The organism is Cellulosimicrobium cellulans, from assembly GCF_016921195.1.
GTDB lineage: Bacteria > Actinomycetota > Actinomycetes > Actinomycetales > Cellulomonadaceae > Cellulosimicrobium > Cellulosimicrobium cellulans_F.
The window spans coordinates 112,602-224,692 of record NZ_JAFGYF010000003.1; the positions used below are offsets into that span (position 1 = coordinate 112,602).

Annotated in this window: 128 protein-coding genes, 4 tRNA genes, 1 other RNA gene and 2 pseudogenes (2 of these 135 cut by a window edge); 88 read left to right on the forward strand and 47 right to left on the reverse strand. The window is 71.9% G+C overall.

Annotated elements, in window-relative coordinates; all coding sequences use genetic code 11:
- The 18 genes from JN535_RS08455 to JN535_RS08535 form a co-directional block, all read left to right on the forward strand.
- Positions 1-306, forward strand: partial view of a hypothetical protein gene (locus JN535_RS08455; protein ID WP_205205012.1) — the 3' portion only. 171 nt of this gene lie to the left of the window's left edge; the window shows 306 of its 477 coding nt (coding positions 172-477); its start codon lies beyond the left edge, outside the window; its stop codon occupies positions 304-306.
- Positions 306-1,175: a hypothetical protein gene (locus JN535_RS08460; RefSeq protein WP_205205014.1), complete on the forward strand. Its 870-nt coding sequence runs from the start codon at positions 306-308 to the stop codon at positions 1,173-1,175. The genes JN535_RS08455 and JN535_RS08460 overlap by 1 nt, the downstream gene beginning before the upstream one ends.
- Positions 1,172-1,603 (forward strand): hypothetical protein, encoded by a 432-nt coding sequence (locus tag JN535_RS08465; RefSeq protein ID WP_205205016.1) that lies wholly within the window; start codon positions 1,172-1,174, stop codon positions 1,601-1,603. The genes JN535_RS08460 and JN535_RS08465 overlap by 4 nt, the downstream gene beginning before the upstream one ends.
- Complete coding sequence (locus JN535_RS08470; RefSeq protein ID WP_205205018.1) at positions 1,600-2,850, forward strand: replicative DNA helicase; 1,251 nt, start codon at positions 1,600-1,602, stop codon at positions 2,848-2,850. Before JN535_RS08465 ends, JN535_RS08470 begins: the two co-directional genes overlap by 4 nt.
- The gene (locus tag JN535_RS08475) at positions 2,847-3,065 is read left to right on the forward strand and encodes a hypothetical protein (RefSeq protein WP_205205019.1); all 219 of its coding nucleotides are present in this window, start codon (positions 2,847-2,849) and stop codon (positions 3,063-3,065) included. The genes JN535_RS08470 and JN535_RS08475 overlap by 4 nt, the downstream gene beginning before the upstream one ends.
- A gap of 207 nt (positions 3,066-3,272) precedes the next feature.
- Positions 3,273-3,491, forward strand: coding sequence for a hypothetical protein (locus JN535_RS08480; RefSeq protein ID WP_205205020.1), 219 nt, complete (start codon positions 3,273-3,275; stop codon positions 3,489-3,491).
- Positions 3,488-3,958: a hypothetical protein gene (locus JN535_RS08485; RefSeq protein WP_205205021.1), complete on the forward strand. Its 471-nt coding sequence runs from the start codon at positions 3,488-3,490 to the stop codon at positions 3,956-3,958. The genes JN535_RS08480 and JN535_RS08485 overlap by 4 nt, the downstream gene beginning before the upstream one ends.
- Positions 3,955-4,290, forward strand: a complete 336-nt coding sequence (locus JN535_RS08490; RefSeq protein WP_205205022.1) for a hypothetical protein — start codon at positions 3,955-3,957, stop codon at positions 4,288-4,290. Before JN535_RS08485 ends, JN535_RS08490 begins: the two co-directional genes overlap by 4 nt.
- A 265-nt stretch (positions 4,291-4,555) precedes the next feature.
- Positions 4,556-6,103, forward strand: coding sequence for a DNA methyltransferase (locus JN535_RS08495; RefSeq protein WP_307868435.1), 1,548 nt, complete (start codon positions 4,556-4,558; stop codon positions 6,101-6,103).
- Positions 6,100-6,234, forward strand: a complete 135-nt coding sequence (locus JN535_RS21220) for a hypothetical protein (protein WP_275892189.1) — start codon at positions 6,100-6,102, stop codon at positions 6,232-6,234. Before JN535_RS08495 ends, JN535_RS21220 begins: the two co-directional genes overlap by 4 nt.
- Complete coding sequence (locus JN535_RS08500) at positions 6,234-6,611, forward strand: hypothetical protein (protein WP_205205023.1); 378 nt, start codon at positions 6,234-6,236, stop codon at positions 6,609-6,611. The genes JN535_RS21220 and JN535_RS08500 overlap by 1 nt, the downstream gene beginning before the upstream one ends.
- On the forward strand, positions 6,608-7,126 hold the full coding sequence (locus JN535_RS08505; protein ID WP_205205024.1) for an HNH endonuclease signature motif containing protein: 519 nt from the start codon (positions 6,608-6,610) through the stop codon (positions 7,124-7,126). Before JN535_RS08500 ends, JN535_RS08505 begins: the two co-directional genes overlap by 4 nt.
- Entirely contained in the window at positions 7,123-7,443 is a 321-nt protein-coding gene (locus JN535_RS08510; RefSeq protein WP_205205025.1) for a hypothetical protein, read from the forward strand. The genes JN535_RS08505 and JN535_RS08510 overlap by 4 nt, the downstream gene beginning before the upstream one ends.
- A complete protein-coding gene (locus tag JN535_RS08515) occupies positions 7,440-7,700 on the forward strand; it encodes a hypothetical protein (RefSeq protein WP_205205026.1) in 261 nt (86 codons plus the stop codon). Before JN535_RS08510 ends, JN535_RS08515 begins: the two co-directional genes overlap by 4 nt.
- Complete coding sequence (locus JN535_RS08520; protein WP_205205028.1) at positions 7,697-7,954, forward strand: hypothetical protein; 258 nt, start codon at positions 7,697-7,699, stop codon at positions 7,952-7,954. The genes JN535_RS08515 and JN535_RS08520 overlap by 4 nt, the downstream gene beginning before the upstream one ends.
- Positions 7,951-8,304 carry a hypothetical protein gene (locus tag JN535_RS08525; protein ID WP_205205029.1) on the forward strand — a complete coding sequence of 118 codons (354 nt, stop codon included), beginning with the start codon at positions 7,951-7,953 and terminating at the stop codon, positions 8,302-8,304. The genes JN535_RS08520 and JN535_RS08525 overlap by 4 nt, the downstream gene beginning before the upstream one ends.
- Positions 8,301-8,687 carry a hypothetical protein gene (locus tag JN535_RS08530; protein ID WP_205205030.1) on the forward strand — a complete coding sequence of 129 codons (387 nt, stop codon included), beginning with the start codon at positions 8,301-8,303 and terminating at the stop codon, positions 8,685-8,687. Before JN535_RS08525 ends, JN535_RS08530 begins: the two co-directional genes overlap by 4 nt.
- Positions 8,688-8,692: 5 nt before the next feature.
- Entirely contained in the window at positions 8,693-8,956 is a 264-nt protein-coding gene (locus JN535_RS08535) for a hypothetical protein (RefSeq protein ID WP_205205031.1), read from the forward strand.
- A 39-nt stretch (positions 8,957-8,995) separates the two neighbouring features.
- Here the strand turns inward: JN535_RS08535 and JN535_RS08540 are convergent, their stop codons facing one another.
- Entirely contained in the window at positions 8,996-9,562 is a 567-nt protein-coding gene (locus JN535_RS08540) for a hypothetical protein (RefSeq protein WP_205205032.1), read from the reverse strand.
- A 372-nt stretch (positions 9,563-9,934) separates the two neighbouring features.
- Between JN535_RS08540 and JN535_RS08545 the strand changes: the two genes are divergently transcribed.
- The 9 genes from JN535_RS08545 to JN535_RS08585 all read left to right on the forward strand — a co-directional run bounded on the left by JN535_RS08545 (position 9,935) and on the right by JN535_RS08585 (position 14,450).
- On the forward strand, positions 9,935-10,831 hold the full coding sequence (locus JN535_RS08545) for a hypothetical protein (RefSeq protein WP_205205033.1): 897 nt from the start codon (positions 9,935-9,937) through the stop codon (positions 10,829-10,831).
- Positions 10,828-11,016: a hypothetical protein gene (locus JN535_RS08550; RefSeq protein WP_205205034.1), complete on the forward strand. Its 189-nt coding sequence runs from the start codon at positions 10,828-10,830 to the stop codon at positions 11,014-11,016. Before JN535_RS08545 ends, JN535_RS08550 begins: the two co-directional genes overlap by 4 nt.
- The gene (locus JN535_RS08555) at positions 11,013-11,183 is read left to right on the forward strand and encodes a hypothetical protein (RefSeq protein ID WP_205205035.1); all 171 of its coding nucleotides are present in this window, start codon (positions 11,013-11,015) and stop codon (positions 11,181-11,183) included. Before JN535_RS08550 ends, JN535_RS08555 begins: the two co-directional genes overlap by 4 nt.
- Positions 11,184-11,185: 2 nt before the next feature.
- Positions 11,186-11,353, forward strand: coding sequence for a hypothetical protein (locus JN535_RS08560; RefSeq protein WP_205205037.1), 168 nt, complete (start codon positions 11,186-11,188; stop codon positions 11,351-11,353).
- On the forward strand, positions 11,350-11,580 hold the full coding sequence (locus tag JN535_RS08565) for a hypothetical protein (RefSeq protein ID WP_205205039.1): 231 nt from the start codon (positions 11,350-11,352) through the stop codon (positions 11,578-11,580). Before JN535_RS08560 ends, JN535_RS08565 begins: the two co-directional genes overlap by 4 nt.
- Positions 11,577-11,936 (forward strand): hypothetical protein, encoded by a 360-nt coding sequence (locus JN535_RS08570; protein WP_205205040.1) that lies wholly within the window; start codon positions 11,577-11,579, stop codon positions 11,934-11,936. Before JN535_RS08565 ends, JN535_RS08570 begins: the two co-directional genes overlap by 4 nt.
- A gap of 132 nt (positions 11,937-12,068) precedes the next feature.
- Positions 12,069-13,001, forward strand: coding sequence for a dATP/dGTP diphosphohydrolase domain-containing protein (locus JN535_RS08575; RefSeq protein WP_205205041.1), 933 nt, complete (start codon positions 12,069-12,071; stop codon positions 12,999-13,001).
- Positions 12,998-13,228: a hypothetical protein gene (locus tag JN535_RS08580; protein ID WP_205205042.1), complete on the forward strand. Its 231-nt coding sequence runs from the start codon at positions 12,998-13,000 to the stop codon at positions 13,226-13,228. The genes JN535_RS08575 and JN535_RS08580 overlap by 4 nt, the downstream gene beginning before the upstream one ends.
- A gap of 37 nt (positions 13,229-13,265) precedes the next feature.
- A complete protein-coding gene (locus tag JN535_RS08585) occupies positions 13,266-14,450 on the forward strand; it encodes a hypothetical protein (RefSeq protein WP_205205043.1) in 1,185 nt (394 codons plus the stop codon).
- A gap of 267 nt (positions 14,451-14,717) precedes the next feature.
- On the opposite strand, the gene JN535_RS08590 is transcribed toward JN535_RS08585, so the two are convergent.
- The gene (locus JN535_RS08590) at positions 14,718-15,338 is read right to left on the reverse strand and encodes a hypothetical protein (protein ID WP_205205044.1); all 621 of its coding nucleotides are present in this window, start codon (positions 15,336-15,338) and stop codon (positions 14,718-14,720) included.
- Between the two features lie 60 nt (positions 15,339-15,398).
- Between JN535_RS08590 and JN535_RS08595 the strand changes: the two genes are divergently transcribed.
- The 29 genes from JN535_RS08595 (at position 15,399) to JN535_RS08730 (ending at position 32,165) form a co-directional block, all read left to right on the forward strand.
- Positions 15,399-15,908: a hypothetical protein gene (locus JN535_RS08595; protein WP_205205045.1), complete on the forward strand. Its 510-nt coding sequence runs from the start codon at positions 15,399-15,401 to the stop codon at positions 15,906-15,908.
- Between the two features lie 269 nt (positions 15,909-16,177).
- Positions 16,178-16,250, forward strand: a tRNA-Asn gene (locus JN535_RS08600).
- 58 nt (positions 16,251-16,308) lie between these two features.
- Positions 16,309-16,382 (forward strand) — tRNA-Asp (locus JN535_RS08605).
- A 230-nt stretch (positions 16,383-16,612) separates the two neighbouring features.
- Positions 16,613-16,683: transfer RNA gene (locus tag JN535_RS08610), tRNA-Trp, on the forward strand.
- A 302-nt stretch (positions 16,684-16,985) separates the two neighbouring features.
- Positions 16,986-17,057: transfer RNA gene (locus JN535_RS08615), tRNA-Phe, on the forward strand.
- Between the two features lie 210 nt (positions 17,058-17,267).
- Positions 17,268-17,507 (forward strand): hypothetical protein, encoded by a 240-nt coding sequence (locus JN535_RS08620; protein ID WP_205205048.1) that lies wholly within the window; start codon positions 17,268-17,270, stop codon positions 17,505-17,507.
- 162 nt (positions 17,508-17,669) lie between these two features.
- Positions 17,670-18,149, forward strand: a complete 480-nt coding sequence (locus tag JN535_RS08625; protein WP_205205049.1) for an HNH endonuclease signature motif containing protein — start codon at positions 17,670-17,672, stop codon at positions 18,147-18,149.
- Entirely contained in the window at positions 18,146-19,594 is a 1,449-nt protein-coding gene (locus tag JN535_RS08630) for a glycosyltransferase family 2 protein (RefSeq protein ID WP_205205050.1), read from the forward strand. The genes JN535_RS08625 and JN535_RS08630 overlap by 4 nt, the downstream gene beginning before the upstream one ends.
- Complete coding sequence (locus JN535_RS08635; RefSeq protein WP_205205051.1) at positions 19,576-20,223, forward strand: hypothetical protein; 648 nt, start codon at positions 19,576-19,578, stop codon at positions 20,221-20,223. The genes JN535_RS08630 and JN535_RS08635 overlap by 19 nt, the downstream gene beginning before the upstream one ends.
- 37 nt (positions 20,224-20,260) lie before the next feature.
- The gene (locus tag JN535_RS08640) at positions 20,261-20,533 is read left to right on the forward strand and encodes a hypothetical protein (protein WP_205205053.1); all 273 of its coding nucleotides are present in this window, start codon (positions 20,261-20,263) and stop codon (positions 20,531-20,533) included.
- A gap of 2 nt (positions 20,534-20,535) precedes the next feature.
- Positions 20,536-20,796 (forward strand): hypothetical protein, encoded by a 261-nt coding sequence (locus JN535_RS08645; protein WP_205205055.1) that lies wholly within the window; start codon positions 20,536-20,538, stop codon positions 20,794-20,796.
- Entirely contained in the window at positions 20,793-21,092 is a 300-nt protein-coding gene (locus tag JN535_RS08650) for a hypothetical protein (RefSeq protein WP_205205057.1), read from the forward strand. Before JN535_RS08645 ends, JN535_RS08650 begins: the two co-directional genes overlap by 4 nt.
- Positions 21,089-21,418, forward strand: a complete 330-nt coding sequence (locus JN535_RS08655) for a hypothetical protein (protein WP_205205059.1) — start codon at positions 21,089-21,091, stop codon at positions 21,416-21,418. Before JN535_RS08650 ends, JN535_RS08655 begins: the two co-directional genes overlap by 4 nt.
- Positions 21,415-21,786: a hypothetical protein gene (locus JN535_RS08660; RefSeq protein ID WP_205205060.1), complete on the forward strand. Its 372-nt coding sequence runs from the start codon at positions 21,415-21,417 to the stop codon at positions 21,784-21,786. The genes JN535_RS08655 and JN535_RS08660 overlap by 4 nt, the downstream gene beginning before the upstream one ends.
- On the forward strand, positions 21,786-21,914 hold the full coding sequence (locus tag JN535_RS21225) for a hypothetical protein (RefSeq protein ID WP_275892190.1): 129 nt from the start codon (positions 21,786-21,788) through the stop codon (positions 21,912-21,914). The genes JN535_RS08660 and JN535_RS21225 overlap by 1 nt, the downstream gene beginning before the upstream one ends.
- Entirely contained in the window at positions 21,914-22,285 is a 372-nt protein-coding gene (locus tag JN535_RS08665; protein WP_205205062.1) for a hypothetical protein, read from the forward strand. The genes JN535_RS21225 and JN535_RS08665 overlap by 1 nt, the downstream gene beginning before the upstream one ends.
- Positions 22,282-22,542 carry a hypothetical protein gene (locus JN535_RS08670; protein WP_205205064.1) on the forward strand — a complete coding sequence of 87 codons (261 nt, stop codon included), beginning with the start codon at positions 22,282-22,284 and terminating at the stop codon, positions 22,540-22,542. The genes JN535_RS08665 and JN535_RS08670 overlap by 4 nt, the downstream gene beginning before the upstream one ends.
- Before the next feature lie 333 nt (positions 22,543-22,875).
- Entirely contained in the window at positions 22,876-23,421 is a 546-nt protein-coding gene (locus JN535_RS08675; RefSeq protein WP_205205066.1) for a hypothetical protein, read from the forward strand.
- A complete protein-coding gene (locus JN535_RS08680; RefSeq protein WP_307868439.1) occupies positions 23,418-24,704 on the forward strand; it encodes a PBSX family phage terminase large subunit in 1,287 nt (428 codons plus the stop codon). The genes JN535_RS08675 and JN535_RS08680 overlap by 4 nt, the downstream gene beginning before the upstream one ends.
- Before the next feature lie 43 nt (positions 24,705-24,747).
- On the forward strand, positions 24,748-26,454 hold the full coding sequence (locus JN535_RS08685; RefSeq protein WP_205205073.1) for a phage portal protein: 1,707 nt from the start codon (positions 24,748-24,750) through the stop codon (positions 26,452-26,454).
- Between the two features lie 9 nt (positions 26,455-26,463).
- Positions 26,464-27,540 (forward strand): phage minor capsid protein, encoded by a 1,077-nt coding sequence (locus JN535_RS08690; RefSeq protein WP_240200849.1) that lies wholly within the window; start codon positions 26,464-26,466, stop codon positions 27,538-27,540.
- Between the two features lie 159 nt (positions 27,541-27,699).
- Entirely contained in the window at positions 27,700-28,416 is a 717-nt protein-coding gene (locus tag JN535_RS08695) for a hypothetical protein (RefSeq protein WP_205205077.1), read from the forward strand.
- 42 nt (positions 28,417-28,458) lie between these two features.
- Complete coding sequence (locus tag JN535_RS08700; RefSeq protein ID WP_205205079.1) at positions 28,459-29,355, forward strand: hypothetical protein; 897 nt, start codon at positions 28,459-28,461, stop codon at positions 29,353-29,355.
- Between the two features lie 68 nt (positions 29,356-29,423).
- Complete coding sequence (locus JN535_RS08705; RefSeq protein WP_205205081.1) at positions 29,424-29,834, forward strand: hypothetical protein; 411 nt, start codon at positions 29,424-29,426, stop codon at positions 29,832-29,834.
- A 4-nt stretch (positions 29,835-29,838) separates the two neighbouring features.
- Positions 29,839-30,153: a hypothetical protein gene (locus tag JN535_RS08710; RefSeq protein ID WP_205205083.1), complete on the forward strand. Its 315-nt coding sequence runs from the start codon at positions 29,839-29,841 to the stop codon at positions 30,151-30,153.
- Between the two features lie 13 nt (positions 30,154-30,166).
- Entirely contained in the window at positions 30,167-30,511 is a 345-nt protein-coding gene (locus JN535_RS08715) for a hypothetical protein (RefSeq protein WP_205205085.1), read from the forward strand.
- On the forward strand, positions 30,508-30,924 hold the full coding sequence (locus tag JN535_RS08720; protein WP_205205087.1) for a minor capsid protein: 417 nt from the start codon (positions 30,508-30,510) through the stop codon (positions 30,922-30,924). Before JN535_RS08715 ends, JN535_RS08720 begins: the two co-directional genes overlap by 4 nt.
- Before the next feature lie 72 nt (positions 30,925-30,996).
- Positions 30,997-31,494: a phage tail tube protein gene (locus tag JN535_RS08725; RefSeq protein WP_205205089.1), complete on the forward strand. Its 498-nt coding sequence runs from the start codon at positions 30,997-30,999 to the stop codon at positions 31,492-31,494.
- Between the two features lie 89 nt (positions 31,495-31,583).
- Entirely contained in the window at positions 31,584-32,165 is a 582-nt protein-coding gene (locus JN535_RS08730; RefSeq protein WP_205205091.1) for a DUF7426 family protein, read from the forward strand.
- Between the two features lie 138 nt (positions 32,166-32,303).
- Here JN535_RS08730 and JN535_RS08735 read toward each other — a convergent pair whose 3' ends face one another.
- Positions 32,304-32,582 (reverse strand): hypothetical protein, encoded by a 279-nt coding sequence (locus JN535_RS08735; protein WP_205205092.1) that lies wholly within the window; start codon positions 32,580-32,582, stop codon positions 32,304-32,306.
- Positions 32,583-32,609: 27 nt separating this feature from the next.
- On the opposite strand from JN535_RS08735, the gene JN535_RS08740 reads away from it, so the two are divergent.
- From JN535_RS08740 to JN535_RS08785, 10 genes are all read left to right on the forward strand, one after another.
- Positions 32,610-35,684 (forward strand): tape measure protein, encoded by a 3,075-nt coding sequence (locus JN535_RS08740; RefSeq protein WP_205205093.1) that lies wholly within the window; start codon positions 32,610-32,612, stop codon positions 35,682-35,684.
- Entirely contained in the window at positions 35,681-36,595 is a 915-nt protein-coding gene (locus JN535_RS08745) for a phage distal tail protein (RefSeq protein ID WP_205205094.1), read from the forward strand. Before JN535_RS08740 ends, JN535_RS08745 begins: the two co-directional genes overlap by 4 nt.
- A 207-nt stretch (positions 36,596-36,802) precedes the next feature.
- On the forward strand, positions 36,803-37,825 hold the full coding sequence (locus JN535_RS08750; RefSeq protein ID WP_205205095.1) for a hypothetical protein: 1,023 nt from the start codon (positions 36,803-36,805) through the stop codon (positions 37,823-37,825).
- 9 nt (positions 37,826-37,834) lie between these two features.
- Positions 37,835-38,869: a hypothetical protein gene (locus tag JN535_RS08755; protein ID WP_205205096.1), complete on the forward strand. Its 1,035-nt coding sequence runs from the start codon at positions 37,835-37,837 to the stop codon at positions 38,867-38,869.
- Positions 38,866-39,780, forward strand: a complete 915-nt coding sequence (locus JN535_RS08760; protein WP_205205097.1) for a hypothetical protein — start codon at positions 38,866-38,868, stop codon at positions 39,778-39,780. Before JN535_RS08755 ends, JN535_RS08760 begins: the two co-directional genes overlap by 4 nt.
- An 11-nt stretch (positions 39,781-39,791) precedes the next feature.
- Complete coding sequence (locus JN535_RS08765; protein ID WP_205205098.1) at positions 39,792-41,591, forward strand: NosD domain-containing protein; 1,800 nt, start codon at positions 39,792-39,794, stop codon at positions 41,589-41,591.
- 2 nt (positions 41,592-41,593) lie between these two features.
- Complete coding sequence (locus JN535_RS08770; RefSeq protein WP_205205099.1) at positions 41,594-42,028, forward strand: hypothetical protein; 435 nt, start codon at positions 41,594-41,596, stop codon at positions 42,026-42,028.
- Positions 42,029-42,046: 18 nt separating this feature from the next.
- On the forward strand, positions 42,047-42,304 hold the full coding sequence (locus tag JN535_RS08775) for a hypothetical protein (RefSeq protein WP_205205100.1): 258 nt from the start codon (positions 42,047-42,049) through the stop codon (positions 42,302-42,304).
- 19 nt (positions 42,305-42,323) lie between these two features.
- Entirely contained in the window at positions 42,324-43,208 is an 885-nt protein-coding gene (locus JN535_RS08780; RefSeq protein ID WP_205205101.1) for a peptidoglycan recognition protein family protein, read from the forward strand.
- Positions 43,205-43,525 carry a hypothetical protein gene (locus JN535_RS08785; RefSeq protein ID WP_205205102.1) on the forward strand — a complete coding sequence of 107 codons (321 nt, stop codon included), beginning with the start codon at positions 43,205-43,207 and terminating at the stop codon, positions 43,523-43,525. Before JN535_RS08780 ends, JN535_RS08785 begins: the two co-directional genes overlap by 4 nt.
- An 83-nt stretch (positions 43,526-43,608) precedes the next feature.
- On the opposite strand, the gene JN535_RS08790 is transcribed toward JN535_RS08785, so the two are convergent.
- The 17 genes and pseudogenes from JN535_RS08790 to JN535_RS08870 form a co-directional block, all read right to left on the reverse strand.
- Positions 43,609-44,226 carry a hypothetical protein gene (locus JN535_RS08790; RefSeq protein WP_205205104.1) on the reverse strand — a complete coding sequence of 206 codons (618 nt, stop codon included), beginning with the start codon at positions 44,224-44,226 and terminating at the stop codon, positions 43,609-43,611.
- Positions 44,227-44,538: 312 nt separating this feature from the next.
- Positions 44,539-44,905, reverse strand: a transfer-messenger RNA (tmRNA) gene (ssrA, locus tag JN535_RS08795).
- Positions 44,906-45,041: 136 nt separating this feature from the next.
- On the reverse strand, positions 45,042-45,455 hold the full coding sequence (locus tag JN535_RS08800) for a hypothetical protein (protein WP_205205106.1): 414 nt from the start codon (positions 45,453-45,455) through the stop codon (positions 45,042-45,044).
- A 99-nt stretch (positions 45,456-45,554) separates the two neighbouring features.
- A complete protein-coding gene (gene smpB / locus JN535_RS08805; RefSeq protein ID WP_047234045.1) occupies positions 45,555-46,025 on the reverse strand; it encodes an SsrA-binding protein SmpB in 471 nt (156 codons plus the stop codon).
- Between the two features lie 204 nt (positions 46,026-46,229).
- Entirely contained in the window at positions 46,230-47,606 is a 1,377-nt protein-coding gene (locus JN535_RS08810) for a M23 family metallopeptidase (protein WP_205205107.1), read from the reverse strand.
- A 1-nt stretch (position 47,607) separates the two neighbouring features.
- Complete coding sequence (ftsX, locus tag JN535_RS08815; RefSeq protein ID WP_205205109.1) at positions 47,608-48,519, reverse strand: permease-like cell division protein FtsX; 912 nt, start codon at positions 48,517-48,519, stop codon at positions 47,608-47,610.
- A gap of 212 nt (positions 48,520-48,731) precedes the next feature.
- Positions 48,732-49,412: pseudogene (gene ftsE / locus JN535_RS08820) on the reverse strand (cell division ATP-binding protein FtsE); the annotation flags it as partial.
- A gap of 162 nt (positions 49,413-49,574) precedes the next feature.
- A complete protein-coding gene (gene prfB, locus JN535_RS08825) occupies positions 49,575-50,687 on the reverse strand; it encodes a peptide chain release factor 2 (RefSeq protein ID WP_205205112.1) in 1,113 nt (370 codons plus the stop codon).
- Positions 50,688-50,764: 77 nt separating this feature from the next.
- Complete coding sequence (locus JN535_RS08830) at positions 50,765-51,796, reverse strand: hypothetical protein (RefSeq protein ID WP_205205114.1); 1,032 nt, start codon at positions 51,794-51,796, stop codon at positions 50,765-50,767.
- Positions 51,797-52,060: 264 nt separating this feature from the next.
- Positions 52,061-52,675 (reverse strand): hypothetical protein, encoded by a 615-nt coding sequence (locus JN535_RS08835; RefSeq protein WP_205205116.1) that lies wholly within the window; start codon positions 52,673-52,675, stop codon positions 52,061-52,063.
- Between the two features lie 189 nt (positions 52,676-52,864).
- Complete coding sequence (locus JN535_RS08840; protein WP_205205118.1) at positions 52,865-53,359, reverse strand: hypothetical protein; 495 nt, start codon at positions 53,357-53,359, stop codon at positions 52,865-52,867.
- Entirely contained in the window at positions 53,356-53,835 is a 480-nt protein-coding gene (locus JN535_RS08845) for a TadE/TadG family type IV pilus assembly protein (RefSeq protein WP_307868447.1), read from the reverse strand. Before JN535_RS08845 ends, JN535_RS08840 begins: the two co-directional genes overlap by 4 nt.
- Positions 53,832-54,251, reverse strand: a complete 420-nt coding sequence (locus tag JN535_RS08850) for a TadE/TadG family type IV pilus assembly protein (RefSeq protein WP_205205120.1) — start codon at positions 54,249-54,251, stop codon at positions 53,832-53,834. The genes JN535_RS08845 and JN535_RS08850 overlap by 4 nt, the downstream gene beginning before the upstream one ends.
- A complete protein-coding gene (locus JN535_RS08855) occupies positions 54,241-54,462 on the reverse strand; it encodes a hypothetical protein (protein WP_205205451.1) in 222 nt (73 codons plus the stop codon). Before JN535_RS08855 ends, JN535_RS08850 begins: the two co-directional genes overlap by 11 nt.
- 91 nt (positions 54,463-54,553) lie before the next feature.
- Positions 54,554-55,495, reverse strand: coding sequence for a type II secretion system F family protein (locus JN535_RS08860; protein ID WP_205205122.1), 942 nt, complete (start codon positions 55,493-55,495; stop codon positions 54,554-54,556).
- A complete protein-coding gene (locus JN535_RS08865; protein ID WP_205205124.1) occupies positions 55,492-56,352 on the reverse strand; it encodes a type II secretion system F family protein in 861 nt (286 codons plus the stop codon). Before JN535_RS08865 ends, JN535_RS08860 begins: the two co-directional genes overlap by 4 nt.
- A 1-nt stretch (position 56,353) precedes the next feature.
- Entirely contained in the window at positions 56,354-57,652 is a 1,299-nt protein-coding gene (locus tag JN535_RS08870; RefSeq protein ID WP_374100490.1) for a CpaF family protein, read from the reverse strand.
- Between the two features lie 190 nt (positions 57,653-57,842).
- Here JN535_RS08870 and JN535_RS08875 point away from each other — a divergent pair, with 190 nt between their 5' ends.
- Positions 57,843-59,069: a pyridoxal phosphate-dependent aminotransferase gene (locus JN535_RS08875; RefSeq protein WP_205205126.1), complete on the forward strand. Its 1,227-nt coding sequence runs from the start codon at positions 57,843-57,845 to the stop codon at positions 59,067-59,069.
- A gap of 39 nt (positions 59,070-59,108) precedes the next feature.
- Here JN535_RS08875 and JN535_RS08880 read toward each other — a convergent pair whose 3' ends face one another.
- The 3 genes from JN535_RS08880 to JN535_RS08890 form a co-directional block, all read right to left on the reverse strand.
- On the reverse strand, positions 59,109-60,491 hold the full coding sequence (locus JN535_RS08880; RefSeq protein ID WP_307868449.1) for an LCP family protein: 1,383 nt from the start codon (positions 60,489-60,491) through the stop codon (positions 59,109-59,111).
- A gap of 90 nt (positions 60,492-60,581) precedes the next feature.
- Positions 60,582-62,831, reverse strand: coding sequence for an esterase-like activity of phytase family protein (locus JN535_RS08885; protein ID WP_205205128.1), 2,250 nt, complete (start codon positions 62,829-62,831; stop codon positions 60,582-60,584).
- Between the two features lie 84 nt (positions 62,832-62,915).
- Complete coding sequence (locus JN535_RS08890; RefSeq protein ID WP_240200852.1) at positions 62,916-64,151, reverse strand: multidrug effflux MFS transporter; 1,236 nt, start codon at positions 64,149-64,151, stop codon at positions 62,916-62,918.
- A gap of 102 nt (positions 64,152-64,253) precedes the next feature.
- Between JN535_RS08890 and JN535_RS08895 the strand changes: the two genes are divergently transcribed.
- A complete protein-coding gene (locus tag JN535_RS08895; RefSeq protein WP_205205131.1) occupies positions 64,254-65,021 on the forward strand; it encodes an SOS response-associated peptidase in 768 nt (255 codons plus the stop codon).
- 41 nt (positions 65,022-65,062) lie between these two features.
- On the opposite strand, the gene JN535_RS08900 is transcribed toward JN535_RS08895, so the two are convergent.
- Both JN535_RS08900 and JN535_RS08905 read right to left on the reverse strand, forming a co-directional pair.
- A complete protein-coding gene (locus JN535_RS08900) occupies positions 65,063-66,154 on the reverse strand; it encodes an adenylate/guanylate cyclase domain-containing protein (RefSeq protein WP_307868451.1) in 1,092 nt (363 codons plus the stop codon).
- A 104-nt stretch (positions 66,155-66,258) separates the two neighbouring features.
- The gene (locus JN535_RS08905; protein ID WP_205205133.1) at positions 66,259-67,134 is read right to left on the reverse strand and encodes a biotin--[acetyl-CoA-carboxylase] ligase; all 876 of its coding nucleotides are present in this window, start codon (positions 67,132-67,134) and stop codon (positions 66,259-66,261) included.
- 160 nt (positions 67,135-67,294) lie between these two features.
- On the opposite strand from JN535_RS08905, the gene JN535_RS08910 reads away from it, so the two are divergent.
- The 8 genes from JN535_RS08910 (at position 67,295) to JN535_RS08945 (ending at position 76,020) form a co-directional block, all read left to right on the forward strand.
- Positions 67,295-68,926, forward strand: coding sequence for an acyl-CoA carboxylase subunit beta (locus JN535_RS08910; RefSeq protein ID WP_205205135.1), 1,632 nt, complete (start codon positions 67,295-67,297; stop codon positions 68,924-68,926).
- Positions 68,927-68,975: 49 nt separating this feature from the next.
- Entirely contained in the window at positions 68,976-69,491 is a 516-nt protein-coding gene (locus tag JN535_RS08915; protein ID WP_205205137.1) for a hypothetical protein, read from the forward strand.
- Positions 69,488-69,748: an acyl-CoA carboxylase epsilon subunit gene (locus JN535_RS08920; RefSeq protein ID WP_053371138.1), complete on the forward strand. Its 261-nt coding sequence runs from the start codon at positions 69,488-69,490 to the stop codon at positions 69,746-69,748. The genes JN535_RS08915 and JN535_RS08920 overlap by 4 nt, the downstream gene beginning before the upstream one ends.
- Positions 69,745-70,551 carry a hypothetical protein gene (locus JN535_RS08925; RefSeq protein WP_205205138.1) on the forward strand — a complete coding sequence of 269 codons (807 nt, stop codon included), beginning with the start codon at positions 69,745-69,747 and terminating at the stop codon, positions 70,549-70,551. Before JN535_RS08920 ends, JN535_RS08925 begins: the two co-directional genes overlap by 4 nt.
- 10 nt (positions 70,552-70,561) lie before the next feature.
- Positions 70,562-72,304: a DUF885 domain-containing protein gene (locus tag JN535_RS08930; protein WP_205205140.1), complete on the forward strand. Its 1,743-nt coding sequence runs from the start codon at positions 70,562-70,564 to the stop codon at positions 72,302-72,304.
- A gap of 80 nt (positions 72,305-72,384) precedes the next feature.
- A complete protein-coding gene (locus tag JN535_RS08935) occupies positions 72,385-73,305 on the forward strand; it encodes an AEC family transporter (protein WP_205205142.1) in 921 nt (306 codons plus the stop codon).
- Positions 73,306-73,365: 60 nt separating this feature from the next.
- Positions 73,366-74,025, forward strand: coding sequence for a Maf family protein (locus JN535_RS08940; protein ID WP_205205143.1), 660 nt, complete (start codon positions 73,366-73,368; stop codon positions 74,023-74,025).
- Positions 74,026-74,220: 195 nt separating this feature from the next.
- A complete protein-coding gene (locus tag JN535_RS08945; RefSeq protein ID WP_307868453.1) occupies positions 74,221-76,020 on the forward strand; it encodes an acetyl/propionyl/methylcrotonyl-CoA carboxylase subunit alpha in 1,800 nt (599 codons plus the stop codon).
- A gap of 216 nt (positions 76,021-76,236) precedes the next feature.
- On the opposite strand, the gene JN535_RS08950 is transcribed toward JN535_RS08945, so the two are convergent.
- Positions 76,237-77,547, reverse strand: coding sequence for an MFS transporter (locus JN535_RS08950; RefSeq protein ID WP_205205144.1), 1,311 nt, complete (start codon positions 77,545-77,547; stop codon positions 76,237-76,239).
- A 58-nt stretch (positions 77,548-77,605) separates the two neighbouring features.
- Positions 77,606-78,807, reverse strand: a pseudogene (locus tag JN535_RS08955) (MFS transporter).
- A 135-nt stretch (positions 78,808-78,942) separates the two neighbouring features.
- On the opposite strand from JN535_RS08955, the gene JN535_RS08960 reads away from it, so the two are divergent.
- The 3 genes from JN535_RS08960 (at position 78,943) to JN535_RS08970 (ending at position 82,260) form a co-directional block, all read left to right on the forward strand.
- Positions 78,943-79,482, forward strand: coding sequence for an NUDIX hydrolase (locus JN535_RS08960; protein ID WP_205205413.1), 540 nt, complete (start codon positions 78,943-78,945; stop codon positions 79,480-79,482).
- Positions 79,483-79,633: 151 nt separating this feature from the next.
- A complete protein-coding gene (locus JN535_RS21230) occupies positions 79,634-81,757 on the forward strand; it encodes an endonuclease/exonuclease/phosphatase family protein (protein WP_307868454.1) in 2,124 nt (707 codons plus the stop codon).
- A gap of 29 nt (positions 81,758-81,786) precedes the next feature.
- Positions 81,787-82,260, forward strand: coding sequence for a hypothetical protein (locus tag JN535_RS08970; RefSeq protein WP_205205145.1), 474 nt, complete (start codon positions 81,787-81,789; stop codon positions 82,258-82,260).
- A gap of 45 nt (positions 82,261-82,305) precedes the next feature.
- Here the strand turns inward: JN535_RS08970 and JN535_RS08975 are convergent, their stop codons facing one another.
- Positions 82,306-83,757, reverse strand: coding sequence for an NAD(P)H-quinone dehydrogenase (locus tag JN535_RS08975; RefSeq protein WP_205205146.1), 1,452 nt, complete (start codon positions 83,755-83,757; stop codon positions 82,306-82,308).
- Positions 83,758-83,877: 120 nt separating this feature from the next.
- Here JN535_RS08975 and JN535_RS08980 point away from each other — a divergent pair, with 120 nt between their 5' ends.
- The 5 genes from JN535_RS08980 to JN535_RS09000 are packed head-to-tail and all read left to right on the forward strand — an operon-like array spanning position 83,878 to position 90,125.
- Positions 83,878-84,729 carry a purine-nucleoside phosphorylase gene (locus JN535_RS08980; RefSeq protein WP_205205147.1) on the forward strand — a complete coding sequence of 284 codons (852 nt, stop codon included), beginning with the start codon at positions 83,878-83,880 and terminating at the stop codon, positions 84,727-84,729.
- 1 nt (position 84,730) lies between these two features.
- Positions 84,731-86,575 (forward strand): phospho-sugar mutase, encoded by a 1,845-nt coding sequence (locus tag JN535_RS08985; protein ID WP_205205148.1) that lies wholly within the window; start codon positions 84,731-84,733, stop codon positions 86,573-86,575.
- A gap of 59 nt (positions 86,576-86,634) precedes the next feature.
- The gene (gene deoC, locus JN535_RS08990) at positions 86,635-87,696 is read left to right on the forward strand and encodes a deoxyribose-phosphate aldolase (protein ID WP_205205149.1); all 1,062 of its coding nucleotides are present in this window, start codon (positions 86,635-86,637) and stop codon (positions 87,694-87,696) included.
- A gap of 18 nt (positions 87,697-87,714) precedes the next feature.
- The gene (locus JN535_RS08995) at positions 87,715-89,187 is read left to right on the forward strand and encodes an aldehyde dehydrogenase family protein (RefSeq protein WP_205205151.1); all 1,473 of its coding nucleotides are present in this window, start codon (positions 87,715-87,717) and stop codon (positions 89,185-89,187) included.
- The gene (locus JN535_RS09000) at positions 89,187-90,125 is read left to right on the forward strand and encodes an aldehyde dehydrogenase family protein (protein ID WP_205205153.1); all 939 of its coding nucleotides are present in this window, start codon (positions 89,187-89,189) and stop codon (positions 90,123-90,125) included. Before JN535_RS08995 ends, JN535_RS09000 begins: the two co-directional genes overlap by 1 nt.
- A 78-nt stretch (positions 90,126-90,203) precedes the next feature.
- On the opposite strand, the gene JN535_RS09005 is transcribed toward JN535_RS09000, so the two are convergent.
- The 13 genes from JN535_RS09005 to JN535_RS09065 form a co-directional block, all read right to left on the reverse strand.
- A complete protein-coding gene (locus JN535_RS09005; protein WP_205205155.1) occupies positions 90,204-91,346 on the reverse strand; it encodes an adenosine deaminase in 1,143 nt (380 codons plus the stop codon).
- A 62-nt stretch (positions 91,347-91,408) separates the two neighbouring features.
- Positions 91,409-91,648: a hypothetical protein gene (locus tag JN535_RS09010; protein WP_205205157.1), complete on the reverse strand. Its 240-nt coding sequence runs from the start codon at positions 91,646-91,648 to the stop codon at positions 91,409-91,411.
- Positions 91,649-91,698: 50 nt separating this feature from the next.
- Positions 91,699-92,646 carry a hypothetical protein gene (locus JN535_RS09015; RefSeq protein WP_205205159.1) on the reverse strand — a complete coding sequence of 316 codons (948 nt, stop codon included), beginning with the start codon at positions 92,644-92,646 and terminating at the stop codon, positions 91,699-91,701.
- A complete protein-coding gene (locus JN535_RS09020) occupies positions 92,643-92,987 on the reverse strand; it encodes a DUF202 domain-containing protein (protein WP_205205160.1) in 345 nt (114 codons plus the stop codon). The genes JN535_RS09015 and JN535_RS09020 overlap by 4 nt, the downstream gene beginning before the upstream one ends.
- A complete protein-coding gene (locus JN535_RS09025; protein WP_307868458.1) occupies positions 92,984-93,403 on the reverse strand; it encodes a YidH family protein in 420 nt (139 codons plus the stop codon). Before JN535_RS09025 ends, JN535_RS09020 begins: the two co-directional genes overlap by 4 nt.
- An 18-nt stretch (positions 93,404-93,421) precedes the next feature.
- Positions 93,422-94,762 carry a thymidine phosphorylase gene (locus JN535_RS09030; protein WP_205205416.1) on the reverse strand — a complete coding sequence of 447 codons (1,341 nt, stop codon included), beginning with the start codon at positions 94,760-94,762 and terminating at the stop codon, positions 93,422-93,424.
- 11 nt (positions 94,763-94,773) lie between these two features.
- Positions 94,774-95,247, reverse strand: coding sequence for a cytidine deaminase (locus JN535_RS09035; protein ID WP_205205162.1), 474 nt, complete (start codon positions 95,245-95,247; stop codon positions 94,774-94,776).
- A gap of 13 nt (positions 95,248-95,260) precedes the next feature.
- Complete coding sequence (locus tag JN535_RS09040) at positions 95,261-96,556, reverse strand: ABC transporter permease (protein WP_205205164.1); 1,296 nt, start codon at positions 96,554-96,556, stop codon at positions 95,261-95,263.
- Positions 96,553-97,869 (reverse strand): ABC transporter permease, encoded by a 1,317-nt coding sequence (locus tag JN535_RS09045; protein ID WP_374100491.1) that lies wholly within the window; start codon positions 97,867-97,869, stop codon positions 96,553-96,555. The genes JN535_RS09040 and JN535_RS09045 overlap by 4 nt, the downstream gene beginning before the upstream one ends.
- The gene (locus tag JN535_RS09050; protein WP_205205167.1) at positions 97,866-99,488 is read right to left on the reverse strand and encodes an ABC transporter ATP-binding protein; all 1,623 of its coding nucleotides are present in this window, start codon (positions 99,486-99,488) and stop codon (positions 97,866-97,868) included. The genes JN535_RS09045 and JN535_RS09050 overlap by 4 nt, the downstream gene beginning before the upstream one ends.
- Positions 99,489-99,704: 216 nt before the next feature.
- Positions 99,705-100,817, reverse strand: coding sequence for a BMP family lipoprotein (locus tag JN535_RS09055; RefSeq protein WP_205205169.1), 1,113 nt, complete (start codon positions 100,815-100,817; stop codon positions 99,705-99,707).
- A gap of 226 nt (positions 100,818-101,043) precedes the next feature.
- Complete coding sequence (locus tag JN535_RS09060) at positions 101,044-102,273, reverse strand: amidohydrolase (protein WP_307868462.1); 1,230 nt, start codon at positions 102,271-102,273, stop codon at positions 101,044-101,046.
- Positions 102,270-103,412, reverse strand: a complete 1,143-nt coding sequence (locus tag JN535_RS09065) for a mannose-1-phosphate guanylyltransferase (protein ID WP_205205170.1) — start codon at positions 103,410-103,412, stop codon at positions 102,270-102,272. Before JN535_RS09065 ends, JN535_RS09060 begins: the two co-directional genes overlap by 4 nt.
- Positions 103,413-103,645: 233 nt before the next feature.
- On the opposite strand from JN535_RS09065, the gene sdhC reads away from it, so the two are divergent.
- The 4 genes from sdhC to JN535_RS09085 all read left to right on the forward strand — a co-directional run bounded on the left by sdhC (position 103,646) and on the right by JN535_RS09085 (position 107,155).
- Entirely contained in the window at positions 103,646-104,029 is a 384-nt protein-coding gene (gene sdhC / locus JN535_RS09070) for a succinate dehydrogenase, cytochrome b556 subunit (protein ID WP_205205172.1), read from the forward strand.
- On the forward strand, positions 104,029-104,487 hold the full coding sequence (locus JN535_RS09075) for a succinate dehydrogenase hydrophobic membrane anchor subunit (RefSeq protein ID WP_141388663.1): 459 nt from the start codon (positions 104,029-104,031) through the stop codon (positions 104,485-104,487). The genes sdhC and JN535_RS09075 overlap by 1 nt, the downstream gene beginning before the upstream one ends.
- A 68-nt stretch (positions 104,488-104,555) precedes the next feature.
- Positions 104,556-106,388, forward strand: a complete 1,833-nt coding sequence (sdhA, locus tag JN535_RS09080; protein ID WP_205205174.1) for a succinate dehydrogenase flavoprotein subunit — start codon at positions 104,556-104,558, stop codon at positions 106,386-106,388.
- The gene (locus JN535_RS09085) at positions 106,388-107,155 is read left to right on the forward strand and encodes a succinate dehydrogenase iron-sulfur subunit (protein WP_205205176.1); all 768 of its coding nucleotides are present in this window, start codon (positions 106,388-106,390) and stop codon (positions 107,153-107,155) included. The genes sdhA and JN535_RS09085 overlap by 1 nt, the downstream gene beginning before the upstream one ends.
- Positions 107,156-107,319: 164 nt before the next feature.
- Here the strand turns inward: JN535_RS09085 and JN535_RS09090 are convergent, their stop codons facing one another.
- The 6 genes from JN535_RS09090 to JN535_RS09115 all read right to left on the reverse strand — a co-directional run.
- On the reverse strand, positions 107,320-108,453 hold the full coding sequence (locus JN535_RS09090; protein ID WP_307868465.1) for a YihY/virulence factor BrkB family protein: 1,134 nt from the start codon (positions 108,451-108,453) through the stop codon (positions 107,320-107,322).
- Positions 108,454-108,463: 10 nt separating this feature from the next.
- Complete coding sequence (locus JN535_RS09095; RefSeq protein WP_205205181.1) at positions 108,464-109,027, reverse strand: 2'-5' RNA ligase family protein; 564 nt, start codon at positions 109,025-109,027, stop codon at positions 108,464-108,466.
- A complete protein-coding gene (gene trpS / locus JN535_RS09100) occupies positions 109,024-110,115 on the reverse strand; it encodes a tryptophan--tRNA ligase (RefSeq protein ID WP_205205183.1) in 1,092 nt (363 codons plus the stop codon). The genes JN535_RS09095 and trpS overlap by 4 nt, the downstream gene beginning before the upstream one ends.
- A gap of 70 nt (positions 110,116-110,185) precedes the next feature.
- Positions 110,186-110,533, reverse strand: a complete 348-nt coding sequence (locus JN535_RS09105; RefSeq protein WP_205205185.1) for a twin-arginine translocase TatA/TatE family subunit — start codon at positions 110,531-110,533, stop codon at positions 110,186-110,188.
- 9 nt (positions 110,534-110,542) lie between these two features.
- Positions 110,543-111,985 carry a S1C family serine protease gene (locus JN535_RS09110; protein WP_205205186.1) on the reverse strand — a complete coding sequence of 481 codons (1,443 nt, stop codon included), beginning with the start codon at positions 111,983-111,985 and terminating at the stop codon, positions 110,543-110,545.
- Positions 111,982-112,091 carry the final stretch of a zf-HC2 domain-containing protein gene (locus JN535_RS09115; protein ID WP_205205187.1) on the reverse strand. It continues 853 nt past the right edge of the window, so the window shows 110 of its 963 coding nt (coding positions 854-963); its start codon lies beyond the right edge, outside the window — the gene reads right to left on this strand; its stop codon occupies positions 111,982-111,984. The genes JN535_RS09110 and JN535_RS09115 overlap by 4 nt, the downstream gene beginning before the upstream one ends.

Below are 112,091 nucleotides of genomic sequence, written 5' to 3' on the forward strand. Positions count from 1 at the left end.
AACCTGACCCCCAACATGGTCGAAGACCTCGAGTGGATGGCGCTGCACGGCGAGTCCGCCACCGGCGCCACCGAACGCATCAACCGCCACACCGAAGCCCACACCGTCCTCACCGTCGACCAGCTCATCTCCACCCTGCGCGACTACGGGCACCGCGGCCTGGCGGCACGACTCCTCCTCAACGACGCCCTCACCGACGACGCGCTCGGCGGCGACGACGATGGCGGGCGCGGAGCTAGGGCACGAGGAGCGCGCACCCGACTCGAGCAGGCCGCGGCGAACTGGCGACCAGGCGGTGACGCCTGATGTCTTGGTTCAAGGTCAACGACACCCTCCCCATGTCGCGGAAGGTGCTCCGCATCCCCCGCGCCCGCCGCGCGACCGCGATGGGCCTGTGGGTCCTCGCCGGAGCGTGGTCCGCGTCCGAGCTCACCGACGGGCACGTGCCCGCGTTCATGGTCGACGAGTGGGCGGACGAGCAGGCCGCGCGCGATCTCGTTGACGTCGGCCTGTGGGACGCCGCCGCGGACGGGTACCAGTTCCACGACTGGAACGACTGGCAACCCACCCGGGCCGACGTTATGTCAAAGCGGAAGGCGGAGCGGGAGAAGAAGGCGCAGCAGCGGGCGCGCGGCACGGCAAACGTCGGCCGCGACGGCGACACCGGCCGGTTCGCGTCACCGCAGGTCACGGACCTGTCCCCCAGGGTGTCCCCGGGGGACAACCCCGGGACTCCCCCGGGGAGTCCCCGACCTGTCCCGCCGGAGTCCCCAGGGGTGTCCCCCGCTAGCCCGGCCCGGCCCGACCCGACCCGACCACAGAAGACTTCGTCTTCTGTAGATAGGGCCCCGCGCGACACGCGACTCCCCGCGACCTGGGCACCGACCGACGAGCACCGCAAGCGCGCCACCGAGCTCGGGCTCGACCTCGACCGCGAAGCCCAGAAGTTCCGCCTCCACGCCGAAGAGAACGACCGGCACGCGAAGTCCTGGAACGCGGCATTCACCCGGTGGCTCATCAACTCCGCCGAGTACGCCCGACGCGACCGCACCGCGCCCCGGCGCCCAACCACCGACGACCGCGTCGCCGAAGGCATCGCCCTCACCCGACGCCTCGCCGCCGAAGCCGGCCACCAGCCGCACCCCACCTTCCCGCTGATCGGAGCCACACCGTGAACGCACACGACGCCTCCGCGCTCCTCACGATCGCCGCCGCGTTCGACAACCGCACGGTTACCGAGGCAGCCGCCCGCGCCTGGGCCGAAGCGATCCACCCCGCCGTCACCCTCGACGACGGGCGCGCCGCGATCGTCGAGCACTACGCCCGGTCCCGCGACTGGATCATGCCCGCCGACATCAACCGCGGATCCCGGGCCGCGCGCGCCGCCCGCGTAGCCGCAACCCCCATGCCCGAGATCCCCGACGCGATCGACCCCGCGAACGTCCGCCAGGAGCTCGCGTGGACCCGCGCCTGGACCCGCGCCATCGCCGACGGTGCCCAGCCCCACGACGCCGAGATCGCCGCCGCACGCGCCGCACGCATCCCCGCGCCGCCCGCCCTCGGCCTCCGCGACCCGGCACGCCAGATCGGAGACCACCAGTGACGGCCGTCGACGACTGGGCCCTGTCGCCCGAGCCCGCGCTCGTCGGGATCGCGCTGCACACCGGAGCCGTCACCGGCGACGTCGACGTGCAGCCCGGCGACTTCGCCGACCCCCGCCTCGGCGCGATCTGGGCCACCATCACCCGACTCCACCAGGCAGGGCAGCCCACCGACCCCATCACCGTCGTCGCGCAACCATTCGACGGCATCCGCGGCGTCGACGCCGTCCTACTCCACACCCTGCACGCCGACGCACCCCTCGCGCTCGAGGCCGACCACTACGCCCGCCTCGTCATCGAGCAGGCCCAGCGTCGGCGACTCTCCGCCACCGCCGTCCGCATCCAGCAACTCGTCCACGAACAAGCACCCGCCGCCGACGCCATCGAGATCGCGCGCGCCGAGATCGACGCCTGCAACCGCGCCACCGCCGAAACCAACTACATCGCCGACCACCTCGACCACGTCATCGAGTCCCTCGACACCGAACCCGAGTTCACCCCCACCCCCTGGGTCGACCTCAACCACCTCATCCACGGATGGATGCCCGGCGCGCTCTACACCATCGGCGCCCGACCAGGCGTCGGGAAGTCCCTCATCTCCACCCAAGCCGCCGTCGAGCTCGCCAAGACCGGGCACGTCGCCATGAACAACCTCGAGATGTCCAAGACCGAGATCATCAAGCGGATCTACGCCCAGACCGCGCAGATCAAGCTCGACCGGCTCCTGTTCAACAAGCTCGAAGCAGCCGACTGGCAGAAGGTCGAGCAGCACAAGCCCGCCATCCGGGCCCTGCAACTGTCCATCGACGACCGCACCGACGTCCGCCCCGTCGACATCAAGGCCCACGCCCGCACCATCTCCCGCCGCGGGCACCTCGCCGGCGTCGTCGTCGACTACGTCCAGCTCATGAACGCCGCCCCCGGCGACAAGCGCCCACGCCACGAAGTCGTCGGCGAGTTCTCCCGCCAACTCAAGGTCCTCGCGAAGGAACTGCACGTCCCCGTCATCATGCTCGCCCAGCTCAACCGCGACGCCGCCAACCGGCCCCCCGGCCTCGCCGACCTCCGCGAGTCCGGCTCGCTCGAGCAGGACAGCGACGTCGTCATCCTCCTGCACGTCAACGAGGACGACCCCACCGAGATGCACCTCAACGTCGCGAAGAACCGCCACGGCCAGACCGGCGACCTCACCCTCCTCCGACGCGGCCACTACGCCCGCGTCGACTCAGCCGCATGGGAGCCCCGATGAGCCTCGACCTCGCCGACCCCAACACCCGCCGAGCCCACATCGCCATGCGCCTCTGGGGCTGCCCCCGCCCCGACAAACACCACCACATGTCGCGCGCGACCGCCGAGATCCACCTCAACCGCTACCGCAACAAGCCCGACTTCGACCCCACCGCCCGCGTCTACCGATGTGCGTGCGGCGCGTTCGTCTGGGGGCGCAGCAAGCGGAGGAAATGACACATACGCCGCCCAGCGTCAGCAAACCGCCAGCGGTCGTTGCTGACGCTGGGCCACGTGTGTGTCAGGAAAATGCGCAAGGACTCTTGCGCAACTCGTCCGGACTTGAACCTTGCTTGTTCCACCTTGTCCGGGTAGAGTTCCAGCATGTTCCCACCACAGACACCCACTACTTCCACCCTGCGGGGTGAGGGAGGAGCTCCTGCCGTGAAGCGTACCGAGTTCATCGACGTCGACCCGCGTGACGTGCGTCCCGGAGATTTCGCGGACCACGTCTCGCGCGAGCTCGACCCGCGCCCGGTGGCCTACGTCGACCACGAGGCCGGCGCGATCGCCCTGACGATCGGGTCCCACACGTCCGGTCTCCTGCCGCTCGCGAACTACACGTACTCGCGCCGGAGCGACGAGACGGAGGTGGCCCGATGAAGCCGCTGAGGTTCTACGCGCTCGGCGCTGAGGTCCGAGGCTCCTACGACGGCCCTCCCGGAGACGGATGGGTCGAGGTCCAGGTCGTGCCGATCGACGCTCGCATCGCCGGGCCGGACGACATCGTCATCCGACGCGACGAACTGCCCGAGGTCACGACCGGTTCCGGCTACTCGCGTGGCGCGTGGGCCGGGGGACGCGGATGGGACGACGCCTACATCGCGTCGACAGGCCGCGCGGCCCTCGCAGAGCGAGCCGAGGCGACCGCCCGGAAGTACCTCGCCGTCGCCGAGTACCTCCGTGAGCACCCGCCGGTCGACGAGGCCCAGGTCGACGACATCGCGAAGGCCCTCGGGGAGGCGCAGCAGAACCGGCCGTTCCCGCAGCAGCTCAGCGACCGTGAACTCCGCGAGGAGGCACGGCTGCTCTTCCAGCAGGGCGTGCGCGTGGGTGGTGATTCCCGGTGAGGCACTACCACTCCACCCCGCCCTACGACGAAGTCACGCGCGCCGACCTCGACCGCGACGCCCGCCAGTACGCCCAAGACACCAAGCGTCTCGCCGACCGCCGCGGGCAACTCGGCGGCGAGAAGGGCAACCCCGCAGCCGACCTCACCCCCGAGGAGCACGAAGCCGAGGCCCGCCGCCTCTACGGCATCGCCGCCCGGCGCCGCGAGCTCGCCGAACAGGCCGCCGCCCGCGGCTGGGCATCCGCCGACACCTTCCGCCACGACGCCGACCACTTCGACCGCCTCGCCACCTTCCACGACCACGCAGCCCGACAGGACGCCGCCGCATGACCGGCCGCCACACCGGCGCCCTCGCCCCCGGCCTCGAGAACCAGGCATACCGCGAAGCCCGCGCCGGCGCACCCATCCGCCTCCGCGGCCGACGGCACAAACCCGCCGCTGATGTCCGCATCCGCGCCCTCCGCAACGCGTGGTGGTCCTCCCCCGAAGGCCGGCACGCCAACCCCCACCGACAGCCCGAGCCCGTCGACGTCGGGCCCGGCCCCGAGCTCGCACGCACCGCACTCCACACCGCACTCACCCACCAGGAGGACTCGTGACCGACCCGTACTACACCGACGAGCACGTCACGCTCTACCACGGGGACTGCCTCGACATCCTGCGCGAACTCCCCGACAACTCCGTCGACTCCGTCGTCACCGACCCCCCGTACGGGCTCGCGAACACCAGCCCCGCCCAGGTCGTCGAAACCATCACCGCGTGGGCCACCGGCGACCGGGAGCACATCCCGACCGGGGCCGGGTTCATGGGCAAGGCGTGGGACGCGTTCGTGCCCCCTGTCGCGGTGTGGGACGAAGCGCTGCGGGTCCTCAAGCCCGGCGGGCACCTCGTTGCGTTCGCCGGGTCCCGCACGTTCGACCTCATGACGCTCGGTGTCCGCCTCGCCGGGTTCGAGATCCGCGACGGCATCGCGTGGCTGTACGGGTCCGGCTTCCCCAAGTCGCTCGACGTGTCCAAGGCGATCGACAAGGCGCGTGACGACACCGCGGATATCCGGGTCGTCTGCCGGTTCCTCCGTGGCGCGATCGACGCTCACGAGACGGTCACGGTGCGGTCGATCGCCGAGACCTTCGGTTTCCACCCCCGCATGGTCGAGCACTGGGCCGCGCGTGACACCGACTCCCAGCCGAGCCTTCCGACGCTCGAGCAGTGGGACGCGCTCCGGAGCATCCTCGGGTTCGGACCCGAGCTGGATGCCGAGGTGCTGCGGCTCAACCTCCGCAAGGGCGAGCCGGGCGAGGCGTGGGCCGACCGGCCCGTCACGGGTCAGGTCGTCGAGTGGGAGAACCGCACGTCCTACGCGCTCACGTCCCGCGACGGCCTACGCCGCGACGTTGCTGCGACCGACGACGCGAGGGCATGGCAGGGCTGGGGCACGGCGCTCAAGCCCGCGTTCGAGCCCATCGTCGTCGGCCGCAAGCCGCTCGCCGGCACGGTGGCCGCGAACGTCCTCGCGCACGGCACCGGAGCGCTGAACATCGACGCGACCCGCATCGTGGCCGGGCAGGACTACCGCGACAAGTGCGCCTCCGTCGTCGGGCTCGGGAGCAACCGCAACGGCGACGCCTACGGCGAGTGGGCGGGCGTTCGTGAGGACTCCGCGAACGAAGGCGGCCGGTGGCCGACGAACGTCGTGCTCGACGGCGAGCTCGCCGAGGACCTCGACGCGCAGTCCGGGTCATCAACGTCGCGGGTCGGCAAGCCTCGCGGCGCGGCAGCGGGCGCCGGGTGGGGCATGACCGCGACGGGCGCCGAGTACGACGACTCGGGCGGCGCCTCCCGGTTCTTCCCGGTGTTCCGGTACGAGGCGAAGGCACCAACGTCGGAGCGGCCCCGCGTAGACGGGGTCGCGCACCCGACGGTGAAGCCGCTCGACCTCATGCGGTGGCTCGTGCGGCTCGTCACCCCGCCCAGAGGGGTCGTGCTCGAACCGTTCGCCGGATCCGGGACGACCGCAGAGGCGTGCGTCGTCGAAGGGTTCCGGTGCATCGCGATCGAGCGCGAAGCCGACTACCTGCCCCTCATCACGTCGCGGCTCACCAAGCCGATCGAGATGGCCCTCGACCTGGAGGTCGGCGCATGACCGACGACGACCAGCCCGACGCCGACACCACCGCGATCTTCCGGCACCGCATCCGCCAGACCATCGCCCACGCCCGCGAGAAGAACCCCATGGACGACACGACCACCGAGCAACCCACGGAGGAGAGCTGATGAGCACCGACCAGACGCCCGCCCTGGCACGCGCCACCGAGGCCGACAACAACGGCGTCGGGTGGTACGAGGTGATCCACCCGACCACCGCGACCACGCTCCTCGCCTACGTGCACGAGGACGGGTCGGTCTACTTCCCCGAGACGAACGACGGCCGCGCGGAGTTCGAGTTCGCCGCCGCACGCGGGAACGTCCACCGCCTCGTCCGGGCCGACGACGCCGAGCACGCTCACGCGACCGTGTCCGCCGCCCTTGAGGTCGACGAGATGGCCGCCCTGATCTGGGAGACCTCCCGACGCGACGAGGGCACCATCTCTGCGACCGGCGCCAAGCACGTCGCCCAGGCCCTCCGCGCACACCTCCTGGGGGACGCATGACCGCCCCGAACACGGTCCACGACGTTCTCGACCTGCTGGACGCGGGCGGACCGGACGACTGCTGGACCTGGCTGGGCTCCGTGAAGGACAACGGTTACGGGTCCGTGCGCATGGCCGGCAAGACCTACACGGTGCACCGGCTCGTGTACGAGCACCTCGTCGGACCCATCCAGGAGGGCATGGAACTGGACCACCTCTGCCGCAATCGCCTGTGCTCGAACCCGGAGCACCTCGAACCGGTGACACACCAGGAGAACGGCCGACGCGGGCTGAGTGGGTTCTCGCTGACGGGCAAGTGTCGGAGCGGGAAGCACGGGCCGTCCCACTGGGCGCACCGGAAGAGTGGTGTCCGGTTCTGCAAGGGATGCCGGGACGACCGGCACGCCGAGGAGCGGGCGCTTCTCAAGGCGGCTCGTGAGGCGCTCGGTCTGACAGCTCGCGAGTACCGCGACAAGTACGGATCGACCAGGAGCGTCGCAGAAGAGGTTCTGGGGCGCCGAATGGAGGCGTCATGACCACCGCGCGTGACTACCTGGCGGCCGTGCAGCAGCGCTACGGCCAGACCGCGAGCCGCCACGTCGTTGCCCGTGCCGATGAGGTTGAGCCGATGGTGGCCAAACTCGCCGCGGCCACCGAGGACGTCCCGCGCCTGGTCGCAGCACTCACCGCCGCACTCGACCTGCATCGGCCGGAGACGGACGACGACGCCCCCGACGGCTGGCCGTACTGCACCGCGTGTGGCGTGGACGCCTACGAGGAGCCCATCCCTTGGCCCTGCGAGACCGTCCGCGTGATCACCGCCGCACTGACCCCGAAGGAGAACGACTCATGAACTGGACCCCCACCGACGAGCAGGTCGAGCAGGCGGCACGGGTGCTCGCCTACAACACGTCGAACGGACTCGTCACCGAGGCTGACGACATGGATCGTGACGTGGCCCGTGCCGTGTTGGTTGCGGTCGGGCCGACGATCGCCGCCGATGCTTGCGACCTCGGAATCCGGCTCGGCTGGAACAAGACGCTCTCGGGCTACCAGTTCGAGCAGATCAAGGCGCTCAACCCGTACATCGAGAAGGGGGCAGGCCGATGAGCGACGACTACACGCCCAGCACGGACGAGCTGATCGCACGGGCGCGGCAGCAGACCCGGGGCATCACCGACCCCTCCATGCGCGAACGGCTCATCATCGACCTGGCCGACGCGCTGGAGTCCGTGCGGGCCGAGGAGCGCGAGCGCATCGCGCGCCTCCTGGACACGCAGCGCGACAAGTGGGCCGCTACGTCCGCAGTAGGCCACACCGCAGCGTTCGAGGGCGCCGCACGGATCGCTAGGGAGGGCGCATGAGCATCCACGAGCAGGCGCGAGCCGAAGCCGAGAAGCGCTTCCCTGACACGTGGAAGCGGGCCTTGCAGCAGAACCCGCCCGACCGTGACCGGGACATCTACGTGGGCGGCTTCCTCGCTGGGCATGAGGCCGCGACCCGCACACGCGTCGTCACCACCGTGACCGAACTCGACGCACTGGCTGTCGGCAGCGTCGTGCTGGACGCCCACGACAACCCGTGGGGCCACCCGCGCGACGGACTCGCCTCCTGGGTCGACCTGGAAGCGAACGAGGACGCGCTGCTGTGGTGGTCCGCCACGCGCATCGACCTCCCCGCCCGCGTGCTGTACGACCCCGAGGAGGGACGATGACGGACGACCTGCTGGACGAAGCGACACGACTCGCGGACCACCTCGGAACCGCGGACGGCGAACTCGTGCGCGCCCTGGTCGAGCGCGTGCGGGAGGCCGAGAACAACACCGAGACGTTGGAGGGCATCGTCGAGATTCGCACCGCCGAGCGCGACGAGTACAAGACTGGCGAGGGTCTTGCCAACGGTGTAGCTGAGCGCTGGGCCAGACGATGCATGGAGGCACGAGCCGAACGGGATGCGGCGCGGGGCAAGCTCGACAAGGTGCGCGCGCTCGTCACCAACCCGCCCGTCTTCGGTGACCTGGCGCCAGTGCGCTGGTACGGGTTCGCCGACATGCAGCGCGACGTGCTCGCCATCCTCGACGGGAAGACGGGAGACTGAACCGCATGACCCCCGACGAGCTCGCACGGGCCGAGGCCAAGCTCCTCGCCGCGCAACGCCGCGGAACCATGACCGACGCCGAGCGCGAACTCCTCGCCGAGATCCAGACCCGCCTCTACGGCAAGTCCCGCAAACCCCCTGCCCGCAAGGGCTGGAAGACGCGCGGCCGCGGCGGCGGCAAGGCATCCACGACGCCCGTCGAGAAGCACGACACCCCGCCGGCCAAGATCGTGCGAGGCGGGCTGCCTGGATTGGGCAAGCGCCGGTAGAACGCGGGGCGGGTCAACCACGACCCGCCCCGATGGTTGTCAGCCGGTGTAGCAGGAGAAGTCGTCGCCGCCGAACGAGCTCACCGACACCGACGCGTTGATGTAGCTCCCGCCACGCGCCAGACACTCCGCCACCTTCGGAACCCACCACTGGTCGCTCTCACTCGACTTCAGCGCGTCCTCCCGAGCCTGCAACTCCGCCTCCTTCGTCGCCGCAGCAGCCTCACGCTCCTTCAGGGCTTCCTCCTTTGGCGCGAGCCCCTCCTCACGCGTGCTCATGTTCGCCTCGGCCACGCTCAAATCCGTCTCACGCCCACGGAGCTCGTCACGCTCCGCGCTGACTGCCTCCAGCGTCTGCCGCGTGTCATCGAGTCGCGCTTGCAGCTCATCCCGCGTCTCGCGCAGGTCGAGGACCTTCTGTGCCTCGTTGACCGTGACCTGGTGCTGCGCCACCCACGCAGCCGAAGCGCCCAATAGCAGCACGGCGAGTGCGGCGATGACGATCAGGAGAGTCCGGTTCGCATCGATGTAGTCCCGGGCGCCGCCCCTCTTGGGCTGAGGCGCGGGTGCGGGCGGAGGCGGGACGGGTACTTCGGGCGTGCTCATGCTTCCTCACATCGGGTCCAGGGCCCGGTCGACACGGGCCAGCACCCTGAGGGAAGGCGGAGTGAAGGATGTGTGACGTCTGTACAGGTAACGGTTCCGCAACGGTCGGCAGTCTAGCCGCGAGCCTTGATCGCTTGACATCAAGGAGAAGACCCCCGAGACGTTACGTCTCGGGGGTCTTCTGTTTGGTGGTGGCATCTTTGGCCTCCCTGCTCGCCTCGGACGGTCGGGGCGAGCTGGTTGGTGGGCCTCGTCCGGGCGGCTGGTCGTGCCCGTTTCGTCTGTTCATGGGCGTAACTCTACGCGGTTGAGTTCCACTGTCAAGCGGCCCTAGTTCCACTGTGCTCCACTTCACTACGTAGACTTACCCGCATGGCCAGGAACAACGCATCCGTGTGCGACTGCGGGCGACCAACCAACCGCGCCGTCTGCTTCGACTGCACCAACACCGTGCGCCGCAACCTCGCCACCATCCACGACACCGTCGTCCCCGGACCCACCAAGCTCCGCACCCGCACCGTCAAAGACGACAACGGCACCGAGCGCACCCAGACCTACGTGCAGCCGCTCGGACCCGACCGGCTCATCCCCGGCCTCGCCACCGACCTCGACACCGCCATCACCCGCGACACCCGCTTCACCACCCCCGCCGGCGGGCGACACACACGAGGCAACGAGGAACCCCTCCCCCTCAACCTCACCGCATCCGACGCCCGCCAAGACCTCACCATCACCCTCGCCCGCGCCGCCGCGTTCACCGCGGACGCCCGCTGCGAACCCCACCCGGTCTACACCCTCTACGCCCTCGCCGAGTACCTCGACGACAAGCTCGACTGGATCGCCACCCAGGACGCTGGCCGTGACTGCTTCGACGCCATCAACGGCGCTATCCGGAAGGCGACCAGGGTCATCGACCGTCCCGCCGACCGCGCCTACGCCGGACCCTGCGACGTCGACGGGTGCGACGGCGAGCTCTACGCCTGGGACGGGTCCACCCTCGCGAAGTGCACCGTGTGCCGCACCGCGGTGACGCTCGACGACCGTCGCGGCGACCTCCTCGACCAGGCGCACGACCTCCTCCTCAGCGCCACCGACATCGCCCGCCTCCTACGCGGCCTCGGCGAACCTGTCGACGCCCGCCACATCCGCGTCTGGGCGTCCCGCGGGCGCCTCGAGAACCGCGGCCCCGTCGCCGACCCCCGCTACCGGGTCGGAGACGTCCTCGTCCTCGTCGCCCAGGCCAACACGCGCAGGAAGGCGACCGCATGAGCCGCGCCAAGATCGACCGCTACTGGGCCTACCTGCGCCGCGTCCGGGCCCGCCGCCTCCGCATCGTCGGGACGGGTCTCGCCCTCGCGGCCGTCGCCGGAGTCATCGCCGCCACCGACACCCCCGCCTGGATCAACCAGGCCACCCCGACCAACACCCGGCACCTCAAGGAGCACCTCCGATGAGCAGCATCCTCCGAGACTCCCGCGTCATCGAGTACCGCGGTTTCCGGTTCCGCACCGTCGGCAAGGGCATCCAGCACTGCCAGCAGCCCGACTGCCGACGCATCACCCACAGCTACATCTCGCACGTCGCCTGGCACCAGACCGGCGCCGGCGACAAGGGGTACTGACCGTGACCACCCCGGCCACGATCCGCCTCCACACCATCGCGCAGCACGCGATGTACCAGGCGTCCGCCGTCTTCTACTTCACCGGCCACACGCCCGAGGCGCACGCCCGCCTGACCGACGCCCGCGACCTGTACTACACAACCCTCGACCTGATGGAGCCGACCCGATGAGCACCGCCCAGATCCGCACCGCGACCGTCGTCGACCCCGGCGTCATCGTCTCCACCATCTCCGACGCCGACCAGGCCCAGACTGTCATCTTCCGCGCCGACCCCAACGTGCAGCTCGGGTACACGACCGAGGTCTGGTGGGACACCCCGGTCAACGCGCTCGTCCAGCACGAGACCGCGATCGACATGCTCACCGGCAACAACCACGGGAACGAGGACCAGGCATGAAGCGCGCCAGCATCGCAGGCATCGCCGTCGGAGCCGTCCTCGTCGCCGGGCTCGCAGGCGCCGGAGCCTGGGCGACATCGTTCGCGAACGAGCAGACCCGCACCTGCACCGTGACCGACACCGACCGCACCACCCGCGTCGTCGACGGGCAGTCCTCAAGCGACATGCGCGTGTACACCGAGGACTGCGGCACGCTCGCCGTCGGCGACATGCTCCTGCGCGGCCAGTTCGACTCCGCCGACATCTTCGGCCAGCTCGAGCCCGGCACCACGTACGAGCTCACCACGGTCGGGTGGCGCGTCCCGTTCCTGTCGCAGTTCCCCACGGTGCTCGGCGAGCCCGTCGAGGTCTCGTGATGGACGCCCTCCTGTACGACGACCCGACCTGGACCGTGTGGATCGCACCCGCCGCCATCCTCGTCGCGCTCATCGGCCTCGCCGTCATGGCGTTCTGGCCCCGACCACCCAAGCACTGAGGAGCACCCCGCGATGCGCGTGTACGTCGCAGGCCCCATGCGCCGCCTGCCCGAGTTCAACTTCCCCGCCTTCGACAACGCGGCTAACGCCCTGCGCGGCCTCGGCTACGACGTCGTCAACCCCGCCGAGCATGACCGCGACAACGGGTTCGACCCCGCCGGCATGACCGGGCACGAGGACCTCACCCAGCACGGGTTCGACCTCCGCGCCGCCCTCGCGTGGGACCTCGAGCAGATCACCCGCTGCGACGCCGTGTTCCTCCTCGACGGGTGGCAGCAGTCCTCCGGTGCGCGCGCCGAGTACGCCCTCGCCCAAGCCCTCGGCCTATTCGTCACGTCCGAGCAGGCATGGGCCGACTCCACGATCATTCCGCGCCCCTGGTTCAAGACCGCTCTGTTCGAGGAGCGCGGCTACGGACCGACCGCCCAGACCGCACCCGCCCCCTCAACGTCGGGCGAGGTACGCGTCACCTCCACCACCGGTGGCCAGAAGGGGTCCAAGCCCGAACGATACGACCTCATCCCCGCCCTCCCCCTACGCCAGCTCGCCCGCCTCTACGGCAAGGGATCCGAGAAGTACGAGGACCGGAACTGGGAACGCGGATTCGACTGGTCCCTGTCGTTCGCCGCCCTCAACCGGCACCTCTGGCAGTGGTGGGACGGCCGCGACGGCACCGACGTCGACGACGAGACCGGCCTGTCCCACATGGCCTCCGTCGCGTGGCACGCGTTCACGCTCCTGCACTTCGAGCACTACGCCCGGTACGCAGGGTTCGACAACCGACCTGGCGGGTACGACCCCGAGCCGACACCAGCGGCGTCCGGTGGCGCCTACGTCGGGAAGCCGTACCTGCTCTGGGCCAAGCCCGACGGGTGCTTCACCGACCTCACTCGCAAGGACGACACGGTCTACTCCGAGGCGCAGGAAGCCGGTGACGCCGCATGAGCCTCGCCGACCTGCACGAGACCACCCCGCGCCCGCCCCGGTCCGTCTGCTCCGTCGCGAAGATCCTCGACACCCTCGACGACAACGACCGGGCATGGCTCAACGCGGTCCTCGAAGACCCCGAGGAGACCGGCGCAGCGATCGGCCGCACCCTCACCCGCGCCGGGCACCCCATCGCCGGCACCACCATCTCCCGGCACCGCCGCGGCGACTGCACCTGCGCCTGACCTCTTCTGTACGCCCGGCCTGACCGATAGGAACCCTGTGAGCCTCGCAGACACCCACGCCGCCACCACCGCGGCCCGGATCACGCGCAAGCACAGCGCCCCCACCGGGTTCGAGCCAGGCGTGAAGTACGACGCCGGCGAACCCGCCGAGGTCACGCTCGCGCTCAAGGAGATCCCCGCCGACGAACAGCGGTGGCGCGACGAGATCAAGCGCGTCACCACCCTCGACCTGCCCGACGACCGTCGCGTCGAGATCCAGCAAGTCCGGTACTGGGGCGACCCGCGCGACCCAATGGTGTACGTCCGGTTCGGGATCCGGGACCGCGAGGCCGACCGGCAGGCGATCGACTACCCCGGGCTGTTCGACCTCACACGGCAGCACCGCAAGGCGCGCGCACCGAAGACGACCACGAACCGGACCCGGGTCGTCGTCGTGTCTGACGCGCAGATCGGGAAGGTCGACCACCGCGGCGGCACCCCCGAACTTCTCGCGCGCGTCGACGGGCTCCTGGCCCAGTTCGACGACGAAGCGAAGCGGGTTCGGTGCGACGACGTGGTGATCGTCGACCCCGGCGATCTCACGGAGGGGTTCGAGAACACCGCACAGCAGGCCCACACGAACGACCGGTCGTTCCCCGAGCAGCTCGACCTCGCACAGGTCGTCCTCGACGAGATCGTGGGCCGGGTCGCGGCCAGGCACACGTCAACGCGAGTGGCCACGGTCCCGTCGAACCACGGGGCGTGGCGCCGCGGGAAGGACCGTCTCGGGAAGCCTGGCGACGACTTCGGCATCGGGGTCCACCGGGCGGTCGCGCGCGCCTACGCCAAGGCGAAGCGAGACGACGTCACTTTCATCATCCCGGACGCGTGGGACGAGTCCCTCGCCCTGCAAGTCCGTGGGGCCGTCCTCGGGGTCGCGCACGGCCACCAGGTCACCCAGCCGAACGGCATCCCCGGGTGGTGGGCCAAGCAGACCCACGGTGGCATGCCCCTCGCCGCGGCCACGATCCTCCTGACCGGGCACTTCCACCACCTGCGCCTCGAGCCATCCGGCGCGATCGACGGGCGTGCGCGCTGGTGGATGCAAGCACCCACGATGGACAACGGGTCGTCATGGTGGGCCAACGCCGCCGGCGGGTCCGACTGCGAGCCCGGCATCCTCACCTTCACCATCGACGACGACGGTGCGTGGGACAACCTCAAGCTCATTACGGCGACCTGACCGAGCATTCGGCGACCTCGCGCCTGGTCAGGCCTCGCCTGGCCTTACTCGCCCGGGCCGCGCGTGGGTGCGGGCTCCTGGATCGGCACACCCTTGTGATCTAGTGGCGGCGCGGATGCCTGGAGCGACGCAGGCTCGGTCGAGGGAACCCCGTCTGCCGGAACTCCCAGAAGGGCGTCTATCGGGCGCGGGGCGGGGCTGGCATCCGCTCCGCTGCCGATCGTCGGCACGTCATTTAGGTTTTGCGTGTCGTTTAGGTTAGTCATCTCACGCTCCCTTAAAGCTCCAGAACTGGATGGCGGCAGCGTACACCTGGGCGAACACCACAAAGCCCACACCAAGGCCCGTCCAGAGGATGGCCCGCCGCAACTTCGAGTAGCGCTCGTCTAGGACGCCACGAAGGTGTCCGTGTATCGAGACGTTTCCCGTCTTGTTCCGCATCATCTGCTCCGCGAACATCGCAGCCGCACGCACACCCGTGCCCCTCGCCATCTCAGCGTTCCAGAAGTCCTTGAACGCGTCGATGTTGATCGTCTTGGACTCCTTGGGAAGCACAGCCTGCAGGCTAAAGACCACGCCAACGGCGTTCGCCAGTAGAGCCGCGGCGAACGTGATCGCTTGAACCTCGCTCCCCGAGCCGATCAACGTCCCCAGAAGCGTCAGGAACACCCCCTGGACGGCGAGGACTCCAAACGCGAGTTGCCCCGCGAGCTCCTGACGATGTTGAAGATGGTCCAGGCCCCACCGCAGGTGGTCGAGCCACACCGCATCCCGCTCAAACTGCGATGGCTCGCCTGAAGCGGGTCGCGGCGCGGGGCTTGACGGCGGCCCCGGGACCGACCCATCGCCCGCGCGCCCGATCACGATCTCGACCTTGAACCGGCGCACGTACGTAGTGTGCCGCAATTCAGCCTCCCCATGGCTCGTAGCCGCCACTACGCTCGCTGCATGTTCACTGGTATCCAGCTCCGGTCCGCGGCGACTACGGCATCACACATCCAGCGTGATGCCCCTCACAAGGTTGGCATCGTCGCTGTGGCGGACGGAGGCTCAGCGGCCCACGCGCTCGTACGGGCGGCGGATGGCGAGATCGTCGCATGGGATGGCTGGTACACCAACGCGGCACCGAAGGAACGGACCGACTTGGCGGTCCTCGAGTGGGATGAGTGGGACGACATGCCTTCGAAACTCCTCGTGCGCGCCAACGGCCCCTGGCTCGCCGACTATCTCGCGTTCTGGCTCATGCCGTCGTACTCCCCTTCCCAGTTCGGAGCGGACATCCTGGTTCAGCAACTCCATGGTCGGACTCCTCCTGAAGTCGCGGCGCGCTGGCGCTCAGCGATCGTGTCCGCGTACATCCCTGTTGTAGATCACGCATCCTTCGAACGGGACGCGCGCGCTTGGTCGCGATCGGGAGCGGACGCGGACCTCTCCAGCGCCCTAGAGAAGCTCTCGTAGTTCCACCTTGTTCCAGTTGTTGCGGTACAGTGTGCTTGGTTGGACCTAGGTCTACCAGGGGTCGTGAGTGGTTTCGACGGCTGGTGAGCACCGCACGCGGACACCGCCGGACGCCGGTTCGACTCCGGCACGATCCACGCCGTCCACCTTCTGGGTGGTCTGAGCACCGCGAGACGGCTTCCTAGGACGCGCCGCCACGCAACCCGACTCGTCGCCTGCCCGTGGACGACGTGTACGCGCACCGGACCCTGGTCCGGGACACGGGCCCTTGAGGTGTAGCTCAGTTGGCAGAGCGGCTGGCCGTTAACCAGCGCGCCGCAGGTTCGAGTCCTGCCACCTCAGCAAGCGTGTGGCATTTGGTCGTCGTGGCCGCACGCCAGAGGGTGGCAGCCCTCGCCCTGCCTGATCGGTCCAGATGGAGTGGACGCCCGCCTGTCGAGCGGGAGACCACGGGTTCAAGTCCCGTATCAGGCGCGCGGAGCCCCGCACCACACGGTGAGCACGGGGCTCTAGCTGTGCCCCAGGGAGATCCCGGCTACACCTGGTCCCGGGGACGTGCACCCTACGAGGGTGCGGGTGCTCAGCGTCTCGACCCGCCCAACCCGAGACGCACCCCGCCGTGACGGCGCCACGGTTCGCTGAAAGGTGCAGCCTGGTAAGTCCGCGCTCCGACGCGGTTGAGTCAGGCCGCCGTCACGTTGCGAATGCCCGAAGTGTTACGGAAGCACGCCGGTCTCCAAAACCGGAAGCCCAGGTTCGACTCCTGGCGGGTGTGCCCCTCCGACAAGACCCCCGCGGGGTGTCTGCGACCCTTCCGGACGGTTGTGGCGCGCTAGGAGAGCCTGCGGTGCAACCCCTCTGGGGACACGCGGCAGGCGCAACCGGTTCTCGCACCTGGTGGTGCAGGCGGGCTGTAACCCCGTCGCCTTCGGGCATGCCTGGTTCGATCCCAGGGGACCGGACAGCAGTCGCCTGGTGTGGCTGTCCAGGGGAAGGCGGTTGGGGTCGCCACGGACCCGCGAACCGTGGGGGTCTGGCCCACCCTCTGAGCCGCCAGCGGCGGCGAACGGGCCACACGGGTACGTAGCTCAGCGGTAGAGCGTCCGGTTGAAACCCGGAAGGTCGCAGGTTCGACACCTGCCGTCCCCACGAGCGCCCCGGGACTCACGGCGCACCCCGCCACGGCGAGGGGAACCACCCGGGGCCCACGAGGTGAGGCCACCCGAGAGACGGCGACGGGCGCTGATTCGAAACCAGTTGGCGGGCAACCGCGTAGGGGTTCGACCCCCCTCCTCACCGCATCACGTCCGGCGCGTCCCGACAGGGGCGTGCCGGATTTCTTCTACCCAGGGAGGCGCCGTGGCCAGGACCGAACGCAGCCGCTGGGAGTGGCCGTCCTGGAACGACCGATCCACCACCCAGTGGCTCCCCCGCCTCGTCGAGAACGGCCGCGACAACGCGCACCTGAACAAGCGGTGCCCCGAGTCCTGGGGCGCCGGCTGCCCCTGGTGCACGACCCGAACGTACAAGCGCATCGCGCGACGCCGTGACCGCCACCAAGCGCGCGCCACCATCCGCCGCGAGCTCGCGGCCCACTAGACCCGCCTGCCGGGCGGACCCGCGAACAAGTCCACGGGAACGCGCGGTGAGACCCCCGGCAGGCGCACAACCGCTCTCCGTGTCGGCGGAGAGAGCCCACGGGCGGATTGATCCCCCGCCGCGGTGGGCATCACTCATACCCACCGACATGGGAGCTCGCACATGCGCACTATCGCCATCCCGGCCCTTTCCGCTGCGGACGTCGAGAGGTTCTGGTCGTACGTGGACAAGGCCGGTGACTGCTGGCAGTGGACCGCCGGCACGAACAACTACGGGTACGGCCGCTTCGGTCTCAACGGGAAGCGCTACCTGGCACACCGCGTCGCCCACCAGATCGCCAACGGCACGATCGCCGAGGGCCTCGTCGTGGATCACATCTGCCTCAACCGCCGCTGCGTCCGCCCCGCTCACCTCCACGCCGTGACCATCAAGCAGAACCTCGAGCGTCGCGCCGGCGCCGCGGCCGACTCCAAGAGCGGGGTCCGGGGCGTCTACTTTCAAGACGGCTCGTGGGTGGCCGAGGTGCGTTCCAATGGGCGCCTCGCCTACCGCGAGCGGTTCTCCTGCATCGACGCGGCGGCCTTGGCGGTCGCGTCAGCCCGGCAGCGCATCTTCACCAACATCGAGGAGCTAGCCGCGTGAAGATCACCGTCGATGGTGTCGACTACGCCCCGGCCGCCGCAGCACGCCCGCGCGTAGGGCTGGGGATCACGACGCGGAACAGAAACGAGACGGTCGCGAAGTGCCTCGCGAAGTGGCGGCAGCACTCGCCGGCGGATTTCCCAATCGTGGTAGTTGACGACGCGTCCGACGAGCCCGTTCCCGGTGCCACGTACCGCTTCGAGCAGCAGGCCGGGATCGCGCGCGCGAAGAACAAGTGCCTGGAGGAGCTCGAGAAGCTCGGCGTCTCCGAGTACTTCCTGGCTGACGACGACGTCTTCCCCATCGCTGATAGGTGGTGGAAGCCCTACGTGGACTCGAGCGAGCCGCACCTGATGCGAATCTTCGAGGACCTCGCGGGGCCGCGCAAGCTCCGCGACATCAAGGTGCTCCATGACGACGGGAAGCATGTCGCCTACACGGGGCCCCGGGGCATCCTGCTGTACGCGAACCAGAAGGTGCTGGACGCGGTCGGCGGCATGGATCCCGTGTATGGCCTCTGGGGTTACGAGCACGGCGACTGGTCGAACCGGATTCACCACGCCGGGCTGACGACGTGGCGGTACGCCGACGTGGCCGGGTCCGCGGACCTGATCCACTCGATGGACGAGCACGAGGAGATCACGCGGTCCGTGCCGGCGCCCGACCGGGCCGCCCTGGTGAAGCGCAACGTGGAGATCCACAACCACCGGATGCGCACGGGGTACACGGGGTACGTCGAGTACCGGGACCAGGTCGACGTCGTCCTGACGACGCTCCTGACGTCCGAGCCGGACCCGCAGCGCGGATTCAAGTGGGAGCCGGACCCGGGCACGCTGCAGGCGTGGGCGTCCTCGATCCACGGGGCTCGCGCGGTCGTCCTCGCCGACGAGCTCACGGAGCCGCCCGCCGGCGCGCACCTTGCCCCGGTTCCCGCGGTCGCGATGAACGTGTACTACCGACGCTGGCTCCACATCTACCAGCACCTCCGCGACCACCCCGAGTACCGGTTCGTCTGGGCAACCGACGGGTCCGACGTCGAGATGCTCAACGCCCCGTGGGACGACATGGTCCCCGGGCGCGTGTACGTCGGGTCCGAGCCCAAGACGTACGACGACGAGTGGGCGTGGACCAACCACCCCGCGCGCGTCTTCCAGGACTTCCTGCGCGAGCACCGCCACGACACCATGCTGAACGCTGGGCTTCTCGGCGGGACGCGTGAGGACGTCATGGCGTTCGCCCACGCGATCGTCCGCGTCTACTACGACCTCGAGTCGGAGCGGTTCTGGGGCAACGAGACCGCGGGCCCCGAGGTCGGAGACATGCTCGCGTTCGGGATCGTGGCGCACACCCCGCACTTCGCCGGCCGGATCGTGACGGGCCCGCGGGTGCACACCGTGTTCCGCGCCGACGAGCGCACCCCGTGGGCGTGGTGGAAGCACCGGTGAACGTGTCCTACGCCGTGATGGCGCACACCGCTCGCCTCGGGCACGCGCTCGACCTCGCGGAGTCTCTGGACGCCGCCCTGTTCGTGGACGACGGGCGCCTCGGGGAGAACGCGAACGGTGATCGCGCCTGGGCCGCAGCGGACCCGGACGCGGACTGGCACGTCGTGCTGCAGGACGACGCGGTCCTTGTGGCGGGATTCGTGGATCAGGTTCGGCGCGCGCTGGCCGCTTCTCCGCGGACGGTCGTTTCGTTCTACGTCGGGACCGGGATGCCGTTCTCGACGGTCGGGCCGGTGCGGTACGCGATCAGCGAGGCCACGGCCGTGGACGCGGCATGGTTCGCGACGGACGCCCTGCACTGGGGTGTCGCGGTGGCGATGCCGACGTCCTGGGTGCATGACTACCTCGCGACCATGACGTCGGACCCGACGCCGTACGACCAGCGGATCGGGAAGTACGCCGCCGCCTACCGTCGCTCCCCTGTCAGGTACACGTGGCCGTCCCTGGTGGATCATGCGGACGGGCCGACCCTGGTGGACCACGCGGACGGTCTGCCCCGGGTTGTTCCGCGCCGCGCGTACCAGGTGGGGACACGGTCGGACTGGGACACCCCACCGGTCTGGTTCTAGTTCCACCCTATTCCACTTCACTACGTAGACTTTGGGTATGACCACCGACACCCGCCCCCAGGTCCTGGCTGACGTCCACGACCTCGAGACCTACCTCTACGAGACGGCTATCGACGGCACCGCGTTCATCCGCGACAACGACGACCGCCCGTGGATCGCCGGCATCGACAGCAACGACGCGACGTTCGCGATCTCGCTCCCCCAGGAGGACGAGAACGGCGACGCCGAGGACAAGGCGAAGTACCTCCGACGAGGCGTCCGCCTCGCGTACCCGCTCATCGTCGTGGCGACCGAGGCGGAGACCCTCTGACCATGACCGCACCCCACGAGATCCAGGCCATCATCGCCGCCGCACAGGGCGCCGAGTCCCACAAGCGGGCCCACGACAAGCTCGTCGCCGAGCGCGACGCCGCGATCGTGACCGCGCACGCGAACCACGCCATCCCGATGGCCGACATCTACACCGCGGCCCGCCTCTCCCCCGGCATGGTGCACCGCATCCTCACCCGTGCCGGCGCACCCCACCGACCACGCGGCGGCCGACCAGCCAAGACCGACGGCGGTGCAGCATGAGCAACCGCACCCCGTTCGAGGCGCAGCGCGACGCTGCACGCCACACCATCCGACTCGCACAGTCCACGGCCTACCCGGACTTCCCGCGTGGCACCGACCCGTCTGCGTACGTCGCCACGCGTCAGGTCAACGCCACCCTCGCGGTCGCCGAAGCCATCCTCACCCTGGCCGAAGCGATGAGGCCGACGCCCGTCGAGGTCACGCTGAACGTCGACGCGCCCGGCGCCGAAGACGTAGCGGAGGCCGTCCGCGCGGAGTTGGAGCGCGAGCGGCAGTGGGGACGGGCAGCCCGATGAGCGCGGACCTGCTGCGACGTGCAGCCGCCAAGATCCGAGACACCGCCCAGGCCGCGACACCGGGGCCCTGGGAGCAGGAGGGGTCATCCATCGCCGCGGGCGAGTTCATCATTCTCGACGCCCTCCCCGACGGCGGCACCGGGACGTGGACGAAGCAGACCGCGGACGCTGCGCACGTGGCCATGTGGTCGCCGCTCGTTGCCGAGCTAGTGGCCCAGTGGCTCGACGACGCCGCCCGCAGGGACGAGCGGAAGCCGCGACCCATGGGCCCCCACGATGTGCAGGCTCACCGCCTTGCGCTCTTCATTCTCGGGGAGGACGCATGACCTTCGACATCGTCTCGTTTCTCGGTGGCCTCACGCTCATCCCGATCGCCGTCGCCGCGCTCTGGGCCGCAGGCGCGCTCACCGGGCTCGCATGGGAGAAGTGGGAGCTCGTCCTCCGACGGCTCCGCCCGCGCCGCATCCCGGACTGGCGCAACGCGACCCTCGCCGCGCACATCGCGGAGTGGCCCGGGAAGGTGCGCTCCGTGTCCCTGCCGGGCGTGTGGTGCGTCGTCCTTACCGAGCGCCCCCTGCCTGACGACTTCGACGCTCGCCGCAAGGCGACCGAGGCGCGCATCCGCGACGGCGTGTCGGCCGCAGACCAGGCGTTCCCGCCGATCGCGGTACGCCTGCCCGTGACGGACGCCTGATGTGCATGCGCTGCGTCCGCGCCGAGAACCGCGCACGCGAGACCCGGCAGGCGCTCGACGCCCAGTACGCCCGTGTCCGCGCAGCCATCCGCGCCGCCGCCGACCAGTACGCCGAGGAGTGCGCCTGATGCCGACCTACGTCGTGAAGCCCGTCCGCGACCGTGACGAGTACGTCGTCTGGTCCACGATCGTCGACGCGCCGACCGCTGTCGGCACTCGCGACGAGCTCCTGCCCGTCCTGCTCGAGATGTACGGGTACGGGGCGGGCGACCCGGCGCGGTTCGACCGCGCCGACGAGCACGGCACGTCCGCGCACGGCCCCTGGTTCGGGTGGAGCGAGGACGAGTTCCCCCTCGGGAACATGCACTGGGACCCGGGCCCCGCGACCTACCAGGTGCGGCGTGCGAACCTCGCCGCCTACGCCCGCGCGGACCTCGCCGAGGACACCGCGGCGTGCCTCGCGCTCGTCGAGCCCTACGACGACGAGGACGACACATGACCGACACCATGCACGCACTCATGCGCGACGTCGACGGGCGTCCGTTCCCTTGCTCCACGCCCGGCTGCCAGGTCTGCACGCCGATCCACGTGCCCGAGCACTACGAGTTCGCGCTGTTCAAGCGGTCGAACGGCCACCAGGTTGGTGGACCCGTGCGCGTCCGTGCCGCAGTCGACCCGCGGATCCGTGGCCTCAAGCCCGAGCGGTACATCGTGCGCTGCCGCGCCGTCTACACCGGGCCCTGGGAGGACGCGTGAGGCAGCTCATCGTGACCGACCGGGGCGCGGCGGCGTTCCGATGCGAGTGCGGATGGTCGTACTCCGTCCGGCTGCTGTTCCCCGTCTGGCGCGCGCTACATGCAGTCGGGGATCACGTCCTCGCCCAGCACGCCGCTGGACTCACCAGACGGACCGTACCCACACCGCGCGTCGATCCCAAGTGGACGACTGACAGAACTTCCTGACACGTCCCGCGCGTCAGAACATCACGACACGGCCCCCGCACCCACCCCGGGTGACGGGGGCCTACCCATGCCCCAGGAGGGCATGCAACCACCGAGCGCCCCAGGCGGGCAGGTGAACGGAGACACCATGGCCAAGCCCGTGTGGGAACCCCACCACGACGACCAACTCCGCGAACTCCACGCCCAAGAACTCTCCACCCGCGACATCGGCGAACGCATGGGCTTCTCGTTCGGCACCATCGCCCGCCGCGCCCGCACCCTCGGACTCGAGTTCGACCGCTCCCGCACCGCCGCCGCCACACACGCAGCCGCGACCGACGCCAAGGCACGCCGCGCGATCCTCGCGCACCGGTTCCTCGACGAAGCGAACGACGCCCTCGACAAACTGCACCAGGAGTACGACTTCGTCGCCGCGACGAAGGAAGGGATCCAGGTTCGTACCCTCAACCAGCCCGACGCCGGCGCGTACCGCAACTTCATGACCTCGGCCGGCATCGCCACCGATAAGGCCCTCGCGCTCGACAAGCACGACACCGACTCCGTGTCCGAGGTCGCGAAGTCAATGCTCGAGAAGCTGCTCGACCTCGTCCCCGACGCCCCACCCTCGGCCCCTGAGACCCCGGCGCAGGACGCGATCGCCGCCGCCACCGCGGACCCGCAGGAGGACGCGTGACGCCCGCGCTGTCCCCGAAGCAATACGACTTCCTCACGACCTCTGACGCCACCGTCAACGTCCTTGACGGCAGCATTCGCAGTGGGAAGACCATCGTGTCCCTGCTCCGCTGGTACGGGTTCATGGCCCGCGCCCCCCGCGGCGGCGAGCTCGTCATGATCGGCCGCACCCGCGACGCGATCTTCCGCAACGTCATCAAGCCCATGCAGGACGAGTCCCTGTTCGGGCCCCTCGCTGGCACCGTGAAGTACACCAACGGCGCACCCACCGCGACCATCCTCGGCCGCACCGTCCACATCATCGGCGCGTCCGACGCGAAGGCCGAGAAGTCCATCCGAGGCATGACCGTCGCCGGCGCCTACGTCGACGAGATCACCGTCATCCCGGAGGAGTTCTTCACCCAGCTCCTCGGCCGCATGAGCGTGGCCGGGGCGAAGCTGTTCGGCACCACGAACCCCGACAGCCCGGCGCACTGGTTCAAGACGAAGTTCCTCAACAAGGTCGACGCGCGTGACAGCGACGGGAACCCTGTCCTGCCCGGGTGGAAGTACTGGCACTTCGTCATGGACGACAACCCGTCCCTGTCGGAGGACTACAAGCGCCGCAAGCGCGCCGAGTTCACCGGCCTCTGGTTCCGCCGGTTCATCCTCGGTGAGTGGGTCGCCGCTGAGGGCGCGATCTACGACACGTGGGACCCCGACGTCCACGTCATCCGGTACGAGGACATGCCGACGCTGCGCGAGCTCGTCGCGGTCGGCGTCGACTACGGCACGACGAACGCGACCGCGGCCGTCGTCATCGGCATCACCGCCGAACTCCGGCCGCGCCTCATCGTCGTCGACGAGTGGCGCTACCAGGCCGGCGAGCACGGCTCCCGCTGGACCGACGCCCAACTGTCCAAGGGCCTGCGCGACTGGATGGCCAGCATCAAGATCCCAGGGCAGCCGCACCTCACCGCGCCCGGATGGGTGTTCCTCGACCCGGCCGCCGCGAGCTTCCGCGTCCAGCTCGCCGCCGACAACCTGCCAACGATGGACGCCGAGAACGACGTGAAGTACGGCATCCAGACCGTCGCGTCCCTCCTCGGCGGGAAGCGCCTCATCGTGACCGACCGCTGCCACGAACTCATCCGCGAGATCCCCGCCTACGCATGGGACGACAAGGCCGCGCTCCGCGGCGAAGACAAGCCCGTCAAGGTCGACGACCACCAGGTCGACGGCCTCCGCTACGCCGTCACCACGTCGGAACGGTACTGGCGCCAGTACATCGACCTCGCCGCCTGACCCCCACCCCCAGACCCGTCCGGTGCCCCACCAGGAGGACCACATGCCGCTCGACTACCACGCCAAGGTGGCCTGGCCCCCGAAGCCGTTCAACAAGGCACAGGACGCCATGGGCGCCTGGGACGACTGGTGGGTCGGTGACCCGGACAAGCTCGCAGCCCGGTACCGCGGTGGCGTCGACACCCGCGGGTCCTGGGACCGGGCCGGTGGCCTGACCGGGATCACGAAGTCGTTCTTCTGGGGCCGCCCCGCCCCGAAGAACCAGCAGCGGGTCCGACTCCACCTCCCCCTGCCGGCCGACCTGACCCGCACCTCAGCGGACCTGCTGTTCGGCTCTGCGTTCACCCCAGTCGTCGGTGAGGGCAAGTCGAAGACGCAGGACCGTCTCGCCGACCTCATCGGCGGGGACGACACCCTCGTCACCCTCGCGAACGGTGCCGAGGCACAGGCAGCGCTCGGCGGCACCTACCTCCGCGCCGTCTGGGACAAGGGCATCGCGGACAAGCCGTGGATCACCACCGTCGACGCGGACGCCGCCGTGCCCACCTTCCAGTGGGGGCGGCTCGTCGGCGTGACGTTCTGGCAGAAGCTCGATGACCGTGGGGACAAGGTCATCCGGTTCCTCGAACGGTACGAGCCCGGCCGCATCTACTACGGCCTGTACGAGGGCACGACGGGTGAACTCGGGCGGCCGATCCCCCTGACCGAGCACCCGGCGTCCCGCGGGTTCGCGGACGAGGTGGACGAGACCGGCGGCGTCGACATCCCGACGCAACTGCTCGCTGCGGCCTACGTCCCGAACGTCACCCCGAACCCGACGTGGCGCACCGACCGCGACCTGGTCCACCTCGGACGGTCGGACTTCGACCAGCTCGCCCCCTGGTTCGACGCACTCGACGAGGTGTACACGTCCCTCATGCGCGACGTCCGCCTCGGCAAGGGCCGCGTGTTCGCCGACGCCACGACCATGACACCGAACGGGCCAGGGCAGGGCGCGAGCCTCGACCTCGACCAGGAGGTCTTCACCAACGCGCCCGGCGGAGGCGGCTCCGCGAAGGCGGGAGGGTCGCCCCTCACCCCGAACCAGTTCGCCATCCGCGTGCAGGAACACACCGACGCGATCATGAACCTCATCGGCGTCGTGATCCGCCGCGCCGGCTACTCCGCCGCATCGTTCGGCGACGACCAGATCTCCTCGCTGCGCATGACCGCGACCCAGGTGCAGGCCCGTCAGGACCTGTCGAAGCTCACGCGCGCGAAGAAGATCAAGCACTGGCAGGCAGCGCTCGCCCACATGGCGCGCGTGCTGCTCGAGATCGACGGCGCCGTGTTCCCGGGGAAGGGCGGCGGGGTCACGTCGGACGAGATCACGATCAACTTCCCGTCCGAGGCGAACCCGGATCTCGCGACGCTGGCGCAGACGGCACTCGCGCTCAAGAACGCTGGCGCCGCGTCGACCGAGTCCCTCGTGCGCACGGTCCGCCCGAACTGGACCAGCGACCAGGTCAACGACGAGGTCGACCTCATCAAGGAAGAGCAACAGGTCGGGGACCCCGCCCTGTTCCGACCCGGGATCGACGACGCCGACCAGAACGCGGCACCGGTCAGCAAGGAGCAGGCGGACACGCTCGGCACCCTCGTGCGGTCGGGTGCGACGCAGGACTCGGCCGCGCAGGCTGCGGGCATCCCAGGCATCAAGTGGACGGGCGAGCGCCCGGTCACGACCCGACCCGTTGACGACGGGAAGTAGCCTCCGACCATGCCTGTTAGCCCTGACCACGGTGCACGGCTAGCGGCCACGTCCGTCGACGTCGTGACCGCGGCCGAACTGGAGATCCTGCGCCGGATCTCCCGTGCCCTCTCGCGGGGTGCCGACGCGCCGGCGTGGGCCCGGGTGAAGCTGGCCGAGTTGCAGATGCTGCGCGCCCGCTGGGCCCGCGACCTGGCTGCGATGGAAGCCGGGCTGGTCGCGGAGGCTGGGTCCGCTGTCCGGGTGGCGTACCAGGACGGGCAGGCTCTCGCGGTCGGGGACCTTGACCAGTCGGGAGCCCGCCCGAACCTGCCGCCCGCGCAACTAGCCGCGGTGCAGACCATCGTGGCGGACCTCAACGCGGGACTCGCCGGGGTCGCTACCCGTGCCCTGCGCTCGGTGACGGACGCGTACCAGGAGACGGTCGCGGTCGCGTCGTCGACCGTGCTCCTCGGCGCACAGACCCGTCTCCAGGCGGCGCAGGGCGCGCTCGACCGTCTCCTCGGGCAGGGCATCGACGGGTTCCGCGACCGGGCAGGCAGGAACTGGCGGCTCGAGTCCTACGTGGAGATGGCCGTCCGCACCTCGGCAGGGCAAGCCGCCATCGCCGGGCACCTCGACGTACTCGCCGCGTCCGGAGAGCACCTCGTCCAGATCATCCCCGGCCCGCGCGCGTGTCCCATCTGCGACGGGTGGGCGGGGAAGGTCGTGTCCCTCTCCCCGGTCACAGCCGCGATCTCCGGTGGGGAACGCGTCGAGGTCTTCGGCACGATGGAGCAGGCGCGGCAGGCTGGCGTGTTCCACCCGAACTGCCGGTGCTCCGTCGGCATCTACATCCCTGGCATCACCGAACTCGACCCCGCCCGGCCCGACCCGGCAGGGTACGAGGCTGTGCAGGAACAGCGCCGGCTGGAGCGTGGCGTCCGGGACTGGAAGCGGCGGGAAGCGCTCGCGCTCACCCCGGAAGCGGCACGGCAGGCGAAGGCGAAGACCCGGGAGTGGCAGGCCCGTCTTCGTCAGCACGTCGCGTCCGACCCGGAGCTCCGCCGCAAGCCGAACCGAGAGCGGATCAACACCGCACTCTAGTTCCACGCTGTTCCGCTTGTTGCGGTACTATCTGTTTGAGTCGGAATCCGTCTAGAGAGACGGTTCCACCCTTCACCCCCTGCGCCCCTGGTGTCGGGGGTTTTTTCATGCCGCCAGGAGCGGCCGAAACCCCCAGACCCCAGCCCAGGAGGCCGGTCCATGAAGCGCCGTCTTGCCCGACTCATGTTCATCGACGACCCCGCCGCGGGTGACCCCACCGGCGCCGGTCCCGTCGACAACATCCCCGACGCCCCGGCGGAGGACCCGCCCGCAGACCCCGCATCCGAGGCGCCCGCCGACCCGGCCCCCGAGCCCACCGGCGACGAGCCGAAGACGTTCGACGAGGACTACGTCAAGGGCCTCCGCGCCGAGGCCGCAAAGTACCGCACCGCCGCGAAGACCGCGGCGGACACCGCGATCGCGGACCTCACCAAGAACATCGGCAAGACGCTCGGTCTCATCAAGGACGACGAGCCCGCCGACCCCGCCGAGCTGACCAAGCAGATCGAGGCCGAGCGCAACGCGGCCCGCGCCGCACAGGTCGAGCTCGCCGTGTTCCGCGTCGCCAGCAAGCACCAGGCCGACGCCGACGCACTCCTCGACTCCCGGTCCTTCCTCAACCGAGTGAAGGGCCTCGACCCCACCGCCGATGACTTCGCCTCCCAGGTGGAGGACGCCATCAAGACCACGGTGGAGACCAACCCCAAGCTCCGAGTCGTCCAGGCGGCGACCAAGGCGGGCAGCGACCTGTCCGCCGGGAACGCAGACCCCTCGAAGGGGCAGCTGACCCGTGAGCAGCTCGCAGCGATGACCCCTGCCGAACGGCTCAAGGCCGCGAAGGAAGGGCGCACTCGCGACCTCCTCGGCGGCAAGTAACCCGCTTCCCGCCGCCCGCTCTCACTCCCAAAGGAAGCCGCCATGGCTATCACCAACTTCGTCCCCGAGCTCTGGTCCGCTGCGGTCCAGGTCCCCTACGAGAAGGCCCTCGTCTTCGGTCAGCCCCAGGTCGCGAACCGCGACTACGAGGGCACGATCCGGCAGCAGGGCGACACGGTCCACGTCACCACGATCGACGACCCGACCGTGCGCGACTACGACAAGACGACCGACATCACTGTCGAGGACCTCAACGACGGCCGAATCTCGCTCGTCATCGACCAGGGCAAGTACTTCGCGTTCGGCGTGAACGACGTCGACAAGGTCCAGGCAGCGGGCGACTTCGAGCAGCCCGCGATCGCGCGCGCTGGCATCGGCCTGCGTGACGCCGCGGACAAGTTCATCGCTTCGCACTTCACGAAGTCCGTGGGTGACGGTGGTCCGATCGCGGCGAATCGCCTCGGCGCGGTCACCGTGTTCGACGGCGAGCCGGGTGACGTCCCGACCGGTCAGCTCTCGGCCTACCAGGTGCTCGTGCGCCTGCGCGAGAAGCTGGATGCGCAGTCGGTTCCGCTCGAGGGCCGCTACGTCGTGGTCAACCCGGGCTTCGTGTCCGCGCTCCTCATGGACAAGCGGTACACGGACCTGTCGGCTTCGGGCTCGACCGTCCCGCTGCTCAACGGTCAGGTCGGGCGCTCGACCGGCTTCGAGGTCCTCGTGTCGAACAACCTCCCGACCTCGGGTGGCGCCGCCACGATCTGCGCCGGCGTGCCGGGCGCCCTCACCTACGCCGACCAGATCCTCGAGACCGAGGCGCTGCGCGACCAGAACCGGTTCCGCGACATCGTCCGTGGTCTCAACGTCTACGGCGCGAAGATCTTCCGCCCCGAGGGCGTCGCCACCGCGCAGGTCACGCTCTCGACCTCGTCGGGTTCCTGACCCGCTGACGGTGCGCCCCGCCCTGTGACCATGGGGCGGGGCGCACCCATGCACCAGTAGGAGGCACCGTGGCCCAGCGGGTCTACGCCACCCCGTCCGACCTCGCTGCTGAGCCGTGGGAGCTCGCGCTCGATGAGAAGGCAGCACGGTCCCTGCTCATCCGTGCCTCCATCGTCATCGACGGCCTCACAGTCACCGCGGTGTACGACGTGGACGAGGACGGCTACCCGACCGACCTTGACGTCGCGGACGCGTTCCGTGACGCGACATGCGCGCAGGCAGCCTGGTTTGACGAGACCGGCGACACATCCGGTGTCGCGGGCCGGTTCAACTCCCTGAGTCTCGGGTCGTTCTCCGGGTCGGGAGGCGGTACCGGATCGGCGGCGAACACGTCCGCGGCCGAGTCGCGCCTGTCCCCCGAGGCAGTGCAGATCCTGCAGAACGCGGGGCTGACCAACCAGGCCCCGTCCGCGTGGTGACGCCGTGAAGCTGCCCGGGATCCTCACCCCGCACACCGTCACGTGCCGCGACAAGACCGGCGACGGAACCTACGGGCCCGTGTACGCCGACGAGCGCACGATCCCCCGCTGCCGGGTCGAGGACAAGACCCACCTTGTCAGGGACAAGGACGGCGCCGAGGTCGTTTCCTCCGCGGTCGTCTGGGTGCGCCCCGAGCACGGGCCCGTCCCCGTCGGGTCACTCGTCACGCTCCCCCACGGGCGTACCGCTGAGGTCCTCGCCTTCGACTGGCTGGAGACCCCTCCCGCTCCCGAGCACTACGTCCTGCACCTCAAGTAAGGGGGGCCGCCTCGTGACCGTTCAGATCGAGTGGTTCGGCGGCCAGGCGAAGCAGGCACGCAAGGCCAGCACGGCCCGCGGTCTCGGGCAGGCGGCCGAATTCGTGCTCGGTGAGGCGCGCAAGGAAGTGCCGATCGAGGAAGCGGTCCTCTCCCGTTCCGGCGCGGCGAGCGTCGACGCCGAGATGGAGACCGCCGCGGTGTCCTTCGACACGGCGTACGCCGTGATCCAGCACGAACGGCTCGACTTCCGTCACGACCGGGGCCGCAAGGCGAAGTACCTCGAAGACCCCGTGACGAACACGCGAGAGAAGCAGGCGCAGATCATCGCCCGCGCGATCGAGCAGGGCCTCACGTGAGGGCCAAGCAGGTCGGCCGGGCCGTCGCCCAGCAGCTCGCCGCCGCTGGCGTTGGGACGTGGAACCCGGACGGGGTCTTCACCGCCGGCCAGACCGCCATCACGCTCAAGCAGGTCCCGCCGAACCCCGACCGGGTCATTTCCGTCACCGTCTACAACGTCGACGAAGACCCGGACCCGAGGTCCGTGACCCAGGCGTGGTCCGTGCAGGTCCGCACCCGCGCCCCCGGGATACCCGACGAGGTGGACGAACTGGCGGACGACGCGCACGACGCCCTCGAGTGCCACCACACGCAGTGGCCGGAAGGGGTGTTCGTGCAGCGCGCGCACCGGCACAACTTCGCCCCGATCGGTCCCGACGGGAACCGGCGCCACGAACGCGTCGACAACTACCGCATCATCACCGCCCGCTAGCCGGGCCCCTCTCCGCGTGCCCCCCGGTGGTGCGCACTCACCCACCACAACCCCACCTGCCGTGGAGGCATCATGTCCGTCACCACCGAGTTCGGCTTTTCCTACGAGTACGGCGTCGACATCAACACCGGCACCGTCGAGACGCCCGTCTGGACGCCCATCCGGTTCATCTCCGCCGTCGACCCCCAGGTCACCCCCGTCTCGCAGGACGCCGCGACCTACGACGACCTCGGCGCCCCGAACCAGGTCAAGCTCTCCGAGTCGTGGACCCTCGCGTTCACGGTCCAGCAGCAGCGCATGCCGGACGGGAAGTTCCTGCCCGAGGTCGAGAAGCTGCGCGAGCTCGCCGGCCCGAACGCGGTCGGTGAGGGCGCGACCGGCCAGTTCCGCTGGTACGACAAGCCCGCCAAGGGGACCCCGAACCCGACCGAGGCGTACGAGGGCGAGGCGACCGTCCAGTTCAACCGGCAGAACACCGGCAACGACCAGATCGGCGGCTGGTCCGTGACCCTGACCGGCCGCGGGAAGCGCCGCGAGATCCCGAACCCGTACACGGGTTCCGGCTCCTGATGACTCGGGTGGGGTGACGGCTGCCGGGTACGTCACCCCACCCGATACCAACCCGGTCACCCGGCCACGCACGACCCGGAGGATCACCCGTGCTCAAGGACCTCACCGCCTACCTCACACCGAACCTCGAGATCCCGTGGCAGGACCGAACGTTCTCCGTCCCGCCGCCGTCGAAGGACGTCGGGATCAAGCTCGCCGCGATCAACGCCGCCGGCGTGCACGTGTACCTCGAGACGCTCGAGGTCTGCCCGACCTGCGGTCGAGGTGGCGCGCTGGGGCGTGAACTGCCCGAGGACACGCAGGCGACCCTGGAAGCGATCGGGTCGACCGACCTCGGCGTCCTGTCCCTGGGGACCGCGTACCAGGAGATGGTCGACGCTGGGGTCCCCGCCCCGCACATCGACACGTTCGCCCTCTACGCCCTGTACTACTGGACGCTGGGCGAGGAGACGGCAGACCGGATACTCGCCGCCCAGCACGGTGCGGAGGCCGGAGAGACGGCCCCAAAAGCCTCGACGAGTGGGCGCGGTACGGCGTCGGGGAACCGATCGACTGGGTCGACGGGATCCCGCTCTACGCGGACTACAACCCGCCAGCGCACCTCAAGCCGCGCCAGCAAGACGACGGGCCCCGCGTCGGGTGGCGGGAAGTCCTCGAACACTGGGGACTGATCGTCCCGGACTTCCGTGAGGTCTACGGCGTCAGCGTCGCAGATCCGGCCCTGGGCTGGTTGGAGTTCCGCGACATGGTGTGGGGCCTGCTGTCCTCCACGGCATCGCGCCTCGCGCGAGCCCTTCGCCCACCGGACCCTAAGCGCCGCGGCTGACCGTCCGCCCACACGAGCAGACCAGCACCTCAACACCCGCCGCGGACGTCGTCTCCCACTCGTGCACATGCGGCGCGCCTGCGCCCACTGGCGCCGCGTCGGGCGTGAACCGCTCCAAGTGCGCTACGTCCCATGACCTGAGCACGGGCCCCTTCACGATCTCGACCAGCCGCCAGCCGTCGCGTGCTTCCTTCTCGAGCACGCGCTGCTGCTTGCCCGGCTTCCCGACGGGGATCTTCACCGTCTTGATCTCCCTGCCCATCACCACATCGTCTCACCTGGGGGTGACATGGCCCTGACCGTCGGGGAGCTCGTCGCCTACATCCGGGCCGACGGGACGCAGTTCGACCGGCAGGTCGACCAGTCGGGGCAGAAGTTCCAGGCGCTCGGGACCATCGTGTCCACCGGTACGAAGACGATCGCGACCGCGTTCACAGCGGTCACGGCCGGTGCCACGGCACTGGGTGCGCACGTCTTCAAGATCGGTGCGGACTACAACCGGCTGCAGCAGTCCTCGCGTGCTGCCCTGTCGACCCTGCTCGGGTCGGCTGAGGCCGCGAACGCGCAGATGGACAAGCTCGACGACTTCGCGAAGAACAGCCCGTTCGCGAAGCAGGTCTTCATCCAGGCGCAGCAGCAGCTCCTCGGGTTCGGGGTCGAGGCCGGGAAGGTCATCCCGATCCTGGACGCTGTCCAGAACGCCGTGGCCGCGGTCGGTGGAAGCAACGAGCAGGTCGAGCAGGTCACCTACGCCCTCGCGCAGATGCAGGGCCAGGGCAAGCTCACCGGTGAGACGCTGAACCAGCTCGGCCAGTACGGCATCGACGCCGCCGGGATCGTGGGCGCCGAGATGGGCAAGACGGGCGCGGAGATCCGTGAGCTCGCGTCCAAGCCTGGCGGTATCCCTGTCGATCAGATCTGGGACCCGCTCGTCACCGGGCTGATGGAGCGCTTCGGTGGCGCGACGGATGCGATCAAGCTGCAGTACGACGGTGCGGTCGACCGGATCAAGGGCGCCACCCGCGATATCGGTTCGATCATCGCGGCCCCGTTCATCGACCCGAATGGCGGCGGCCGTGCGGTCGAGTGGGCGAACAAGGTTGCGGACGCGCTGCGTGCCCTGCAGACGAAGGTCGACCCGCTGGTCGATGTCCTCGTGCAGCGCCTCACGCCCGCGTTCGACGCCATCACGCCTGCGCTGGACCAGGTGAAGTCCGCCATCAACGGGTGGGACATCTCCCAGGTCAACGCGCAGATCGACACCCTCGTCGAGTACGCGCCCCTCATCGCTGGCGTGTCGGCCGGGCTGCTCGCACTGGGCGGGAACAGCCTTGGCCTGGGGCGCCTGGGGCTTGCTCTCAACCCGGTCGTCGCCGGGATCGCGGCCCTGGTCGCCACGTCTCCGGAACTGCGCGGGGTCGGGCAGGACTTCCTGCGCGCCCTCGAGCCCGTCCTGCCGATCCTGTCGGAGCTCGGCGAGGTCACCGCCGACGTTGCTATGGAGCTCATCCGGGTCCTTGCACCGGCGATCGGTGATCTGGCCGTTCCTGTGGCGGAGGTTGTCGTCGCGCTGGCGTCCGGCCTGTCGCCTGCGCTCATCACGACCCTTGAGGCGCTCGTCCCTGTGGCCGAGGTTGTCGGTGACGTCGCGAGCGTCATCGCGAACATCCCGACACCGGTCCTCGCTGCCGTCGCAGCGTTCATGGCGTTCAAGGACGTGAACATCGCGCCGATCGTCGAGGGCGTGGGCACAGCGTTCGGGGCGATGCGCGACACGGTGAACGCGTCCCGCGCGGTGCTTGAGGCGACCGGCCAGCAGGCCGGTGTCATGAACACCGCGATGATGACCGCGCGCGTCGGCGTGACCACCCTGGGCACGGCGCTCAAGGCGACGTTCCTGACGAACCCGGTGGGTATCGCGATCGCCGCCCTTTCGAGCGCTCTGGGCGTGTTCGCTGCGAAGTCTGCGGAGGCGAAGGCCCGGGCGGAGACCTACGCAGACGCCGTGAAGCTCGTGGGCGAGGAAGCCGAGGTCGCGACCGCGAAAGTGGCGGCTGCTGCCCTGGTGAACGGTGACGACTGGGGCTGGTGGCAGAAGCTCTCCACGGACTTTGACTCGGCTGCAGACGCGATGGAGCACCTCGGGATCTCTCTCTCTGACGCGTCAGCGAAGATTGCCGGGTCGCGCGCCGACTTCGATTCGTACATCGAAGGTCTTGAGGCGATGAAGGCGCAGTACCCGGAGCACGAGACGGCGATCCAGCAGATCATCGTCAAGTCGTCCCAGCAGCGCTCGGCGTACGAGGACGCTGCGGACAGTGCTCGTCAGATGGAGGAGGCCACGGCTGGCCTCACCAGCGAGACGGAGCGGGCCACGCCGGCGATGGACCTGTACAACGACGCGATCCGTGAGAACGGTGAGCTGAACCTGTCTGCGGCTGAGGCGACGCTTCGGGCGCAGGACGCGCAGGTGCGCGCCACCGAGGCGATCGACGCGGCCCGCGCGGCGCAGGAGGAAGCGAACCGGATCACGCAGGACGCGAACGCGACCGAGGAAGAGAAGGCCGCCGCGGTCAAGGCGTCCGAGGAAGCGACCAGGAACGCGGAGTCCGCGATCCTGTCGAACGTCTCGGCGCACAACTCCCAGATCGACGCGATGCGGAAGAACAACGCGTCGAACCAGGACCTCATCACGACGGTGATGGCTGCACGGCAGTCGTTCATCGACCAGCAGGTCTCGATGGGTAAGACGCGGGAGGAAGCGAACCGCCTGGCGGACGAGTACGGGCTGATCCCGTCCTCGGTAGTGACCCAGGTGTCGATCACGGGGAACGCCTATGACGTGGTCTCGCAGATCGTCCAGAAGGTCACGGACCTCAACGGCAAGACGTTCTCGTTCACGATGCAGATGAACGCGCGTGGTGAGCAGGTCAACGGGTTCGGGTACAACTCCCGTATCTCGGAAGACGGGTCGTTGTCGGAGCGCGGGAACCGGCTCAAGGCGTTCGCTGACGGTGGGTTGACCGGTGCTGGGGCCGCGGTCGCACGGGTTCCGCAGATCCAGCGTGGCGGAGCGAACGTCCTGTGGGCTGAGGACTCCACGATCTGGGAGGCGTATATCTCCGGCAAGCCGGATATGCGTAACCGGAATCTGCGGATCTGGGAGGAGGCCGGTCGCCGGCTCGGCGCGTTCCCCACTGCTGTACAGCCCTACGCGAACGGTGGCATCACCACGCCTGAGGTTGTGACCGTTACGCCGCAAGGGAATGTCACCAACGTCGACGTGCAGGTGACCACCACGGGAGATGAGCGACGGGTCGGTCGCGCTGTTGGAGAGGAACTCGCGTGGAGGCTGCGCGCATGACTGAGGTGGGCGCTCTCTCGGCTGCGCCTGAGTTCACGCAGCCGTGGCAGGCCACGATCAATGGGCTCATGGTCGGCCCCGGAACCCCGTACGGGTGGACCATGCGCCAAGGTATCGAAGAACTCCCCTCGTTTCGCGCGAACACGGTTGGCCGACCAAACGCGCATGGTGACTTCGATGCCCCGTTCTGGGCTGACGGCCGCGTTCTGACCTTCGGGTTCCGGGTTCTGCGCGAAGCGCGTTGGCTGTACGGCGCAACGTACGAGGACGCTGTTACGGCGTTCCGGCGCGTGATGGTCCCTACCCTGGACCTGTTTGAGGTTTGGGTGAACGTCCCGGGCCGCGGACCCATCCGCTGGGATGTGCGGGTGTCGAGGCACGAGATCGTCACTGACCCGGCCTACGACATCGGTCTCGCCGTCATCTCGACCCAGTTCTACGCACCCGACGCGGTTGGACATGGTCCTCAGCAGGTGGGATACGCGTGGTTTCCCGAGCTGGTCGGTGGCCTGGAGTTCGACCTGTTCACCGACGGCGTTGAGGACACGGGATGCCTCGAGTTTGGGGAGCGGGGAGAGACCGGGCGTGTACGCCTGGCGAACGACGGCACTGCGGAGTCGTACCCGGTGTTCAACGTCGAGGGGCCCGCGCTCGACGGGTTCGAGATCGTCGCCGTCGGTCAGGGTCGGCGCATCCGTTGGGAGGGGCGCCTGTTCCCGGGCGACCTACTCACCATCGACGCTGCTCACGGCACTGCCCTGCTGAACGGCGCGGCCGACCGGTCAGGCCTGTTCACGCGACGTGAGTGGTTCGCGGTGCCACCAGGAGATGAGCTCGAGGTGCAGTTCCTTCCCGTTGGCGCGTCGACCGGTGCGCGCCTGTCCGTCGTCTCGTCGTCAGCGTGGTGGTGAGGCGTGGTCGAGATCATCTGCGGCGAACTTCGTACGGGCAAACGCCTGGCGTCGGTGCCGGTCGCACAGTCAACGTGGTCAATCAAGCATCGGGCGGCGGGCACGATTGAGGTGACCGTTCCGCTCGAGATCGCCGAGTACCGCAAGGCGCGCTTGGCAATGAGCGGGCTGTTTCCGGCACTCGCACTAGTGCCTGACCCCGGGCTAGTGCCGACGTACCCCACGATCACGTCGTCCCCGGACACGCAGTACCGCACGGACGCGCTCGCGTCGCTGGACCCGGCGCGGTGCTTCCTCGCGGTCGTCGAGGGCGACCAGGTGCTCGAGGCCGGCCCGATCTGGTCGCACGACTACGACGACGACACGCGCCGCCTCACGCTCCGCTCGGCCGGTCTGTGGTCGCTGTGGGACCACCGCATCGTGATGAAGGTCCTGGCCGCGGGTGAGGACCCGGCGGGGTCGTCCCTGTCGTGGTCGGGCCTGTCCCTTGCGACGATCGCGAAGCGGCTCGTGCAGACGGCGATCGCGCACGTTGGCGGGTCTCTCCCGCTCGACCTGCCGGCGGACGTTCCTGGCGAGGCTGAGCGGACCTACTCGGGGTTCGAGCTCGCGAACCTCGGGCAGCGCCTCGAGGAACTCATGGGCGTGATGGGCGGCCCGGACATCGCGTTCCGCCCCTACCTCGCGGCGGACCGTCTCGGGATCCGGTGGCGCATGGTCACCGGTGACCCGCTGCTGACGCAGTCGGGCGCGGACTGGTCGTGGGACACCTCGGCGGCGCGCGGGTCGACGACGGGCTTGTCGATCTCCCGGGACGCGACCGGGCTCGCGTCGCGCTGGTGGATGGCCGGTGACGGGGTCGAGGTCGAGATGCCGATCGAGCTCGTCGCGTCGTCCGAGCTGACGGACGCCGGCTTCCCGCTCCTCGAGCAGGCCGAGTCCCGGTCGTCCGTGTCGGAGCGGGCGACGTTGCGGTCCTGGGGCGAGGCCAACCTCGCGCAGTCCTCCCGCCCGTGGATGACGTGGAAGTTCTCCGCGCGCCGCGACGTGTACCCGCTGCTGGGGCAGTACCAGCCCGGCGACTGGGCGCGCGTCTACGTCCCGGGCGGGCACCCGTATCTGCGGGGTCTGCTCCCCGAGGGGCACTACCGGACCCGGATCCTCGAGATCTCCGGGGGCCTGGACGACTGGGTGGACATCACGTGCGCCCCGACCCCCGAGTACAGGTGAGGAGGGAACGTGGCTGACGCGTACACGCCCCCGGCGGCGTCCTCGCAGTACCCGACCCCGCGCGCCGGGCTCGACGCCGTAGCGGCCCAGATCCGAGGCGTGAAGCGCCGCCAGGACGAGTCCGAGCGGTCGCGCACCCTGCAGTCCGCGGCGATCTCCTCCGGCGGTCTCGTCGTCAAAGACGGTGGCTCCGTCACCGTGCGTGACGGTGGCGGGTTCGCGATCGACGGCGGCGGCGACCTGACGATCGGTGACGGCGGCGACGTCGTCGTCCAGGACGGTGGCGGGCTCGAGGTCCGCGACGGGGGCTACCTGCGCGGGAAGTACGCCGACGGGTCCACGTCCGCGGTCCTCGGCCCGATCCGGGACGCCGCGACCGGGGCCCCGTTCGGTCACGGACTGCTCGTCCAGTCGTCCGGAGCCGAAGGTGGGGCCGACATCTTCAAGGCCAAGCGGGAGGTAGACGGCGCGCGCACGGTCGAGTTCGGCTCGCCGAACCTGCCGCTCGACGACGTGTGGGGCCGCACACAACGCTGGTGGATCCGAGCAGCGCAGGCCACTGGCACCGGTGGTGACGCACCGATGCGACTCACGTGCGCCGGCGAGATCGGGATCTACTCCGAGACGGGCCGCCTGCGCGTGCCGTGGACGAACGCCTCGGCCGCAGCCAACGTCGCGCTCGACGCTGACGGTATCGTCCTGCGCGTCTCCTCCGCCCTCAAGTACAAGCAGGACCTCGAGGACTACAACGCCGACCCCGACGCCGTCCTGGCGCTGCGCCCTCGCACGTGGCGCGATCGCGGCGAGGTCGAACGCGACCCCGACACCACGAACCGGTACGTCGGGTTCATCGCCGAGGAAGTCCACGACGCCGGCCTCACCGACCTCGTCGTGTACGACGCCGACGGCAACCCGGACGCGCTCAGCTACGACCGGTTCTCCGCGGCGCTGCTCGCGGTGATCCGCCGCCAGCAGGACCAGATCGACTCCCTCACGCGCGAGCTCGGCGAGCTGCGCGCACGACTCCCTGAGGAGACCCCATGACGATGCAGCGCGGTCTGTTCGTCCGCAAGGACGACACCCGAGGCACGAGCCCGGTCGAGGCGCGAAACGCGCTCGCCGGGCTCGTCACGCCCTCGGACGTGGGCGGTGTCCTGACCGGGATGACGGTCGCAGGGACGGACGGGTGGGCCTACCAGGTCGGCGCCGGCGTGGCGACGGTGGTGCGCGGCGCAGGCGACGGCGTCATCATCACCGGGAACGACGCGGCCCTGTCGGTGGTGTGCGACCCGGCGCCGGCGTCCGGTGCACGGTACGACCTGGTGTGGGTGCTGCACCACGACGTCGACGGCGGGGACACGGACTCCGAGGCCCTGGCCGGGGTCACGTCCGGCACGGCCGCTGGCACCCCCACCAAGCCGTACACCGCGGTCCCCGCCGGGGCGACGGTCCTCGCCGAGTGCCTGCTCTCCTCGGACGACGTGTCCACGGCCGGGGCGTCGATCCAGCAGGTCGCGCGCCGCGTGGTCGGGCGCGGTGGGCTGGGCCGGTACCCGAGCACGGGCGCACGGGACGCGGACGCGTCCGCGCGCGACGGGGACGCCGCCTGGGTCGACGACGTGCTGTACGTGCGCGTGGCCGGCACGTGGCGGGTGCTGTGGCGCGACACCGGGTGGGTGCTGCCCGTCACCTACGGCAACGGCTACACCGCCTACAACGGGTCGGGGTGGCAGTCGATCCGGTCCCGGGTCGTCGGCGGCGTCTGCTACGTCAACGGCGCGTTCCAGCGCGCGACCGCGTGGACGCAGGGGCAGGCGATCTGCCAGCTCGCGGCCGGGCACCGGCCCGGGTCGCGGGTGCAGGGCGTCGGATGCCAGGTCACGGCCGAGGGCGACGTCGTGGTGAACCAGGCCGGGACGGGCGCGGGCTCGATCTCGGCCTCGTTCCCGGTCTGAGAGGGGGCGACGTGGGATTCATCTGGGTCGACGGGGTCACGCCCCTGTCCGCAGCGAACCTCAACGAGCTGCTCCAGCTCGCCGACGCACCCGCCGTCGTCGCCGACGGCATCGACGAGGCGATCGTGTCCGGCGCGCTCGTCGAGCCGATCAACCTCGCCGTCGCGATCACCGGCGGCACGTTCAACGTCCTGGCCTACGGCGCGGTCGCGAACGGGGCCACCGACTGCACGAACGCGTTCCAGGACACGGTGAACGCCGCAGCGGCTGCTGGCGGCGGGGTCGTGTACGTCCCGTCGGGCACGTACTACCTGTCCGGGGTCGTGCAGCTCGCCGACGACATCACGGTCCGCGGCGACGGGGACACCACGGTCCTGTCCAAGCGCGGCGCGGTGTCCTCCGGCGTGATCTTCCAGGGCGCGTCCGGGTCCGCGCAGGGGTACGGCGCCGGCCCGTCGCGGGTCGTGCTCGAGCGGTTCCGCGCGGTCGGGTCCTACGCCGCCGCGCAGACCGGGTGCGTCGCCCAGCTCCACCACTGCCGCGACGTCGTCGTGCGCGACGTCGTCGTCGACGAGCTCATCGGCGGCGGGCACGCGTTCGACCTCATGGGTTGCGACACCGTGACGTTCTCCCGGTGCACCTTCCTCGGCGTGGACGGCTCGCGCATCTTCACCGAGGCGATCCAGACCGACTTCTCCCAAGCACGTGGCTTCACGATCGCGGACGATCCGGCCGGGTGCGACGGCCTGGCGACCATCAACGTCACCGTCGACGGGTGCAGCTTCCTGCCGAAGGTCGTCGGCGGCACGTCCTACTACGCGCCGAACCCGATGGGCACGCACACCGGTGTCGAGGGGTCGCGGCCCAGCGGCTACCGGTTCACGAACAACCTCGTGCGCGGCTGGCAGGGCGACCTCACATCCGCCTACGCCGGCGCACTGCACTTCGCCGTCGGCGTCGACGGGCTCGACATCGACGGCAACGTCTTCGAAAACAGCGGCGGGCAGGCCGGGCTCGCGATCAACCTGTACCGGGGCGCGTACCTGCTCCCCATGGACCAGGTGCAAAACCCGAACCCTCCGGCCGCGCCGGAGTCCGCGAACCCGCTCGTCCCCCTCAACACGCGCATCACCCGCAACACGTTCACCGGGTGGACGAACGCCGGCGTCGACGCGGTCAACGCGATCGTGCAGGTCCAGGGCGACCAGCGTGCCGGGTTCCCGCGCGCGGACAACGTCATCATCGCGGACAACGCGTTCCCCACCGCCGGGTCCGGGGTCGCCACCGCCCCCGCGTCCTACCCCGTGCACGTGCGCTACGCCACCCGGGTCCGGGTCACCGGGAACTCGACCCGGTACGCGTCCAAGGGTATCTGGGTGCGCGACGCCTCCCAGATCACGATCACGGGCAACGTCGTCGCGGACTCCACCACGACCGCGACCGACGGCGGCGGGATCCGCTGCACCGCCGTGGACGACCTCACCTGCACCGGCAACACCCTCACCGCGGTGAAGGACCCGCTGTGGTTCAACGCGTGCAACCGGGCAACGATCTCCGGCAACGCCGCCCAGGCGCTCGCCGGGTCCAGCTACGGCATCTACTACACGACGTCGGCGTCCGTCGCGACGATCACCGGCAACGTCGTGACCTCGACCGGGACCGTCACCCGCGGGATCTACATCTCCAACGGGGCGAACAACGTCGTCGCGACCGGCAACACCATCGTCGGCGCGTTCACGAACCCCGGCGTCACCACCTCCGGGTCGACGAACGTCGTCGTCCCGGCCGGATCGAACGCCACGGGGACCTGACCATGGGCATACTGCGAGATCTGTGGTCGAAGGTTCATGAACCCAAGGCAGTCTCCGTCGCGTACTTCGTGATCTACGCCTCCGGCGTCCTTGCTGGCCTCTACGCCACCATCGTTCCCCCGTCGTCCATCGAGGGCGAGATCGGGGCCGCAGCCATGACCGTGCTGTCCCTCTTACTGACGGTTGGGTGCGCGATCGGCACGGCTGCCGCACTACCTGGCATCTACTGGCTCGAACGCACCGCCGTGACTTCGATCGCCCTCGCCATGGCCTTGTACCTCGGGATCGTCATCGCTCTTCACGTCCAGTCCCCAGACGGGAACCGCCTGCTCCAGGCGTGGCCAATCTTCGCCGTCCTGGTCATGCAGTTGGTCCGGTGGGTACGGATCCGGCGCCGCCCCTACAGGCCGGAGGAACCAGCCGTCATTGAGGCCTGACACCGGGAGGGGGCCGGTGTGGATACCGGACAGATCATCTCGCTCGTCGCGGCCCTAGGCATCGGCGGCATCTTGAAGCAACTCATCGACAACGTCGCGGCATGGCGAAAGGGACGCCAGGCAGAGGAACGCGACGCATGGGCCGAACGCGACCGCGAGGCCAAGGCCCGCCGCGTGCTCGAGGAGTACGCCCACGCCCTGCGACGGCTCCTGTTCCGGCTCGGCCTGCGGGAGGGCGCCAGCGACGACGACATCCCGCCGTTCCCGAACTACTGACGCAACTAAGGAGGACCTCGTGTCCCGTTACGCATGCGCCGAGTGGGCGCCCGTCACATGGATGAACCGGCTCTCGCACACCCGCAAGAGCCAGCTCACGTTTCACATCACCGCCGGCGAGGGCGACCCCCGCACGATCGCAACGTGGCGCAACGGCCAGGCCGGTGCTCACTTCGTCGTGTTCCGAGACGGCCGCACCGTCCAGATCGCAGACACCGCGTGCCGGTCCGCCGCGGACTACGGCGCGACCCACACGATTTCCGTCGAGTTCGTCGGCAAGGACGGCCCGCTGACCGCCGCGCAGGTCGCCGCCGCGATCCGCCTCGCCCGCGAGGCACACAAGCACGACGGCGTCCCGCTGCGCGTGGCCGCGACGTCATCGGACGCGGGGATCGGGTGGCACCGGCTCGGCGTCGATGGGAACTTCCCCGCTGGCCGCATGGGCGGGCGCCTCCAGCGGTCTCCCCTCGGGGTCAAGACGTCCGCAGCCCGCGGCAAGACGTGCCCCACGGACTCGGTCATCGACCAGATCCACGACGAGATCCTGCCGGCTCTGGCCGGCCCCACCGATCAGGAGGACTTCATGGCGAACATGACCGACGAAGAGAAGGCCCGCCTGCTGCGGGCCGCGGACCGCGTGCTCGGCGCGCTGCCAGGCAAGGAGAACGGCCGCGAGAAGCACCCGCGCGTACTCGACGTAGGTGACGGCGCCGAGATCGTGAAGAACCTCGGCTACGTGCGCGACCAGCTCGCGGGCTTCACCCAGACCGCGATCACCAACGCGGTCCAGGCCCTGCCCGGGACCGACCCCGACACGATCGCCGCCGCGATCACCGCGGCAGCGGACAAGGCGTTCGCCGGCCTGACCGGCACCCTCACCTTCGACAACCGGGAGATCTCGTGACCACCACCCCCACACAGCAGGAGTACCCCGGCCGCGCGTCCTGGCGCACCGCGGTGCAGAACGTCGTTTCCGTCGTGCTCGTGCTTGGGATCGTCGCCCCGCTCGTAGCGGCGATCCTGCATGAGGAGCTCGGCGGCTACCTACCCGAGGCGTGGCTCGCGTGGGTCGTCGCCGCGGCTGCGGTCCTTGCCGCTGTCTCCGCGGCCCTGGCCCGGATCATGGCGATCCCGGCCGTCGATGCCTGGCTGCGTCACCTCGGCCTGTCCTCGACCCCGGCTCTCCCCACGACCGATCCGACCTACACTCGCAAGCACTAGCCGTCGACCAGCGGTCACACCGCACAGGACAGCGCCTCTCTCGCGGCACGCGAGGGAGGCGCTTTCGTGCGTTCTGGGGTCGATCAGTCGACGAACGACGCCAGGAGGTCTTGAGCGGACATGACGGACGCCTGATCGACGTGCCTGTCGTAGAACCAGGTGCGCTCCTCGCCTTTCGGCGTGAGAGCTTCGGCGATCGCTTCTGCCGCGGCCTCGGACCCGTGCTCCGTGTGCTCGCCCAAGTGCACTCCGCCCAGTTCGGCATCGAACATCGCACGCAACGTCGTGTCGTCGAGTCCGAGCATGCCGGTCAGGGCGTGCCCGAACTCGTGTCGGACGGTCGTGCGTACGTCCTGCTCTAGCCCATCCCCGTAAGCCGCCGGACTGGGCTCGATCACGACCAGTGGACGCCCAAGCTCGTCCCCTACATCCGCGTAGGTGACGCCCCAGAGGCTGTCAGGCAACGAGCCGAACGACCAGATGACGTCGCACACCGGAAGATTGATGGAGTGTAGGCGGGCGATCTCGTCCCACGCGATGCCCTGCACCGGGTCGTGAGGACCCGGATGAGCGCAGGGCGCTGGAGGATGGACCTTCTCGACCGGATCATGCGTGTCTGCAACCGCAGCGGTCGGCATGGCGGTTGAGTCGCCGATCGGGTCAGCGCGCCATGTGATCCCAACCAGCACCACGACCACCACGAGCAGAGCCCGTGTTGCGGCTCGAGCACCAGGGTACATGAGTGGAACTGTACGAGGCACTCACTGGCACTTGCAACGCATCCAGCGGACCTCGCCAGGCCGCCAGTTCCCGGTTCTTCCTGGCCTTACCCGGACAGGGTCGCCACCACGGCCCCAATTCCGCTCCTTTCCGGGGCGCGCGAAAGCCCGCCTGGGGCATCTCGACCAGGCGGGCTCAAGGTGTACTCGCGTCCCCGAAAGGGTGCTGTTGACAGGGGTGGTTGACGTAGTATCCAGGTGGGGCCAGAAACCTGGCCCCACCTGCAGCGATACCAGTGGAGGTGCGGGGAATCGAACCCCGGTCCGGTGACGCCGATCGAGGACTTCTCCGGGCGCAGTCTGCTGTCGTTTTTCTCGGCCCCCGCACTCACGCAGACAAGGCGCGGACGGGCTCAGTCATCTAAAAGTCCCCGCAGCCCCGATGACGAGGGCTACGAGCAGTGGCTCTCTAGATGACGCCAGGATCCGAGTCGAGAGCTAGCTCGGGCTGACGGACTTCGGGGCTCGCTCAGGCGGCGAGGGCGAAGTCGGTGCGCTTGTTATCGGCACCTGTGGTTTGCAGACATCGTTAACGAGATAAGCCTGCATCCTCGGCCCGCTTCTCCTCGAAGCACGACCACCGTCGAAACCGATCACCCCCTGTGGAGTTGTCAACCACTGCGCGACTCCCGGGCGGACCCGGTCCTCGTTCAGCAGGACAAGCCTACGTGATGAACACCGGGTGCCGCACCGATATTTCCGCGCTCTCCGGACGCCGCCCTGGGCGGCATCGGCGACTACTTCTTGCGGCTCAGGGCGTCCACGAGCAGACCGCCCGCGATCCCGAGGAGGAACACGTCCTTGGCGAGCCCTGTGCCCTGCTCGGTCGGACGCACGCCGTCCTCGCGGGTCATGCCCGGGGTCTTCAGGTACATGCCCACGAGCCCGGCCGAGAAGACGCCCAGGCCCACGGCCACGAGCCCGGTCGGCACGAACGGAGCCACGAGCGCCGCGCCGAGCGCGATCTCCGTGGTCGAGAGCGCCTTGGTGAACTGCTTCGGCTCGACGTCCCCGAGGAACGAGTAGGTCCCCGCCGCCATGCCGTGGATGCCCTGCGCGGTCGCCTCGTCCGCGCCGCGCTTGTTCAGGCCGGAGTTGAGGATGTAGGCACCCACCGCGAGGCGCGGGATGTACTGACGGAGCTTGACCATGGGGCCTCCTGTTCGCGGTCGTCGTCTCGCCCTCGACCGTACGTCTAGGGCGACGACGTCACCAGCGGGTGGGCCGTCGTCGCCACGGAGGCGCCGGGGTCAGCGCAGCTCGCGCTGGCGCATCGCGCGCTGCGCCTCGCGGTTGTCCTGCTTCTCGCGCAGCGCCTGCCGCTTGTCGTACTCCTTCTTGCCGCGGGCGAGCGCGATCTCGACCTTGGCCCGGCCGTCGAGGAAGTACAGCGCGAGGGGCACGATCGTGTGGCCCTTCTCGCGCGTCTTGGACTCGAGGCGCAGGATCTCCTCCTTGTGCAGGAGCAGCTTGCGCTTGCGACGCGGCGCGTGGTTGTTCCACGTCCCCTCGGTGTACTCGGGGATGTGGACGTTCTCGAGCCAGGCCTCGCCCCGGTCGACGGCGACGTAGCCGTCGACGAGCGAGGCCCGCCCCATCCGCAGCGCCTTGACCTCCGTGCCCGACAGGACGATCCCCGCCTCGTACACGTCCTCGATCACGTAGTCGTGGCGTGCCTTGCGGTTGCTGGCGACGACCTTGCGGCCGGTGTCCTTCGCCATCCGTGTCCTACCGTCCTTCGCTGTCGTGTCGTCGCCCGCGGCGCCGGACCTCCGGTCCCGCGCCGCTCGGAGCCAGGTGCCGCCGTCGTGCCGGCGCACCAGCGTACGGGTGCCCGACGACGCCCGGTACCGATTATCCCCCGCGGCCGGACGCCGCGGGTCGGGTCGCGGCGCGCGACACGGCCGGGCTCGGCGGACGCCGGGTCAGCCCAGGACCGACATCGGGTCGATGGTGGACCCGTTGACGTACACCTCGAAGTGGAGGTGGCACGCCCCCGAAAGCCCCGTGTTGCCGGAGTAACCGATGACGTCGCCCCGGTTGACCGACTGCCCGGACGAGACTGCGAAGCGGGTGAGGTGGTTGTAGCTCGTCATGAGGTTCTTGCCGCCGACCGTGCCGTGGTTGATCAGCACCTGGTTGCCGAAGCCGTTGCGCCACTGGGCATGGACCACCGTTCCGGGCCCGGAGGCCATGATCGGGGTCCCGCAGTAGGCGCGCAGGTCGGTCCCGGCGTGCATGCGGTAGTACCCGAGGATCGGGTGCAGCCGCATCCCGTAGCTCGAGGTCACGTGCGGCACCGCGGTCGGGAACGACAGGAAGCTCGAGATGCTGCCCCGGTCGCCACCCGACGAGGAGCCGCCGCCCCCGCCACCGCCACCGCCGCCGCCCGAGGACCCGCCGCCCCCGGACGACTGCTGCTGCTGGCGCCGTGCCTCCTCCTCGGCGGCCTTGCGGTCGCGCTCCGCCTGCTCGGCGATGATCCCCTTGATCTCCTGCTGCAACGACTGCTGCGCGGCCTCGTTCTCGGCGACCTTCGCCTCGGCCGCGGCCTTGCGCTGCTCGATCGTCGCCTTCTTCGCCTGCTGGTCGACGATGAGCTGCTCGACCTCGGCCTTGCGGTCAGCCGCGGCCTTGCGCGCGGCCTCGGCGGCGACGAGGTTCTCGTCGGCCTGCTTCTTCAGGTCCGCGACCGTCTCGCGCACCGCCTGCAGGCGCGCCTCCCGGTTGCGCGCGACCGACTCCGCCTCGAGCAGGTCCTGGAGCGAGCGGGACTGGCTGCGCGCCGCCGTCGACGAGACCGCGAACTCCTCGATGAACTCCTCGGTGCTCTGCGCACCCGTCACGATGCCGAGGCTCGACACGTCACCCTGCCCGCGATAGGCCTGGCGCGCCATCTCCGCGATGCTGGACTTCGCGTCCGCGACCTCGCTCGCGCCGCGCTCGATCTCGGCGCTGATCGCGGCCTCCTGGCCGAGCGCGTCCTCGAGCCGCTGCGCGAGCAGCTCCGCCTCGCGCTGCGTCCGTTCGACCTCTGCCTCGGCGGCGTCCAGCTCGGCCTGGGCGACGGGCAGGCGCGCCTCGATCGCCTGGAGGTCGACGACCGCCTGAGCGAGCTCCGCGTCCGTGTCCTCGAGCTCGGACTGGAGCTGCTCGCGGTCGCCGAGGATCTCGGACTGCCGCCGTTCGGCCGCTGCGCGGCGGTCGTCGATGTCGTCGGCGGAGGCCGACGCGACACCCCCCACGAGGAGCATCGTCGTGGCGATCAGGGCCGCGGTCGCGCGGCGGAGGTCCCGGGTCATCTCACACCCTCGTGTGCCGGTTGAGCGTGACGACCGAGGACACGGCCGCCAGGAGGAACGCGATGCCGACGAGGACGGGCGCGATGCGCAGCACGTCCGCCTCGTCGACGTAGGCCACCCACGTCACGGACTGCGACAACCAGTCGGTGACGAGGTACTTCACCCCCACCCACAGCCCGCCGACGGCGAGGAGTGCCCCCAGCACGGCCGCGATCGCCCCCTCGAGGAGGAACGGGAGCTGGATGAACAGGTTCGACGCCCCGACGAGCCGCATGATGCCGGTCTCCCGACGACGGCTCAGCGCCGACAGCCGGATCGTCGTCGTGATGAGCAGCACGGCGGCGAGGAGCATGACCGCGGCGAGGCCGGCGGCGAGGAGCGACGCGCGGTTGAGCGCGAGGAAGAGCGAGTCGAAGATGCGGCGTTGGTCCTCGACGACCTCGACGCCCGGGCGCCCGGTGACGACGTCGTTGACGACCTCGTAGTTCTCCGGGTTCGTGAGCTTGAGGCGGAAGGACGCCTGCATGTCGTCGACGGTGAGCTGCGTGCCGAGGTACCCGTCCGGGTACCGCTCCTGGAACGCCGCGAACGCGTCGTCCTTGGACTCGAAGTACACGGTCTGGATCTCGTCGGCGAGCTCGGACTCGAACACGTCCTCGAGCGCGGCGATCTGGTCCGGGGTCGCCTCGCCGGCGGCGCACGTCGGTGACGGCGAGCCGGTCGGGCAGAGGAACACGGACACCTCGACCTTGTCGTACCAGTCGTCCTTGAGCTTGCCGATCTGCGCCTGGAGGAGCATGGACGCACCGACGAACGTCAGCGACACGAAGGTCACGAGCACGACCGAGACGGTCATCGAGACGTTGCGACGCAGGCCCTGGCCGAGCTCCGCGAGGATGAACTGGAGTCGCACGCCGATCACTCCCCCGCCGTCGCCTCGACATGGCGACGCACCGAGCGTCGCGACGGCGGCTCGGCCGGCTCCTCCTCGGCGGCCGGCCGGGCCGTGGCCGCCTGCGAGCGCGGGACGGCCGTCGTGGGCGCCGACTCGGTCGTCGCGCCGGGCCCGGTGCCTGACGCGGCACCCGACGCGTTGTGGTCCGGGTCGGGGATGACCTGCCCCCGTGCCCCGTACGCGCCGTGCGCCTGGTCGCGCACGAGCGTGCCGGTGTCGAGCTCGATGACCCGGCGCCGCATCTGGTTGACGATCTCCTCGTCGTGCGTCGCCATGACGACCGTGGTCCCGGTGCGGTTGATGCGGTCGAGCAGGCGCATGATGCCGAGCGACGTCGTCGGGTCGAGGTTCCCGGTCGGCTCGTCGGCGAGCAGGATCGGCGGCCGGTTCACCATGGCGCGCGCGATGGCGACACGCTGCTGCTCACCGCCGGAGAGCTCGTGCGGCCGGCGCTTCTCCTTGCCCGCGAGGCCCACCATCTCGAGCGTCTCGGGCACCGTGATCGCGATGGTGTGACGCGGCTTGCCGATCACCTGCAGCGCGAACGCGACGTTCTCGAACACGGTCTTGTTGGGCAGCAGGCGGAAGTCCTGGAAGACCACCCCGATCTGGCGCCGCAGCTTCGGGACGTTCCAGCTCGACAGCGACCCGAGGTCGCGGCCGGCGACGAAGACCCTCCCCTTGGTCGGGCGCTCCTCGCGCAGGACGAGGTGCAGGCACGTCGACTTGCCGGAGCCCGACGCACCGACGAGGAAGACGAACTCGCCGCGGCGAACCTCCATCGACACGTCGTCGACGGCCGGCCTCGCGCCGCGCGCGTAGACCTTGGTGACGTTCTCGAAGCGGATCACAGCGGCACGTTCCTCGGGTCGGGGGTCGATCCGTGGACGAACGAGGTTCGTCGCACGATCCCGAGGGTAGGCACGCGCCTCCGGCACCGCCGGGCGGACACGCCGCGCCCGGGTGCATCGATCCGTTGCTCGGATCAACAGCCCAGGTGGGCACGCGCAAGGTCAGGACTCCTGCTGCGCCCCGCGCCGCCAGCGGATCCCGGCCTCGATGAAGTCGTCGATGTCCCCGTCGAACACCGCGGACGGGTTGCCGACCTCGTGCTCGGTGCGCAGGTCCTTGACCATCTGGTACGGCTGGAGCACGTAGGAGCGCATCTGGTCGCCCCAGCTCGCCTTGATGTCGCCCGCGAGCTCCTTCTTCTTCGCGTTCTCCTCCTCCTGGCGCACGAGCAGCAGGCGGGACTGGAGGACGCGCAGCGCGGCGGCGCGGTTCTGGATCTGCGACTTCTCGTTCTGCATCGACACGACGATGCCGGTCGGGATGTGCGTCATGCGCACCGCAGAGTCGGTCGTGTTGACGGACTGCCCACCCGGGCCCGAGGAGCGGAAGACGTCGACCTTGATCTCCGACTCCGGGATCTCGATCGAGTCCGTCTGCTCGATGAGCGGGATGACCTCGACGGCCGCGAACGACGTCTGGCGCCGGCCCTGGTTGTCGAACGGCGAGATGCGCACGAGGCGATGCGTCCCCGCCTCGACCGACAGGTGGCCGAACGCGTACGGGGCCTTGACCTCGAACGTGGCCGACTTGAGCCCCGCCTCCTCGGCGTAGGACGTGTCGAGCACCGCGGTCGGGTAGCCGTGACGCTCCGCCCAGCGCAGGTACATGCGCAGCAACATCTCCGCGAAGTCGGCCGCGTCCACGCCACCCGCGCCCGCACGGATCGTCACGACGGCCTCACGGGCGTCGTACTCGCCCGCGAGGAGCGTGCGGACCTCGAGCTGGTCGAGGTCCTTGCGGATCGCCCCGACCTCGGCCTCCGCCTCGACGAGGGTGTCCTCGTCCTCCATCTCCTGGCCCATCTCGACGAGGGTCTCGACGTCGTCGATGCGCTGGCCGAGCTTCTTCACCCGGTCCAGCTCCGACTGCGCCGCGGAGAGCGCCGAGGTCACCTTCTGCGCGGCGTCCGGGTCGTCCCACAGGTCGGGGGCCGACGCCTTCTCCGAGAGGTCCGCGATCTTCGCGCGCAGCACCTCCGGGTCGCTCACGCTCTCGATGGTCTCGAGCGTGCTGCGCAGCGCCTTGATCTCGGTCGGAAAGTCGATGGTGGCCACGAGGTTCAAGGTTACGCGACACCGCGCGCGCTCCGCGCCGTCGAGCGGGGAGGCCGTGCCCGACGGCGCGGCAGCGGTCAGCCCTTCGGCTCGCCCTTCGCGGCGGGCGAACCCGTGCCCGACGGCGCAGGCTCGCCCCCGGCCGCCTGCTGGCGGCCCTCGTCCCGCGCCTTCGCGAGCATCGCCTCGAGACGCTGGCGCCGACGACGGCGGTCGTCACGGATGCCGATGATCAGGACCACGACGATCGCGATCAGCAGGAGCTGCGGCCACGGGACGGCCCAGGTCGTCACGGTGACCGTGACCGGCTCCAGGGGGGTCTCGATCTGGTCGTCCGCCACGGGCGTCGGGGTGACCGTGACCGTCGTGCGGACCGGGCCGAGCGGCCAGACTGCGTCCACGTCGACCCTGCTCCGCAGCGACCCGCCGGGAAGGACCTCGCTGATCGGCTCCGCGGCGACGTCGTCGCTCACGGCACCGAAGAGTGCGGACGTCGCCACGCCACCCTCGGCACCGAGTCGGACGTTGCCGTCGTTCGCGACGTCGTACGAGACGGTCAGGTCGCCCGCGGCGAACGGGTTCCACGAGGGCGCGTACGACGCCTTGACGTTCTCCACCGTGAGGACGGGCTGGACCTCGCCCGTAACGCGCGTCGTGACGCGGAAGCCGACGCGGCTCTCGACGCCGACGCTCGTGCCTCCGTCGCCGGCACCCGTGCTGGTGACCGACGCCGCGATGCCGGCGGGGTGGTCACCGGGTGTCGCGTTCTCCGGGACCGTGATCGTGTACGGGACGACGACCGTCTCGCCCGGGCCGACGTCGACCGTCTCCTGGACGGTGACCCATGTCCCGGCGTCCACGGACTCCTGGTCCGACGGGAGCATGTTGAAGCGCCCGTTCGCCGTGAGGTAGCCGTCCGCCGCCTTGAGGCCGAAGGTCGCCGGGACGTCACCGAAGTTCGAGACGGCGATGTACTCCTCGATCGTCTCGCCCGGGTCGGCGACGTGGTCGACGCCGCGGCGCCCGTCCGGGCCGTCCGCGTTCGCGGGCTTGACGCCCCAGGTGATGCGGTCCTCGGTGTCGAGGTGCAGCACCGCCGGGGACGACACGCCGGAGGCCGGAGCTGCCAGCACCGTGGCGGGCGCGAGAGCAACGACGAGGGTGGCCGCGGCAAGGACGAGCCGGCGGGCACGACGACGAGCTCGGGAGCGGCGGTGGACAGTGTGCGTTGGTGCGGGAATCACGCTGCTTCTCTCCGTACGACGACGGGTCGCTCCACCGGCGCGACCGTGGTCGTGCCGGACGGAGCGACCCGTCGTGTGACTACTCGGTCGGTGCTCGGCCGCAGCCGGTCACCGGGACGTCGGGACGGCTCAGTCCTCGAACAGGGACAGCGTGATCGTCGAGTTGTACGCGCCCGGCGCGACGTCCTCGGCCGTCCGGAGCGTGAGGTTGGCGCCCGCGGTCCAGGAGCCCTCCGGGTTCACCTCGGCCGAGTCGAACGTCGAGACCAGGAGCTCCTGGTCCACGAGGCCCGGGCCCTCCTCGAGCACCGGCTCGACCGGCTCGCCCTCGGAGACCAGGCCGGTGTCGCCGCCGTCGACGAGCGTCGGAGCCCAGCCGAGGTTCTCCGCGCCGATCGTGCCGGCGTCACCGGTGAAGTCCGAGGCGCTGCCCAGGACGTACCAGAACGCGCCCTCGGGCACCTCGGTACGCGTGTCGGTGACCGTGACCTCGGGAAGCGCACCGTTGAACTCGCGGGTCCCCTCGACGGTCGACTCCGCCTCCGTCAGGGTCGTCGAGCTCGCGGCGACGCTGAAGGCGAGGTTGCCCGGGTCGACGTCACCCTCGATCTCGACGGAGACGTCCACGTCGGTGGGGTCGCCCACCGGCTCGGCCGTGGCAGCGGACGCGAGGGCGACCGTGCCGATGAGCATCGCGCCGAGGGCACCCCCGGCGACGAGCTTCTTCGTTGCTCGTGCGTTCATGTTGTAGCTCTCCATCGTTGGAGTTGTTGTCGGACCGGATCACCATAGCGGCGAACCTGGGGTTTTGACAGGTCCCAACCAGAAGTGGCCACCCAAAGTTAAGAAAGTAAACAAAGGCGCGGGAGCATGCTCACGCGTCGTTGCGAACCGTCCCTTCCTGGATGCTCGTCGTCGAACAGCAACAGGTGCTCACCACGCTCTGGCACGTGACTCTGCACGCACGATGATGCCATCACTCCACGCCTGGGTCACCCAGCTGATCATCGCGGGTCGTGCTCGTGCGGCCAGACCGACCGTCGCGGTGCGCCCGTCCGCGGTCGACGTCTCGGTCACGACGACATCGTGCAGGCCCTCGAGCGCCCCCGGATTCCGCGCGAGGTAGTCCTGGACGTCCGACCGGATCGACGCATCCGTGAGCGTGAGGACGCCGCTCTCGACCGGTGCGGTGGCGGCACCCGTGTAGAACGACTCGGGCGCCATCGAGTCCGCCGCGGTGAGGGCGAGCGCGTCCGCGAGCTCGTAGAGCCGCTTGCGCTCGAGGTGCACCTGCGTCGCGCTCACCACGACGGTGACCAGCAGGAGCGCGAACGCCACGAAGGCCGACGTGAGCAGCACGATCCGCCCGTCCTCCGGGTCGTCCACCGTCGCGACGAGGCGCCGTCGGACGCTAACCGCGCGCCTCATGGCCGCCTCGCGGCGTACTCGTCCACGGACGCGACGTGCTGCGCCTCGACAGGGACGGCGAGGGGGACGACGCTCCGCACGAACGACGGGACGAGCGGGAGGGGGACGTCCAGGTGGACCCTCGCGACCACCTCGCCGCCCGGCTCGAGGCACGGGTCACCGGTGCACGCGATCGCCAGCCCGCCGGCGCCGGCTCGGAAATCCTGGTCCTCGAGAGCGAGGGAGACCGCGGCGTTCGCGAGCCGCGCGCCGTCGTCCGCGGTCGGGGCGGTCACGAACGCGCGCGCCGCCTCGCGTGACGCGCCCTCGACCGCGAACGTCGCCGCCTGCAGGCGCCCTGCGGTGAGGACGAGATACATGAGCGGCAGCAGCAGGACGAGCGCGACACCCAGGAACTCCACGACCGCGCTCCCCCGCTCGGCGCCCGCCGGGCCGGAGACCAGACGAGCGCGCAGCGCGCGCAGTCCGCGAGTCACGGTGCCTCCTCGAGGGCGTGCCCGTCGACCGTGAGCACGCCGGCGGGCCCGAGCAGACCGACGACGGGGAGCGGTGCCGCGACCGTGACCTCGACGACAGGAAGCCCGTCCACCACGGTCTGCCGCGCCTCGACGTCCCCGGCGTAGCGTGGCGAGAGTGCCGCGGTGATCAGCTCGCGGGTTCGCGCCGCGCCGTCCTGCGGACCGCGGTCCGCGCGGCCTGCGACACGAGCGCCCTCGGCGGCGCAGTCCACCAGCGTCGCGCGCACGTGGACCGCGAGCGCGACCTGGAGGACACCGAGGAACAGCACGAGCACCAGGACGGACACGAGCGTGAAGTCGACGACCGCGGACCCGCGCTCACGGTCCTCCGGCGCTGCGCCCGCTTCCGCGCCGCGTGCCGCCTCAGGGCGCACCGACGCTCGAGATCGCGTTGCTGAAGGCCTCGGTGAGCGCCGGCCCGGCGACAGCCCACAGCGCGATGACGAGCCCGGCCGTCATCAAGGTGATGAGCACCCAGCCCGGGACGTCTCCCCGTTCCGGGGCTGCTCCCGCCAGCCGCGCGAGCGCGCTGTGCGCCGCCTGCCGCGCCGTGCGCTGTACCGCTCGGCGACCCCGCTGCGTCATCCGTCCCCACCCCTGCATGGTTCTCCTTCGTCGTCGTCGGTCGTGTCGTACGTGAGCTGTCGGGTCGTGCGGTTCCACGAGAGCCGCGCGGTCAGAATCCGAGTCGCAGCGTGGCCAGGGACGGATACACCGCGAAGACCACGGTCACAGGCAGGATGAGGAAGACGACCGGGATCATCATGGCCACCTCCTTCTTGCCGCCCGCCTCCATGAGCGCGCGACGCCCCGACTCGCGCACGTCCTGCGCCTGGGCGCGCAGCACGTCGGCGAGGGGGGTCCCGCGCTCCACGGCGACCGCCACTCCCTCGGCGAAGCGCGTGAGGCTCGGCAGCCCGGTCCTGCCTGCGAGCTGCTCGAGCGCGCGCGAGAGCGGTGTGCCGGAACGCACGGACGCCAGGGTGGCGCGCAGCTCGGCCGAGAGCTCCCCGCGAGCGGTCGTCGAGACCCGCTCGAGCGCCGCGACCGGCCCCTCGCCGGCGTTCACGGCGAGGGCGAGCAGCTCGGCGATCGTCGGGAACTCGGCGAGCATGCGTTCCTCCCTGCGCCTGACGGTCCGCGTGAGGGCGTGGTCGCACGCGAGCACGCCGCCCACCCCGCAGAGCAGCGCGAGGAGCACGAGCAGCACGACGGACGAGCCGCGCGTCGCGGCGAGGACCACCGCGGCGAGCGTACCCAGCGCGAGCCCGACCACGCCCCAGACGAGCTGGCGCGCACGGAACTGCTCGACGCTCTGGTGCCGGCCCGCGCGCGCGAGCCGACGGCGGACGTCGGAGGACGTGGAGCCGAACCGCTCGAGCGCCTTGCTCGCGTCGGCGAGCACGGGACCGATCAGGCGTTCGACCGTCGGGAAGGGTGTCCGGGCCGGCTGGTCACGGAGCAGCACCGACGTCCTGTCGTGAGTCCGCAGGTACGGCGCGAGGCGCTCGTCGAGCCGGATCGCGCGGCGCCGCGCGCCCGCCACGACGAGGAGCACTCCCACGCCGCCGAACGCGCCGATCGCCGCACCCGTGAGCGACACGTCGAGACCGTTCATCGCAGCACCCGCTCTTCCTCGGGCAGCCGCCCGATCCGCAGCATGAGGTGGTACGCCGCCGCGGAGCACGCCGCGCCGCCTGCGAGGACGAGCGCCCCCGTCACCGAGTTGTACGCCGCCGCCGTCTCCGGCCGGGTCGCGAGGAAGCCGAGCACCACCCATGGGCCGGCGACGGCGAGGCGGGCGCCGTTGACCGTCCAGGACTGCCGCGCCTCGAGCTCGCCCCGCGTCCGCGCGTCCTCGCGGAGGAAGGTCGAGAGGGTGCGCAGGAGCCGGCCGAGGTCCGTCCCGCCCACGTCGCGCGTCAGCCGCAGCGCCTCGACGATCCGGTCGGCCACCGGGTCGGCGAGCCGCTCCTTGAGCCGGTCCAGGCAGTCGCCGAAGCGCCCGGACGCGCGGTAGTCCAGCGCGAACCGGGCGAACGGCTCGCGCAGCTCCACCGGGCCCCGCTCACCGAGCTGACCGACAGCCTCGGGGAGCGACAGCCCGGCGCGAACCCCGGACGCGAGGTGGTCGAGGACCTCCGGCCACACGTCGCGCAGTCGCGCCCGGCGCCGTCGGGCACGCGAGCGCACGAGAAGCACCGGCGCCGACGCGGCGATCGCTCCGAAGCACGTCGCGATCGTCACCGATCCCGCGAGAACCGTCGCGACGAGCAGCACCACGACCCCGACCCCCACGCTGAGCGCCACCAGTGCGCCCGGCGTCACGGACGGCGCGCCCGCCTGGACGAGGAGGTCCTGGGTGCGTGCCGACCAGCCGTCGGCACGGCGTTCGCGTCGCGGACCCGGTGCCCAGAACGACCACCAGACGCAGAACAGGCCCGCGCCGAGCAGGAACCCCACGACGACGCCCACCTCAGCCCACCCCCGACCAAGCCGCACCGGCCGACGACGTGGCGTCGGTACCGGGACGCTCGGGGCGCAGCACCGCCGCCAGGTCGATGCCCGCGCGGGCGAACCGGTCGGTGCCGGGCGGGAACCCGTCGGCCCGCGTCAGCCGTCCCCCGGTCCGGACGAAGATCTCGGCCGCCTCCACCACACCCTGCTCGACCCGCCCCGTGACCCCGAGGATCTCGCGCACGACCCTCCGCCCGTCGACGTCGACGCCGAGGTGGACGACGAGGTCGATCGCGGACGCGACGGTGGGCACCACGAACCGGTCCGAGACGTTCTCGCCCGCCAGCAGCGGCAACGTGCACATCTTGGTGATCGCCTCGCGGGCCGAGTTCGCGTGGATCGTGCACATGCCGGGAACTCCGGCGTTCAGGGCGACGAGGAGGTCGAAGCTCTCCGCCTCGCGGACCTCACCGATGACGATCCGGTCCGGGCGCATCCGCAGCGCCTCCTTGACGAGGCGCCGCAGCGGGATCTCGCCGGTTCCCTCCAGGCTCGGCTGGCGGCACTGCATGGACACGACGTCCCGCACGGCGAACCGGAGCTCGAACACCTCCTCGCACGTGATGACGCGCTGCGTGGCCGGGACCGAGCCCGCGAGGGCGTTGAGCATCGTCGTCTTGCCCGCCTGGGTGGCGCCCGCGACGAGGATGTTCAGCCCGGCACGGACCGAGGCGTCGAGGAACCCGGCCGCCTGCGAGGTGAGCGACCCGAGGCGGACGAGGTCGTCGAGGTGCGACGCGCGGACCACGTGCTTGCGGATGTTGACCGCCCACGCGCTGCGCGTGATGTCGGGGATCACCACGTGGAGCCGCTCGCCGCCGGGGAGCGAGGCGTCGACGAACGGGCTCGACAGGTCCAGCCTGCGGCCGGACGCGCGCAGCATCTGCTCGACGAGGTCGCGCACCTGCTCGGCGGTGAGGATCGTCGTCGTGAGCTCGGACCGGCCGCCCCGCGCGACGAACACCTGCGAGGGCGCGTTGATCCAGATCTCCTCGATCTCCGGGTCGTCGAGGTAGGGCTGGAGCGGTCCGAGCCCGGCCACGGAGTCGACCACGGCCCGGGCGGCGGCCGTCGGGTCGGCGAGCGGCGCGACGGCCCCGAGCGCGCTCCGGGTCTCGTAGTCGGCGACCGCCTCGCGCACGAGCTCGTCGACCGTCGCCCGGTCGCGCACGGGGTCCACCCCGCGCCGCCGGACGAGCTCGCGCACCTCGCCCTCGAGCACGCCGACGGCGTGCGCGTCCCTGGACATGTCGAGCATTCCCCCTGCTCTGCTGGCCGGCTGCCCCGCCGGACCGAAAGACCTGACCGAGAGAGTAGGGCATCCGCACGTCTCGCGGGAGTGCCTTGTGGACACCGCGGGCGGGATCCTCCTCGTCACGGGGCGCGCCCGCGGCGAGCGGGCTGACGGCGTCCCACATCGTGGGCGCCCGCACGGTTAGGGTCGGCCCATGACGGACCTCCCGCCCGGCCGCTGGCAGGCCGCCGCCCGCGCCACCGGCCTCCTCGGAGCGGACGGCGCGGTGGCGGCGACGGTCTTCGCCGAGATGACCGCCCTCGCGCACCGCACCGGGGCGATCAACCTGGGGCAGGGCTTCCCGGACGTCGACGGCCCGGCGACGGTCAAGCACGCCGCGGTCCGCGCGATCGAGGAGGGCCACAACCAGTACCCGCCGGGTCCGGGCATCCTCGAGCTGCGCAACGCCGTCGCGAGCCACCAGTACCGGCACTACGGGCTGGACCCCGACCCGGAGACCGAGGTCCTCGTGACGACCGGCGCGACCGAGGCCCTCGCCGCGACCATCCTCGCGCTGGCCGGTCCGGGGGACGACGTCGTGACGCTCGAGCCGTTCTACGACTCCCACGCCGCGTGCATCGCGCTCGCGGGGGCGAACCACGTCACCGTCCCGCTCGTTCCCGGCCCGGACCGGTTCCGGCTCGACCTCGACGCCCTGCGCGCCGCCGTCACCGACCGCACGCGGCTGATCCTCGTGAACTCGCCCCACAACCCGACGGGCACGGTGCTCGACCTCGACGAGCTCGACGCGATCGCGGCCGTCGCGCGCCGCCACGACGCGGTCGTCGTCACGGACGAGGTCTACGAGCACCTGACGTTCGACGACGCCCGGCACGTGCCGATCGCGACCCTGCCCGGCATGCGGCAGCGCACGATCACGATCTCCTCGGCCGGCAAGACGTTCTCCTTCACCGGCTGGAAGATCGGCTGGCTGCACGGGCCGGAACCGCTCGTCACCGCGGTGCGCACGGTCAAGCAGTTCCTCACCTACACGTCGGGCGCGCCGTTCCAGCCCGCGATCGCCGACGCGCTGTCCGACGACGAGACCCCGCGCGCGCTCGCCGACTCGCTCGCGTCGCGCCGCGACCTGCTGTGCGAGGGACTCGTCCGGGCCGGGTTCGACGTCGTCGTGCCGCAGGGCACGTACTTCGTCATCGCCGACGGCGCCCCGCTCGGCTTCGAGGACGGCGCCGCGCTGTGCCGCGAGCTGCCCGCCCTCGCGGGCGTCGTCGCCGTCCCCGTGAGCGCGTTCTGCACCCCGGGGTCGACGACGGCCGGTGCCCTGGCCTCGCGCGTGCGGTTCACGTTCGTCAAGCGCGAGGACGTGCTGCACGAGGCGGTGGGTCGCCTGGCCAGCCTGGCCACGACGCCGCGGTCGTGAACGCCTCCTGACCCGCCGCCCGACGGCCCGCAGGCCCGCTCAGGGGCAGACGCCGGGCTGCAGCTCCTCCTCGACCGGGGTCTCGGGCGTCGTCGTGCCCGGGTCTGTGGTCCCGGGACCCGTCGTGCCCGGCTCGGTCGTCCCGGGGTCGGTCGTCCCGGGGTCGGTCGTCCCCGGGTCCTCCCCGGTCGCCGGGTCGGTCGTACCGTCCGCGGGTGCCGTCGCGTCGTCGCGCGGATCGGTGACGGGCTCGTGGCCGGGCGGGGGCGCGTCGTCGATGAGCCTCTGCCAGATCGCGTCGGCCTCCGGCGTCCACTCGACGCGGTTGGCGTCGCTCGCGGCGTCGACGACCGGCACCTGGGTGAAGACCACCTCGGACGGCTTGATGGCGCGGAGGCTGAACGCGAGGCCTGCGAGCGCCGTCGGGTCCGCGATGGACGGGTCGGCGCTGATGGAGCTGAGCACGGCCTCGATCACCCCGTAGAGCTGGGGCGAGTTGGTGATGATGTTCTGCGACAGGAGCTCGCGCACGGCCGAGTCGATGAACGCCTGCTGGCGTGCGATGCGCGTGAGGTCGGACCCCATCTCGAGGCCCATGCCCGTGCCGTGCCGCGCGCGCAGGAAGCTGATCGCCTCGTGGCCGTTGAGCGTGTACTCGCCGGCCGGCAGGTCGAGGGTGCCGTACCGCGGACTCTCCTTGACCGGTTCCGGGAAGCACATGGTCACGCCGTTGATCGCGTCGACCACGCCGATGACCCCGGTCATCTTGACGACGACGTGGTTGGTGATCGGCACTCCCGTGAGGTCCTGCACGGCGGTGATGGTGCACGCCGCGGCGTACGTCATGTCGTCGACGCCGCCCGACCCGATCTGGAACGCCTCGTTGAACATCGTGTTGCGCCGCGGGGACGACATCGATCCGTCGGGGAGGTTGCACGCAGGGAGATCGACGAGCGAGTCGCGCGGGATGGACACGACCTCCATGCGGGTACGGTCGCCGGACACGTGCACGATGAACGTGGTGTCCGACCGCATGCCCTCCTCCTCGCCGGCGATCGCGGCGTTCTCGGCGTCGCGGTAGTCCGTCCCCATGACGAGGATGTTGAGCGACTTTCCCGCGAAGGGGTCGGACGGGTCCTTGGGCGGCTCGACCGTCGGCCCGCCGACGACGAGGTCCGACACGTCGCTCACGGTGATCTTCGACTTGAGGTCGAGGTACACGGCCCCGGCCCCCACCGCCACGAACACCAGGGCCCCGGTGAGGACGAGCCCGACGGCCCGCGCGACGCGGTGCGAACGGAGCGCACGCGCGTGGTGCGGGCCGCCGGAAGGCTTGCCCTCGCCGCTCTTCCGGGAGCGCGTCGTCTGGTGCGCGCGGGGACGCGAGCGCGGGGACGACGAGGCGGGGGCGGTCGTTGGCACGGTCTGAGGGTAAGGGGTCGCGCGTGGATGCGTGCGCCGAACCAGCAGGAGGACGTGTGAAGGGGCGGCGAAGGACGGGCCTGCGGGGTGTCAGCGGTCGCGCACGGCCGCGACCCCGAGGTCGGGCTGGTCGGTGAAGAACCCGTCCATGCCCGCGTCGAGGAACACGCGGACCTCGCCGGCGAGGTCGCCGTGCGCGGCCGGGTCGGCGCCGGAGCGGTACTCCGCGGGCAGGAACTGGTTCTCCGCCCGGAAGGTCCATCCGTGGACCTCGAGCCCGGCGCGGTGCGCGTCGCGGATGACGGGCGTCGGCGTGCCGAGCGTCCCGTCGGCGCGGCGCGGGATCATGACGTTCTTCTCGAGCCCGACGCCGTCCGCGTAGCGCGCGATGTCGCGCAGGCCCGAACGCGTGACCAGGTCGGCGTAGGTGCGCGGGTCTCCTGCGGCGACGAGGTCGTAGGGGGCGCCGGAGCTGCTGACGAGCTGCGCGAGGTCGACCTTCGTCATGCGGTCGAGCTCGCGCAGGTTGCCCGTCTCGAACGACTGGACGATGACGGGCGCCTTGCGCGAGTCGAGCCCGGCGTCGCGCAGCGCGGCGACGAGCGGTTCCTCGAGCGACAGCCCGACCGAGTCGAAGTAGGTCGGGTGCTTGGTCTCGGGGTACACCCCCACCTGCTCCCCGTCGCACGTCTCGGAGTGCCGGGCGAGGTCGAGGACCTCGGCGAGCGTCGGGACCGGGTAGAGGCCGTCGAACGCCGTGTTCTGCGGGCGGACGGCCGGGATCCGCTCCTTCGCGCGCAGGGTGCGCAGCTCGGCGAGCGTGAAGTCCTCCGTGAACCACCCGGTGACCGCGGTGCCGTCGATCGTCTTCGTCGTGCGGCGGTCGGCGAACTCGGGGCGCTGCGCGACGTCCGTCGTGCCCCCGATCTCGTTCTCGTGCCGGGCGACGAGCACGCCGTCCTTCGTGGCGACGACGTCGGGCTCGATGAAGTCGGCGCACTGGAGGATCGCCTGCTCGTACGCGGCGAGCGTGTGCTCGGGGCGGTAGCCGCTCGCGCCGCGGTGCCCGACGACGGTCACGTCGTCGGTCGCGACGCGCTCGCGCCGCAGGTCGACGAGGACGATCTCGGTGTCGTCCGGGGTGCCGGGCACCCGCGCGTCGTTGCCCGGGTAGTTGTTGTCGTTCGCGAGGAGCAGACGGCCGTCGCGGAGCTGGACGACGGTCTCGAACGACTGCACGGGCAGCGAGAACGGGTCTCCGGTGCCGTAGCCGTCACCGGCGCCGATGCCGTGCGGGTTCGCGATCTTCAGCGCGTCGAGCACGAGCTCCTTCTCGAGGTGCCCCGACCGGTCGCTCTCGCCCAGGTCGACCCGGTACACGCGCTTGGTCACGGACTGCGCGCCGTCGAAGTCGTCGCGCTCGACGAGCAGGATCTCGTCCTCGCCCACCATGAACGCGTCACCGACGACGTTCGCGTCGGTGTCCACGCGGTAGGTCCACGTGCGGTCGGTGTAGCGACCTGAGCGGGTGTCGAACTGGCGCACGACCCGGTCGCGCGGGTCGTCGCCGACGAGCGCGCCCTCGAGCACGGGGTACAGGAAGCGGCCGTCACGCGAGCCCGCGAGCGCCTCGAACCCGCGGCTCGACCCGACGAGCGGCGTCTCGCCGGGCGCAAGGTACGGGTTGGCGGGCGACTTGCCGTCGGGGAACGGCACGGGCGGGGCGAGGAGCGCGCCCGTCGCGTCGACGTGCAGGAGGAAGGGCCCGAACTCCTCTCCGATCCAGAAGGTGCCGTCCTTCGCGCGCACGACGGACTCGATGTCGAAGTCGGCCCCGGTGAGGAGCCGCTCCTCGGTGTCCTCGTGGACGATCGGGAAGTCGACGTGGTGGTCGGGGTCGCGCAGCGAGAGGTGCTCGCCGACCTCGATCTCGCCCGCTCCCCCGCGCGCCGTCTGCCAGTGGGGCGTGACGCGGTAGAGGCGCAGGAGGAAGTCGGCCGAGTTGCCCTTGGCGCCGAACCCGTTGTCCGGCTGGGCCCAGAACGTTCCGTCGCCGTTGTCGACCATGGCCGAGAAGCCGGGGATCACCTGGCCGTCGAACGGCCCCTGGCGCCCGTTGGCCGGCGTGACGAGGGCGCCCGACGGCGGACCCTCCTCCAGGTGGTCGGCGGAGAGCGTCGCGCGTGCGACGAGCGTGGGGACGACGACGCCTCCACGGTCGGCCGAGGGACGGTGGGCGGGTCCGTGCGCGGACGACGCGACGGCGGCGGACGCGGCCGGCAGCGTCAGCGCCGCGGCGACCAGGGCGGCGGTGGCCCGGTGTGCTCCTGTGAGTCTCATGTCTTCCAGCAAAGTCCCGGACCGGGACGCACGCATGCACACGAGCGGACGGTGGGGTGTCCGTCGCGTGAACGCCCGGCGCGCTCAGACGGGCGTGTGCCACCCACCGCGGCGGAACGCGGGCGTGGCGAGCGCGAGGACGAGGAGCGATGCGACGACCGCGCCGAGCATGACGCCGGCCATCGCGACGGCGTCGCCCCCGAGCACGCCGACGAGCGGGCTCACGAGCCCGGCGACGCCGGACTGGAACGCCCCGATGACGGCGGCGGCGGTCCCGGCGATCTCGCCGTGGCGGGTGAGCGCGAGCGCCGAGGCGTTCGCGGGGATCATGCCCTGCATCGACAGGACGAGGAACAGGGCGGCGACGATGCCGACGATCCCGCCCGCGCCGGTCAGTGCGACCACGAGCAGCCCCGCCGTGAACACCCCCTGCACGACGAGCGCGACGCGCAGCAGACGCATGGGCGCCACGCGGCGCACGAGGGCGGCGTTCGCCTGCGCGGAGAGCACGAGGCCGACGCCGTTGACCGCGAACAGCAGCGCGAACTGGCTGTGGCTGAGCCCGTACCCCTCCTGGAGCACGAACGGCGAGCCGACGACGTAGCTCATGAGCACGGCCTGGCCGAGCCCGGGCAGGACGGCGAGCGCGACGAAGTGGCGGTCGCGCAGGAGGCTCGCGTAGCCGCGCAGGACGGTGCGCGCTCCGGCGGGGCGCCGCCGCTCGACCGGGAGCGACTCCGGCATCCAGAGCAGCACGACGGCGGCGAGCGCGAGCCCGGCGGCCGCGAGCACCCAGAACACCGCGTGCCACGACGCGTGCGTGCCGATGAACGACCCGAGCGACGGCGCCAGGAGGGGCGCGAGCCCGATGACGAGCATGAGCCGCGAGAGGATGCGCGCGGCGTCGGAGCCGGTGAAGCGGTCGCGGATGGCGGCGATCGCGACGACCGACGCGGACGCGTTGAAGAAGCCCTGGAGCACGCGCAGCCCGATGAGGATCCCGATGTTGGGGGCCATCGCGCACAGGATCGAGGTCACGACGTGCAGCGCGAGCCCCACGAGCACGGGCAGGCGGCGGCCGTACCGGTCGGAGAGGGGCCCGATGACGAGCTGCCCGACGGCCCCGCCGACGAGCATCGCGGAGAGCGTGAGCTGCGCGAGGGAGTCCGGCGCCCCGAGGTCCGTGCCGACCTCGGGCAGCAGCGGGAGGTACATGTCGACCGTGAGCGCGGGGAGCGTGGCGAGCGCGCCGAGGAGCAGCACCCAGCGGGCGGACGATCTCGGTCGGGGCACGGCGGGGTCGACCGAGGAGGAGGGCATGGCGTCCATCGTATCGATTCGATCGCGCGGGACGAGGCGCTTCCCGCGTGAGCCTGCTCTCCCTCGCCCCCGCGCGTGGGTGGCGTGCGGCAGGCTGGAGGCATGTGCGGACGCTATGCCTCCTTCCGGGACGCGCAGGACCTCGCGGACGAGTTCGCGATCGCGGACGTCGCCGACGACGCGCGGCTCCTGCCGCCGTCGTGGAACCTCGCGCCCACCGACCCCGTGCGGATCGTCGTCGAGCGCGCGGCCAAGGACACGGGCGAGGTCCGGCGCTCGCTGCGGGTGGCGCGCTGGGGCCTCGTGCCGTCGTGGTCCAAGGACCCCAAGGGCGGCGCGCGCATGATCAACGCGCGCGCGGAGTCGATCCTCGACAAGCCGGCGTTCGCCAGGCCGTTCGGCGTCCGCCGCTGCCTCGTGCCCGCGGACGGGTACTACGAGTGGCGCGTCCTGCCCGACGGCGCGTCCCCGGCCGGGTCCGCGGGCGCGCCCGCGCGCCGGGGCAAGGTGCCCAAGCAGCCGTACTGGATCGCGCCGGGCGACGGCGGGAGCGCCGCGTTCGCCGGGCTCTACGAGTTCTGGCGCGACCGGGGCAAGGCGGACGACGACCCCGACCGCTGGCTCGTCTCGACGACGATCATCACGACGGACGCGGCGCCGTACCTCGCCGAGATCCACGACCGCATGCCGCTCGCTCTGCCCGCCGACGCCTGGGACGCGTGGCTCGACCCGGCGGTCGACGCCCGCGGGGCGGCCGACCTGCTCGGGCTGGGCGGCCCGCACGACGACGTCCCGATGGTCGCCCGGGAGATCTCGACCCTGGTCAACTCGGTGACGAACGACGGGCCCGGCCTGCTCGAGGCCGTCTGACGCCCGGGCGCCGGCGCACGCAGGGCCCGTGAGCGCGGGTCTCAGCCCCGATAGGCCCACTGGAGGCGGACGGGCTCGATCGTGCCGAGCCCCTGCACCTCGGTCTCGGGCTGCGCCGTGAGCGCGAAGCGCTGGTCCCCCGCGAGCAGGCCGGCCGTGTCGCGGTCGACGAGGACCGTCGTCGGCTCGGCGATGTCGACCAGGCGGGCGGCGAGGTTGACGCTCGGCCCGAACACGTCGCCGAACCGCGACAGCACACGGCCCCACACGAGGCTGACCCGGACGGGCGGGACGTCGACGTCCTCCTCCCTGCCCCCGGCCGCGGCCAGGCCCAGCGCGACGCGGGCCCCGGTCGCGACGTCGTCGGCCACGTAGAGCACCGCGTCACCGATCGTCTTGACGACGCGCCCGCCCGCGGCCGTGATGACGTCGCGCGCGCTCGTCTCGAAGAGCTGGACGAACTCGGCGAGCTCGCTCGACCCCAGCCCGCGCGTGCGCTGCGTGAAGGACACGATGTCCGCGAACCCGACCGCGCGCGGGAGCGGGAGCTCGTGCTCGTCGACCGCGGTGGCACGCGCGTCCGAGAACTCGACCGCGAAGCGTCCGGCGACCGCCGCGAGCTGGCGGCGCCAGGCGTGGAGAAGCTGCTCCTCGAGGACCGGCGCGAGCTCGGGCAGCCGGTCGAGCACGAGCAGGCGCGCGCTCGTGTCGTCGAGTTCGAACCGGCGCGTCATGTGCTCCACGAGCGCCTCGACCTGCCAGAGCACGAGCCGCTCGGTCGTGTGGCCTGTCGAGCGGATGAGGGTCGTCAGCGCCCGCTGGTCGAGCTCCTCCGCCTCGGCGAACGCGAACACGTCCGCGAGCGCCTGCGCGTCCTTCTCGGTGAAGGCGTGCTCCTCGCCCTCCGTGAGCGGGAGGCCGAGCGCCTGCCAGTAGGCACGCACCCGCTGCTCGTCGACCCCGGCGCGCTCCGCGAGCCGCTCGACCGTGAGGGTCCGCGGACCACCCAGGAGCGCCTCGTCGAGCACGGCCTCGGTGGCGGGAGACGTGGCGTCCGGATCCGGCTCGGCGCTCCGCTCGGGCGTCACGGTCGGGGTGGTGACGGGCTCGTTCTGCTCAGGGTCCACGGGCACCCGGCGATCCTATTCCTCGGCTCGGGTCGGCGAGATCGGCACGCGTGCGACGTCGGCACGCGTGCCGATCTCGTCCCGGACCGCCGATCTGGTCGCCGGCACCGTCAGTCGTGCGGGCGCAGGTGGTGGACGTCGCCGCTGTGGTGGACGCGCTCCGTCCCGTCGTCCTCGCGCACCACCAGGCCGCCGTCGGGCGCGAGCCCGGTCGCGAGCCCGACGACGTCGCCGCCGCCGACACGCTCGACGCGCACGCGCGTGCCGAGCGTGGCGCTGACCTCGGCGCAGTCGGTGTCGAGCCCTGCGGCGCGCGCGTCTCCCCCGGACTCCTGCCAGCGCCCGAGGATCTCGCCGAACGCCTCGTGGAGGGCGACGAGCACGACCTCCCGGTCCGCCGTCGCGGCGCCCGCGAGGGTGAGGGACGTGGCCGTGACGACGGGCAGCTCGTCGCGCCGCTGCGAGACGTTGAGGCCCACGCCGACGACGACTCCGCCGTCCGGCAGCACCTCGGCGAGGATGCCGGCCACCTTGCGCAGAGGTGCGGGCGTGCCCGCGCCCGGGTCGGGCACGAGGACGTCGTTCGGCCACTTCACGACGGCGTCCACCCCGGCGGTCGCGCGCAGCGCGCGGGCGGTCGCGAGCCCGGCGAGGAGCGGGAGCCAGCTCAGCGACCCGCGCGGCACGTCGGGGCGCAGGAGGAGCGAGCCGAGGAGCGCGGCGCGCGGCGGGGTCGTCCACGAGCGGCCCAGCCGGCCTCGACCACCCGGCTGGTGCTCGGCGACGAGGAGCGCGGGTGCGGGCCAGGCACCGGGGTCCTCGGCGACGGCGCGCGCGAGCTCGGCGTTGGTCGAGGCGGACTCGGCCACGACCTCCAGCCGCGCGAGCGGACCCGCGGGCGCCACCAGGAGCTCCCGGAGGAACTCGGCCCGCAGCCCGGGCCGCTCGCCGTCGGGCCGGGACTCGTCGTCACGCGCGCTCGCCATGCCCGTCATCCTCCCGCACGCGTCCGCCCCGGCACGAGCGCCGCCGTCACGGCCCGCCACGGGCGCGCGACGGGTTTGTGGACACCCACCAAGACGGGCCCCCGGCGTGCTGGCGACGCCCGCATCGAGTTGGTGCCACCCGCCAACTAGGCTCGGGTCCGTGACGGAATCTGCGACGACCTCGCCCGCGACGACCGAGCACGCCGACGCACCCCACCTCGTGGGCACCGCGGCCAAGCTCGCCGACCTCGACCGCCGCCGTGCCGAGGCGACCGAGCTGCCCGAGGAGGCGGCGCGGACCAAGCAGCACGCGCGCGGCAAGAAGACGGCGCGCGAGCGCATCGAGGCGCTGCTCGACGAGGGCAGCTTCGTCGAGCTCGACGCGTTCGCGAAGCACCGCTCGCACAACTTCGGCCTGGAGAAGAAGCGCCTGGCGGGCGACGGCGTCGTCGTGGGCCACGGCACGATCGACGGCCGCCAGGTGTGCGTGTACTCGCAGGACTTCACGGTGTTCGGCGGGAGCCTCGGCGAGGTCCACGGGCAGAAGATCACCAAGGTGCAGGACCTCGCGCTGCGCACCGGGGTGCCGCTCATCGGCATCTCCGACGGCGGCGGCGCGCGCATCCAGGAAGGTGTCGCCGCGCTCACGCAGTTCGCGGAGATCTTCCGCCGCAACGTCGCGTCGTCGGGCGTGATCCCGCAGATCTCGCTCATCCTCGGCCCGAGCGCGGGCGGTGCGGTGTACTCCCCCGCCCTCACGGACTTCATCGTCATGGCCGACAAGACGTCGAACATGTTCATCACCGGGCCGGACGTGATCCGCGCCGTGACGGGCGAGGACGTGGGCTTCGAGGAGCTCGGGGGCGGCCTGACGCACAACGAGAAGTCCGGCGTCGCGCACTACCTCGGGGCCGACGAGGACGACGCGATCGACTACGTGCGCCACCTCGTGTCGTACCTGCCGCAGAACAACCTCTCGGACGCGCCGTCGTTCCCGCCCGAGGACGTCGAGCTCGACGTCACCGAGCAGGACCTCGAGCTCGACGCGCTCGTGCCCGACTCGGACTCGCAGCCGTACGACATGCGCACGGTGATCGAGCACGTGCTCGACGAGGGCGCGTTCCTCGAGGTGCAGCCGCTGTTCGCGAAGAACGTGCTCGTCGGGTTCGGGCACGTGGAGGGCCAGTCGGTCGGCGTCGTCGCGAACCAGCCGCTCGCGATGGCGGGCACGCTCGACATCGACGCGGCCGAGAAGGCGGCGCGGTTCGTCCGCACGTGCGACGCGTTCAACATCCCCGTGCTCACGCTCGTGGACGTCCCCGGCTTCCTGCCGGGCGTCGACCAGGAGCACCAGGGCATCATCCGCCGGGGCGCGAAGCTCATCTACGCCTACGCCGAGGCGACCGTCCCGCTCGTCACCGTCATCACCCGCAAGGCGTACGGCGGCGCGTACATCGTCATGGGCTCCAAGCAGCTCGGCGCCGACGTCAACCTCGCGTGGCCGACGGCGCAGGTCGCCGTGATGGGCGCGGGCGGCGCGGTGAACATCCTCCAGCGGGCGGCGCTCAAGCGTGCGGCCGACGCCGGCGAGGACGTCGAGACGGAGCGCGCCCGGCTCGTCGCCGAGTACGAGGACGCGATCGTCAACCCGTGGGACGCCGCGGAGCGCGGCTACGTGGACGCGGTGATCCGCCCGTCCGAGACCCGGGTGCAGGTCGTGCGTGCGCTGCGGGCGCTGCGCACCAAGCGCGCGAGCCTGCCGCCCAAGAAGCACGGCAACATCCCGCTGTGACCGCGAGCGAGCACGAGCACCCCACGAGCCTCGCGAGGGAGGACCAGGAATGAGCCACGACGACGCCACGCACGGGCCCGTGCCGCTCGGGTCGGTGGACCCGGCGCCGCTGCACGCCGCGGTCGACGCGCTCACGGCGGCGCTGCACGAGTACGTCGAGACGGCCGTCGGGGTACGGGCCGAGTTCGGGGCGTCCGAGGCGGACGAGGACCCGCGCGTCCTCGCGCTCGAGGGCCGCATCGGCGCGCTCAACGCCCGGCTGTTCGACGAGCTGCACGGCGCGCTCGGCATCCACGCCGACCTCACGACGTCGGTGTGGGACCCGGGCACCGACGAGGAGGTCGACGACGACGCCTCGCCGGCCGACGTGCAGGACGACACCTTCACGCTCGACTACGTCGTCATGACGCACCCCGGCGGGCCGGACCTCGACGACGTCGTCGGGCTCCTGGACCGGTGGGGTCACGAGGCGCGCGAGCGGCTCGTCGAGGCGGGCTACGCCGTCCCCGAGTGGGGCGTGGGTCGCGGGGCCGACGACCACGACCACGACGAGGACGACGAGTGAGCACGCCGCGGCCCGACGCCCCGAGCGTCCGCGTCGTGCGGGGCGCGCCGGACGAGCTCGAGGTCGCCGCGCTCGTCGCCGGCCTCGCCGCCGCCGCGGCCGCGAGCGGCCTGCCCGACGACGTCGCGCCCGTCGACGAGTGGACCAACCGGGCGCGCGGGCTGCGCGGGACCGGGGACGGCGCGACCGCGAAGAGCTTCGGCGGTCGTTCCGGCCGGCACAACGCCGACTCGTGGCGCTGGAGCCTGCGGTCGTGACCGCTCCGAGCGCGTCGCCCCGCGTGCGCCGCCTGCCCGAGCGGGGCGTGCTCGTCGAGCTTCCCGCGTCCGCCGACGAGGTCGAGGCGGACCCCACCGGCCTGCCGGCGGTCGCGCCCGTGCCGGGCTGGCGCCGCTGGGCCTGGGCCGTGGCGTTCGTCCCGACCGTGACGCTGCTCGTCTATCAGCGCCTCGCGTCGGGCCGCGGCTGGCCCGTGCCGGACGCCGTCGTGGTGGTCGCGACGCTGGGGCTCCTCGTCACGGCCCTGCTCGCGCTCGTGCGCTACCAGGACGACCGTGCCGTGACGGGGCTCGCCCGCGGCCGCAACGCGCTGCTCGCCGCGCCGGTCCGGGCGACCGGGACGCTCGCGCTCCCCGGTGTCGGTGCCGCGGACCCGACCACGGGCACCGCCGAGGGCACCTCCGAGGGCACCGTTGCGGGCGGCGCGCAGGGCCCCGCCACGAGCACCGGGACGGCGGGTCCGGCGGTCGTGCGGGCGACGCTGGTCGTCACCACCGCGTCCGGCGCGAGGACCGCACGCCCGGCGCGCGTCGTCGTGCCCGCCGGCGTGGCAGGTCCGCGCCAGGGCGACCCGGTCGCCGTCTGGCACGCGGCGGACGACACCGACGCGACGGGGGTGGTGCTCGTGCGCTACCACCGCACCTGGGCGGACGACCTCGCGGCGGCGCTGCGGGCCCGGTCCGCCGCGGCTGCTCCCGAGGACACGCCCGCGGACGCGAGCGCGGGCGACCCCGGCGAGGACCCCGGGAATCCGGCAGACCGAGAACCGGGCGCCGAGTAGTCTCGTCCGGGTGAGCGACACCACCACCACACCCGCCGGCGCATCCGCCGGGACCCCCGACCGCACACCCACGCCGATCGACGCCGTCGCCGAGGCCTACGTCACGCGGATCGCCGAGCTCGACCCGATCGCCGCGACCGCGATGGGGCTGTCCGGCTACGACCACCTCGTCTCCGACCTCTCGCCCGCCGGGCACGACGCGCGGGCCGACGCCGACCGCGCGGTGCTGCGCGAGCTCGAGGGCCTGGAGCCGGTCGACGACGTCGACCGTGTCACCCTCGCCGCGATGCGCGAGCGCGTCGGCCTCCAGCTCGAGCTGCACGAGGCGGGCGAGCCGCTCGCGAGCCTCAACAACATCGCGTCGCCGGTGCAGGAGCTGCGCGACGTCTTCGACATCATGCCGACCGGCACGGTCGAGGCCTGGGAGAACATCGCCTCGCGCCTCGGCTCCCTGCCCACCGCGATCGACGGCTACATGGCGTCGCTGACGGAGGCGGCCGCCCGCGGCAACGTCGCCGCGATCCGCCAGGTGCGGATCGGCGTGCAGCAGTCGCGCGAGCTCGCGGACGCCAAGGGATCGTTCTTCACGACGTTCGTCGCGGGCCCCGAGGCGAACGCCGTCCTCGACGACTCCTCCGCGTGCTCGCTCGTCCGCAAGGAGCTCGAGCACGGCGCCGCCGCGGCGCGCGAGGCCTACGGCCGCCTCGCGGACTTCCTCGAGACGACGCTCGCGCCGCAGGCCCGCGAGCAGGACGCGGTAGGCCGCGAGCGCTACGGGCTCTTCTCGCGCACGTTCCTCGGCGCGCAGGTCGACCTGGACGAGACGTACGCGTGGGGGCTCGAGGAGCTCGCGCGCGTGGTCGCCGAGCAGGAGGAGATCGCGCGCCGCATCGCCGGTCCCGGTGCGAGCGTGGAGGACGCCGTCGCCGCCCTCGACGCCGACCCGGCCCGCACGCTGCACGGGACCGACGCCCTGAGGTCGTGGATGCAGGAGACGTCGGACGCGGCGATCAGCGCGCTGAACGGCGTCCACTTCGACGTCCCGGCGCCGGTGCTCGACCTCGAGTGCATGATCGCGCCGACGCAGACGGGCGGGATCTACTACACGCCCCCGAGCGACGACTTCTCCCGGCCGGGCCGCATGTGGTGGTCGGTGCCGTCGGACGTCACGGAGTTCAACACGTGGCGCGAGAAGACGACGGTCTACCACGAGGGCGTCCCGGGCCACCACCTGCAGTGCGGCCAGGCCGTGTACGCGCGCGCGACGCTCAACACGTGGCGCCGGCTCGCGTGCTGGGTCTCGGGCCACGGCGAGGGCTGGGCCCTGTACGCGGAGCGCCTCATGGCGGACCTCGGGTTCCTCGACGACGACGGCGACCGCCTCGGCATGCTCGACGCGCAGCGCATGCGCGCGGCCCGCGTCGTGCTCGACATCGGCGTTCACCTCGGCCTGCCCGCGCCCGAGCAGTGGGGCGGCGGGACCTGGGACGCCGACAAGGCGCTCACGTTCCTGCGCGCGAACGTCAACATGCCCGACTCGTTCGTGCGCTTCGAGCTCGACCGCTACCTCGGCTGGCCGGGCCAGGCGCCGTCGTACAAGGTCGGCCAGCGCCTGTGGGAGGCCACGCGAGACGACGCGCGCGCGGCGGCGACCGCCCGCGGCGAGGCGTTCGACGCCAAGGCCTTCCACGCACGCGCGCTGAATCTCGGCTCGGTCGGCCTGGACGTGCTGCGCGACGCGCTCACCTCGTGACCCGGTCGTCGGCCCGGCCCGGGTCGGCCTCGCGCCGGCCCGGGCCGACCGGCGTCCGCCGCGCCCCGGGGACCTGACGCGTGGGCGCCGTCCTCACCGGTTTCGCCATCATCGCCGTGGTCGTCGCGGCCGGGTACGTCACCGCGCGCCTCGGCATCGGCGGCCCCGACGCGCAGACGGCCCTCAACCGCATCGGGTTCTTCGTCGCGAGCCCGGCGCTGCTGTTCACCGTCCTCGCGCGCGCCGACGTCGGAGCGCTCCTCCAGGCGCCGCTCGCGGTCTCGGCGGCGTCGGCCGTCGTGACGGCGGGCGTGTTCGTGCTCGTCGACCGGCTGTGGCTCCGGCTCCCGGCACCCGAGGCGACCGTCGGGGCCGTCGGCTCCGGCTACGTGAACGCGAACAACATCGGCCTGCCCGTCGCGGTGTACGTGCTCGGCGACGCGACCGCCGTCGTGCCGGTGATCCTGCTCCAGCTCCTCGTGCTCGCACCCGTGACCCTGCTCGTCCTCGACGCGACGACGAGCGGGCGGCTGTCCTGGCGGTTCGTCCTCGCCCAGCCCGTGCGCAACCCGATCATCCTGGGGTCGCTCGCGGGCGCCGTCGTCTCCGTGACCGGCTGGACGCCACCCGTCGCGGTCATGGCGCCGCTCGACATCCTCGGCGGCGCCGCGATCCCGATGATCCTGCTCGCCTTCGGCATGTCGCTGCACGGCACCAGGCCGCTGCGGCGCGGCGAGCCCCGAGCGGCGGTCGGCGTCGCCAGCGTCGCGAAGCTCCTCGTCATGCCGGTCGTGGCGTTCGTCGTCGCCCGGCTCGTCCTCGGGCTCGACGACGCCGCGGTCGCCTCGGCCGTCACGCTCGCCGCGCTGCCCACAGCCCAGAACGTCTACAACTACGCGGCGCGGTTCGGGCGGGGCGAGATCCTCGCGCGCGACACGATCCTCGTGACGACGCTCGGCTCGCCCGTCGTGCTGGTCGTCGCGGCGCTCCTCGTCGCGTAGCGGGGTCGTCGGGCGTCCTGCCGTCCGGTGTCGCCGGTGCTCGGCGGGTAGTCTGCGCGGGTGCTCCGACTCGTCCTCGCCTCCCGGTCCCCCGCCCGCCTCGCGACGCTGCGCGCGGCCGGTGTCGAACCCCTCGTGCGCGTCTCCGGGGTCGACGAGGACGCGGTCCTGCGGGCGGCCGCCGCGGAGCGCGGCGGGCTCGAGCCCGTGGACGCGGTGCTCGTCCTGGCCCGCGCGAAGGCCGAGGAGATCGTGCGCACGCTCGCCGAGGACGGGTCCGCCACGCCGGGCGACGACCCCACGCTGCTCGTCGGCTGCGACTCGATGCTCGAGCTCGACGGCGAGGTGCTCGGCAAGCCCGCCGACGCCGACGACGCCCGTGCCCGCTGGCGCGCGATGCGCGGCCGGGCCGGCGTCCTGCACACCGGCCACTGGCTCGTGGACCTGCGCCGGCCGTCCGACGGCGGGACCGGCACCGCGACGGGCGCCACGAGCTCGACGACCGTCCACTTCGCCGACCTCACCGACGACGAGATCGACGCGTACGTCGCCACCGGCGAGCCCCTGCACGTCGCGGGTGCGTTCACGGTCGACGGCCTCGGCGGGCCCTACGTCGAGCGCATCGAGGGCGACCACCACGGGGTCGTCGGGATCAGCCTCCCGCTGCTGCGCTCGCTGCTCCACGAGGCCGGCGTCGCGTGGCACGAGCTGCGCGCCTGAGACCGGGCAGCCGGCGTCCGTCGTCGGCGCTCGTTGTGGGCGCCGGACAACCCCACGGGCCGAGCGACGCCCAGGAGCGCGCCGCTATGGAGGTTTCCTCCAACCGCCCTCCGCGCGGCTTGGCTTCTTCTCCAATCTTGCACGGTACCGGCCCGGGAGCGTGATCGGCGCGGCGCGCACGCGTTACCGTGAGCCGTGCCCGCGAACCCCACCCGCCCCCTGAGCAAGGTCCTCGTCGCCAACCGTGGCGAGATCGCCGTCCGGATCGTCCGTGCCTGCGCCGACGCCGGTATCGCGTCCGTCGCGGTCTACGCCGACCCCGACCGCCAGGCGCCGCACGTGCACCTCGCCGACGAGGCGTTCGCGCTCGGCGGCGCCCGGGCGGCCGAGACGTACCTCGACATCGCGAAGCTGCTCGACGTCGCGCGCCGCTCCGGCGCGGACGCGGTGCACCCCGGGTACGGCTTCCTGGCCGAGAACGCGGAGTTCGCGCAGGCCGTGCTCGACGCCGGGCTCGTCTGGATCGGCCCGCCGCCCGCCGCGATCGACGCGCTCGGCGACAAGGTGAGCGCGCGCCACATCGCGCAGCGCGCGGGCGCCCCGCTGGTCCCCGGCACGCCCGACCCGGTCGCCGACGCGAGCGAGGTGCACGCGTTCGCCGCCGAGCACGGCCTGCCCATCGCGATCAAGGCGGCGTTCGGCGGCGGCGGACGCGGGCTCAAGGTCGCGCGCACGGCCGACGAGATCGACGAGCTCTACGAGTCCGCGGTCCGCGAGGCCACCGCCGCGTTCGGGCGCGGCGAGTGCTTCGTCGAGCGCTACCTCGACACGCCCCGGCACGTGGAGACCCAGTGCCTCGCGGACGAGCACGGCACCGTCGTCGTCGTCTCGACGCGCGACTGCTCCCTGCAGCGCCGCCACCAGAAGCTCGTCGAGGAGGCCCCCGCGCCGTACCTCAGCCCCGCCCAGGAGGCCGAGCTGTACAAGGCGTCCGAGGCGATCCTGCGCGAGGCCGGCTACGTCGGCGCGGGCACGTGCGAGTTCCTCGTCGGCGCCGACGGCACCATCTCCTTCCTCGAGGTCAACACGCGACTCCAGGTCGAGCACCCCGTGTCCGAGGAGGTCACCGGCATCGACCTCGTCCGCGAGCAGCTGCGCATCGCCGCGGGCGAGCCGCTCGGCTACACGTCGACGCAGGTGCGCGGCCACTCGATCGAGTTCCGGATCAACGGTGAGGACCCCGCCGCGAACTTCCTCCCCGCCCCCGGCCGCATCACGCGCCTGCGCTTCCCGTCCGGCCCCGGCGTGCGCGTCGACTCCGGCGTCGCCGAGGGCGACACGATCTCCGGCGCGTTCGACTCCATGATTGCCAAGGTCATCGTCACCGGCGCAACGCGCGAGCAGGCCGTCCAGCGGGCCCGCCGTGCGCTGCGCGAGCTCGAGGTCGAGGGCATCCCGACCGTCGTGCCGTTCCACCGCGCCGTGCTCGACGCCGAGGCGTTCGTCCCCACCGACGACGAGCCGTTCCGCGTCCACACCCGCTGGATCGAGACGGAGTTCGCCGACGAGCTCGCCGCGCTCGCGCCCGCCCCGGCCGCGCCCGCCGACGCGGAGGACGAGCCGCTCGCGACCGAGCGCGTCGTCGTCGAGGTGGGCGGCAAGCGCCTGGAGGTCGTCCTCCCGGCCGGCCTCGGCATGGCGGCAGGTCGCGCCCGCACCGCCAACGCCGCCCGCCGGCCCGCGCGCCGCAGCGCCGCGAAGGCCAACGGCGGCGGCTCCGGCACCACGCTGGCCTCCCCCATGCAGGGCACGATCGTCAAGGTCGCCGTCGCCGACGGCACCCGGGTCGCCGAGGGCGACCTCGTCGTCGTGCTCGAGGCCATGAAGATGGAGCAGCCCCTCCTCGCCCATCGCGCCGGCACCGTCCGCTCCCTCTCCGCCACCGCGGGCGCGAGCGTCAGCTCCGGCACGGCCATCTGCGAGATCGTCGACTGACCTGCCCTGCCACCGCCGGGCACCGCTCGCCGGGCGGTGACAGGCACGACGAGCGGTGGGGTCGGACCGTGCGCGAAGGACGTCAGAGGCGCACTCCCAGAACTCCCGCCAGCCAGACCAGGGTGATGGTGCGCCAGTCCGAGCACACGGTCTGACCCCGCCGCGGACCCGACCCTGCGGGCCGTAGACCCGACCCCGACCGCGACGGGGTGACTGCTAGTCGTGCTGGGCCGCGGCACGGATGGCGCGACGGCCCGACGGGAGCGCGACGGCGACGGTGATGACGAGGAACATGAGGATCCCCGAGACGACGAGGAGCGACTCGACGGTGAAGCGGTCGGCGAGCGGGCCGAAGACGACCATGCCGAGCGGCATCGAGACGGCCATGACGATGCCGACGAAGCCGAAGACGCGGCCCTGGCGCTCGGGCTCGACGGTCTCCTGGAGGACGGTCATGGAGGTCGTCGAGAACGGTGGGACGGACAGGCCGAGCAGGAACATGAAGGCGAAGAAGACCCACATGTTGGTCGAGAGGCCCATCGCGACGGACAGCACGCCGAACACGAAGGTCGAGCCGACGATCATGGCGACGCGGTTCTTCAGCCCGCCCCAGGTCGCGAGGAGCACACCGCCGAGCAGCATGCCGACGGAGAACGCGACCTCGTTCACGGTGAGCTTCCAGACCTCCTCGCCGAAGGTCCGCGCGACCATGAGCGGCGTGAGGTACGACGGCGCGACGATGAGCAGGAACACCACGGCGTAGAGGCCGAGGACCCAGCGCACGAACGGGTGGGAGCCGAGGTAGCGGAAGCCCTCCACCAGGTCGTCGAAGTACCCGGCGCGCTCCCCCGCGGCGGCGTGCGCGAGCGTCGGGACGGGGACGAGCAGGAGGAGGCCGATCCCGATCACGGCGGTGACGACGTCGACGAAGAAGACGGAGACGATGGACGTGCTGGCGTAGACGGCCGCGGCGACCGCCGGCGCGAGCAGCATCATCGCGGACTGGATGGACTGGTTGATCCCGTTGACGCGCAGGAGCTTGCTGGTCGGGACGATCTGCGGGAGCAGGGCCGCGACGGCGGGGGTCTGGATGCCGGCGCCCGTGGAGCGGATCGCGAGCGCGGCGTAGATCAGCCAGAGGTCGTCCGCGCCGCCGAGCATGAGCAGCGCGAGCGCGAGGGTCGTCACGGCGATCGTGCCGTCCGCGGCGATGACGAGCGCCTTGCGGTTCACGCGGTCCGCCCACACGCCGCCAAAGATCGAGACGACGGCCTGCGGCAGGAACCCGAAGAGGGTGCTCAGCGCGAGCAACGCCCCGGACTTCGTCTCGATCGTCAGGTGCCACATGACGGCGTACTGCACGAGCATCGAGCCGAACAGCGAGACCGTCTGCCCGGAGAGGAAGATCGCGGTGTCCCGCCGCCACCGGGGCTTGGCGAGCGTGTCGTCGGCGGGGGCGTCGGTCTCCGCGCCGTCGGGGACGTCGGCGGTCGTGGCGTCGGTGTTCTCGTACGGCGTATGGCTCACCCGCACATCTTGACGGGCGTCACCCACACGGTCCACGGAATTCGCCGACGGCGGACCGTCAGTCGGCCGTGGGGACCTCCCCGGCGTGGGCGATGTGCCCGAGCTGGCGCCACACGAGCGCGAGCGTGACTCCCGCGCCGACGAACGCGAACCAGAACGGTGCCGTGATCCCCCACGTCTGCGCGAGGACACCGCCGAGCGCCTGCCCGACGGCGATGCCACCGAACACGCAGACCATGTAGACCGAGCCGACGCGGCCCTGGAACTCCGTCGGCACGGCGCGCTGACGGATCGTGTTGGACACCGAGCCCCAGACGAACGCGTACGCCCCGAAGACGACCATGATCGCGAGCGCGACCCAACCGGTCGTGGTGAGCGCGAGCGCGAGGTGCATGACGACCTCGAGCGAGAGGCACACGCGCATGAGCGTCGACAGACGCACGTGCCGCTCGAGCCACCCGAACGACGCGATGCCGACGACGCCGCCGACCGCCGACGCCGTCGTGAGCAGCCCGAACCCGACCTCGCCCATGTCGAGGTGGTCGAGCGCGTACTTGACGAGGACGCCCCACGGCGCGGCCCAGGTCACGTTGAAGACGAGGATGACGAGCGCGAGCGTCCGCACCGGGCGTTCCCGAGGATCCACCGCACGCCCTCGGCGATGTCCTGGCGCACGTGCGTCTGCACCTCGCGCACACCGCCCGGCGTGGTCGCGATCCGTCCCACGAGCACGACGGCGAGCGCCACGCACACGACCTGGACCACGAACGGCCACGCCATCCCGAGCGCGAAGAGGAACGCTCCCACGGGCGGCCCGAGGAGCTGGTTGGCCGCGAGGAACCCCGCCTGGAGGCGCGCGTTCCCGGTGCCGAGGTCACGCGGCTCGACGAGCATCGGGAGCAGCGTCTGGGACGCCGAGTCGGCGAACACCTCCGCGACGCCGTAGAGGAACATCACGGCGAGCACGACGCCGATGCTCACGTGACCGGTCACGATGAGCACGCACAGGGCGACCACGACCACCGCACGGAGGGCGTTGGCGACCATGACGACGACGCGCCGGTCGAGGCGGTCGGCGAGCGCGCCGGCCCAGAGCCCGAACAGGAGCCAGGGCAGCCGCTGGAGCAGCGCGGCGAGCGCCACGAGGAACGCGGAGTCGGTCTGGGACGCGACGAGCAGGGGACCTGCCGCCAGCGCGATGCCGTCGCCGACGTTGCTGGTCCACGAGGACGACAGCAGCCAGCGGAAGCCGGTGCCCATGCGCCGGGGCGCGACGATCTCTCCGAGCCTGCTCACAAGCGGACCAGCGTACGCGGCGACGACGCCCCCGCGGTCACCCTTTTCCGGGCGCGCGCGCCGGACACCGCACGGGCCTGGCAGCATGGCCCCGTGACGATCCCCACCGCGCCGCGCGACCCTGGTGAGCCGCCGCCGCGGCTCCCTCGCCACCTGCAGCCGGGCGACGGCTGGGTGGAGTGCGAGTGCGGCAGGCGGCACTGGGGGCTGTTCGGCGCGGCCGGGCTGTTGCTCGGGCGGCGCGACGGCGCGGGCCGGCTGACCGACGTCGTGCTCCAGCACCGCGCCCCGTGGTCCGACCAGGGCGGGACGTGGGGCGTGCCGGGCGGCGCCGTCGGGCCGGACGAGACACCCGCCCAGGGTGCGCTGCGCGAGGCCGAGGAGGAGGCGGGCATCGACCCCGCGCACGTGCGCGTCGTGGGCGAGCGTGTGCTCGACCACGGCCCGTGGCGGTACACGACCGTCCTCGCGGAGGTCGCGGACGGCGCGACCGTCGAGGCGCACGCGACCGACGCCGAGAGCGTCGAGGTCCGGTGGGTCCCGGTCGACGACGTCGCGAGGCTCGACCTGCTGCCCGCGTTCGCCGACGCGTGGCCGAGTCTTCGCGCGGCGCTCGGCGAGCGAGCGCCCCACGCCTGACGGCGGGCAGGCAGCACCGCCGTACCGCACCTCGCGCCGCGCTTCCCCGTGCGCTCGCGCTCGTCGCCGCCCTCCCGGACCGGGCCGTGCTGCGGTCCTGAGCCGATCGGGTGCTGCGGACCGGAGCACCCGCCGGGTAGCGTCGTGCCTCGTGAGCGCAGTGCAGCCCCCGTCCGCCCGGTCCGTGCCCTGGCCCACCGCCCGGTCCGACCGCGCGGCCGTCGTCTCGCTCGTGCTCGTCGTGACGGTCACCGCGATCGTCGTCGAGCTCGTCCGGTCGAGCGGCCCGCTGCTCGACCACGCGTTCTCCGCGGGCGTCGTCACCGTGGCCCTCACGGCGCTCGCGACGTACGCCGCCCCCGGAGTGCTCGTCGTCATGATCGCGGCGCGCCTCGAGCTCACGGGCAAGGTCGTGCTGCTCGCCGTGGCCGCGCTCGTCGTGGCCCGCCTCGCGGTCCAGGGCCTCGGCACGGCGATCGCCGCGGGCGTGGACCTCGGGCTCGTGCGGTACGGCGTCGGGCTCGCGACCGTCGCGCTCGGGGTCGGCGTGCTCGTGCTCGTGGCCGCGTTCGCGAGCGGGACGCCGTCCCGCGACGGCACCGGCCTCGACCCCGCGCGCCGCCCCCACGGCGCGCCGGAGGCTCCGCCGGCCCGTCCGGACGGGCGACTCGCGCGCGGGTCCCTGGTCGCGCTCGGCGTCGTGCTCGGCGCCCTGCTCGCCGGGGCACTGAGCGCCGTCCTCGGCACGTGGGACGCCTACTGGCGGTCCGACGTCGCGGCGTGGGTCGTGACGGTCGTGATCGCGGGCGCTGCGGTCGCGTGCGCGTGGGCGCTGCGGGGCCGTGCCGCGTGGCCGGGCGCGCGCGGGCTGTGGGCGCTCGGCCCGCTCGTCGCGCTCGCGGTGCAGGTGCTCGCCAACCCCGCCTTCGCCGCGACCCAGGCCGGCGTCGCGCTGCCGTCCGCGGTCGCCGCGCTGGCCGTCGCGGCGGTGGTGACCGCGTGGTTCGTCCCGTGGGCGGGCCGGTCGGCCCGGCCCGGGTCGCCGTGGGTGTCCCCCGTCGTGCTCGTCTCCGGGGTCGCCGTGGTGTTCCTCGCGGTGCCGCGCCTCGACGGCCCCGGGGCGGTGGCCGGCTGGGCGCTGCTCGCGCTGCTCGTGCTGCTGGTCCCCGCCGCCGCGCGAACCCTCGCGCTCGCCCTCACGCGCCCCGCGCGCCCGCTCACGTGGCTGCGGCTCGCGGGCGCGGCGAGCGTCGCCGGGCTCACGACCGCCGTGCCCCTGCTCGGGTACCAGCTCGAGTACGACGTCCCGCTCCCCGTCCCCCACACGCTCGTCCCCGTCGCCGCCGCGCTCGCGCTGGCGGTGCCGGCGGTCGCCGCCGGGCTCCGGGCCCGGGGTGCGTCGACCCCGACAAGCGACCCCGCGGCGTCGGGCACGATCCGCGCCGACGCGTCCCAGGCCCCCGCTCTCGCCCTCGGCGGGGCGGTCGCCGTGCTCGCGCTCGTCGGGGTCACGCAGGTCCACGTGCCGACGACGACGTCCGCCGTCGCCGACCACCCCGTCGGCGAGCTGCGCCTGCTCGACTGGAACCTGCACTACGGCGTGAGTGCGGACCCGTCGGTCCGGCTCGACGAGATGGCCGCGACCATCGAGGACTCCGGCGCCGACGTCGTCACCCTGCAGGAGGTGTCCCGCGGGTGGGTGCTCGGCGGCGGCGCGGACATGGCGACCTACCTCGCGCGCGAGACCGGGATGCGCGTCGTCTTCGTGCCCGCGGCCGACCGGCAGTTCGGCAACGCGCTCCTGTGGGACCCGCTGCGCGGCGACCTCGCGGACGTGGTCCGTCACGCCCTGCCCTACGGTGCCGGACCGCAGGAGCGCTCGGCGATCTCCGCGACGCTCGACGCCGCGGGCGTCCCCGTGCGCGTCACGTCCGTGCACCTGCAGCACCGCGAGGAGAACACGCCGACCCGCCTCGACCAGCTCGATACCCTCCTCGCCGACGAGCCCGTGGAGGGTGCGTACGTCCTCGCGGGCGACCTCAACGCCGAGCCCGGCTGGGACGAGATCGTCCTTCTCGAGGAGGAGCACGGGCTCGAGAGCGGCCAGGACGTCGCCGGCGACCCCGACGCGCTCACGTCGCCGTCCGTCGCCCCGGCGCACCGCATCGACTGGGTCTTCGGCTCCGAGGACGTGACCTTCCGCTCGTTCGAGGTCCTCGACGTCACCACCTCCGACCACCGCCCCCTGCTCGTCGAGCTTCGCGCCCACGACTGACTCGCGTGACCGGCCGCTAGGGTCGAGGGATGCGCATCGAGCTGACCGTGACCGAGGCCGTGGAGATCGCGCGCGCGACGGGCGGTCTGCCGCCGTACCTGCGCTCGGTGACGGGCGAGGGCGACGACGTGCGCGTCGTGGTCGACCTCCGCGAGGTGCCCGACCCGCCGTCGGCGCTCAGGCTCGCGGCACGGCTCGTCCCCGTCGTCCGGGCGACGCTGCGCGTCGAGTCGGTCGTGGCGGGCACCGCGGTGCTCGCGGTCGAGGCGCACGCCGCCGGGCTCCCCGCGCACAAGCTCCTCGGTCTCGTCGAGGCACCGCTGCAGAGCGCGCTGCGCTCCCAGAGGATGCCGCCCGAGGCCGTGCGCGTGCTGCCCGACGCGCGCGTCGCGGTCGACGTGCAGGCGCTGCTCGGCGGGGTGCTCGAGCACACCTTCCCCGGGTTCCAGCTCACGGAGCTCGCGTTCGCGGACGGGACGCTGCGCCTCGACGGCCGGCTCTGAGCAGGGCGAAGGGCCTACCACGCTCGGCCGAGGGAGCCGCCGCGGTCAGTCCTCGCGGTGGTGCAGCATGCGCGCGACCTCGGCGATGGATCCCGACAGCGACGGGTAGACGGTGAAGGCCGACGCGACGTCGTCGACGGTGAGCCGGTGCGACACGGCGAGCGTGATGGGGAACACGAGCTCGCTCGCGCGCGGCGCGACGACGACGCCGCCGAGCACGACGCCCGCCTCGGGGTGCGCGAAGAGCTTGACGAAGCCGTCGCGCATGCCGAGCATCTTCGCGCGCGGGTTGCGCGCGAGCGGCAGCACGGTCGTGACGTACTTGCTGCTCTGCGCCTTGAGCTGCTCCTCGCTGTACCCGACGGTCGCGATCTCGGGCGCCGTGAAGATGTTCGCCGCGACGGACCGCAGCTTGATCGGCACGACCGCGTCGCCGAGCGCGTGCGACATGGCGACGCGGCCCTGCATCGCGGCGACCGACGCGAGGGGCAGCACGCCCGTGCAGTCTCCCGCCGCGTAGATGCCGCGCACCGACGTGCGCGACACCTTGTCGACCTCGACGTGCCCGCTCGGGCTGAGCCGGACCCCCGCCTCCTCGAGGCCGATGCCGCTCGTCGACGGGATGGCGCCGACGGCGATGAGGACGTGCGAGCCCTCGACGACGCGCCCGTCGGAGAGCGTCACGCGCACGCCGTCCTCGGTGCGCTCGGCGGACTCGGCGCGCGAGCGGGACATGACGGTCATGCCGCGCGAGCGGAAGACGCCCTCGAGCAGCTCCGCCGCGTCGGCGTCCTCGCCGGGGAGCACGCGGTCGCGGCTGGACACGAGCACGACGTCCGACCCCAGCGCGTTGTACGCGCCCGCGAACTCGGCGCCGGTGACGCCCGACCCGACGACGATCAGCCGCTCCGGGAGCTCGGACAGGTTGTAGAGCTGCGTCCAGGTGAGGATGCGCTCGCCGTCGGGCTGCGCCGTCGGCAGGACGCGCGGCGTCGCGCCGACAGCGAGGAGGATCACGTCGGCGTCGAGCACGACGGGCCCGTCCGCGCCGTCGGGCGCGTCGACGACGACGCGCTCGGGGCCGTCGAGGCGGCCCGCGCCGATGACGACGCGGACGCCCTCGCGCTCGAGGCGCGCGTGGATGTCCGCGGACTGCGCGGCCGCGAGCGCCATGACGCGCGTGTTCACGGCCTCGAGGTCCACGATGTGGCGCCGCATCGCCGGGTGCTGCGCCTTGGCCGTGTCGACGGGCAGGCGGATGCCGAGCTCGGCGGCGCGCTCGGCGATGGTCATCCAGTCGGCGGTCGCGATGAGGGTCTTGGAGGGGACGACGTCGGTGAGCACGGCCGCGCCGCCGAGGCCGTGGCGCTCGACGACGGTCACGTCGGCGCCGAGTCGGCGGGCGACGAGAGCGGCCTCGTATCCTCCTGGCCCACCTCCGAGGACGACGATGCGGGTGGCCTGGTGGTCGATGCTCGCGTGCGTCACGCCGGACATTCTGTCAGGCCGTCGCGTCCCCCGGTGTCAGCATGCGAGACGCCGGGGACGGTGCGGGCCGCGCGACGGCGCCTCGCGCTCGTCGGGTCGTGCACCTCGGGACGGACTAGCCTTGCGACCATGACGACGACGCCTGCGAGCACACCCCCGCTCGACGACCCCGCGACCGACCCGTTCCTCGTGGCACGGGCCGCAGCCGACCACATCGCGCAGGCCACTGGGGTCGACGGCCACGACATGGCCCTCGTGCTGGGCTCGGGGTGGGGCGGCGCCGCGGAGCTCCTGGGCGACGTCGTCGCGGAGGTCCCGACGCACGAGATCCCCGGCTTCTCCGCCCCCGCGGTGGCGGGCCACCTCTCGGTGACGCGGTCGATCCGGGTCGAGCGGGCGGACGGCTCGGTGCGGCACGCGCTCGTGCTCGGCTCGCGCACGCACCTGTACGAGGGCAAGGGCGTGCGTTCCGTCGTGCACGGCGTGCGCACGGCTGCCGCGACGGGCGCCGAGACGCTCATCCTCACGAACGGCTGCGGCGGCCTCAACCAGGAGTGGGGCGCGGGCACGCCCGTGCTGATCTCGGACCACATCAACCTCACGGCCCGCAGCCCGCTCGAGGGGCCGACGTTCGTCGACCTCACCGACGTCTACTCGCCGCGCCTGCGCGAGCTCGCGCACCGCGTCGACCCGACGCTCCCGGAGGGCGTGTACGCGCAGTTCCCCGGGCCGCACTACGAGACCCCGGCCGAGGTGCGCATGGCCGGGATCCTCGGCGCCGACCTGGTCGGCATGTCGACGACGCTCGAGGCCATCGCGGCCCGCCACTGCGGCCTCGAGGTGCTCGGCGTCTCGCTCGTCACGAACCTCGCGGCCGGGATCAGCCCGACGCCGCTCTCCCACGCCGAGGTCATCGAGGCCGGCCAGGCCGCGGGACCTCGGATCAGCGCCCTCCTGGCCGACATCGCGAAGCTGGTGTGACATGACGGACCGCACCGCGGGGTACCGGACCGACCCCGCCGACGACCCGACGTTCGACCCCGGGACCGATCGCGGCGCCTTCCTCGGGCGCGTCGCCGCGTGGATCGACGACGACGTCGACGCGGGCGACCAGGACGAGCTCCGGCACCTGCTCGACCTCGCGGACTCGCCCGACCCGCGCAAGCACGACGTGCGCGTCGCCGCCCTCGCCGAGCTCCGCGACCGGTTCGCGGGGCCGCTCGAGTTCGGCACCGCCGGCCTCCGCGGCCGCATGGCCGCCGGGCCGCACCGCATGAACCGCGCGGTCGTGATCCGTGCGGCAGCGGGCCTCGGTGCCTTCCTCCTCGACACGCTCGGCCCCGCGGGCGCCGGCGGCGCGGCTCGCCCGCGCGTCGTCGTCGGGTTCGACGCGCGGCACCGCTCGCGCGCGTTCGCGGTCGACAGCGCGTCCGTGCTCACCGCGGCGGGGCTGGACGTCCTCGTCCTGCCCTCGGCGCTGCCGACGCCGGTGCTCGCGTTCGCGGTCCGCCACCTCGGCGCGGACGCGGGCGTCATGGTGACCGCGAGCCACAACCCGCCCGCCGACAACGGGTACAAGGTCTACCTCGGCGGCCGCGTCGTCACCGACTCCGGCCAGGGCGCCCAGATCGTCCCGCCCTACGACGCGCGCATCGCCGCCGCGATCGCGGCCGTCGGCCCGGCGCGGTCGGTCCCGCGCGCGGGCTCCGGGTGGACCGTCCTGGGCCGCGACGTCGTGGACGCGTACGTCCGCTCGGTCCTCGCCCTGTCCGACGGAGCCCCCCGCCGGCTCAAGGTCGTGACCACCGCGCTGCACGGCGTGGGTGGTGAGACGGTCGCGCACGTGCTGCGCGACGCCGGCTTCACGACCGTGGTCCCGGTCGAGGAACAGCTCGACCCGAACCCCGACTTCCCGTCCGTCGCGTTCCCCAACCCGGAGGAGCCGGGCGCGATGGACCTCGCGCTCGCCGTCGCGCAGGACTCCGCGGCCGACGTCGTGCTCGCCAACGACCCCGACGCCGACCGCTGCGCGGTCGCGGTGTTCGACCCGCGCGTCGGCACCTACCAGGGTGCGGAGACCGCGCGCTCCAACGGCTGGCGCATGCTGCACGGCGACGAGGTGGGCGCGCTGCTCGGCGACGACGTCGCACGGAGGGTCGCGGCGTCCGGCGCCGCCGGCGGGGTGCTCGCGTGCTCGGTCGTGTCGTCGCGGCTGCTCGGGAAGATCGCCGCCGCGCACGGCCTCGGCTTCGCGACGACGCTCACCGGCTTCAAGTGGATCTCGCGCGTCGACGGGCTCGTGTTCGGGTACGAGGAGGCGCTCGGCTACTGCGTCGACCCCGCGCACGTGCGGGACAAGGACGGGATCAGCGCCGCGCTGCTCGTCGCGCAGCTCGCGAACCGCCTCAAGGCCGAGGGCCGCACGCTCGTCGACGCGCTCGACGACCTGGCGCGCGCGCACGGGCTGCACGTGAGCGACCAGCTCTCCGCGCGGTTCACCGACCTCGACCGCATCGGCGAGACGATGGCGCACCTGCGGGCCGCTCCCCCGCGCACGCTCGCGGGCGCCGGCGTCGCGGACGTCGCCGACCTGTCGGCCGGTCTCGACGGCCTGCCGCCGACCGACGGCGTGCGCATCCTCACGGCCGACGGGACGCGCGTCATCGTGCGCCCGAGCGGGACCGAGCCGAAGGTGAAGTGCTACCTCGAGGTCGTGCTGCCCGTCGCCCCCGACGCGTCCCACGACGACCTGACGGCGGCCCGCGCCGCCGCACGCGACCGCCTCGACCGCGTCAGGACGGACATGCAGAGAGCACTGGGTCTTTGACCGTCGGTGCGCTTCGCGACGCGCCCGCCTCGAGGCGTACCGGCGGGTAACCTGGGGCGATGAGCACAACGACACCGACGTCGGTCGCCGAGACCGGCCGGGCGGGTACCGGAACGGCCCCGGCGACCCCGGGTTCGGCCGACCGGTCCGCTGCCGAGATCGCCGATCTCGCGCGCTCCGTGACGGGTTCCGCCCTCCTCGACGACACCGCCTGGCGCCGGTACCTGCACGGCCTGCCGGGGGTCGACAAGGTGGGCGCCGACGGCCGTGCGGCCGCCCTGGGCACCCGATCGATCAAGACGACGTCCAAGGCCTGGGCGCTCGACACGATCATCCGCATGGTCGACCTCACGACGCTCGAGGGCGCGGACACGCCCGGCAAGGTGCGCGCGCTGGCCGCGAAGGCGGTCCGCCCCGAGCCCGCCGACCCCTCGTGCCCGTCGGCCGCCGCCGTGTGCGTGTACAACGACCTCGTCCCCGTCGCCGTCGAGGCGCTCGCCGGGACGGGCGTCAAGGTCGCCGCCGTCTCGACCGCGTTCCCGTCGGGCCGCGCGAGCCGCGCGGTGCGCCTCGCGGACACGCGCGACGCCGTCGAGGCCGGCGCGGACGAGATCGACATGGTCATCGACCGCGGCGCGTTCCTCTCGGGGCGCTACGCCCAGGTGTACGACGACATCGTCGCGGTGCGCGAGGAGTGCCGGGCCAACGGCCACCACGCGCACCTCAAGGTCATCCTCGAGACCGGTGAGCTCGCCACGTACGACAACGTGCGCCGCGCGTCGTGGCTCGCGATGCTCGCGGGCGCCGACTTCATCAAGACGAGCACGGGCAAGGTCTCCCCCGCCGCGACGCTCCCGGTGACGATCGTCATGCTCGAGGCCGTGCGCGACTTCCGGGCGCTCACGGGTGTGCCGGTCGGGGTCAAGCCCGCGGGCGGCATCCGCACGTCGAAGGACGCGATCAAGTACCTCGTCGCGGTCAACGAGACCGCGGGCGGCGACTGGCTCGACCCGGACTGGTTCCGGTTCGGGGCGTCGTCGCTGCTCAACGACGTGCTCATGCAGCGCAACAAGCTCGCCACCGGCACCTACTGGGGCCCCGACTACGTGACCGTCGACTGAGCGGGACTGAAGGACACCATGACCACCACAGCCAGCACGGCCGGCTCGCCGTTCGAGTACGCGCCGGCACCGGAGTCGCGCGCCGTCGTCGACATCGCGTCGTCGTACGGCCTCTTCATCGACGGCGAGTTCACGCCCGCGTCCGACTCGGGCTCGTTCAAGACCGTCAACCCCGCCACCGAGGAGGTCCTCGCCGAGGTCGCCGAGGCGACCGAGGAGGACGTCGACCGCGCCGTCCGCGCCGCACGTCGCGCGCAGGAGCAGGTGTGGGGCCCCATGCCGGGCCGCGAGCGCGCCAAGTACCTGTTCCGCATCGCGCGCCTGCTCGCCGAGCGCTCGCGCGAGTTCGCGGTGCTCGAGACGCTCGACAACGGCAAGCCGATCCGCGAGTCCCGCGACGTCGACGTGCCGACGGCGGCCGCGCACTTCTTCTACTACGCCGGCTGGGCCGACAAGCTCGAGCACGCGGGCTACGGCCCCGACCCGCGCCCGCACGGCGTCGCCGCGCAGGTCATCCCGTGGAACTTCCCGCTGCTCATGCTCGCGTGGAAGATCGCCCCGGCGCTCGCGACGGGCAACACGGTCGTGCTCAAGCCCGCCGAGACGACGCCGCTCACCGCGCTCCTCTTCGCGGACCTCCTGCGCCAGGCCGAGCTGCCGGCCGGCGTCGTCAACATCGTCACCGGCGCGCGCGCCACCGGCTCGGCCCTGGTGAACCACCCGGACGTCGACAAGATCGCGTTCACCGGTTCGACCGCCGTCGGCAAGCGCATCGCCCAGGAGATCGCGGGCACGCGCAAGCACGCGACGCTCGAGCTCGGCGGCAAGGCCGCGAACATCGTGTTCGACGACGCGCCGATCGACCAGGCGATCGAGGGCATCGTCAACGGCATCTTCTTCAACCAGGGCCAGGTGTGCTGCGCCGGGTCGCGCCTGCTCGTGCAGGAGACGATCGCCGAGGAGCTCGTCGACCGGCTCAAGGCCCGCCTCGGCACGCTGCGCGTGGGCGACCCGATGGACAAGAACACCGACGTCGGCGCGATCAACTCGCCCCAGCAGCTCGCGCGCATCACCGAGCTCACCGACGCCGGCACCGCCGAGGGCGCCACGCGCTGGAGCCCGGACTGCGAGCTGCCGTCGTCGGGGTACTGGTTCGCGCCGACGCTGTTCACGGGCGTCTCCGCCGCGCACCGGATCGCGCGCGAGGAGATCTTCGGCCCCGTGCTGAGCGTCCTGACGTTCCGCACCCCTGCCGAGGCCGTGGCCAAGGCGAACAACACCCCGTACGGCCTCTCGGCGGGGATCTGGACCGAGAAGGGGTCGCGCATCCTCTGGATGGCCGACCAGCTCCGCGCGGGCGTCGTGTGGTCCAACACGTTCAACCGGTTCGACCCGGCCAGCCCGTTCGGCGGGTACAAGGAGTCGGGCTACGGACGCGAGGGCGGCCGGCACGGCCTGGCGCCCTACCTGATCGAGGGGAGCACCTACTGATGGCCCGCACGGCGAAAGCGCCCACCAGCGCGACCCGCACCGCCGCGCCCGAGCGCCTGGGCGTGCGCAGGACGTACAAGCTCTACGTCGGCGGGAAGTTCCCGCGCAGCGAGTCGGGCCGCACGTACGAGGTGACGGACACCAAGGACCGGTTCCTCGCGAACGTCGCCCAGGGCTCGCGCAAGGACGCGCGCGAGGCCGTCGTCGCCGCCCGCGCGGCGCAGGCGAAGTGGGCGGGCGCGACGGCGTACAACCGCGGCCAGGTGCTCTACCGCGTCGCTGAGATGCTGGAGGGGCGTCGCGAGCAGTTCGTCGCCGAGGTCGTCGCGGGCGAGGGGCTCACGGTGCCCCAGGCCGAGCTCGCGGTCTCCGAGGCGATCGACCGCTGGGTCTGGTACGCGGGCTGGACGGACAAGGTCGCGCAGGTCGCCGGCTCCGCCAACCCGGTCGCGGGACCGTACTTCAACCTGTCCTCGCCCGAGCCGACGGGCGTCGTCGTCGTCCTCGCGCCGCAGCGCTCCTCGCTGCTCGGCATCGTCTCGACGATCGTCCCGCCGCTCGTCACGGGCAACGCCGTGATCGTCGTCGCGAGCGAGCGGCGCCCGATCCCGGCCGTCACGCTGTCCGAGGTGCTCGCGACGTCCGACGTCCCGGGCGGCGTCGTCAACGTCCTCACGGGCTACACCAGGGAGCTCGCTCCCCCGCTCGCGTCGCACCTCGACGTCAACGCGATCGACCTCGCCGGCGCCGTCGGGGCCGAGGGCGTCACGTGGGGCGAGCTCGAGGTCGCCGCGGCCGACTCGGTCAAGCGCGTCCTACGCCCCGCCGTCGGCCGCCGCGGTGACGACGCCGAGCCCGACTGGGCCGAGGCCCCGCGCCCGCAGCGCATCCTCGCGTTCACCGAGACCAAGACGGTCTGGCACCCCAAGGGCGTCTGACCTCCGCCGCGCACGACCGCGGTGCCGTGATCGACGCGATCACGGCACCGCGGTCGTGCTCGGCAGCCCGGAGAAGGGTCAGAGCTGGGCGCCCTGGACCTCCTGGTAGCCCGGCAGGATCACGTCGTCGACGAGCGCGCGGCGCTCGTCGTGGTGGACGAACGCGCTCCACGCGGCGTTCATCGTCACGTCGGCGAGGTCGTCGATCGTCCAGCCCGCGTGCTCGACGAGCAGCGCCATCTCCTGCGTCATGGTCGTGCGCGACATGAGGCGGTTGTCGGTGTTGAGCGTGACGGCGAAGTCGAGCTCCTTGAGCCGCGTGATCGGGTGCGCCGCGACCGACGTCGCCGCCCCGGTCTGCACGTTGGACGACGGGCACAGCTCGAGCGGGATCTGGTGGTCGCGCACCCAGTGCGCGAGGAGGCCGAGCGCGGCCGTGCCGGACTCGCCCTCGGCGCTGTGCGGGAACCGGTGAGGGTGCTCTGCGTCGAAGGTGATGTCCTCGACGATGCGCACGCCGTGGCCGATGCGGCTCGCCTGCCCGAGGTGCACGGCCTCGGCGATCGACTCCGGGCCGGCGGCCTCGCCCGCGTGGATGGTGACGGGGAAGTTCCGGTCGGCGAGGTAGCGCCAGATCTCCGCGTGGCGAGAGGGCGGGAACCCGTCCTCGGCGCCGGCGATGTCGAACCCGACGACGCCGTTCGCGCGGTTCGCGACGGCGAGCTCGGCGATCTCCTGCCACCGGTCGGCGTGGCGCATGGCGGTGACGAGCTGCCCGACGCGGATGGTCCGCCCCTCGGCGGCGGCCTCGGCGACGCCCTGCTCGATGCCGGACTGCACGGCGTCCACCGTCTCCTGGAGCGTCAGCCCGCGCTGGAGGTGCTGCTCGGGCGCCCAGCGCTGCTCGGCGTACACGACGCCGTCGCGCGCGAGGTCGAGCACCGCCTCGCGCGCCACGCGCGCCAGGGCGGCGGGCGTCTGCATGACCGCGATGGTGTGGTCGAACGTCTCGAGGTAACGCACGAGCGAGCCGGAGTCGGCCGCCTCGGCGAACCAGGCGCCGAGGGCCTCGGCGTCGCCCGCGGGGAGCTGGTGCCCGACGTCCGCGGCGAGCTCGAGGATCGTGGCGGGACGCAGGCCTCCGTCGAGGTGGTCGTGCAGCACGACCTTGGGCAGCGAGCGGATGACGTCGACCGTCAGGGGGGCGTTCTCGGTGGTCATGCGCTCACGGTACCGGCCGGTACGCCTGCGCTCGCGCCGAGCGGACGCACGGGTACCACCGGTCAGGCGTAGTCGTCCTCCTCGCCCGGGACGGCGGACGCCTGCTCGACGACGTCGGCCTCGTTCGCCTCGCCCTCGAGATCGGGTCGCGCGGTGCGCGGTCGGTACTCGTCGCCCTCGTACTCGGGGTCGTCGACGCCGGGGCCGTCGTCCTCCGACTCCTCGACCAGGCTCACGACCTCGTCGTCCTGCTCGACCAGGCCGGCGTCCCGCCACGCGTCGTTCCCGGGCACGGTGCTCATCGCGACTCCTCACCTGACGACTGCGCACGCCACGTCCGTGGCGTCCTTCCTCATCCTCGCGCCGGGCGCAGGGCCTCGCCAGCCCTGCCGGCCGGGAGGAGTGCCCAGCAGACGTGCGGCCAGCCCCCGAGCGCGCGCCGCACCTCCCGTGACCGCGCGCCGTCGAGCAACGACGCCGGGTCGAGGTCGTGCACGGTGCCCGACGACGGCTCGTAGACCCGGCACCAGCGCGCCTGCGCGTCGACGTCCGTGAGGAGCACGACGTGGCGCGGGACCGCCGTCGCGACCCCGAGGGCGAGGTCGCCCCCCGTGAAGAGCGGTACCGGCACGCCGCGCGCCGCCGCCACGAGGGCGGACCGGATCACGGGGTCGGTATCGCCCCGGCGTCCGACGACGACGCGGTCGACGTAGCGGACGTCCGCGTGGCGCGCGGCCCGTGCGGCGCCCCACGGCGGCGTCCCGAGCGCCGCGGGCCACGGCAGCGGGCCGAGCGCCGCGCGGTTGGTCCGCCGCTTGACCTCCTGCTGGAGGGCGCGGAACCGTGCCGCACCGCCGGGCCGCGGCGACGACGCCCGGACGGTGGTCGCGCCCGGTTCCAGCCCCGTGGCGAGCCAGAGCGCGAGCACCGGGTCCCCCGCCGCGGCGACCAGCGCCAGGACGGCGGAGCCGCACGTCGTCGCGTCGGTCTGCCGGGCCGCCGCCCCGCCCACCTCGAGCGTCCGGACCGCGCCCCGGTCTCGCGGACCGAAGGGCCTGGTCCTGCCGAGAGGGTCGACGACGGACCGCCGGGTCCCCGGGTCGAGCGCGGCGAGCGTGTCCGCGAGGGCGCGCACCCGGGGCGCCGGGTGACCCGCGCGGCGCGCGAGGTCGAGCGCGCGCCCCGTGCCGCCGTCGGGCCGGTAGACCTCACCCGGCGGCGGCGCGGGCAGCGCGCGCGCCGGCGCGACCCGCGCGAGGTCCGTGAGGCGGAGCGCGCCGAGCGCGCCGCGGACAGTCACGCCGCGTCCAGCGCCCGGCCGAGCGCCCAGACGGCACCGACGAGGGCCAGCACGACGACGAGGCTCGCGACGCGCACGAGGAACGACCACGAGTACAGCCGCCCGCTCCCGGGCAGCCCGCCGGTCGGGGGTCGGAGAACGGCCGGGACGAGCGCCAGCACGCCGACGGCGACCGCCGCGCACACCGTCACCGTGGAGCCCGAGCGCAGGCCGGCGGCGGCGAGGACGAGCGAGCCCACGACCACGCCGAGCACCGTCCGCTGCCACGCGAGCGCCGTGCGCTCGGGCTGCAGACCCTCGTCGCGGGGCGAGGGCGCCGACCGCTCGGGCGCCGCGCTCATGACCCGGTCGCCGAGCCGACGGCGTACCCCGCGAGCAGGAGCGCGAGGACCACGACGCCGACGACGAGCACGGGCAGCCCGCTCGGGGCGGGCAGCCGGCGGCGCAGGCGCAGCGCACGCTCGTTGCGCCGCCAGGACACGAGCGCGTACCCCGCGAACCCGGCACCGGCGAGGCACGCGACACCCGCGACGACGTCGAGCACCCCCGGCATGTCGGCGAACGTCGCGAACGAGGTCAGCGCGACGCCACCGGCGACGAGTCCGAGCCCGGTGCGCACCCACGCGAGCGCGGTGCGCTCGTTCGCGAGGCTGAACCGTGCGTCCGGCTCGGTCCCCACCCCGTACACGGAGCGGGGCCGCCGGGTGTCGGCGGCCTCCTCGACTCCCGCCTGGACGTCCTGCTCGTCACGACCCACGGTCAGCGCGCGCCCCCGTCAGTCGACGCGGTCCAGGACGACCGGCCGTCGCTCGACGACGGTGCCCGGGTCCGCGATCGCCCAGGCACCCTCGAGCGCCTGCACGGCCCGCTCGAAGCGCTCGGGCGTGTCGGTGTGCAGCGTCATGAGGTGCTGGCCCTTGCGCACCGGGTCCCCGGGCTTGGCGAAGAGCTCGACGCCCGCGCCCGCCTGCACCGGGTCCTCCTTGCGGGCGCGGCCCGCGCCCAGGCGCCACGCGGCCACCCCGACGGCGTACGCGTCGAGCCGCTCGAGCACGCCGTCGCGGTCGGCGACGACGTGCTCCCGCTCGCGCGCGACCGGCAGTGGGGCACGCGAGTCGCCGCCCTGCTCGGCGATCATCTCGCGCCACTTGTCGAGCGCGCGCCCACCGACGAGCGCGTGCCGCACGTCGTCCTCGTCCTGCGGCCGGCCGGCGCCGGCGAGCATCTCGAGCGCGAGGGCGACCGTGAGGTCGACGACGTCCTGCGGGCCCGCGCCCTTCATCACCTCGACGGACTCGCGCACCTCGAGCGCGTTCCCCGCGGTGAGGCCGAGAGGCGTCGACATGTCGGTGAGCAGCGCGACCGTGCGCACGCCGGCGTCGGTCCCGAGGTCGACCATGGTCCGCGCGAGCTCGCGCGCCGAGTCGAGGTCCTTCATGAACGCGCCGGACCCGACCTTGACGTCGAGCACCAGGGCTCCGGTGCCCTCCGCGATCTTCTTGCTCATGATCGAGCTCGCGATGAGCGGGATCGACTCGACCGTCCCTGTGACGTCGCGCAGCGCGTAGAGGAGCCGGTCCGCGGGCGCGAGGCCCGATCCTGCCTGGCAGATCACCGCCCCCACGTGCTCGAGCGCGTTCATCATCTGCGCGTTCGTGAGCGCCGCGCGCCACCCCGGGATCGCCTCGAGCTTGTCGAGCGTGCCGCCCGTGTGCCCGAGGCCGCGCCCCGAGAGCTGCGGCACGGCGACGCCGTACACCGCGACGAGCGGCGCGAGCGGCAGCGTGATCTTGTCTCCCACGCCTCCGGTCGAGTGCTTGTCCGCCGTAGGGCGCGAGAGCGCCGAGAAGTCCATGCGCTCGCCCGACGCGATCATCGCCTGCGTCCAGCGACCGATCTCGGCGCGGTCCATGCCGTTGAGGTAGATCGCCATCGCGAGGGCGGCCATCTGCTCCTCGGCGACGACCCCGCGCGTGTAGGCGTCGATCACCCAGTCGATCTGCGCCGGGTCGAGCCGCGCGCCGTCGCGCTTCGTCCGGATCACGTCGACCGCGTCGAACGCCTCCGGCGCCGGTCCCTCGGTCTCGCGGTCCTCGCCGTCGTCCTGCGTGGCCACGTCGTCGCTGGTCACGAGCGCTCCTCCAGATCCTCGGGCCCGAAGGCGTCGGGCAGCACGTCCCTCATCGTCTTGATACCACGCACGGTGTCGACCAGCAGGTCGGGGCCACCGTGCTCCCACAGGAGCTGCCGGCAGCGCCCGCACGGCATGAGCGCCGCCCCGTGCCGGTCGACGCACGCGAACGCGACGAGGCGACCTCCGCCGGTCCCGACGAGCGAGCTCACGAGCGAGCACTCGGCGCACAGCGTCACGCCGTACGCGGCGTTCTCGACGTTGCACCCGACGACGACGCGCCCGTCGTCCACGAGCGCGGCGGCGCCGACCGGGAAGCCCGAGTAGGGGGCGTAGGCGCGGGTCATGATCTCGCGCGCGGCGTCGCGCAGCCCGTCCCAGTCGACGGTCGGCCCGACGGCGGACCCGCCCGGGTCCGTCCCCTCGCCCAGTCCGGGCTCGGCGTCGTGCACGTTCGGCAGGTCTGTCATCGGCACCGTGACCTCACTTCACGTAGGGGATGCCCTCGGCGGCCGGCGGGCGCACGCGCCCGACGAGACCCGCGACGGCGAAGATCGTCACGACGTACGGCGTCATGAGCATGATCTGGCTCGGGATCGGCGTGCCGACGATGCCGAGCACCGTCTGCAGGTTGTCGGAGAAGCCGAACAGGAGCGCCGCGACGAGCGCGCCCACCGGGTTCCACCGCCCGAGGATCATGGCCGCGAGGGCGATGAAGCCCTTGCCGCCGGTCATCTCCTTGCCGAACGCGAGACCCGCCGCGACCGTGAAGAACGCGCCGCCGAGGCCGGCGACCGCACCGCCGAGGATCGTGTTCCGCACGCGGGTGGCGTTGACCTTGATGCCCACGGTGTCGGCGGCCTTGGGGTGCTCGCCGACCGCGCGCAGGCGCAGTCCCCACCGGCTCCGGAACAGGAAGACCGGGAGCAGGATCACGACGACGTACATGAGGTACACGAGCAGTGTCTGGCGGAAGAGCACCGGGCCGACGACCGGGATCTGCGACAGCACCGGGATCTCGATGACCGGCAGCGGGTTGCGCGAGTTCCACGTCGCCGAGTCCTCGGTGAGGACCGTCGAGTACAGGTAGCTCGTCACGCCGACCACGAGCACGTTGAGCACGACACCGACGATGATCTGGTTCACCCAGTACTTCACCGAGAAGATCACGAGCAGCACGCCCACGAGGGCCCCCGCGATCGGCGCCGCGATGAGACCCGCGTACGCGGACGACGTGAGCGAGGCGACGACGGCGGCGAGGAACGCTCCGGCGAGGAGCTGGCCCTCGATCGCGATGTTGATGATGCCCACGCGCTCGCACAGCACGCCCGAGAGCGCGCCGAAGACGAGCGGGACGGCGAGGAACAGCGAGCCCTGGAGCAGGCCCGTGAGCGGGATCGCGGACTTGCCCGCGCCCGCCCAGCACAGGAACGCGAGGACGACGGCCACGCCGAAGACGATGGGCAGCCAGATGCCGACCTTGCGGCGGTCCCGTGCCGCCCAGAAGGACAGCCCCGCGAGCAGGAGCGCGAGGATCGACAGGAACAGCGCCGCCCCGGTCGAGCTGACCGTGATCGGCTCGATCTGGAAGAAGTCGTTCGCCGTCGACAGGCGGAACGTCGTCTGCTGCCCGCCGGCAGGGAGCAGGGCGAAGAAGACCAGCGACAGCAGGCCGATGACGGCGTAGGCGATCGGAGCCTTCCAGCTGATGGGTGGCAGCGGCTTGGCCGCGCGCTCCGGCGCGGCGGCCGGCGCCGGGGTGGTGGTCGCGGTGCTCATGCTCCGACCTCCTGCGTCGTCGTGGTGGTCGTGGCCGCCTTGGCGCGCCGTCTCGCGGCGTGCCGCTCGGCCCGCGTCGGGCCGCCCGGGGTGGGGAGCCGGAAGATCGCCCGCACGAGCGGCGGGGCGGCGATGAAGAGCACGATCAGGGACTGGACCACGAGCACGATGTCGATGGGCGTGCCGGTGCGGGCCTGCATGGCGAACCCGCCCGCGCGCAGCGCGCCGAACAGGAGCCCCGCGAGGACGGTGCCGAGCGGACGGGACCGGCCGAGCAGCGCCACGGTGATCGCGTCGAACCCGAAGCTCGCCGCGACGCCCGCCGTGAGCACCTTCTCCGTGCCGAGCACCTGGGCGCTGCCCGCGAGGCCGGCGAGCGCACCCGCGATCGCCATGACCCACACGGTCGTCCACGGGACCGACATGCCCGCCGTCCGGGCCGCGTGCGGGTTCTCGCCGACCGCGCGGAAGCGGAAGCCGAGCGTCGAGCGCTCCATGAGCCACCACACGCCCACGGCGACGAGCAGGGCGAGCACGAAGCCGAGGTGGAGCCGGAACCCCTCGCCGAGCAGCAGCGGGAACTGTGCCGTCGTCGGGATGCGCGGGCTGATGGGGTTCGAGCTGCCGGGCGCCTGGAACGGCTTGGTCGTGAGGAGGTACGCGACGAGGTAGATCGCGATGTTGTTGAGCATGATCGTGACGATCACCTCGTGCGCCCCGGTGCGTGCCTTGAGGACGCCGGCGATGCTCGCCCACAGCGCCCCGCCGAGCGCGGCACCGAGCACGGCGAGCAGCAGGTGCAGGCCCGGCGGCAGGGCGAACGTCCAGCCGATGAAGCCGGCGAAGATGCCGCCCAGGATGATCTGCCCCTGCGCACCGATGTTGAACAGGCCGGCCCGGAAGCCGATGCCGAGCCCGAGGCCCGCGAGGATGAGCGGGGTCGCGACCGTCATCGTCTCGGTGAGCGGTCGCAGCGCGCGGGCGAGGTCGGGCGCCTGGACGTTGACGACGCTGCCCTGGAAGAGGGCGCTGTACGCGCCGAACACGGCGTTCCAGACCGCCTCGAAGAAGTCCGAGGGCCGCGCGAAGAAGTAGGTCGCGGCCTCCTGGACCTCCGGGTCGGCCGCCGCGATGAGGACGCCGCCGAGGACCAGCGCGGCGACGATCGCGAGCAGCGAGACGAGCCAGCTGCTCTCGAGCATCTCGCGCAGGACGCTCTGGCCGGTCGGCGCCTCCGGCTTCTCGGTGTCGCTCGGCGGCGCGGGCGTCGGCGGGAGCGCCGACGCGTCGTCGGGCGTTGCCTGCTGGGTCACTGGATCTCCTCCTCGCGGGCGGCGTCCGCGGCCTGCGCGGCGTCCGACGGCGCGTCCTCGGCGACGGCGTCCGCCTCGCCGAGGGTCGTGTGGTGCTCGGCGGCCTGCACGACGGCCTCCTCGAGCGGGACCCCGGCCATCATGAGGCCGAGGACGTCGCGGTCGGTGTCGCCGGGCACGACCCCGACGACGCGGCCGCGGTACATCACCGCGATACGGTCCGCGAGCGCGAGCACCTCGTCGAGCTCGGTCGACACGATGATCACGGGAGTGCCGTTGTCGCGCTCCTGCACGATGCGCCGGTGCACGAACTCGATCGAGCCGACGTCGAGGCCGCGCGTCGGCTGCGACGCGATGAACAGGCGCAGCGGGCGCGACATCTCGCGCGCCAGGACCACTTTCTGCTGGTTGCCGCCCGACAGCGTCCCCGCAGGCGTCTCGACGGACTGCGTGCGGACGTCGAACTCGACGATGCGCTGCTCGGCGTTGTCGCGGATCGTGCCGCGCGCGAGCGCGCCGCCGCGCGAGTACGGCGCGGACGTCACCAGGTCGAGGACGAGGTTCTCCTCGACGGAGAACGTCCCGATGATCCCGTCGGTGCTCCGGTCCTCGGGCACGTAGCCGACACCGGCCTCGAGCACCTGGGAGACGCTGCGCCCCACGAGCTCCTTGCCGTCGAGCCGGATCGACCCCGCGACCGGCTTGCGCAGCCCGACGATCGTCTCCGTGAGCTCGGTCTGCCCGTTGCCCTGGACGCCCGCCACGACGAGGATCTCCCCCCGCGCGACGTCGAGGCTCACCCGGTCGACGACGGCTGTGCCCGCGTCGTCCATGACGGTGAGGGCGTCGACGCGGAACGTCGCGTCGCCGGCCTCCGCCGGGGCCTTGTCGACCCCGAGCGAGACGGACCGGCCGACCATGAGCGACGCGAGCTCCGTCTCGCTCGCGCTGGGGTCCGCCGTGCCGACGACCTTGCCGCGCCGGATGACCGTGATCCGGTCGGCGACCGCGCGGACCTCGCGGAGCTTGTGCGTGATGAAGACGATCGACGTGCCCGCAGCCTTGAGCTGACGCATGATCGCGATGAGCTCGTCCGTCTCCTGCGGCGTGAGGACGGCGGTGGGCTCGTCGAGGATGAGCACGCGCGCGTCGCGCGAGAGGGCCTTGATGATCTCGACGCGCTGCTGCACGCCGACCGGGATGTCCTCGACCATCGCGTCCGGGTCGACCTCGAACCCGAAGCGGTCGGAGATCTCCTGGACCAGCCGGCGCGCGCGCCGCGCGTCGATGAGGCCTGCGCCCTTCACGGGCTCGTGCCCGAGAGCGACGTTCTCGGCCACCGAGAACACCGGGACGAGCATGAAGTGCTGGTGCACCATGCCGATGCCGGCGGCCATCGCGTCGCCGGGCCCGGTGAACTGCACCGGGACGTCGTCGACGAGGATCTGCCCGTCGTCCGGGTCGTACAGCCCGTACAGCACGTTCATGAGCGTGCTCTTGCCCGCGCCGTTCTCCCCCAGCAGGGCGTGGATCTCGCCGGGCTCGATGACCAGGTCGATGTGGTCGTTGGCGACCAGGGACCCGAAGACCTTCGTGATCCCGCGCAGCTCCAGCTTCACCGGTCTGCCTCTCCTCGTGCTTCGCAGTGGTTCTTCGCGGTGCCCGACCTCGACCGCGTCGAGGTACTCATCGAACCGCACTCACCCGAGCGCGGCGCGTCGTGGGCCACGGCGCGGACCCTGACGACCGCGTCGTCGTCATGACGGTGGCCCGGGCGCTGTGCCCGGGCCACCGGTGCCGGCCGCCCGGAGGCGGTCGGCGGGTTCAGCGTCGCGTCACGGCGCGTTCGGCGACTCGACGACGAGGTCGCCCGCGATGATCTGCTCCTGGTACTGGGCGAGCTGGTCCTGCAGCTCGGCCGGCACCGCGTCCTCGAAGTCGTGGAACGGCGCGAGGCCGACGCCCTCGTTCTCGAGCGTGCCCACGTACGGCTCGCTCGTGAAGTTGCCGTCCGCCGACTCGCTCACGGTGTCGAACACGGCCGGGCCGATCTGCTTCATGACCGACGTGAGGATGAGGCTGCCGTAGTCGGTCGTGAGGAAGCCGTCCGAGTCGACCCAGATGATCTTCGCGCCCGCGCCCTCGGCGGCCGCAGCCGCACCCAGGCCGACGGGACCCGCGACCGGCATGATGATGTCCGCACCCTGGTCGATGAAGCCCTGGGTGACGTTCTGGCCGTTCGCCTGGTTGTCGAAGTCGCCGGTGAACGTGCCGGTCTGGGCCGCCTTGTCCCAGCCGAGGACCTTGACGTCGGTGCCGTTGTCTTCGTTGTACTTCGCGACGCCGTCGACGTAGCCGTCCATGAAGATGGCGACCGACGGGATCTGGATGCCGCCGAACGTGGCGACCGTGCCCGTCTCCGTCATGCCCGCCGCGAGGTAGCCGGCGAGGAACGCCGCTTCCGCGGTGTTGAAGAGGATCGGCTTGGCGTTGTCGAGCTCGACGGCCACCGGCGGGTCGTCGGCGGTGGCGCCCGGGTCGGAGAACGAGGAGTCGATGAGCGCGAAGTGCACGTCGGGGTTGGCCACGGCCGCGGCCTGGATCGGGTCCTCGAGGAGGAAGCCGACGCCGATGATGAGGTTGCAGCCCTGCTGCACCAGGCTGTCGATGTTCGGCGCGTAGTCGGTGTCGGCCTGCGACTCGACCTCGTGGATCGTGACGCCGAGCTCCTCCTCCGCCTGCTGGAGCCCTTCGAAACCGGACTGGTTGAAGGACTGGTCGTCGAACCCGCCGGCGTCGGACACCATGCACGCGGAGAAGTCGGAGTTGCCGCCCGCGGTGTTCTCGCCGCCGCCGGTCGTCTCGTCGTCCTCGGGTGCGGCGCCGCACGCGGCCAGCGCGAGCGCGGCGACGGCCGCGAGCGCGGTGACCTGAGTCGCTCTCTTCACCTGATAGCTCCTGTCGTTCTCGTAGCAGGGCCGCGCAGGGAAGGACCCCTGGGCCCTCCCGAGCGCCGTTGCACGGGAGGACCGGTCCGTCGGCCTCTATAGGACCGAACACTAATCAGCCTGGAGGGTCCTGCACGTTACTTGCCGGTAACGCGGGTGCTTCGTTATGCAAGCGTCACTTTGCGTCTGAGGCGTGACACACCCCTGTCCACGGGTCGGGACCGCTTCACCCGTCCTGACCCGCGGCGACACGGGCGAGCAGTCGCATCCCCGCGTCCACCGCGCGCTCGTCGACCTGGAGGTCGCCCTGGTGGATGTCATAGCTGCGCCCGCCCGGGGTCCGTGTGCCCAGCCGCGCCATCGCGCCGGGGACCTTCGTGAGGTACCAGGCGAAGTCCTCGCCGCCGAGCGACTGCTCGGTCAGGAGGATCGAGTCGGGACCGAGGACGTCGCGCGCCGCGGCCTCGAGCAGCCCCGTGCAGCGCTCGTCGTTCTCGACGGGCGGCACACCGCGCGTGTGGTGCACCGTCACCTCGACCTCGTAGGGCGCGACGACCTGCTCGACGGCGTCGTGCAGCACCTGCCCCGCGAACTCCCACGCCCGCACGTCCAGGCAGCGCAGCGTCCCGCGCACCGTCCCCGTGCTCGGGATCGCGTTGTGCGCGGACCCGGCGTGCACGGCGCCCCACGTGAGGTTCACGCCCGAGCGCGGGTCGAGCCGCCGGCCCAGCACGGCGGGGACCTGGGTGATGACCTGGCCCAGCGCGTAGACCACGTCGCCCGTGAGGTGCGGGCGCGAGGTGTGCCCCCCGGGCGACGCGATGGTCACGGAGACCTCGTCGGACGCCGACGTGATCGGACCAATGCGCGTCCCGATCCGGCCCACGTCGACCTTGGGGTCGCAGTGCACCGCGTAGATCTCGTCGACGCCGTCCATGGCGCCCGCGGCGAGGACGTCGAGCGACCCGCCGGGCTGGACCTCCTCCGCGGGCTGGAAGACGAGCCGCACGCCGCGGCGCAGCTCCCCCTGCGCGTGCAGGTCGGCGAGGACCAGCCCGGCTCCCAGCACCACCGCGGTGTGCACGTCGTGACCGCAGGCGTGCGCCACGCCGGGGACCGTCGAGGCCCACGGGAGGTCGCACCTGTCCTGGAGCGGCAGCGCGTCGATGTCGGCGCGCAGGGCCACGCGCCCGGGCGACGGCGCGTCGTCGGCCGTTCGGGTGGCGGCCACGTCGCCCGGCTCGGGGCCGACGTCGCACACGAGGCCCGTGCCGGGCAGGAGCCGCGGCTCGAGCCCCGCGGCCCGCAGCCGGTCGGCGAGCAGGGCCGTCGTCCGCGTCTCCGCGCGCGAGACCTCCGGGTGCGCGTGGATGTCGCGGCGGATCGCCACGACCTCGTCCACGTGGCGCGCGGCGGCCGCGGCGACGCGGGCGGCGAGGGTCACGTCGGCCGTCACAGGAGCTCGTCCATCCCGAGCTCGCGGACCGTGTCGACCATCGACTTCACCTGCTGCGCGCGGGCACGCGTGGTGACGAGCAGCGCGTCCGGGGTGTCCACGACCACGACGTCGTCGAGGCCCAGCACCGTGACGACCCGGTCGCTCGCCGGCACGACCACCGACCCCGCGCTCTCCCGGCGGACCACGCGACCCGTGTCGCCGAGGACCTTCGAGCCGGCACCGTCGACCGACGGCAGCAGCGCGGCGAGCGAGTTGAAGTCCCCCACGTCGTCCCAGCCGAACGTCCCCGGGACGACGGCGACGCCGCCCACCGCCGCGACGGGCTCGGCGACCGCGTGGTCGATCGCGATCCGCTCGAGCGCGGGCCAGCGTTCGGCGAGCACCCGGTCGCGGTCGGGGCCGTCCCACGCCGCGGCGATCGCGCGCAGGCCGTCGTGCAGCTCCGGGCGCTGGTCCGCGAGGTGCCCCAGGAGGACGGCCGACCGGACGATGAACATGCCGGCGTTCCACCGGTACTCCCCGGACGCGAGGTAGCGCTGCGCCGTCGCCGCGTCGGGCTTCTCGGTGAAGCCGCGCACGTGCTGCGCGCTCGGTGCGCCCGCGACACCGAGCGGGGCTCCGCTGTGCACGTACCCGAAGGCGGTCGAGGGCCGCGAGGCCGCGATCCCGATCGTCACGACGTATCCCGCCCGTGCCGCCTCCACGGCCTCGCGGACCGACGACTCGAACGCGTCCCGGCCCGTGATGACCTGGTCCGCGGCGAACGACCCCACCACGACGTCGCCGTGCCGCTGCTCGAGGACCGCCGCGGCGAGGCCGATCGCCGCCATCGAGTCACGCGGGGACGGCTCCGCCAGGACGTTCTCGGCCGGGAGCCCCGGCAGCTGGGTGCGCGCGGCGGCGACGTGCCGGTCCCCGGTGACGAGCACCACGCCCCGCTCCCCTGCGAGCGGGACCAGCCGGTCGACCGTCGACTGGAGCAGCGAGCGGCCCGACCCGGTGAGGTCGAGGAGGAACTTGGGCGAGCCCGCGCGCGAGAGCGGCCACAACCGCGTGCCCGCCCCTCCCGCCGGGACGACGGCGTGGAAGCCGGGGATCGGCGACGCGGGGGACGAGGGGTGAGGCGAAGCGGCCATGGGGGCAGCATAGTGAGGCGGACAGTTCCCTCGCGGGCTGTGGGATCAGTCACAAACCCCCCGCGCAAGGCCGTTCGGCCGCCCCCGGCGGTCCGCATCATGACGCCGATGTCACTATGGTGGAAACCCAGAGACCGATGCCGACGACGGTCCCGCGGTCCGGACTGAGGGAGTTCCGGGCCACGTCCGGAACGTGACATCTCCCCCTGATCTCGCCACAGGAGGCCCCCAAAGTGCCCAGTGCACCAGCCGGCACGCTCTACCGCGGCCGTGAAGGCATGTGGTCGTGGGTCGCGCATCGCGTGACCGGCGTGCTCATCTTCTTCTTCCTGCTCGTCCACGTGCTCGACACGGCGCTCGTCCGGGTGTCGCCCGAGGCCTACAACGCCGTCATCGGGACGTACCAGACGCCGATCATGGGCATCGGCGAGGCAGGACTGGTCGCGGCCATCGTGTTCCACGCCTTCAACGGCATCCGGATCATCCTCGTCGACTTCTGGGCCAAGGGCCCCCGGTACCAGCGCACGATGCTCTGGATCGTCGTCGGCCTCTTCGTCGTCACGATGGCGGGCTTCCTGCCGCGTCACCTCATGAACGTCTTCGGAGGGGGGCACTGATGGCCGCCGCACCCACGGTCGAGGTCGCGAGCCCGCGCGACCCCTACAAGCGCCGCAAGGCCACGCGCAGCAACTACGAGCTGTACAGCTGGATCTTCATGCGCGCGTCCGGCGTCGTGCTGATCGTCCTCATCTTCGGGCACCTCTTCGTCAACCTCATGGTCGGCGAGGGCGTGCACGCGATCGACTTCGGCTTCGTCGCCGGCAAGTGGGCCTCCCCGTTCTGGCAGATCTGGGACCTGCTCATGCTGTGGCTGGCCATGTTCCACGGCACCAACGGCGTCCGCACGATCATCAACGACTACGCCGAGCGTGACGGCACTCGCCTCGTCCTCAAGCTCGCGCTGTACCTCGCGTTCACGATCGTCACGGTGCTCGGCACGCTCGTGATCTTCACGTTCGACCCGTGCCCCGCGAACGCGCCGGCCGAGCTGCTCGCGTCGTTCTGCACGGCCTGAGCGACCTCCCGCTACCTGCCCCCGTCTTCTCGCTCCACCCGGCTCTCTCCCAGGAGGCATCGACCCCGATGCAAACCCATCAGTACGACGTCGTCATCGTCGGCGCAGGCGGCGCCGGGATGCGCGCGGCGCTGGAGTCGTCCGGCAAGGTCCGCACGGCCGTCATCTCCAAGCTGTACCCCACGCGCTCGCACACGGGCGCCGCGCAGGGCGGCATGTGCGCCGCTCTCGCGAACGTGGAGGAGGACAACTGGGAGTGGCACACGTTCGACACGGTCAAGGGCGGCGACTACCTCGTCGACCAGGACGCCGCCGAGATCATGGCCAAGGAGGCCATCGACGCGGTCCTCGACCTCGAGCGCATGGGCCTGCCGTTCAACCGCACGCCCGAGGGTCGCATCGACCAGCGCCGGTTCGGCGGGCACACCCGCAACCACGGCGAGGCCGCGGTGCGTCGCTCGTGCTACGCGGCGGACCGCACCGGTCACATGATCCTCCAGACGCTCTACCAGCAGTGCGTCAAGCAGGACGTCGAGTTCTTCAACGAGTTCTACGTGCTCGACCTCATCACGGACCACGACCTGTCGGCGGGCGAGATCCCCGACGGCGAGCCGGTCACCGCGACCGGCGTCGTCGCCTACGACCTGGCAACCGGCGAGATCCACGTCTTCCAGGCGAAGGCGATCATCTTCGCGACCGGCGGCGCGGGCAAGATCTTCAAGACGACGTCCAACGCCCACACCCTCACGGGCGACGGCATGGCCCTCGCGTACCGCCGCGGCCTGCCGCTCGAGGACATGGAGTTCTTCCAGTTCCACCCGACGGGCCTCGCCGGCCTGGGCATCCTCCTCTCCGAGGCGGCGCGCGGCGAGGGCGGCATCCTCCGCAACGCCGACGGCGAGCGGTTCATGGAGCGCTACGCCCCCACCATCAAGGACCTCGCGCCGCGCGACATCGTCGCCCGGTCCATGGCGAACGAGGTCCGCGAGGGCCGCGGCGCCGGGCCGAACAAGGACTACGTCCTGCTCGACCTCACGCACCTCGAGCCCGCGCACATCGACGCGAAGCTCCCGGACATCACCGAGTTCGCCCGGACGTACCTGGGCATCGAGCCGTACACCGAGCCCGTGCCCGTCTACCCCACCGCGCACTACGCGATGGGCGGCATCCCGACGAACGTCGACGCCGAGGTGCTGCGCGACAGCCACAACGTCGTCAAGGGCCTCTACGCCGCGGGCGAGGTCGCGTGCGTGAGCGTCCACGGCTCCAACCGTCTCGGCACCAACTCGCTGCTCGACATCAACGTCTTCGGCAAGCGCGCCGGCCGCACGGCCGCCGCGTACGCCGCGACGGCGTCGTACACCGAGCTCCCGGAGAACCCCGCCGCGGCGGTCATCGCGCAGCTCGAGGAGATGCGGAACCGACCCGACGGCGAGCGCGTCGCCGACGTCCGCAAGGCCCTCCAGGAGACCATGGACGCCAACGCCCAGGTGTTCCGCACCGGCGAGTCGCTCAACCAGGCCCTCGCGGACATCCGCGACCTGCAGAAGCGGTACAAGAACGTCTCGGTCCAGGACAAGGGCCGGCTGTTCAACACCGACCTGCTCGAGGCCATCGAGCTCGGCTTCCTCCTCGACATCGCCGAGGTCACGGTCGTCGCGGCGATCAACCGCAAGGAGTCGCGCGGCGGCCACTACCGCGAGGACTACCCCGACCGCGACGACGCCAACTACATGCTGCACACGATGGCGTACCGCCGTCCCACCTCGGCCAGCGACGTCGCCGACGGGCACGTCGCCGGCTACTTCGACCACGTCGAGGAGTTCGACGGCTACAAGGTCGCCCTGGGCTCCAAGCCCGTCACCCAGACCCGGTACGAGCCCATGGAGCGGAAGTACTGATGACTGCCACACTCGAGAGCCCGGCCCCCGAGGCCAAGGCCGGTGAGATCCCCTCGTTCGAGGTCACGCTCCGCATCCGCCGCTACTCCCCCGAGTCGGAGCACGGCGAGGACGCGTACTGGGACGAGTTCACCGTCCTGGCCCACGGCACGGACCGCGTGCTCGACGCCCTGCACAAGATCAAGTGGGAGCACGACGGCTCGCTCACGTTCCGTCGCTCGTGCGCGCACGGCGTGTGCGGCTCGGACGCGATGCGCATCAACGGCCGCAACCGGCTCGCGTGCAAGACGCTGCTCAAGGACGTGAACCCCGACAAGCCCATCACGGTCGAGCCCATCAAGGGCCTGCCCGTGGTCAAGGACCTGGTCGTCGACATGGAGCCGTTCTTCGCGTCGTACCGCGAGATCATGCCGTTCCTCATCACGTCCGGGAACGAGCCGAGCAAGGAGCGCCTCCAGTCCGCCGCGCAGCGCGAGCGCTTCGACGACACCACCAAGTGCATCCTGTGCGCCGCCTGCACGTCGTCGTGCCCCGTGTTCTGGACCGACGGCCAGTACTTCGGCCCCGCCGCCATCGTCAACGCGCACCGGTTCATCTTCGACAGCCGCGACGAGGGTGCCACGCAGCGCCTGGAGATCCTCAACGACAAGGAGGGCGTGTGGCGCTGCCGCACGACCTTCAACTGCACGGAGGCCTGCCCCCGCGGCATCGAGGTCACCAAGGCGATCCAGGAGGTCAAGCGCGCGATGATCACGCGCGCCTTCTGATCCCTGCACGTCCCGCACGGAGGGCGCCGACCACCACGGTCGGCGCCCTCCGTCGTCTCGTGGCGCGCTCGGCCTCGGCCGGGTCCACGACCCGCGTGGTCGGGCCGGCCACGCAGGCCGGAGAGCCGACCCGTCGCGGAGGAGAACGCGTCGGCGCCGTTCGGCTAGGTGCCGCGCGGGAGGCGGGCACGACGGACGCCGCGGACGATCGGGCTCCAGGGTCTGCCGGAGCCTTGGCCCGCACGGAGGTGCTCCTCCGTCGAGACGGCGACGGGCGCCGGGTCCTCGGCCACCGCGTGACGGGCGACGCGCACGTGGGTCGGGCGGGTCGCGTCCACGACGGGGAGCTCGGGCCGGACGTCGCGAGCGTGCCGGGCGTCGGGGTCCGGGTCCGGCGGGCGGGGCGGGTCGGCCATCCATGCGCAGACCGCGAGCAGGATGCGGGCGGTGAAGTTGACGAGGATCAGGAGGGTCACGAGGACCGCGAAGGAGGCGAGCAGCGCGTTCCGGCTGGCGCTGCCCGCCACGAACGACGACCCGAGGTAGCGCAGGCCCCCGAAGGCGACCGCGGCGGTGAGCGCGCCGACGACGAGGTCGCGACGGGGGACCCGCACGCCCGCCAGCAGCGTGACCACCACGACCACGACCACCGCGTCGAGCAGGACGCTCACCACCAGTCCGGCGCCGGTCACGAGGACCGCAGGCCCGCCGGAGAGCCCGAGCGACGCCAGGAGCCGGTAGCCGATCGACGACACGGCGATGCTGGCGACGGCGGAGACGAGCATGCTCAGCGCGAGCAGGAGGAAGCCGAGGAGGGCGCGCGCCCGGGCGAGCAGCACGCTCTGGCCGACGTCGCTGACGCCGAACATGGTCCTCACGGCGCCACGCAGGTGGTACATGAACGAGACGACCGAGAACAGCAGCACGACCCCGGCGACGACGCTCGTGACGCTGAGTCCGTGCGACAGGAGGAGATCGCCGGGGTCGATGATGCCCTTCTCCCCGTCGACGGCGATGAGGCCGGGGACGAGCTCGTTGATCTCGCCGAACACGGCGTCCATGAGCTCCGCGCTGCCGCCGAGCACCTGCATGAAGACCGTGTAGCCGATGGTGAGGGCGGCGAAGAGGGAGAACAGGGCGGAGTACGCGATGCCGCCGCACAGCAGGGCGCCGCGCGCGTCGAGGTAGCGATAGGTCGCGCGCCCGGCCCGGCTGTCCTTCCACCGCTCGACGAGCGCCTCGACGCGCTCCCTCGTGCGCCTGACGGCGCTGGGTGCGGCGGAGGGGGGCGACGTCACGCCCCGAACCTTACGAGGCGGTCGCGGTCCCGGCATCCGCGGTCAGCGGGAAGACCTGCTCCGGCCGCCACACGCCGTCGTCGCCGTGCTCGTACAGGGAGAAGCCCGCCACCTCGAACCGCGCCTCGTAGGTCGCCATCTCGTCGAACGCGGCGTCGAGCGCGGCGTCGGGCACCTCGTGGGCGACCGTCACGTGCGGGTGGTAGTTGAACCGGAGGTCCTGGGCGAGCGGACCGGTACGGACGGCGCTCTCGAGGTGCTCGCACTCGGCGATGCCCTCGACCACCTGGATGAACACCACGGGCGAGATCGGCCGGAACGTGGCGGAGCCGCGCAGGTGGACCTGGAACGGTGCGGCGGTGGTCGCGACCGCGGTGAGGTGCGCCCGTGCCGCGTCGAGCTCGGCCGGGTCGAGCACCGTGGGCCCGAGGAGCGTGATGTGGGGCGGGATCGACCGCGCGAGCGGATCACCGAACCGTGCGCGCGCGTCCTGGAGCTGCGTCGCGAAGGGTTCGGGCACCTCGATCGCGATGCCGATCCGCACCTGGTCCGGCCCTCGCTCCGGGAGGTTCACGCGGTCGGCCCTCCGGCGGGCAGAAGGCCGACGCGGTCGTAGATGCGTGCGAGCGTCCCGGCGGCGATGTCGCGCGCCTTCTGGGCGCCCCGCGCGAGCACCGCGTCGAGCTCCGCGGGGTCGGCGAGGTAGGTGTTGGCGCGCTCCTGGAACGGGACGAGGAAGTCGACCACGACGTCCGCGAGGTCGACCTTGAGCCGTCCGTACCCCTGGCCGTCGTACTCGGCGGCGATCGCCTCGACGTCGCGGCCCGTGAGCGCGGAGTAGATGGTGAGGAGGTTGGACACGCCCGGCTTGGCGATCGGGTCGTACCGGATCTCGGTGTCCGAGTCCGTCGCTGCGGACCGGATCCGCTTCGCGGCGACCTTCGGGTCCTCCAGGAGCCAGATGACGCCCTTGCCGTTCGACGACGACTTGCTCATCTTCGCCGTCGGTTCCTGCAGGTCGTAGATCTTCGCCACCGAGCGGACGATGTGCGCCTCGGGCACGACCGCGGTCCCGTCGCCGAAGCGGGCGTTGAGGCGCTCCGCGAGGTCACGGGTGAGCTCGAGGTGCTGGCGCTGGTCCTCCCCGACCGGCACGAGGGCCGCGTCGTAGAGCAGGATGTCCGCCGCCATGAGGACGGGGTAGGTGAAGAGCCCCACGGTCGTGCCGTCGGCACCCTGCTTCGCGGACTTGTCCTTGAACTGGGTCATGCGGCCGGCCTCGCCGAAGCCCGTCTGGCAGGACAGCACCCAGGAGAGCTCCGCGTGCTGCGGCACGTGCGACTGCACGAACAGGGCCGACCGCTCCGGGTCGACGCCGCCGGCGAGGTACTGCGCCGCCGTGCGGCGTGTCCGCTCGCGCAGGCGCTCCGGGTCGGGGTTGACAGTCAGGGCGTGGAGGTCGACGACGCAGTAGAGCGCGTCGTAGGAGTCCTGGAGCGCGACCCACTGGCGCAGCGCGCCGATGTAGTTCCCGAGCTGGAGCGAGTCCTCCGTGGGCTGCATGCCGGACAGGATGCGGGGCTTGGTGCTCGTCGGGTTCCCGGTCGCCTGCGTGGTCTCCCGGACCGGTGCCGGACCGGTGTGCGTCGCCTCGATGGACATTGCCCCATTCTGACAGGTGGTGCCGTGCGGGAACGAATCGCCTCCCGTCGCGCGGGTGGCCGGCGACGGCTCAGGTCGCCTCGTCGTCGAACGGCGCGGAGCCGCCCTGCGGCGCGGGCGAGGCCGCCCGCGGCGGGGGCGGCGCGACCCTCTCACGCACGGGCTCGTCGTCGAGCAGCGCCTCGCGCACGATCCGGCGCGGGTCGTACTGGCGGGGGTCGAGCTTCGACCAGTCGACGTCCGAGATCTCGTCCCCGATCTCGGCGTCCACGCGCGCCTTGGCGTCCCGCAGGTACCCCCGGGCGGAGCGGACGAACGACCCGAGCTGCTCGGCGTAGCGCGGCAGGCGCTCAGGACCGATGACGACGACCGCCACGACGAGGAGCACGATGAACTCGGCCCCGTTGATCCCGAACACGCCGACAGACTACTCGCTCGTGGCCTCGTCGAGGACGACGCGGACGTCGCGCTCCTGGTCCCCCGTGCGGACCCGCAGGGTCACGGCGTCCCCCGGAGCCTTCGCCCGGATGGCGACGATGAGCTCGTCGGACTCCGTGACGGGCCGACCGTCGATGGAGAGGATCACGTCCCCGGGCCGGATCCCCGCGGCGTCGGCCGGGCCGTCGGGCGTCACCGCCGGGTTGCCGGCCTGGGCATTCGTCGAGACCTGGACGCCCTCGCCCTGGTACCCCTGGTCGAGCAGCACACCGATCACCGGGTACGTCGCGACGCCGTCGGCGATGAGCTGCTCCGCGGTCCGGCGCGCCTGGTTGGACGGGATGGCGAAGCCGAGCCCGATGCTCCCGGTCGCCGACTGGCTGCCCGGCGGCTGCGCGATGGCGGAGTTGATGCCCACGACCTCGCCACGCCCGTTGACGAGCGGGCCCCCGGAGTTGCCGGGGTTGATCGCCGCGTCGGTCTGGATCGCGTTGATGAACGCCGTCTCGGCCGCGGCGCCGGCCTGGACGGGCCGGTTGAGCGCGCTGACGATCCCGGTCGTGACGGTGCCGTTGAGGCCCAGCGGCGCGCCGACGGCGACCACGGGGTCGCCGACGACGACCTGGTCGGAGTCGCCGAGCGCGAGCGGCGTGAGACCGGAGTCCTCGACCTTCACGACCGCCAGGTCGTAGTCGACCGTCCGGCCGACCAGCTCGGCCGGGCTCTCGTGCCCGTCCGAGAACAGCACGACGACGTCGCCTCCCTCGGCAGCCCCCGCGACCACATGGTTGTTGGTGAGGATGTAGCCGTCCTCGCGCAGGACGAAGCCGGAGCCCGTCGCCACGCCGTCGGCGCCACGGACCTGGAGCGAGACGACGCTCGGGAGCACCGTGGCCGCGATGTCGGCCACCGAGCCCGCCGGGCGGTCCGCCCCGGGCTCGACGCTCGCGGGCGGCAGGGCGGACGAGGACGGTCCGGGCGAGTCGTCGCCGAGGAGCCTGTCCGCGGCGACACCGCCGACCGCGCCGGCGACCAGCGCGAGCGCGGCGACGCCCGCGACGAGGGCGGGACGGAGCCCGCGCCGCGGCGTCGGACCGCCCACGCCCCGCGGGACCCCGACGAGGGTCGGGTCGACGGAACCGCCCGGTCGCGTCGGGGCGGTCGGCGCCTCCGGCTCCCCGAACGACCGCAGGGTCGCCCACGGGTCGGCCGGTGCGGTCCTCGCGCCCGGGCCCGGGCCGGGCACCGGCGGCGGGGTGCCTGCGCCCGGCGACGGAGCGGGCGCGCCCGGCGGTGGCGGGACCGGACCCGGTCCGGCCGGCGCCGACGGCGCGACCGGAGGCACGCTGCGGTAGGCGGACGGCGGCGCGAACGGGTTGGGCGCGGCGTCGTGCCCTCCGGGACGGTCCGGGCCGGTCTGGGGGTCGGTCATGAGGTGCCGAGCGCTCCTGTCATGGTCGTCCAGCCCCGGGAGATGCGCGCCGGGACCCCGGCATCGTAGTCACGGGCCGGGAAGGCCGCCACGAGGGCGGCGACCG

Excerpts from the sequence above, each read along its gene's own strand:
- JN535_RS09085 (WP_205205176.1), top strand. The coding sequence starts at position 106,388 with ATGACTGCCACACTCGAGAGCCCGGCCCCCGAGGCCAAGGCCGGTGAG.
- JN535_RS08640 (WP_205205053.1), top strand. The coding sequence starts at position 20,261 with ATGACCACCGACACCCGCCCCCAGGTCCTGGCTGACGTCCACGACCTC.
- JN535_RS08570 (WP_205205040.1), top strand. The coding sequence starts at position 11,577 with ATGAAGCGCGCCAGCATCGCAGGCATCGCCGTCGGAGCCGTCCTCGTC.
- JN535_RS08860 (WP_205205122.1), bottom strand. The coding sequence starts at position 55,495 with ATGAACGGTCTCGACGTGTCGCTCACGGGTGCGGCGATCGGCGCGTTC.
- JN535_RS08525 (WP_205205029.1), top strand. The coding sequence starts at position 7,951 with ATGAGCATCCACGAGCAGGCGCGAGCCGAAGCCGAGAAGCGCTTCCCT.
- trpS (WP_205205183.1), bottom strand. The coding sequence starts at position 110,115 with ATGTCCATCGAGGCGACGCACACCGGTCCGGCACCGGTCCGGGAGACC.
- JN535_RS08875 (WP_205205126.1), top strand. The coding sequence starts at position 57,843 with ATGACGGACCTCCCGCCCGGCCGCTGGCAGGCCGCCGCCCGCGCCACC.
- JN535_RS08650 (WP_205205057.1), top strand. The coding sequence starts at position 20,793 with ATGAGCAACCGCACCCCGTTCGAGGCGCAGCGCGACGCTGCACGCCAC.
- JN535_RS08500 (WP_205205023.1), top strand. The coding sequence starts at position 6,234 with ATGAGCACCGACCAGACGCCCGCCCTGGCACGCGCCACCGAGGCCGAC.
- JN535_RS08660 (WP_205205060.1), top strand. The coding sequence starts at position 21,415 with ATGACCTTCGACATCGTCTCGTTTCTCGGTGGCCTCACGCTCATCCCG.
- JN535_RS08515 (WP_205205026.1), top strand. The coding sequence starts at position 7,440 with ATGAACTGGACCCCCACCGACGAGCAGGTCGAGCAGGCGGCACGGGTG.
- JN535_RS08555 (WP_205205035.1), top strand. The coding sequence starts at position 11,013 with ATGAGCAGCATCCTCCGAGACTCCCGCGTCATCGAGTACCGCGGTTTC.
- JN535_RS08770 (WP_205205099.1), top strand. The coding sequence starts at position 41,594 with ATGGGCATACTGCGAGATCTGTGGTCGAAGGTTCATGAACCCAAGGCA.
- JN535_RS08740 (WP_205205093.1), top strand. The coding sequence starts at position 32,610 with ATGGCCCTGACCGTCGGGGAGCTCGTCGCCTACATCCGGGCCGACGGG.
- JN535_RS09065 (WP_205205170.1), bottom strand. The coding sequence starts at position 103,412 with ATGGCCGCTTCGCCTCACCCCTCGTCCCCCGCGTCGCCGATCCCCGGC.
- sdhA (WP_205205174.1), top strand. The coding sequence starts at position 104,556 with ATGCAAACCCATCAGTACGACGTCGTCATCGTCGGCGCAGGCGGCGCC.
- JN535_RS08625 (WP_205205049.1), top strand. The coding sequence starts at position 17,670 with ATGCGCACTATCGCCATCCCGGCCCTTTCCGCTGCGGACGTCGAGAGG.
- JN535_RS08810 (WP_205205107.1), bottom strand. The coding sequence starts at position 47,606 with ATGACCCGGGACCTCCGCCGCGCGACCGCGGCCCTGATCGCCACGACG.
- JN535_RS08840 (WP_205205118.1), bottom strand. The coding sequence starts at position 53,359 with ATGAGGCGCGCGGTTAGCGTCCGACGGCGCCTCGTCGCGACGGTGGAC.
- JN535_RS09035 (WP_205205162.1), bottom strand. The coding sequence starts at position 95,247 with ATGACAGACCTGCCGAACGTGCACGACGCCGAGCCCGGACTGGGCGAG.
- JN535_RS08670 (WP_205205064.1), top strand. The coding sequence starts at position 22,282 with ATGACCGACACCATGCACGCACTCATGCGCGACGTCGACGGGCGTCCG.
- JN535_RS08885 (WP_205205128.1), bottom strand. The coding sequence starts at position 62,831 with ATGAGACTCACAGGAGCACACCGGGCCACCGCCGCCCTGGTCGCCGCG.
- JN535_RS08550 (WP_205205034.1), top strand. The coding sequence starts at position 10,828 with ATGAGCCGCGCCAAGATCGACCGCTACTGGGCCTACCTGCGCCGCGTC.
- JN535_RS08540 (WP_205205032.1), bottom strand. The coding sequence starts at position 9,562 with ATGAGCACGCCCGAAGTACCCGTCCCGCCTCCGCCCGCACCCGCGCCT.
- JN535_RS08735 (WP_205205092.1), bottom strand. The coding sequence starts at position 32,582 with ATGGGCAGGGAGATCAAGACGGTGAAGATCCCCGTCGGGAAGCCGGGC.
- JN535_RS08970 (WP_205205145.1), top strand. The coding sequence starts at position 81,787 with ATGCGCATCGAGCTGACCGTGACCGAGGCCGTGGAGATCGCGCGCGCG.
- JN535_RS08575 (WP_205205041.1), top strand. The coding sequence starts at position 12,069 with ATGCGCGTGTACGTCGCAGGCCCCATGCGCCGCCTGCCCGAGTTCAAC.
- JN535_RS08460 (WP_205205014.1), top strand. The coding sequence starts at position 306 with ATGTCTTGGTTCAAGGTCAACGACACCCTCCCCATGTCGCGGAAGGTG.
- JN535_RS08505 (WP_205205024.1), top strand. The coding sequence starts at position 6,608 with ATGACCGCCCCGAACACGGTCCACGACGTTCTCGACCTGCTGGACGCG.
- JN535_RS08855 (WP_205205451.1), bottom strand. The coding sequence starts at position 54,462 with ATGACGCAGCGGGGTCGCCGAGCGGTACAGCGCACGGCGCGGCAGGCG.
- JN535_RS08510 (WP_205205025.1), top strand. The coding sequence starts at position 7,123 with ATGACCACCGCGCGTGACTACCTGGCGGCCGTGCAGCAGCGCTACGGC.
- JN535_RS08980 (WP_205205147.1), top strand. The coding sequence starts at position 83,878 with ATGACGACGACGCCTGCGAGCACACCCCCGCTCGACGACCCCGCGACC.
- JN535_RS09005 (WP_205205155.1), bottom strand. The coding sequence starts at position 91,346 with ATGACCACCGAGAACGCCCCCCTGACGGTCGACGTCATCCGCTCGCTG.
- JN535_RS08580 (WP_205205042.1), top strand. The coding sequence starts at position 12,998 with ATGAGCCTCGCCGACCTGCACGAGACCACCCCGCGCCCGCCCCGGTCC.
- JN535_RS08745 (WP_205205094.1), top strand. The coding sequence starts at position 35,681 with ATGACTGAGGTGGGCGCTCTCTCGGCTGCGCCTGAGTTCACGCAGCCG.
- JN535_RS08995 (WP_205205151.1), top strand. The coding sequence starts at position 87,715 with ATGACCACCACAGCCAGCACGGCCGGCTCGCCGTTCGAGTACGCGCCG.
- JN535_RS21225 (WP_275892190.1), top strand. The coding sequence starts at position 21,786 with ATGTGCATGCGCTGCGTCCGCGCCGAGAACCGCGCACGCGAGACCCGG.
- JN535_RS08695 (WP_205205077.1), top strand. The coding sequence starts at position 27,700 with ATGAAGCGCCGTCTTGCCCGACTCATGTTCATCGACGACCCCGCCGCG.
- JN535_RS08535 (WP_205205031.1), top strand. The coding sequence starts at position 8,693 with ATGACCCCCGACGAGCTCGCACGGGCCGAGGCCAAGCTCCTCGCCGCG.
- JN535_RS08800 (WP_205205106.1), bottom strand. The coding sequence starts at position 45,455 with ATGGTCAAGCTCCGTCAGTACATCCCGCGCCTCGCGGTGGGTGCCTAC.
- JN535_RS08725 (WP_205205089.1), top strand. The coding sequence starts at position 30,997 with ATGTCCGTCACCACCGAGTTCGGCTTTTCCTACGAGTACGGCGTCGAC.
- JN535_RS08835 (WP_205205116.1), bottom strand. The coding sequence starts at position 52,675 with ATGAACGCACGAGCAACGAAGAAGCTCGTCGCCGGGGGTGCCCTCGGC.
- deoC (WP_205205149.1), top strand. The coding sequence starts at position 86,635 with ATGAGCACAACGACACCGACGTCGGTCGCCGAGACCGGCCGGGCGGGT.
- JN535_RS08520 (WP_205205028.1), top strand. The coding sequence starts at position 7,697 with ATGAGCGACGACTACACGCCCAGCACGGACGAGCTGATCGCACGGGCG.
- JN535_RS08700 (WP_205205079.1), top strand. The coding sequence starts at position 28,459 with ATGGCTATCACCAACTTCGTCCCCGAGCTCTGGTCCGCTGCGGTCCAG.
- JN535_RS08690 (WP_240200849.1), top strand. The coding sequence starts at position 26,464 with ATGCCTGTTAGCCCTGACCACGGTGCACGGCTAGCGGCCACGTCCGTC.
- smpB (WP_047234045.1), bottom strand. The coding sequence starts at position 46,025 with ATGGCGAAGGACACCGGCCGCAAGGTCGTCGCCAGCAACCGCAAGGCA.
- JN535_RS08645 (WP_205205055.1), top strand. The coding sequence starts at position 20,536 with ATGACCGCACCCCACGAGATCCAGGCCATCATCGCCGCCGCACAGGGC.
- JN535_RS09020 (WP_205205160.1), bottom strand. The coding sequence starts at position 92,987 with ATGAGCGCGGCGCCCGAGCGGTCGGCGCCCTCGCCCCGCGACGAGGGT.
- JN535_RS09040 (WP_205205164.1), bottom strand. The coding sequence starts at position 96,556 with ATGAGCACCGCGACCACCACCCCGGCGCCGGCCGCCGCGCCGGAGCGC.
- JN535_RS08975 (WP_205205146.1), bottom strand. The coding sequence starts at position 83,757 with ATGTCCGGCGTGACGCACGCGAGCATCGACCACCAGGCCACCCGCATC.
- JN535_RS08665 (WP_205205062.1), top strand. The coding sequence starts at position 21,914 with ATGCCGACCTACGTCGTGAAGCCCGTCCGCGACCGTGACGAGTACGTC.
- JN535_RS08530 (WP_205205030.1), top strand. The coding sequence starts at position 8,301 with ATGACGGACGACCTGCTGGACGAAGCGACACGACTCGCGGACCACCTC.
- JN535_RS08545 (WP_205205033.1), top strand. The coding sequence starts at position 9,935 with ATGGCCAGGAACAACGCATCCGTGTGCGACTGCGGGCGACCAACCAAC.
- JN535_RS09000 (WP_205205153.1), top strand. The coding sequence starts at position 89,187 with ATGGCCCGCACGGCGAAAGCGCCCACCAGCGCGACCCGCACCGCCGCG.
- JN535_RS08475 (WP_205205019.1), top strand. The coding sequence starts at position 2,847 with ATGAGCCTCGACCTCGCCGACCCCAACACCCGCCGAGCCCACATCGCC.
- JN535_RS08870 (WP_374100490.1), bottom strand. The coding sequence starts at position 57,652 with ATGCTCGACATGTCCAGGGACGCGCACGCCGTCGGCGTGCTCGAGGGC.
- JN535_RS08890 (WP_240200852.1), bottom strand. The coding sequence starts at position 64,151 with ATGCCCTCCTCCTCGGTCGACCCCGCCGTGCCCCGACCGAGATCGTCC.
- JN535_RS08655 (WP_205205059.1), top strand. The coding sequence starts at position 21,089 with ATGAGCGCGGACCTGCTGCGACGTGCAGCCGCCAAGATCCGAGACACC.
- JN535_RS08895 (WP_205205131.1), top strand. The coding sequence starts at position 64,254 with ATGTGCGGACGCTATGCCTCCTTCCGGGACGCGCAGGACCTCGCGGAC.
- JN535_RS08675 (WP_205205066.1), top strand. The coding sequence starts at position 22,876 with ATGGCCAAGCCCGTGTGGGAACCCCACCACGACGACCAACTCCGCGAA.
- JN535_RS08685 (WP_205205073.1), top strand. The coding sequence starts at position 24,748 with ATGCCGCTCGACTACCACGCCAAGGTGGCCTGGCCCCCGAAGCCGTTC.
- JN535_RS08905 (WP_205205133.1), bottom strand. The coding sequence starts at position 67,134 with ATGGCGAGCGCGCGTGACGACGAGTCCCGGCCCGACGGCGAGCGGCCC.
- JN535_RS08760 (WP_205205097.1), top strand. The coding sequence starts at position 38,866 with ATGACGATGCAGCGCGGTCTGTTCGTCCGCAAGGACGACACCCGAGGC.
- JN535_RS08485 (WP_205205021.1), top strand. The coding sequence starts at position 3,488 with ATGAAGCCGCTGAGGTTCTACGCGCTCGGCGCTGAGGTCCGAGGCTCC.
- JN535_RS08985 (WP_205205148.1), top strand. The coding sequence starts at position 84,731 with ATGACGGACCGCACCGCGGGGTACCGGACCGACCCCGCCGACGACCCG.
- JN535_RS08565 (WP_205205039.1), top strand. The coding sequence starts at position 11,350 with ATGAGCACCGCCCAGATCCGCACCGCGACCGTCGTCGACCCCGGCGTC.
- JN535_RS21220 (WP_275892189.1), top strand. The coding sequence starts at position 6,100 with ATGACCGACGACGACCAGCCCGACGCCGACACCACCGCGATCTTCCGG.
- JN535_RS09010 (WP_205205157.1), bottom strand. The coding sequence starts at position 91,648 with ATGAGCACCGTGCCCGGGAACGACGCGTGGCGGGACGCCGGCCTGGTC.
- JN535_RS09110 (WP_205205186.1), bottom strand. The coding sequence starts at position 111,985 with ATGACCGACCCCCAGACCGGCCCGGACCGTCCCGGAGGGCACGACGCC.
- JN535_RS08595 (WP_205205045.1), top strand. The coding sequence starts at position 15,399 with ATGTTCACTGGTATCCAGCTCCGGTCCGCGGCGACTACGGCATCACAC.
- JN535_RS09075 (WP_141388663.1), top strand. The coding sequence starts at position 104,029 with ATGGCCGCCGCACCCACGGTCGAGGTCGCGAGCCCGCGCGACCCCTAC.
- JN535_RS08915 (WP_205205137.1), top strand. The coding sequence starts at position 68,976 with ATGAGCCACGACGACGCCACGCACGGGCCCGTGCCGCTCGGGTCGGTG.